This window comes from Lentibacillus halodurans (assembly GCF_900112045.1).
Taxonomy (GTDB): domain Bacteria; phylum Bacillota; class Bacilli; order Bacillales; family Amphibacillaceae; genus Lentibacillus; species Lentibacillus halodurans.
In genome coordinates this window covers 32,948-148,290 of the sequence record NZ_FOJW01000003.1, presented here as the reverse complement: position 1 = coordinate 148,290, position 115,343 = coordinate 32,948, and the positions used below count along the sequence as shown (strand labels likewise).

Annotated in this window: 117 protein-coding genes, 1 tRNA gene, 1 other RNA gene, 1 pseudogene, 1 CRISPR repeat array and 1 riboswitch (1 of these 122 cut by a window edge); of the genes and pseudogenes, 20 read left to right on the top strand and 100 right to left on the bottom strand. The window is 41.9% G+C overall.

Translation table 11 applies throughout. The features are described from left to right. From BM195_RS05100 to secG, 11 genes and pseudogenes are all read right to left on the bottom strand, one after another. Positions 1-1,650 carry the 5' portion of an Eco57I restriction-modification methylase domain-containing protein gene (locus BM195_RS05100; RefSeq protein WP_170848158.1) on the bottom strand. Its footprint begins 624 nt before the window's first position, so 1,650 of the gene's 2,274 nt are visible here — the first part of the coding sequence; it begins with the start codon at positions 1,648-1,650; its stop codon lies beyond the left edge, outside the window. Positions 1,651-2,389: 739 nt separating this feature from the next. Beyond that, positions 2,390-2,946, bottom strand: a pseudogene (locus tag BM195_RS05095) (NADPH-dependent FMN reductase). 175 nt (positions 2,947-3,121) lie between these two features. Beyond that, positions 3,122-3,424, bottom strand: coding sequence for a zinc-binding dehydrogenase (locus tag BM195_RS05090; RefSeq protein ID WP_090234565.1), 303 nt, complete (start codon positions 3,422-3,424; stop codon positions 3,122-3,124). Beyond that, the gene (locus BM195_RS05085) at positions 3,405-3,806 is read right to left on the bottom strand and encodes an alcohol dehydrogenase catalytic domain-containing protein (RefSeq protein ID WP_090234564.1); all 402 of its coding nucleotides are present in this window, start codon (positions 3,804-3,806) and stop codon (positions 3,405-3,407) included. Before BM195_RS05085 ends, BM195_RS05090 begins: the two co-directional genes overlap by 20 nt. Before the next feature lie 473 nt (positions 3,807-4,279). Beyond that, positions 4,280-4,646, bottom strand: a transfer-messenger RNA (tmRNA) gene (gene ssrA, locus BM195_RS05080). A gap of 109 nt (positions 4,647-4,755) precedes the next feature. Continuing rightward, complete coding sequence (gene smpB, locus BM195_RS05075; protein WP_090234562.1) at positions 4,756-5,223, bottom strand: SsrA-binding protein SmpB; 468 nt, start codon at positions 5,221-5,223, stop codon at positions 4,756-4,758. A gap of 437 nt (positions 5,224-5,660) precedes the next feature. Next, positions 5,661-6,095 carry a Rossmann-fold NAD(P)-binding domain-containing protein gene (locus BM195_RS05070; protein ID WP_090234560.1) on the bottom strand — a complete coding sequence of 145 codons (435 nt, stop codon included), beginning with the start codon at positions 6,093-6,095 and terminating at the stop codon, positions 5,661-5,663. 456 nt (positions 6,096-6,551) lie between these two features. Next, entirely contained in the window at positions 6,552-7,361 is an 810-nt protein-coding gene (zupT, locus tag BM195_RS05065) for a zinc transporter ZupT (protein ID WP_090234557.1), read from the bottom strand. Positions 7,362-7,538: 177 nt separating this feature from the next. Continuing rightward, positions 7,539-9,725 (bottom strand): ribonuclease R, encoded by a 2,187-nt coding sequence (rnr, locus tag BM195_RS05060; protein WP_090234555.1) that lies wholly within the window; start codon positions 9,723-9,725, stop codon positions 7,539-7,541. A gap of 50 nt (positions 9,726-9,775) precedes the next feature. Beyond that, positions 9,776-10,522: an alpha/beta hydrolase gene (locus tag BM195_RS05055; protein ID WP_090234553.1), complete on the bottom strand. Its 747-nt coding sequence runs from the start codon at positions 10,520-10,522 to the stop codon at positions 9,776-9,778. Between the two features lie 278 nt (positions 10,523-10,800). After that, entirely contained in the window at positions 10,801-11,034 is a 234-nt protein-coding gene (gene secG, locus BM195_RS05050) for a preprotein translocase subunit SecG (RefSeq protein ID WP_090234550.1), read from the bottom strand. A 154-nt stretch (positions 11,035-11,188) separates the two neighbouring features. Here secG and BM195_RS05045 point away from each other — a divergent pair, with 154 nt between their 5' ends. Continuing rightward, complete coding sequence (locus tag BM195_RS05045; protein ID WP_090234547.1) at positions 11,189-12,112, top strand: alpha/beta hydrolase; 924 nt, start codon at positions 11,189-11,191, stop codon at positions 12,110-12,112. Positions 12,113-12,179: 67 nt separating this feature from the next. Then, the gene (gene ptsP, locus BM195_RS05040; protein WP_090234545.1) at positions 12,180-13,886 is read left to right on the top strand and encodes a phosphoenolpyruvate--protein phosphotransferase; all 1,707 of its coding nucleotides are present in this window, start codon (positions 12,180-12,182) and stop codon (positions 13,884-13,886) included. Positions 13,887-14,115: 229 nt separating this feature from the next. On the opposite strand, the gene BM195_RS05035 is transcribed toward ptsP, so the two are convergent. The 10 genes from BM195_RS05035 to rpoN form a co-directional block, all read right to left on the bottom strand. Beyond that, positions 14,116-14,688 (bottom strand): nitroreductase family protein, encoded by a 573-nt coding sequence (locus tag BM195_RS05035; protein ID WP_170848157.1) that lies wholly within the window; start codon positions 14,686-14,688, stop codon positions 14,116-14,118. Positions 14,689-14,737: 49 nt separating this feature from the next. Further along, the gene (locus tag BM195_RS05030) at positions 14,738-15,706 is read right to left on the bottom strand and encodes a nucleoside hydrolase (RefSeq protein ID WP_090234542.1); all 969 of its coding nucleotides are present in this window, start codon (positions 15,704-15,706) and stop codon (positions 14,738-14,740) included. Between the two features lie 242 nt (positions 15,707-15,948). Further along, complete coding sequence (gene eno / locus BM195_RS05025; RefSeq protein WP_090234538.1) at positions 15,949-17,235, bottom strand: phosphopyruvate hydratase; 1,287 nt, start codon at positions 17,233-17,235, stop codon at positions 15,949-15,951. A gap of 13 nt (positions 17,236-17,248) precedes the next feature. Next, the gene (gpmI, locus tag BM195_RS05020) at positions 17,249-18,787 is read right to left on the bottom strand and encodes a 2,3-bisphosphoglycerate-independent phosphoglycerate mutase (protein WP_090234536.1); all 1,539 of its coding nucleotides are present in this window, start codon (positions 18,785-18,787) and stop codon (positions 17,249-17,251) included. Continuing rightward, complete coding sequence (gene tpiA / locus BM195_RS05015; RefSeq protein ID WP_090234533.1) at positions 18,784-19,542, bottom strand: triose-phosphate isomerase; 759 nt, start codon at positions 19,540-19,542, stop codon at positions 18,784-18,786. The genes gpmI and tpiA overlap by 4 nt, the downstream gene beginning before the upstream one ends. Before the next feature lie 18 nt (positions 19,543-19,560). Next, complete coding sequence (locus BM195_RS05010; protein WP_090234530.1) at positions 19,561-20,742, bottom strand: phosphoglycerate kinase; 1,182 nt, start codon at positions 20,740-20,742, stop codon at positions 19,561-19,563. Between the two features lie 151 nt (positions 20,743-20,893). After that, a complete protein-coding gene (gene gap, locus BM195_RS05005) occupies positions 20,894-21,904 on the bottom strand; it encodes a type I glyceraldehyde-3-phosphate dehydrogenase (RefSeq protein WP_090234528.1) in 1,011 nt (336 codons plus the stop codon). 39 nt (positions 21,905-21,943) lie between these two features. Continuing rightward, complete coding sequence (locus tag BM195_RS05000; RefSeq protein ID WP_090234526.1) at positions 21,944-22,978, bottom strand: sugar-binding transcriptional regulator; 1,035 nt, start codon at positions 22,976-22,978, stop codon at positions 21,944-21,946. Between the two features lie 130 nt (positions 22,979-23,108). After that, on the bottom strand, positions 23,109-23,360 hold the full coding sequence (locus BM195_RS04995) for a glutaredoxin family protein (protein ID WP_090234524.1): 252 nt from the start codon (positions 23,358-23,360) through the stop codon (positions 23,109-23,111). Between the two features lie 13 nt (positions 23,361-23,373). Next, positions 23,374-24,642: an RNA polymerase factor sigma-54 gene (gene rpoN / locus BM195_RS04990; RefSeq protein ID WP_090234522.1), complete on the bottom strand. Its 1,269-nt coding sequence runs from the start codon at positions 24,640-24,642 to the stop codon at positions 23,374-23,376. Between the two features lie 292 nt (positions 24,643-24,934). Here rpoN and BM195_RS04985 point away from each other — a divergent pair, with 292 nt between their 5' ends. The 5 genes from BM195_RS04985 (at position 24,935) to BM195_RS04965 (ending at position 27,591) form a co-directional block, all read left to right on the top strand. Then, positions 24,935-25,672, top strand: a complete 738-nt coding sequence (locus tag BM195_RS04985) for a potassium channel family protein (RefSeq protein WP_090234518.1) — start codon at positions 24,935-24,937, stop codon at positions 25,670-25,672. A gap of 241 nt (positions 25,673-25,913) precedes the next feature. Next, positions 25,914-26,273: a CidA/LrgA family protein gene (locus BM195_RS04980; RefSeq protein WP_244535669.1), complete on the top strand. Its 360-nt coding sequence runs from the start codon at positions 25,914-25,916 to the stop codon at positions 26,271-26,273. Next, positions 26,270-26,965, top strand: coding sequence for an LrgB family protein (locus tag BM195_RS04975; RefSeq protein ID WP_090234515.1), 696 nt, complete (start codon positions 26,270-26,272; stop codon positions 26,963-26,965). The genes BM195_RS04980 and BM195_RS04975 overlap by 4 nt, the downstream gene beginning before the upstream one ends. 44 nt (positions 26,966-27,009) lie before the next feature. Further along, a complete protein-coding gene (locus BM195_RS04970) occupies positions 27,010-27,162 on the top strand; it encodes a Fur-regulated basic protein FbpA (RefSeq protein WP_139223971.1) in 153 nt (50 codons plus the stop codon). A gap of 123 nt (positions 27,163-27,285) precedes the next feature. Continuing rightward, positions 27,286-27,591: a MerR family transcriptional regulator gene (locus tag BM195_RS04965; RefSeq protein ID WP_090234510.1), complete on the top strand. Its 306-nt coding sequence runs from the start codon at positions 27,286-27,288 to the stop codon at positions 27,589-27,591. A gap of 687 nt (positions 27,592-28,278) precedes the next feature. On the opposite strand, the gene BM195_RS04960 is transcribed toward BM195_RS04965, so the two are convergent. From BM195_RS04960 to BM195_RS04945, 5 genes are all read right to left on the bottom strand, one after another. Next, positions 28,279-28,611, bottom strand: coding sequence for a YolD-like family protein (locus BM195_RS04960; protein WP_170848156.1), 333 nt, complete (start codon positions 28,609-28,611; stop codon positions 28,279-28,281). A gap of 267 nt (positions 28,612-28,878) precedes the next feature. After that, positions 28,879-29,295: a DUF5946 family protein gene (locus BM195_RS04955; RefSeq protein ID WP_090234506.1), complete on the bottom strand. Its 417-nt coding sequence runs from the start codon at positions 29,293-29,295 to the stop codon at positions 28,879-28,881. A 355-nt stretch (positions 29,296-29,650) separates the two neighbouring features. Then, positions 29,651-29,836: a DUF4083 family protein gene (locus BM195_RS19060; RefSeq protein WP_090234503.1), complete on the bottom strand. Its 186-nt coding sequence runs from the start codon at positions 29,834-29,836 to the stop codon at positions 29,651-29,653. Between the two features lie 127 nt (positions 29,837-29,963). Further along, entirely contained in the window at positions 29,964-30,137 is a 174-nt protein-coding gene (locus tag BM195_RS19285) for a glycine zipper domain-containing protein (protein WP_483099629.1), read from the bottom strand. Positions 30,138-30,163: 26 nt separating this feature from the next. Next, positions 30,164-30,991, bottom strand: a complete 828-nt coding sequence (locus tag BM195_RS04945) for a response regulator transcription factor (RefSeq protein WP_090234500.1) — start codon at positions 30,989-30,991, stop codon at positions 30,164-30,166. Positions 30,992-31,438: 447 nt separating this feature from the next. On the opposite strand from BM195_RS04945, the gene BM195_RS18235 reads away from it, so the two are divergent. The 5 genes from BM195_RS18235 (at position 31,439) to BM195_RS04925 (ending at position 33,162) form a co-directional block, all read left to right on the top strand. Continuing rightward, the gene (locus BM195_RS18235; protein WP_170848155.1) at positions 31,439-31,591 is read left to right on the top strand and encodes a hypothetical protein; all 153 of its coding nucleotides are present in this window, start codon (positions 31,439-31,441) and stop codon (positions 31,589-31,591) included. 12 nt (positions 31,592-31,603) lie between these two features. Further along, the gene (locus BM195_RS04940) at positions 31,604-31,951 is read left to right on the top strand and encodes a hypothetical protein (protein ID WP_139223970.1); all 348 of its coding nucleotides are present in this window, start codon (positions 31,604-31,606) and stop codon (positions 31,949-31,951) included. A gap of 70 nt (positions 31,952-32,021) precedes the next feature. After that, positions 32,022-32,546: an N-terminal phage integrase SAM-like domain-containing protein gene (locus BM195_RS04935; RefSeq protein ID WP_090234493.1), complete on the top strand. Its 525-nt coding sequence runs from the start codon at positions 32,022-32,024 to the stop codon at positions 32,544-32,546. Continuing rightward, a complete protein-coding gene (locus BM195_RS04930) occupies positions 32,534-32,773 on the top strand; it encodes a tyrosine-type recombinase/integrase (protein WP_170848154.1) in 240 nt (79 codons plus the stop codon). The genes BM195_RS04935 and BM195_RS04930 overlap by 13 nt, the downstream gene beginning before the upstream one ends. 32 nt (positions 32,774-32,805) lie before the next feature. Next, positions 32,806-33,162, top strand: a complete 357-nt coding sequence (locus tag BM195_RS04925) for a site-specific integrase (RefSeq protein WP_090234485.1) — start codon at positions 32,806-32,808, stop codon at positions 33,160-33,162. Between the two features lie 88 nt (positions 33,163-33,250). Here BM195_RS04925 and BM195_RS04920 read toward each other — a convergent pair. The 6 genes from BM195_RS04920 to BM195_RS04895 all read right to left on the bottom strand — a co-directional run bounded on the left by BM195_RS04920 (position 33,251) and on the right by BM195_RS04895 (position 39,330). Then, positions 33,251-33,324, bottom strand: a tRNA-Arg gene (locus tag BM195_RS04920). Between the two features lie 197 nt (positions 33,325-33,521). Continuing rightward, on the bottom strand, positions 33,522-34,379 hold the full coding sequence (gene nikC, locus BM195_RS04915; protein WP_090234967.1) for a nickel transporter permease: 858 nt from the start codon (positions 34,377-34,379) through the stop codon (positions 33,522-33,524). An 85-nt stretch (positions 34,380-34,464) separates the two neighbouring features. Next, positions 34,465-35,466 (bottom strand): ABC transporter permease, encoded by a 1,002-nt coding sequence (locus BM195_RS04910; RefSeq protein ID WP_090234482.1) that lies wholly within the window; start codon positions 35,464-35,466, stop codon positions 34,465-34,467. Positions 35,467-35,577: 111 nt separating this feature from the next. After that, on the bottom strand, positions 35,578-37,242 hold the full coding sequence (locus tag BM195_RS04905; protein WP_090234478.1) for an ABC transporter substrate-binding protein: 1,665 nt from the start codon (positions 37,240-37,242) through the stop codon (positions 35,578-35,580). Positions 37,243-37,352: 110 nt separating this feature from the next. Continuing rightward, positions 37,353-38,336, bottom strand: coding sequence for an ABC transporter ATP-binding protein (locus BM195_RS04900; protein ID WP_090234476.1), 984 nt, complete (start codon positions 38,334-38,336; stop codon positions 37,353-37,355). Further along, positions 38,311-39,330 (bottom strand): ABC transporter ATP-binding protein, encoded by a 1,020-nt coding sequence (locus tag BM195_RS04895; protein ID WP_090234473.1) that lies wholly within the window; start codon positions 39,328-39,330, stop codon positions 38,311-38,313. The genes BM195_RS04900 and BM195_RS04895 overlap by 26 nt, the downstream gene beginning before the upstream one ends. 350 nt (positions 39,331-39,680) lie before the next feature. Here BM195_RS04895 and clpP point away from each other — a divergent pair, with 350 nt between their 5' ends. Beyond that, positions 39,681-40,307: an ATP-dependent Clp endopeptidase proteolytic subunit ClpP gene (gene clpP, locus BM195_RS04890; RefSeq protein WP_280141238.1), complete on the top strand. Its 627-nt coding sequence runs from the start codon at positions 39,681-39,683 to the stop codon at positions 40,305-40,307. Positions 40,308-40,578: 271 nt separating this feature from the next. Here clpP and BM195_RS04880 read toward each other — a convergent pair whose 3' ends face one another. The 26 genes from BM195_RS04880 to uvrB all read right to left on the bottom strand — a co-directional run bounded on the left by BM195_RS04880 (position 40,579) and on the right by uvrB (position 66,965). Then, positions 40,579-40,830 (bottom strand): HPr family phosphocarrier protein, encoded by a 252-nt coding sequence (locus BM195_RS04880; RefSeq protein WP_090234464.1) that lies wholly within the window; start codon positions 40,828-40,830, stop codon positions 40,579-40,581. A gap of 155 nt (positions 40,831-40,985) precedes the next feature. Continuing rightward, positions 40,986-41,939, bottom strand: a complete 954-nt coding sequence (gene whiA / locus BM195_RS04875; protein ID WP_090234461.1) for a DNA-binding protein WhiA — start codon at positions 41,937-41,939, stop codon at positions 40,986-40,988. Positions 41,940-42,462: 523 nt separating this feature from the next. After that, positions 42,463-43,425, bottom strand: a complete 963-nt coding sequence (locus BM195_RS04870; RefSeq protein WP_090234459.1) for a gluconeogenesis factor YvcK family protein — start codon at positions 43,423-43,425, stop codon at positions 42,463-42,465. A gap of 1 nt (position 43,426) precedes the next feature. Then, entirely contained in the window at positions 43,427-44,311 is an 885-nt protein-coding gene (gene rapZ, locus BM195_RS04865; protein ID WP_090234457.1) for an RNase adapter RapZ, read from the bottom strand. A gap of 16 nt (positions 44,312-44,327) precedes the next feature. Continuing rightward, positions 44,328-44,792 (bottom strand): NUDIX hydrolase, encoded by a 465-nt coding sequence (locus BM195_RS04860; RefSeq protein ID WP_090234455.1) that lies wholly within the window; start codon positions 44,790-44,792, stop codon positions 44,328-44,330. A 303-nt stretch (positions 44,793-45,095) separates the two neighbouring features. Next, complete coding sequence (gene trxB / locus BM195_RS04855; protein WP_090234453.1) at positions 45,096-46,049, bottom strand: thioredoxin-disulfide reductase; 954 nt, start codon at positions 46,047-46,049, stop codon at positions 45,096-45,098. 105 nt (positions 46,050-46,154) lie between these two features. After that, entirely contained in the window at positions 46,155-47,159 is a 1,005-nt protein-coding gene (locus tag BM195_RS04850; RefSeq protein ID WP_090234451.1) for a tetratricopeptide repeat protein, read from the bottom strand. A gap of 205 nt (positions 47,160-47,364) precedes the next feature. Then, positions 47,365-49,026 carry a glycerol-3-phosphate dehydrogenase/oxidase gene (locus BM195_RS04845; RefSeq protein ID WP_090234448.1) on the bottom strand — a complete coding sequence of 554 codons (1,662 nt, stop codon included), beginning with the start codon at positions 49,024-49,026 and terminating at the stop codon, positions 47,365-47,367. Positions 49,027-49,319: 293 nt separating this feature from the next. Continuing rightward, positions 49,320-49,694, bottom strand: a complete 375-nt coding sequence (gene dhaM, locus BM195_RS04840; protein ID WP_090234446.1) for a dihydroxyacetone kinase phosphoryl donor subunit DhaM — start codon at positions 49,692-49,694, stop codon at positions 49,320-49,322. A 1-nt stretch (position 49,695) separates the two neighbouring features. Continuing rightward, positions 49,696-50,316 (bottom strand): dihydroxyacetone kinase subunit DhaL, encoded by a 621-nt coding sequence (gene dhaL / locus BM195_RS04835; RefSeq protein WP_090234444.1) that lies wholly within the window; start codon positions 50,314-50,316, stop codon positions 49,696-49,698. Between the two features lie 16 nt (positions 50,317-50,332). After that, a complete protein-coding gene (gene dhaK, locus BM195_RS04830; RefSeq protein ID WP_090234441.1) occupies positions 50,333-51,313 on the bottom strand; it encodes a dihydroxyacetone kinase subunit DhaK in 981 nt (326 codons plus the stop codon). Between the two features lie 80 nt (positions 51,314-51,393). Then, positions 51,394-52,887: a glycerol kinase GlpK gene (gene glpK, locus BM195_RS04825; RefSeq protein WP_090234437.1), complete on the bottom strand. Its 1,494-nt coding sequence runs from the start codon at positions 52,885-52,887 to the stop codon at positions 51,394-51,396. Between the two features lie 30 nt (positions 52,888-52,917). Beyond that, on the bottom strand, positions 52,918-53,748 hold the full coding sequence (locus BM195_RS04820) for an MIP/aquaporin family protein (protein ID WP_090234432.1): 831 nt from the start codon (positions 53,746-53,748) through the stop codon (positions 52,918-52,920). A gap of 217 nt (positions 53,749-53,965) precedes the next feature. Next, positions 53,966-55,183, bottom strand: coding sequence for a formaldehyde dehydrogenase, glutathione-independent (fdhA, locus tag BM195_RS04815; RefSeq protein WP_090234429.1), 1,218 nt, complete (start codon positions 55,181-55,183; stop codon positions 53,966-53,968). A 116-nt stretch (positions 55,184-55,299) separates the two neighbouring features. Next, a complete protein-coding gene (locus BM195_RS04810) occupies positions 55,300-55,845 on the bottom strand; it encodes a glycerol-3-phosphate responsive antiterminator (protein WP_090234425.1) in 546 nt (181 codons plus the stop codon). Positions 55,846-55,857: 12 nt separating this feature from the next. Further along, positions 55,858-56,376, bottom strand: a complete 519-nt coding sequence (locus BM195_RS04805; RefSeq protein ID WP_090234423.1) for an acyltransferase — start codon at positions 56,374-56,376, stop codon at positions 55,858-55,860. A 3-nt stretch (positions 56,377-56,379) separates the two neighbouring features. After that, positions 56,380-57,015 (bottom strand): pyrophosphatase PpaX, encoded by a 636-nt coding sequence (gene ppaX / locus BM195_RS04800; RefSeq protein ID WP_090234421.1) that lies wholly within the window; start codon positions 57,013-57,015, stop codon positions 56,380-56,382. Then, on the bottom strand, positions 56,990-57,949 hold the full coding sequence (locus tag BM195_RS04795; protein ID WP_090234962.1) for a nucleoside recognition domain-containing protein: 960 nt from the start codon (positions 57,947-57,949) through the stop codon (positions 56,990-56,992). Before BM195_RS04795 ends, ppaX begins: the two co-directional genes overlap by 26 nt. Before the next feature lie 18 nt (positions 57,950-57,967). Next, positions 57,968-58,816 (bottom strand): prolipoprotein diacylglyceryl transferase, encoded by an 849-nt coding sequence (gene lgt, locus BM195_RS04790; RefSeq protein ID WP_090234418.1) that lies wholly within the window; start codon positions 58,814-58,816, stop codon positions 57,968-57,970. A gap of 5 nt (positions 58,817-58,821) precedes the next feature. Further along, positions 58,822-59,760, bottom strand: a complete 939-nt coding sequence (hprK, locus tag BM195_RS04785; RefSeq protein ID WP_090234416.1) for an HPr(Ser) kinase/phosphatase — start codon at positions 59,758-59,760, stop codon at positions 58,822-58,824. 126 nt (positions 59,761-59,886) lie between these two features. Continuing rightward, positions 59,887-60,243, bottom strand: a complete 357-nt coding sequence (locus BM195_RS04780; protein ID WP_090234414.1) for a phage holin family protein — start codon at positions 60,241-60,243, stop codon at positions 59,887-59,889. Next, positions 60,243-60,437, bottom strand: coding sequence for a PspC domain-containing protein (locus tag BM195_RS04775; protein ID WP_090234412.1), 195 nt, complete (start codon positions 60,435-60,437; stop codon positions 60,243-60,245). The genes BM195_RS04780 and BM195_RS04775 overlap by 1 nt, the downstream gene beginning before the upstream one ends. A 24-nt stretch (positions 60,438-60,461) precedes the next feature. Further along, positions 60,462-61,133 (bottom strand): bacillithiol biosynthesis deacetylase BshB2, encoded by a 672-nt coding sequence (bshB2, locus tag BM195_RS04770; RefSeq protein ID WP_090234410.1) that lies wholly within the window; start codon positions 61,131-61,133, stop codon positions 60,462-60,464. 60 nt (positions 61,134-61,193) lie between these two features. Further along, the gene (locus BM195_RS04765) at positions 61,194-61,550 is read right to left on the bottom strand and encodes a YojF family protein (RefSeq protein ID WP_090234959.1); all 357 of its coding nucleotides are present in this window, start codon (positions 61,548-61,550) and stop codon (positions 61,194-61,196) included. A 475-nt stretch (positions 61,551-62,025) separates the two neighbouring features. Next, positions 62,026-64,905 (bottom strand): excinuclease ABC subunit UvrA, encoded by a 2,880-nt coding sequence (uvrA, locus tag BM195_RS04760; protein WP_090234408.1) that lies wholly within the window; start codon positions 64,903-64,905, stop codon positions 62,026-62,028. 74 nt (positions 64,906-64,979) lie between these two features. Continuing rightward, the gene (gene uvrB / locus BM195_RS04755) at positions 64,980-66,965 is read right to left on the bottom strand and encodes an excinuclease ABC subunit UvrB (protein WP_090234405.1); all 1,986 of its coding nucleotides are present in this window, start codon (positions 66,963-66,965) and stop codon (positions 64,980-64,982) included. 230 nt (positions 66,966-67,195) lie between these two features. Between uvrB and BM195_RS04750 the strand changes: the two genes are divergently transcribed. Further along, positions 67,196-67,951 carry a FixH family protein gene (locus tag BM195_RS04750; protein ID WP_090234402.1) on the top strand — a complete coding sequence of 252 codons (756 nt, stop codon included), beginning with the start codon at positions 67,196-67,198 and terminating at the stop codon, positions 67,949-67,951. 22 nt (positions 67,952-67,973) lie between these two features. Here the strand turns inward: BM195_RS04750 and BM195_RS04745 are convergent, their stop codons facing one another. Continuing rightward, entirely contained in the window at positions 67,974-69,086 is a 1,113-nt protein-coding gene (locus tag BM195_RS04745) for an MGDG synthase family glycosyltransferase (protein WP_090234400.1), read from the bottom strand. Between the two features lie 99 nt (positions 69,087-69,185). Between BM195_RS04745 and BM195_RS04740 the strand changes: the two genes are divergently transcribed. After that, the gene (locus tag BM195_RS04740) at positions 69,186-70,013 is read left to right on the top strand and encodes a metallophosphoesterase (RefSeq protein ID WP_090234397.1); all 828 of its coding nucleotides are present in this window, start codon (positions 69,186-69,188) and stop codon (positions 70,011-70,013) included. 1 nt (position 70,014) lies between these two features. Here the strand turns inward: BM195_RS04740 and BM195_RS04735 are convergent, their stop codons facing one another. The 10 genes from BM195_RS04735 to BM195_RS18230 all read right to left on the bottom strand — a co-directional run bounded on the left by BM195_RS04735 (position 70,015) and on the right by BM195_RS18230 (position 82,301). Continuing rightward, positions 70,015-70,554, bottom strand: a complete 540-nt coding sequence (locus BM195_RS04735; protein ID WP_090234394.1) for a YkoP family protein — start codon at positions 70,552-70,554, stop codon at positions 70,015-70,017. A 237-nt stretch (positions 70,555-70,791) separates the two neighbouring features. After that, complete coding sequence (locus BM195_RS04730) at positions 70,792-71,976, bottom strand: PDZ domain-containing protein (protein WP_090234391.1); 1,185 nt, start codon at positions 71,974-71,976, stop codon at positions 70,792-70,794. A 156-nt stretch (positions 71,977-72,132) separates the two neighbouring features. After that, positions 72,133-73,590: a S41 family peptidase gene (locus tag BM195_RS04725; protein ID WP_090234389.1), complete on the bottom strand. Its 1,458-nt coding sequence runs from the start codon at positions 73,588-73,590 to the stop codon at positions 72,133-72,135. Positions 73,591-73,765: 175 nt separating this feature from the next. Next, complete coding sequence (locus BM195_RS04720) at positions 73,766-75,124, bottom strand: murein hydrolase activator EnvC family protein (protein WP_090234385.1); 1,359 nt, start codon at positions 75,122-75,124, stop codon at positions 73,766-73,768. 54 nt (positions 75,125-75,178) lie between these two features. Next, a complete protein-coding gene (gene ftsX, locus BM195_RS04715; protein WP_090234382.1) occupies positions 75,179-76,072 on the bottom strand; it encodes a permease-like cell division protein FtsX in 894 nt (297 codons plus the stop codon). Continuing rightward, positions 76,062-76,748 carry a cell division ATP-binding protein FtsE gene (gene ftsE / locus BM195_RS04710; RefSeq protein ID WP_090234379.1) on the bottom strand — a complete coding sequence of 229 codons (687 nt, stop codon included), beginning with the start codon at positions 76,746-76,748 and terminating at the stop codon, positions 76,062-76,064. Before ftsE ends, ftsX begins: the two co-directional genes overlap by 11 nt. Before the next feature lie 470 nt (positions 76,749-77,218). Further along, a complete protein-coding gene (gene cccB, locus BM195_RS04705) occupies positions 77,219-77,599 on the bottom strand; it encodes a cytochrome c551 (RefSeq protein ID WP_090234377.1) in 381 nt (126 codons plus the stop codon). A 247-nt stretch (positions 77,600-77,846) separates the two neighbouring features. Continuing rightward, positions 77,847-78,948, bottom strand: a protein-coding gene (gene prfB / locus BM195_RS04700; RefSeq protein WP_139223969.1) for a peptide chain release factor 2 whose coding sequence is annotated in 2 segments (ribosomal slippage) — positions 77,847-78,875 and positions 78,877-78,948 — 1,101 coding nt in all. Because the reading frame shifts where the segments join, the coding sequence is not laid out codon by codon here. Between the two features lie 178 nt (positions 78,949-79,126). Further along, positions 79,127-81,646, bottom strand: coding sequence for a preprotein translocase subunit SecA (gene secA / locus BM195_RS04695; protein ID WP_090234371.1), 2,520 nt, complete (start codon positions 81,644-81,646; stop codon positions 79,127-79,129). A gap of 505 nt (positions 81,647-82,151) precedes the next feature. Further along, the gene (locus BM195_RS18230) at positions 82,152-82,301 is read right to left on the bottom strand and encodes a hypothetical protein (protein WP_170848152.1); all 150 of its coding nucleotides are present in this window, start codon (positions 82,299-82,301) and stop codon (positions 82,152-82,154) included. A 500-nt stretch (positions 82,302-82,801) separates the two neighbouring features. Here BM195_RS18230 and BM195_RS04690 point away from each other — a divergent pair, with 500 nt between their 5' ends. After that, entirely contained in the window at positions 82,802-82,993 is a 192-nt protein-coding gene (locus BM195_RS04690; protein ID WP_090234367.1) for a DUF6440 family protein, read from the top strand. A gap of 552 nt (positions 82,994-83,545) precedes the next feature. Here BM195_RS04690 and BM195_RS04685 read toward each other — a convergent pair. The 19 genes from BM195_RS04685 to BM195_RS04595 all read right to left on the bottom strand — a co-directional run bounded on the left by BM195_RS04685 (position 83,546) and on the right by BM195_RS04595 (position 98,764). Next, complete coding sequence (locus BM195_RS04685) at positions 83,546-83,917, bottom strand: iron chaperone (RefSeq protein WP_090234364.1); 372 nt, start codon at positions 83,915-83,917, stop codon at positions 83,546-83,548. Between the two features lie 327 nt (positions 83,918-84,244). Next, on the bottom strand, positions 84,245-84,799 hold the full coding sequence (hpf, locus tag BM195_RS04680) for a ribosome hibernation-promoting factor, HPF/YfiA family (protein WP_090234359.1): 555 nt from the start codon (positions 84,797-84,799) through the stop codon (positions 84,245-84,247). 331 nt (positions 84,800-85,130) lie between these two features. Continuing rightward, on the bottom strand, positions 85,131-85,484 hold the full coding sequence (gene fliT, locus BM195_RS04675; protein ID WP_090234354.1) for a flagellar protein FliT: 354 nt from the start codon (positions 85,482-85,484) through the stop codon (positions 85,131-85,133). Next, positions 85,484-85,885, bottom strand: a complete 402-nt coding sequence (fliS, locus tag BM195_RS04670; protein ID WP_090234351.1) for a flagellar export chaperone FliS — start codon at positions 85,883-85,885, stop codon at positions 85,484-85,486. The genes fliT and fliS overlap by 1 nt, the downstream gene beginning before the upstream one ends. Before the next feature lie 26 nt (positions 85,886-85,911). Further along, on the bottom strand, positions 85,912-87,393 hold the full coding sequence (locus BM195_RS04665; RefSeq protein ID WP_090234348.1) for a flagellar hook-associated protein 2: 1,482 nt from the start codon (positions 87,391-87,393) through the stop codon (positions 85,912-85,914). A gap of 34 nt (positions 87,394-87,427) precedes the next feature. Continuing rightward, positions 87,428-87,796, bottom strand: coding sequence for a flagellar protein FlaG (gene flaG / locus BM195_RS04660; protein WP_244535668.1), 369 nt, complete (start codon positions 87,794-87,796; stop codon positions 87,428-87,430). 81 nt (positions 87,797-87,877) lie between these two features. Further along, positions 87,878-88,102 carry a carbon storage regulator CsrA gene (gene csrA / locus BM195_RS04655; RefSeq protein ID WP_090234345.1) on the bottom strand — a complete coding sequence of 75 codons (225 nt, stop codon included), beginning with the start codon at positions 88,100-88,102 and terminating at the stop codon, positions 87,878-87,880. 2 nt (positions 88,103-88,104) lie between these two features. Then, positions 88,105-88,554, bottom strand: coding sequence for a flagellar assembly protein FliW (fliW, locus tag BM195_RS04650; RefSeq protein WP_090234343.1), 450 nt, complete (start codon positions 88,552-88,554; stop codon positions 88,105-88,107). A 108-nt stretch (positions 88,555-88,662) separates the two neighbouring features. Beyond that, a complete protein-coding gene (locus tag BM195_RS04645; protein ID WP_090234340.1) occupies positions 88,663-89,229 on the bottom strand; it encodes a DUF6470 family protein in 567 nt (188 codons plus the stop codon). A 129-nt stretch (positions 89,230-89,358) separates the two neighbouring features. After that, complete coding sequence (flgL, locus tag BM195_RS04640; protein WP_090234338.1) at positions 89,359-90,246, bottom strand: flagellar hook-associated protein FlgL; 888 nt, start codon at positions 90,244-90,246, stop codon at positions 89,359-89,361. 9 nt (positions 90,247-90,255) lie between these two features. Next, complete coding sequence (gene flgK, locus BM195_RS04635) at positions 90,256-91,773, bottom strand: flagellar hook-associated protein FlgK (protein WP_090234335.1); 1,518 nt, start codon at positions 91,771-91,773, stop codon at positions 90,256-90,258. Between the two features lie 23 nt (positions 91,774-91,796). Further along, on the bottom strand, positions 91,797-92,285 hold the full coding sequence (locus BM195_RS04630; protein WP_090234333.1) for a flagellar protein FlgN: 489 nt from the start codon (positions 92,283-92,285) through the stop codon (positions 91,797-91,799). A gap of 14 nt (positions 92,286-92,299) precedes the next feature. Further along, a complete protein-coding gene (locus BM195_RS04625) occupies positions 92,300-92,566 on the bottom strand; it encodes a flagellar biosynthesis anti-sigma factor FlgM (protein WP_090234331.1) in 267 nt (88 codons plus the stop codon). 87 nt (positions 92,567-92,653) lie between these two features. Beyond that, the gene (locus BM195_RS04620) at positions 92,654-93,073 is read right to left on the bottom strand and encodes a TIGR03826 family flagellar region protein (RefSeq protein ID WP_090234327.1); all 420 of its coding nucleotides are present in this window, start codon (positions 93,071-93,073) and stop codon (positions 92,654-92,656) included. 413 nt (positions 93,074-93,486) lie between these two features. Then, entirely contained in the window at positions 93,487-94,170 is a 684-nt protein-coding gene (locus BM195_RS04615) for a ComF family protein (RefSeq protein WP_090234324.1), read from the bottom strand. 1 nt (position 94,171) lies between these two features. Next, positions 94,172-95,542, bottom strand: a complete 1,371-nt coding sequence (locus BM195_RS04610; RefSeq protein WP_090234321.1) for an ATP-dependent helicase ComFA — start codon at positions 95,540-95,542, stop codon at positions 94,172-94,174. A gap of 85 nt (positions 95,543-95,627) precedes the next feature. Next, the gene (locus tag BM195_RS04605; RefSeq protein WP_090234319.1) at positions 95,628-96,470 is read right to left on the bottom strand and encodes a DegV family protein; all 843 of its coding nucleotides are present in this window, start codon (positions 96,468-96,470) and stop codon (positions 95,628-95,630) included. A 336-nt stretch (positions 96,471-96,806) separates the two neighbouring features. Then, complete coding sequence (locus BM195_RS04600; protein ID WP_090234316.1) at positions 96,807-97,499, bottom strand: response regulator; 693 nt, start codon at positions 97,497-97,499, stop codon at positions 96,807-96,809. A gap of 125 nt (positions 97,500-97,624) precedes the next feature. Then, positions 97,625-98,764 carry a sensor histidine kinase gene (locus BM195_RS04595; RefSeq protein ID WP_090234313.1) on the bottom strand — a complete coding sequence of 380 codons (1,140 nt, stop codon included), beginning with the start codon at positions 98,762-98,764 and terminating at the stop codon, positions 97,625-97,627. 150 nt (positions 98,765-98,914) lie between these two features. Between BM195_RS04595 and BM195_RS04590 the strand changes: the two genes are divergently transcribed. Next, a complete protein-coding gene (locus BM195_RS04590) occupies positions 98,915-99,547 on the top strand; it encodes a YigZ family protein (protein WP_090234310.1) in 633 nt (210 codons plus the stop codon). A 67-nt stretch (positions 99,548-99,614) separates the two neighbouring features. Here the strand turns inward: BM195_RS04590 and nagB are convergent, their stop codons facing one another. From nagB to BM195_RS04560, 7 genes are all read right to left on the bottom strand, one after another. Further along, positions 99,615-100,340 carry a glucosamine-6-phosphate deaminase gene (gene nagB / locus BM195_RS04585; RefSeq protein WP_090234307.1) on the bottom strand — a complete coding sequence of 242 codons (726 nt, stop codon included), beginning with the start codon at positions 100,338-100,340 and terminating at the stop codon, positions 99,615-99,617. 5 nt (positions 100,341-100,345) lie between these two features. After that, a complete protein-coding gene (gene nagA, locus BM195_RS04580; RefSeq protein WP_090234303.1) occupies positions 100,346-101,518 on the bottom strand; it encodes an N-acetylglucosamine-6-phosphate deacetylase in 1,173 nt (390 codons plus the stop codon). 101 nt (positions 101,519-101,619) lie between these two features. Continuing rightward, positions 101,620-101,763, bottom strand: a complete 144-nt coding sequence (locus BM195_RS18225) for a hypothetical protein (protein ID WP_170848151.1) — start codon at positions 101,761-101,763, stop codon at positions 101,620-101,622. 335 nt (positions 101,764-102,098) lie between these two features. Continuing rightward, positions 102,099-103,142: an anti sigma factor C-terminal domain-containing protein gene (locus BM195_RS04575; protein WP_090234299.1), complete on the bottom strand. Its 1,044-nt coding sequence runs from the start codon at positions 103,140-103,142 to the stop codon at positions 102,099-102,101. Next, on the bottom strand, positions 103,126-103,656 hold the full coding sequence (locus BM195_RS04570) for an RNA polymerase sigma factor (protein ID WP_090234294.1): 531 nt from the start codon (positions 103,654-103,656) through the stop codon (positions 103,126-103,128). Before BM195_RS04570 ends, BM195_RS04575 begins: the two co-directional genes overlap by 17 nt. 113 nt (positions 103,657-103,769) lie before the next feature. Further along, the gene (locus tag BM195_RS04565; protein ID WP_090234290.1) at positions 103,770-104,105 is read right to left on the bottom strand and encodes a helix-turn-helix domain-containing protein; all 336 of its coding nucleotides are present in this window, start codon (positions 104,103-104,105) and stop codon (positions 103,770-103,772) included. Positions 104,106-104,176: 71 nt separating this feature from the next. Continuing rightward, positions 104,177-104,311 (bottom strand): anti-repressor SinI family protein, encoded by a 135-nt coding sequence (locus BM195_RS04560; protein ID WP_090234951.1) that lies wholly within the window; start codon positions 104,309-104,311, stop codon positions 104,177-104,179. 21 nt (positions 104,312-104,332) lie between these two features. Beyond that, positions 104,333-104,417: riboswitch (cyclic di-GMP riboswitch) on the bottom strand. A gap of 194 nt (positions 104,418-104,611) precedes the next feature. Between BM195_RS04560 and BM195_RS04555 the strand changes: the two genes are divergently transcribed. From BM195_RS04555 to BM195_RS04545, 3 genes are all read left to right on the top strand, one after another. Continuing rightward, positions 104,612-105,211 (top strand): class D sortase, encoded by a 600-nt coding sequence (locus BM195_RS04555; protein WP_090234287.1) that lies wholly within the window; start codon positions 104,612-104,614, stop codon positions 105,209-105,211. A gap of 55 nt (positions 105,212-105,266) precedes the next feature. Next, on the top strand, positions 105,267-106,211 hold the full coding sequence (locus tag BM195_RS04550; protein ID WP_090234285.1) for an LCP family glycopolymer transferase: 945 nt from the start codon (positions 105,267-105,269) through the stop codon (positions 106,209-106,211). Between the two features lie 150 nt (positions 106,212-106,361). Then, entirely contained in the window at positions 106,362-108,401 is a 2,040-nt protein-coding gene (locus BM195_RS04545; protein WP_090234283.1) for a penicillin-binding transpeptidase domain-containing protein, read from the top strand. A 30-nt stretch (positions 108,402-108,431) separates the two neighbouring features. Here BM195_RS04545 and BM195_RS04540 read toward each other — a convergent pair whose 3' ends face one another. The 5 genes from BM195_RS04540 to BM195_RS04520 form a co-directional block, all read right to left on the bottom strand. Further along, on the bottom strand, positions 108,432-108,842 hold the full coding sequence (locus BM195_RS04540; protein ID WP_090234280.1) for a zinc ribbon domain-containing protein: 411 nt from the start codon (positions 108,840-108,842) through the stop codon (positions 108,432-108,434). A 16-nt stretch (positions 108,843-108,858) separates the two neighbouring features. Beyond that, on the bottom strand, positions 108,859-110,298 hold the full coding sequence (locus tag BM195_RS04535) for a zinc ribbon domain-containing protein (RefSeq protein ID WP_090234277.1): 1,440 nt from the start codon (positions 110,296-110,298) through the stop codon (positions 108,859-108,861). Between the two features lie 184 nt (positions 110,299-110,482). Then, positions 110,483-110,914, bottom strand: a complete 432-nt coding sequence (locus BM195_RS04530) for an IDEAL domain-containing protein (RefSeq protein ID WP_090234275.1) — start codon at positions 110,912-110,914, stop codon at positions 110,483-110,485. Between the two features lie 144 nt (positions 110,915-111,058). Beyond that, complete coding sequence (locus BM195_RS04525; protein WP_090234272.1) at positions 111,059-112,072, bottom strand: hypothetical protein; 1,014 nt, start codon at positions 112,070-112,072, stop codon at positions 111,059-111,061. 183 nt (positions 112,073-112,255) lie between these two features. After that, positions 112,256-114,130 carry an OPT family oligopeptide transporter gene (locus tag BM195_RS04520; protein ID WP_090234268.1) on the bottom strand — a complete coding sequence of 625 codons (1,875 nt, stop codon included), beginning with the start codon at positions 114,128-114,130 and terminating at the stop codon, positions 112,256-112,258. Positions 114,131-114,466: 336 nt separating this feature from the next. Beyond that, a CRISPR array of direct repeats spans positions 114,467-115,341; the repeat unit is 29 nt; unit sequence GTTTATATCCCACTATGTTCAGATATAAC. Between the last annotated feature and the right edge of the window lie 2 nt (positions 115,342-115,343).

The window sequence follows — 115,343 nt, the reverse complement described above, 5'->3', positions numbered from 1 at the left end:
TTCTTTCATGAATCTCGTTTGAGGCGGAGTGCCCCTGCCAACTTCATAGGCAACCAGCCCTGATTTCACCGTTGCGACGGTACCTAATTTCAGATTTTCATTTTCAATCTTGTTCATCACATCGAGAACTCGTTTATGTTTCATCAGCGAAATATTGATGATGCTTTGCTCATCCAGCAATACCTTTGGTTCCACTTCAGCAACGATTTCGACATGTTCGTTGACATATTCCCCCAGCTTAACGGTGGTTGGCTCGGTTTTCTGGAAAATAAGCAAACATGTATCGACATCTGCCTGTTCAAACATGCGGTGATGTATATTAATCATTTTCAGATTGCCGGTTTGTTCCAGCAGAAACCGTCGCATTTTTCTGCATGAATCAATTGTCAGCAGGTTGTTCGGAACAATAAAACCAAGCCACCCTCCCTGTTTCAGCAAATAATAAGATCGTTCAATGAATAATAAATATGTATTAATCTGATATTCCGTCAGATCGTAATAACTGTTAAAATAATTTTTCTCTGCCTTTGTGAACCCTTCATTTCGCGCAAAAACATACGGGGGATTGCCAATAATTACATCAAAGCCGCCATCATCCATAATAGCCGGAAATTCCTGATGCCAGTCAAATGCCCGTTCCGTAATAACCTGTTGATCAATAATGGCATTGCCTGTTTTCAGATTACCATCTAGCAATGGCCAATAAGTCTTTTTATCTGCCGTTTTAAGCCATAAAGACAATTTAGCCAATTCAAGGCTGTTCTCGTCCAGTTCAACACCGAACAAATTTTCCGTTACGATATTTACATTTGCTGGCATCGTTTCTGACGTGTTTTTATTCACTTTATCCCACTGGTTCTTCAACAAATCATAAGCCGTATTCAGGAAAGCGCCACTGCCTGCAGCCGGGTCGAGAATTTTAACCGATTTCAACTGCTGCAGTAACATCCGGTTCAATTCAGTATGCTGTTCCGAACCCTCTCCGGCTGCCCTTTCATCTACTTCCCGTTTTCTGTCTTCAATCCAATTCAGTAATGTCTCCTGCAGCAGCAACCTGGTAATACCGGAAGACGTATAATATATGCCATTTTTCTTACGCTTTCCCTGCTGAGGTTCATAATTTTCACCCGTCATCCCTGCCTGCATTTCTTCCACATCACTGATCGATTGTTCAAGGATGTAACCAAGTAAACTGAAGTCGAGATCTGCAGCAAAATCAAATTTAGTCATCGTTCCAAATACAGGAAAAATTCGATCCGTGATAACCAACTGATCTAAAACATCATCTTTTCGAAACAACTTGAGGTTTAACTGACTGATCACCATTTCCGAATGGCCTTTTTCAATTGAACGGAACAGACCTTTCAATTCTTCCCACAGATCGGTACTATCCGTATTAAATGTATGTTGTGCCGTCTCGACAATGCCTCTGAACACATTTTGAGGTATCAGCTTATAATTTTCAGCAAAACAAATGAATAACACCCGGTCGATAATTCTCTGTGTCTTGTCAACAAGAACACGTTCACGCCATTGCCCGTTTTGTTCCAGTAAATGCGTAAATAATGCATTACGCACTTTTTGGTATTCCTGATAAAACGCTCTGGCTGTTACATTACCTTTCTTGTTCTCAAATTCTTTAACAGGCATCCTATCACCCTCTTTTGGCATATGCGAACAAATCTATTGTAACACAGTGAAGTTTTCAGGAATTGCAATTCTAAATCAGCAAGAATATGCAGACGGATCAATATAATTTGTAACTTATATATCTGAAATCTTCAGGAAAAGTGTCATATAAAGCTGAATATTTTAGCATGAGGATGTCAACTCAAACAAATGAATATATGTTATACTGAAGGGACAATAGATTGGCTTCGCATGAGGGGTTAGGCACCTTCCTTTAGGGATGCTTCCCAAAAAGGGGGTGATGCCCATGGCTGTAGAGACGACTTTGACGTTAATGATATCCTTTGGGATGTTAATTGCGTTTATGATGTCGGAGAACAACCATAAAAAATAACCCCTCATATGCCTTAGCCGGGTACTGAGGGATTATCTTCCAGTGCCGAACCCCTCTTGACGGGGTTGGTCTATTGGAAACCGTCTCATGCTGTAACATGGGGCGGTTTTTTATATCATATGTGCTTTTGATGTTATTATACCATAATTTGATGATTTGTACACATGAATCACAGGTGATTTTGAACAAAATTATGCATTGTAACTTATACGATATATTCGCATCAAAATAAAGCATAAACTTGCACAGCCAGGTATGTCAGTGCTCCTTCTAAAAAGATTTAAAGACGGAATTTCAATTGTAATTATAAAAAAGTTGTTCCAGGTTACCAAGTAACAACTTTTTTACTATAAGATATAATCTCGGCTAAGTCCTAAGCGGTTTTAACGCTTTACTCCAGCTGATAATCTCATCGAGTAATTCATGTAAAGCATCTACTTGATAACTGGCTGGTTTAAGTTCGTTAAAATTTTCAAAATCAGTAATCAGTGATAGTGTTACTTGAGTTCTAACATCTGCTACCATTAGTTCTCCCATAATTAATCTTAAGTTTTCTACAGCTCTTACACCACCATTCCCACCATAACTCACAAAGCCTGCAGCCTTGTGATTCCATTCTTTATACAAATAATCAATCGCATTTTTTAATGCACCAGTTGTTGCATGATTATATTCGGGAGTCACAAATAAAAATCCATCAAAACTTCTATTGTATTGGCCCATTTTTTTGTATGTGATTTACTATATTGCCCTAATACAGCTGGCCTAGGCTCATCAAGTAATGGCAGTTGATAATCTGCTATATCAACTAACTTGAACATAGCGTCATTCCGATTTTGAGCAATGCTATATACCCACTCTGCCACTTGTGCACCTTTTCGCCCTGGTCTTGTTGATCCTAAAATAATAGCGATTTTAGTCATTTTTATGTCTCCTTTAGAAATAGTTATGAATTTATAGTAAAAACGACTTTACCATGGCCATGTCCAGATTCCACTTCTCGATGTGCTTCAACAGAACAGCCTCATCAAGGGTGAAAGTTTTTCGGACATAGACTTGAAGTAGCCCTTCTTCAACTAATTGTGTTAATTGACAAAGTCATGCTTGTGTTCGTTCACCTACAACTGTTTTCACTCCTGTTTTTTCAACATGATGGCGTGATGCTGTTGTAATGATTCGATCATTAGATGGCACTAATTTAATCGAAGCATCTAACGCTTCAGATCCCGCAGCATCAAGAGCAGCATCTATTCCTTTCGGGACTATATTTTTTACGTTTTCGACCAATTCTTCTCCATAATTGATTGGAATAGCACCAAGCTTACGTAAATAGTCATGATTGGCTTCACTCGCTGTACCAATCACTTTTGCCCCTCTAGTTCTAGCAAGTTGGACAGCCATTGTTCCAACTCCCTCCTGCAGCTACGTAAATGAGTAAGGTATCCTCTTTTGAAATATTAATTCCATCAAGCGCCATAAGTGCAGTTTGGCCGGAAGCTGACAATGCCCCTGATTCTTCCCAACTCATATGGCTAGGTTTTTTCACAACTTGGTTTGGATTAACTACCACGTACTCTGCATGAGCAGAAAATGTTGTCCAACCAATCACATGATCCCCCTTTGATATTGAGGTTACATCCGATCCAACCTCCACAACAATACCTGAAACCTCATTCCCGAGAAGCTGAGGTGATTCGATAACCATATCCTTAAAGAAGTCACTTCTTATTTTTACAACAGGCTGTAATCCCGCGGCCGCTGCCATTACTTTTATACGACGCAACTATTCCAAGTGCTCGACCTCGGCTTTCCTTTTGTACAAATCGAACCGGAATAAGCATCGATAAGGTCGGAATAGATGATGCTCCAATACCTTGTAACATCCGACTTACGATTAATCACAATGTTACCTAATTCGTTAGTGGAAAAGAGTGAGTTAACAACTGTTGTGCAAATCAAGAATCCAATTTCCGAAAGAATTTATTATTTGTCCTGGAAGGATGATCGATATCTATCACGTGCGGCACAAAAGTTTCGTGAAACACTGATTGAACATTATACTCGATTGAGTGTAAGTAATGTAGAAAATTAGCTAAATGAAAATGTTAACAGTCTATTAAAAAGGTTCTCAGTCAAATGTAACATTTATTTTAGAGGCAAAAATGAGTTTGTATATGTATATAAACAAAAAACTGTAAACACTATTGTGTTTACAGCTCATTATATTCGAGCATAAAAAACCACCAACATATGTATTGGTGGAGACGGTGGGAATCGAACCCACGTCCAGAGATATCGCCACTCAGACATCTACACGCATAGTTGACAAATTATCATTCACTTACCGTTCGGCCTGCCAACAGGCTTTCCGGCAGCTAGTCTGATTGGGTTCTGCCAGCATCCTCAGACGGTGGATGCCGGAATAGCCCGCTTCATTTGAGACCCTTCAATCTGCCACACGGGCGATAGCAGGAAGGATCGCTTTAGACAGTGCTTAGGCAGCTGCTAAAGCTGGTGAATTGTTTTCTTCGCCAGTTATATTTAGACGAGTAACGTTTTACGAGCCGTAACCTCGACGCGCAGTCTGAGCTCAATCTATCCCTGTCGAATCCGTAACGTCCCCATAAAAGATTGGAGAATACGCCCGGATAGAACGAGCACTATTCATTTATCTGTCATTACGACAATTATAATTTTAACAAAAATTCTTTGAAAGTCAAGTGCCGGCGAGTTTACTGCAAGCTTTCCTTAACAGCACGATCAGCGTCACGCTTCATTTGCTTTCGTTTCAGATCCTCTCGTTTATCATATTTCTTTTTCCCTTTCCCAACGCCAACCAATACTTTGGCAACACCGTTTTTGATATACACTTTCAACGGTACAAGCGAATAACCTTTTTGCTGCATTAGACCAACTAATTTATCAATTTCTTTTCGGTGAAGCAGCAACTTCCGTGAACGTGTCGGATCGTGATTAAACCGATTCCCTTGCTCGTATGGTGCAATGTGCATATTGACAAGCTGTACTTCACCCCGATGATCAATCCTTGCATGGGAATCCTTCAAATTGATACGGCCGGCACGAATTGATTTGATTTCCGTTCCCTGCAAAACAATGCCAGCTTCATACGTTTCTTCTATAAAAAAATCATGTCTCGCTTTTTTATTCTGAGCGATTGTTTTCCCATTTCCTTTCGGCATACATACTTCCTCCCACTACTTGCGTGCCAACTTATTTTAACAGAAAAAAGTCGTTGTGCCAATTGGCAATGGGCTCGTTTTCGGTCTACAATGTATTGCAAAATCCACTTCATTCAACGTATTGTATAGTGCCTATTTCACCGTTCTTCATATTGACATGGCCGGAAACTTCAGCTGTCTTTAGCTCCCCACCTTCTCTTTTATCATGGTCTTTTTTCCCATGATTCCAATGTGCCAACGATCATCTTCGTTTTACTTCCTTTGACTGCTTGAATGACACCCTCTCATATTTCTTGATGCGTTAACCACCTGGAAGCAGAACCATTATCAATAAAACCTAATTGGACTTCCTTTACATGACAATTCTTCGGGAAACGAATCTCCGTTTTTTTAATATGCGATCTATTACTGCTGTTGCCTTTAATAAGGATTAACGATCATGGCTGATGTGTTTGACGTTTGGTTATCATTGTCTTTATGGTTTGAATAGCAGTTGGAGCAGTACTATGAATCCAATCGCCAAACATAATTATCGTATTATGCTGCATATGTGCATGTTTTATCTCGTTTTCTAAAGCTAATGTGTCGGTATAATCCAATTTCTTGACTTCAAGTTCATGTTCACCATACTTTTTCTTTAATAGATCTAAACGTTGTCTATTCCTTTCAAAAGCAATCGTATGATTAGCATGAGCTGCAATCCATCCGGTCGCTTCTGCAAGCATTCCCGTCCCACCAAAAATCAATACATTACCTGGATTCAATATGTTTTCCAACCCCGTCTTTATTTCTTGACTTGTTTGTATTAAATGGTATCGGATACACTTCCTGCTCAAATCATAAAACCGAACATGACATACTAGTTCGTTCAAAGTCTGACTTCCTTCACCAAATATCAAAAATCCGCCTGGGACAAAAGTATATTAGCCAAAGGTAAATCCGAACGATGATTCCACTATGAGTGAAATAGTTCGTATTTATCTTTTGAGGTATGTTTGAAAATTTATTGCGCATAATCAATCAACGGAGAAGTCACTTGGTCTTAGATTTGCTTGCTTCCATGCTTTTGTTGGTGAGTGCATGATGGTCGCTGCGGAAAAATACGCCCTTTCCGGGGAGGCTGAGGCCATGCCCATGGAAAGCGCAGTATGCTGCCGGAGCAAATGATGATCGCACGTAACTAACATCAGAATAAAAGGAAGGCTGCACCAAGACAAATGTGACTGTTGAAAAAGTAAAATGCTGTACTTCCTCTGCCCTGTCTTTAGCGTGGAAAGTTTTAATTGTGTCCTAGCCTCACCCTTTAACAAAGACTATTTTTAATTAAATTATATAAACAACAACAAACTCAGTGCCATAACAGCCATTCCACCGATCAGTCCGTAAATCGATACGTGTGCTTCGTCGTATTTTTTGGCTGCCGGCAGCAGTTCATCAAGTGATATGAACACCATAATACCGGCAACTGCAGCAAAAATAACCCCAAACATGATGTCATTCAAAAATGGCATCAATATCAGAAATCCAACGACGGCACCGATCGGCTCAGCAATTCCAGATAGAAAAGACCAGCGGAATGCTTTGCGCCGATCATTTGTCGCATAATAAATCGGTACAGATACGGCAATACCTTCAGGGATGTTGTGAATGGCGATAGCAAATGCGATTGCCAGCCCAAGTGCCGGATCCTGTATGGCAGACATAAATGTGGCAATGCCTTCGGGAAAATTATGAATACCAATGGCCAGTGCCGTAAACGTCCCCATTTTTAACAGAGCGGGATCATTCACTGTCGTACCGTTCTTTCGCATATCCTCTACTTTTTTTGTTTCATGCGGATTAGAGTGTTTCGGGATGAACCGGTCAATTAAGGCAATCAGCAGAATCCCGCCAAAAAAGCCAGCCACAGTCAGCCAATTACCGCCCTCTTCTCCCAATACGCCAACCAATGACTCCTGTGCTTTCGCAAAAATATCGATCATAGACACATAAATCATTACACCAGCAGAAAAACCAAGTGCAAACGACAGGAATTTGGTATTGGTTGTTTTTGCAAAAAAAGCCAGTATACTGCCGATACCAGTTGCCAGGCCCGCAAATAGCGTAAACAAAAACGCAATAATAACCTCCTGCGACATGTTACATTCACCTTCTTTGTTGTTCTTATTAACAATTGTTTACCTAAGGAAACTTTTATAGATACAGTTATATTCTATTCCTCCACAACACAAAATGCAACCCTTTTTGTTAGAAAATAAAAAAAGACTAACATGATGCTCGTACACATCACATTAGTCTTTCCTTTTTTCTGCTTCTTACTTTTTCACTTTTTTCGCCTTGATCTTTTGCTTGCTTTTCTTCTTAGGCTGCTTGGTTGTTACGAGCTCAAAATCAACGACACGTTCATCAATATTTACTTTGACAACCCGCACATCGACTTCTTCACCGATCCGGTACATATTGCCCGTACGTTTACCGATCATCGCATGATTACGGTCATCGTAATGATAATAATCATCGGTCAGGTAGCTGACGTGAACCAGCCCTTCAATTGTATTTTCCAGCTCCACAAACAAGCCGAAATTGGTGATAGAGCTAATCACGCCGGTATATTTCTCACCAATTTTATCCTGCATGAACTCGGCTTTTTTCAAGTCATCCGTTTCCCGCTCGGCATCAACCGCAGTCCGCTCCATTTCGGATGAATGACGGGCGATATCCGGCATCCGTTCCTTCCAATGACTGATCGTCTTTGCATCCATCTGTTTATCAATCAAATACGTTCTGATCAGCCGGTGAACTGTCAAATCAGGATAACGCCTGATTGGGGATGTGAAATGGGTGTAAAACTCAGTCGCCAGTCCGAAGTGCCCGATACTTTGCGGGTCGTATTTTGCCTGCTGCATCGAGCGCAGCATCAATTTGGAGACGATCATTTCTTCAGGCTTGCCCTTCACTTCCTCTATCAATTTCTGCAGTGCTTGGGGATGAATTTCATTTGCTGTACCTTTAACGACATAGCCTAGTCCAGCGATGAATTCAAAAAAGTGCTGAAGCTTGCTTTCATCCGGATCCTGGTGAATCCGATGTATAAATGGAACATCCATCCAGTGAAAATGTTCCGCAACCGTTTCGTTTGCTGCCAGCATGAATTCTTCAATCAACCGTTCGGCAACAGACCGTTCGCGGAGTATGACATCTTCCGGTTTTCCACTTTCATCGACCAGTACTTCGGCTTCTTTAAAGTCGAAATCGATGGCACCGCGATCCATCCGTTTGTCGCGCAGTATTGCAGCCAATGTTTCCATGTCTTCAAACATTGGAACGAGCGGCTTATACCGTTCACGGACTGCTTCATCCCTGTCGACCAGGATCTTATTCACATCATGATATGTCATGCGTTCATCCGTCCTGATCACGCTTTGGAAAATTTCGTGATTCACTACTTCGCCTTTTGCACTCATTTCCATTTCACAGCCGAGTGTGAGCCTGTCCACTTGTGGGTTTAAGGAACAAATGCCATTTGACAACCGATGCGGAATCATCGGAATGACACGGTCAACCAAGTAGACACTCGTAGCACGTTCGATTGCCTCCTGGTCAATCGGAGAGTTTTCCTCCACATAATAACTCACATCTGCAATATAAACGCCAAGTTTGTAGTTGCCGTTATCCAATTTTTTAACAGATACCGCATCATCCAAGTCTTTCGCATCTGCACCGTCAATCGTGACAATCTGTTCATCTCTTAAATCACGGCGGTTTTCGATTTCCGCCGGATCAATCGCATCCGGTGTATTTGCGGCTTGTTCAAGCACCTCTTCCGGAAAATCAATCTTGATACCGTGTTTATGAATAATCGATATGATATCAATCCCTGGGTCATTTTTATGCCCAAGAATATGGACAATTTCACCTTCTGCACTCATGCGGCCTTCCGGAAATTTCGTAATATGGGCGATCACCTTATGTCCGCTCACTGCACCGCCTGTCATGCTCTTTGGAATAAAAATATCATTCGGAATTCGTTTATCATCAGCAACGACAAACCCGAACGATTTATTATCCTCAAACGTTCCGACGACCTGATGAGTCGCCCGCTCCAAAATCCGGATAACCGTTCCTTCTGGTCTGTTACCATCGTCATTTCGCTTTTCAATTCGTACCATTACTTTGTCATTATTCATAGCAGATGCCAGATCAGAATGGTGGATATACACATCTGATTGGCTGTCATCATCCGGAATCAAAAAAGCAAATCCTTTGGCATGCATTTGTATTCTGCCGCGGATGAGATTCATTTTTTCCGGAAGTCCAAAGCGATTTTTGCGGGTTCGCACAAGTTCTCCGGCTTCTTCAAGTGCATTCAATGCCTTGACCAGTTCCTTAAATTCGACGGCGTCCTGCAAGCCGAGTGCTTCCTCCAGTTCACCTACTGCTAATGGTTTGTCATTATGTTCATTAAAATACTCACGTAATTTCTCCTGCATAGTTTCATCCATGTTCTCACCTTCTTTCTACTGCTATTATTCACGTTTTTTCTTAATTATAATCATTCGCTCCAGTCAAGTGATTCGAGGAATTGATAGATATCATCATGCAGTTGTTCTTTTTCTTTGTCCATCGTAATCACATGACCTGATTCCTCATACCATTTGATGTCTTTTTGATTGGCTTCCACATTATCATAAATGTATTGAGCGCTGTCCGTATTAATCATTTCATCCTGCTGCGCCTGCACGACAAACGTTGGGATGTAAATCGTATCAATATGTTGATTCACCTCGGTGATCAGGTCAGCTAAATCCGAAAACATATCACGAGAATTGTCAACGAGTTCCTGCACCTCTTTTTGAATCGTGTCTTTATCTTTCCCCTCGAGCTGTTTAAACTCGGTTGCTTTAAACTTATACCCTTTCGTCAGTTCGTCTTCGTTATCAAAAAACATCGGTGCACACATTGGAATAATGCCCTTCACCTGTTCAGAGTATGCGAGTTTCAAACCCAACACACCGCCAAGTGACAACCCAGCAACCGCTATTTCCTTATACCCCAGTTCCTTTAGATGGTTAAATGCATTCATGACATCTTCCCACCATTCATCCGCACTCGCTTTTACCAGCTCCTCAGGCTTTTTTCCATGTCCGCGGTAGATCGGTGCATGGCTTGTGTATCCCTTTTTCTCCAAAAACCGCCCCAGCATGCGCACATCGGCTGAATGGCCGGTAAATCCATGCAATAACAATACCGCACGCGGACCGGCTTCAAACGTAAAAGGCTTCGGTAATTTAATGTTCATGATGTATCTCATCTCCTTCTATCATTCCTAGTTCATATCATGTACCTTCCCCTATTATTAAATTGCGAAAATAGAGTGAACCTTCAATCATCGAGAAGATATTTTGTCCACTGATTGATAGATGAACGAATCGGACATTACGACGCACAGGACGTCGCATTTTGATCTGCCTGGCAGTTGTCCCCATTTATTTCTTTGGTTTAATCAGATAAGGGCCTGCTGCCAGTTAGATGTGGGATAGATAAACCCTTATCGCCATTTGCGATAAGGGTTTGAGTTCACTGCAAAATATACGCACTCAAAAAAGCCAGAACAAAGAACAGTACGCCGGTAACGATTGTCCCCCGATGTAAAAACAAATCTGCTCCCCGTGCTTTTTGTTTACCGAAAAGCTGCTCGGCTCCACCCGAAATCGCTCCGGAAAGTCCGGCACTTTTTCCCGATTGCAATAAAATTAATACAACCATAATAACGGCATCAATCAACAATGCGATATGAATCAAACTTGCCATAAAGCGCACCCCCAGTCAGAAACACTATATACCTACAATTTACTTTAGCACAACCCCGTCATCCATCGCAAGTGATCTTGAGCTTAATTTTGGACGTATCCGGATTTTCGTTTATCATAAAAATAATGACATGTTTCAGAATGGATGATAAACAATGGAAAAGACATTTTGGTTCACACAGCCTGACAACATCAAAATATATGTAAAAAAATGGTTCACCCCTGAAAACAAGCCGAAAGCAATTGTCCAAATCGCCCACGGTATGGCAGAACATATTGGGCGTTATGATGATTTTGCTGATTTTTTGGTTGAAAACAATATTTTTGTATATGGAAATGATCACCGCGGACACGGCAAAACCGGTGAAAAACAGGGGATACTCGGATATTTTGCTGACGAAAACGGATTTGAAACGGTAACGGATGACTTGTATGCAGTCACTAAACAAATCAGACAGCATTACCCGGACACATCACTGTTTTTGCTAGGGCATAGTATGGGATCGTTTTTAACCAGACATTTCATTCAAGTGCATAGCGAACTTGTCGATGGCGTTATATTGACTGGAACAGGCCATTATTCCCGATTCACCAGTGAAACAGCGCGGAGAATAGCTGCAAATCTGCCGCCAAAAGAAAAATCAGGCTTGATGAATGCACTGGTCTTTTCATCATTTAACAAGCGTGTTCAAAACAAAAAAACAAAATTAGACTGGCTTTCCCGTGATGACAGAATGATTCAATCGTACATTGATGATCCATACTGCGGATTCATTCCAACAGCAGGGTTTTTTAAAGATTTAATGACCGGATTGACACTGATTCATGACCAAAAAAGGAACCGGCAAATTCGCTCCGACCTGCCAATGCTCATCGCAGGCGGAAATGAAGACCCTGTCGGTGACTATGCAAAAGGGGTCTGGAAAACAGCGGAATTGTACAATGATGCAGGACTCAACGACATCATGACCATTTTATTTGAAAAAAGTCGGCATGAATTATTAAATGAACGGAACCGGGATGAAATTTACCGGATTCTGTTAAACTGGGTCATTGGTTTGACAAGCAAGATTTCTTGATTTGATGCCGAACAAACATGTAAAATGTAGAATGGAGTAAATTTTTATCGAAGGGTTGGTCAATATCATGATTGAAGGAATTGCCGCATCGAATGGAATTGCGATCGCCAAGGCGTATCAGCTTGTCACACCGGAATTAACATATGAAAAAAAATCAATCGATGATCCAAATAAAGAAGTCGAACGTCTGGAAAAAGCGCTCGATACAGCCAAAGAAGAACTGGAAAAAATACGGGCGCATACCAGGAAGGAAATGGGAGATGAACATGCCGAAATTTTTTCAGCCCATTTGCTCGTTTTGGATGATCCGGAACTGGTTAACCCGATTAAAGATAAGATTAGGAACGAAAATGTGATAGCTGAAACCGCTTTGGAAGAGACAACCAATATGTTCATCGACATGTTTAAAAATATGGATAATGAATATATGCGGGAACGTGCTGCTGATATTCAGGACGTTGCAAAACGCGTGCTGGCACACTTGCTTGGGGTCACAATTCCCAATCCGGGGCTGATCGATGAGGAAGTAATTGTCATCGCCAAAGACTTAACCCCATCCGATACTGCACAGCTGAATCGGGAATTTGTCCAGGGTTTTGCAACGGATATTGGCGGAAGGACATCACATTCAGCGATCATGGCCAGATCACTGGAAATACCCGCTGTAGTCGGCACTAAGGAAATCACGGATATAGTTCAGCACAATGATATGGTTATCGTCGATGGGATTGAAGGAAAAGTTATTTTGAATCCTTCTGATGATGAATTGGCATCCTACAAGAAAAAACAGGCAAACTTCGACAAGCAAAAAGAAGAATGGGCCGAATTGAAGGATGAGCCAACCATTACAGCTGATAAAGAGCAAGTAGAACTGGCAGCGAATATCGGTACACCGGACGATGTTGCAAGTGTCCTTGCCAACGGAGGAGAGGGAATCGGCTTATATCGCACTGAATTTTTATACATGGGAAAAAGCCAATTACCTACAGAAGATGAGCAATATGATGCCTATAAAACCGTGCTTGAGCAAATGGAAGATAAACCGGTTGTCGTCCGCACGTTAGATATTGGCGGGGATAAGGAATTAAGCTATTTGGACTTGCCTGAGGAACTAAACCCATTTTTAGGGTTCCGCGCCATTCGCTTCTGCCTGGAAAATGAGGATATTTTCCGTACGCAGCTCCGAGCATTGCTTCGTGCCAGTGCACACGGCAATTTAAAAATTATGTTCCCAATGGTCGCGACACTGGAAGAGTTTCAGCAGGCAAATAATATTCTGCTGGACGAAAAGCAAAACCTGAAAGACGAAGGTATCAGCGTATCTGATGATATTGAAGTTGGTATCATGGTCGAAATTCCATCAACTGCTGTGATCGCCAAACAGTTTGCCAAAGAAGTTGACTTTTTCAGCATCGGTACCAATGACCTGATTCAGTATACAATGGCAGCTGACCGCATGAATGAGCGTGTATCCTATTTGTATCAGCCTTACCATCCGGCGATTTTAAATCTGATCAGCACGGTGATTGAAGCTGCACACGCCGAAGATAAATGGGTTGGCATGTGCGGTGAAATGGCCGGTGACTCGATTGCAATCCCTGCATTGCTCGGACTCGGACTTGATGAATTCAGCATGAGCGCAACATCCATTCTCCCGGCACGCACGCAGATCCGCGGACTGTCGCAAGAAAAAATGGCTTCCTGCAAAAATAAATTTTTATCTATGGGTACTGCTGAAGAAGTAGTCGAATTTGTCAAAGAGAAAACCGAATAACGGATGGACGCTCGGAATCTAATATGATTTCCGGGCGTTTTATGATTTGAGCCATTGTCTTACTAATTTTTTCACTTTCCTTTCCGTCGATTCATTTTTTTCTGTTGATTTCCGCTTTCTTCTGTTGATATTCTTGCTCTTCTGTCGATTCCTTTTCTGTTCTGTTAATATCTACCCATTCAGCAAATTTCTTACTCACTCTATAAATAATCATTCCTCAACCCAAAGTTCATCTCGAAATAAATTCCAGTTTATCAGTAATGGGGGTTCTTCCTTTATCATGAGGTATTTTTTCCGGATAGCCCATCTGCATGACGGCTGCAATTTTTTCTTTCCTGCTGTCCAGTCCGATATCCTCAAGAAATGTTTCATCATGCATATATGGCGTAATCGTCCAGAGCATACCGACCCCATATTCCCAGGCGGCAAGCTGCGCATTTTGAATAAATGCACAAATACTGGCATACTCCTCCTCATATCGGACAGGATCTTCTTCCTTTCGAAAATAAATCAATGCATGATGCGGAATCTGCAATAAAAATTGTCTCATAGATTTAATCATGTTTCGTGTCTTTGGATCATCACCAGATTTCAGCATACCTATCCGCTGATAGCTTGCTATTATAGCATCAACAAAACTTGTCTTTCCTTCCTTTTCATAAAGCTTTATATTCCACGGTTCTTTCATATAATGTGTCGGTGCATAAGACCCATAAGTAAAAATGTCCTGCATAATAGATTGGTCTACTTCTTCACGTTTAAAGTTATAAATAGACCTGCGTGTTTTGATGGCTGTTAACATATCGATGGGGATCACCTCGTTCAAAAGCTCTTTCCATTTATTATGCCATTCATTGAAACGCCCGCCCAGTCATAATGGACATAAAATAACTATAAAATTGCCAGTAATCAAGATCTAATGCAATACGGTGATGTTTTTCATCTTCAGCTTTGCCCTCCAACACATCGCCATACGGTCTGATATCAGCAATACTTTGACCTCTTTCAACACCATTTCTGCTTTGAATAATATCAACCGGTAAATATCTGAATGTAAACATTTCATCATAAACAGTTGCCATTAATGTTACGACATCATGCAGCGGACTCCCTTGTATCCTCGGATTCCGTTGTTTATAGAAATTATAGTAATAGTCCAACAGCGGCTTTACAATTTTCGCCTCTCCCACCTGATTGATATGATCTACCATTTGCGGTGTTGCAATGGCCTGTCGCGTAACATTTAACGGAATAATCGTTACATTAGATGCATTTTTCAAAACCAGCTGTGCTGCAATTGGATCACCGTAAAAGTTCGCTTCCGACACTGCCGTAGCATTGCCTGGAACCCAGAACGCACCTCCCATCATATAAAAACGCTGTACATTTTCCATGATAGACGGATACTTGATAAACATCGTGGCAAGTGATGTTAACCTTCCCATATTAACAATCGCTAAATCCTGATTACGATACTGTTTTATAATTTCAACGGCCTCAAAAAAATTTTCTACCAAACCGTCATTGGTCACAAGCGGCGGTTCAATTGGACCTAGCCCGTACTCACCATGAATTTCGGGTTGAAATACAGGATCTTCTCCTGTCATAGGAATGTGTGCACCTGAAATAACCTGAACAGATGGCTCAATATCAAACAGTTCTCTGACATAATTCACATTTGCCAAAGCTTTCTCCCTGGGAATGTTCCCATAATTAGCTACGACACCAACAATATCGATTGCGGCGTCAAAATAGGCATATATTAATGCAATAGTATCATCAATGCCAATATCCCCGAACACCAACACCTTTTGTGCCACATATATCCTCTCCCAAAATTGGAATAGTTGCCCAGTTAACTTTATTCAACCATAAATTTGTCCTATACCCGAAAAAATGTCAAATCAATGCCCCTTTTTTACCATTACAATCTTTTGTAGTTATACAAAAGAGGGCATCACTTGAAAAAAAGATTTACGAGATGGATAACAGGTGTGGCATTGGGGTGCTAGCTGAGCATAAAAAAAGAGACGGAAAATCCGTCTCCAGTAACTTCACATGTTTATTTTTTCAACTGATAAAAAGCATCCAGTCCGGCATACTCTCCCATGCCTGCGAGTTCATCTTCAATACGGAGCAGCTGATTGTATTTTGCCACACGATCGGTGCGGGATGGTGCACCAGTTTTAATTTGTCCCGCATTTGCAGCAACCGCAATATCCGCAATGGTTGCGTCTTCCGTTTCGCCGGATCGGTGGGAAATAACAGCTGTATAGCCGGCACGTTTAGCCATTTCGATTGCCTCAAAGGTTTCAGTCAGCGTACCAATCTGATTTACTTTAACAAGGATGGAGTTGTCGACACCCTGTTCAATGCCTTGGGAAAGCTTGCTGGTATTGGTCACAAACAGATCATCGCCAACGAGCTGTACACGATCACCGATCCGGTCGGTCAACAGTTTATGGCCTTCCCAATCATTCTCATCAAGTCCGTCTTCAATCGAAATAATTGGATATTGATTAATCAGATTTTCGTACCAGTCAACCATCTCTGCAGCCGTACGGACAACACCTTCACCTTTAAGATGGTACTTGCCATCTTCAAAAATTTCCGAGGAAGCGACATCCATAGCCAGCTTGACTTCTTCACCTGATTTATATCCGGCAGCTTCAATGGCTTCAACAATGGTGCCAAGTGCTTCTTCGTTGGAACTAAGATTCGGTGCAAAACCGCCTTCATCACCGACACCAGTATTATAGCCTTTGGATTTCAGCACTTTTTTTAGGGAATGGAAAACCTCTGCACCGGTCCGCAGTGCTTCTTTAAATGTTGAGGCAGCAACAGGCATAATCATGAACTCCTGAATATCAACGTTATTGTCTGCATGCTCCCCCCCATTTAAAATGTTCATCATCGGCGTTGGAAGTGTTTTGGCATTAAAGCCGCCCAAATAGTTGTATAACGGCAGTTCCAGGTAGCTTGATGCAGCTTGTGCGACAGCCATGGAAACACCAAGGATTGCGTTAGCCCCAAGATTACCCTTGTTTTCTGTCCCGTCAAGCTCAAGCATGATTTGGTCAATGATATTTTGTCGTGTTACATCAACCCCCAACAGCTCAGGGGCAATCACATCATTTACATTTTCAACAGCTTTTTGCACACCTTTGCCCAAATACCGGTTTTTATCGTCATCACGCAACTCAACCGCTTCATATTCGCCAGTTGAGGCACCACTTGGCACTAAAGCTGCACCAAATGCACCAGATTCAGTAAATACTTCTACTTCAACTGTCGGGTTACCGCGGGAATCAAGCACCTCGCGTGCATAAACGTCTGTAATGTATGGCATTCCAACCACTCCTCTATTTTTTAATTAATGATTCACCGGTCATTTCTGCCGGTTTTTCAATATCCAGTAAATCCAGCAATGTCGGTGATAAGTCAGCTAAAATTCCGTCATCGCGGAGTTCAGCATTTGCTTTTGTGACGATGACCGGAACTGGATTCTTCGTGTGGGCTGTCATCGGATCGCCTTCGAGTGTGACCACTTCATCTGAATTGCCATGGTCGGCCGTAATAACTGCATGGCCGCCCAGTTCCAAAATTTTATCAACGACTTTACCCAAACATTCATCAACAGCTTCAACGGCTTTGATAGTCGCCTCCAAATCCCCTGAATGACCGACCATGTCCGGGTTGGCAAAGTTCAGGATAATGGCATTGTGCGCTTTGGCATCAAGTTCTTCAAGCAAAGAATCCGTCACTTCATACACACTCATTTCCGGCTTCAAATCATAGGTGGCCACTTTCGGCGAATCAATCAGCACACGCTTTTCGCCCGGAAATTCATGTTCGCGTCCACCGCTCATGAAAAACGTCACATGCGGGTATTTTTCCGTTTCCGCAATGCGCAGCTGGTTCAAATCATGCTGTGACAAAACTTCTCCGACTGTATTATCAAGGTTGACCGGTTTATAGGCAACATATCCATCAATCGCTTCACTGAATTCAGTGAGCATCACAAAGTCCAGGTTTTTCGGCGGATGTTCACCCCGGTCAAAATCGCGGAAGTCATCATTGGCAAATGTACGGGATATTTGAATCGCTCGGTCAGGCCGGAAATTGTAAAAAATGATTGAATCATCGTCTTTCACTTTACCGACTGGATTATCATTCTCGTCGGTCAAAACTGACGGAATGACAAATTCATCATGAATGCCGTTTTCATAGGAATCATCTACTACATCATATGGGTTCCGGTAAGTTGGCCCTTCGCCGTAAACCATTGCATCATACGCTTTTTTGACACGGTCCCAGCGCTTATCACGATCCATTGAATAATAACGGCCAGAAATGGTGGCAAATTGTCCGACGCCATATTGGTTCATCATTTCTTCTGTCTGTTCAATATACTCCTTCGCTGTTTGTGGCCCGACATCACGTCCGTCGAGAAATGCATGCACATATACTTTTTCCAAATCGTTGTCTTTTGCCAGTTTCAACAGGGCGAAGAGATGGTTGATGTGACTATGGACACCACCATCAGAAAGCAATCCGAAAATATGCAAAGCTTTACCGTTCTCTTTTGCATGCCGGATAGACTTTAGGAAAGCACCTTTTTCAAAAAACTCGCCTTCCTTAATGGATAGATTGACCCGGGTCAGACTTTGGTATACAATCCTGCCTGCTCCAATATTCAGGTGACCGACTTCTGAATTGCCCATTTGTCCATCAGGAAGACCAACTGCTTTACCATCCGCTTTCAATTGATGATGGGCGAACTTGTTCCAATACCGGTCAAAATTAGGTATGTGCGCCTGCTTGACGGCATTTCCCTTCTTCTCGTCACGCAGACCGAATCCATCGAGAATGATTAATGCAGCTAATTTGTTGTTAGTCATTTTGTACCTGCCTCCACAAGCTGCAGAAATGACGCTGGTTCAAGACTGGCACCTCCGACAAGAGCGCCATCGATATCGGACTGACTCAAGAGTTCATCTATGTTGGCTGGCTTGACACTTCCGCCATATTGAATGACAACTTTTTCTGCAACGTTTTCCGATGTTATGTCTTGAACAATGTTGCGGATCTGGGTACACACTTCATTAGCTTCCTCACTTGACGCTGTTCTCCCGGTGCCAATCGCCCAAATCGGCTCATATGCAATGATAGTCGATGAAACTTGCTCATCACTCAGCCCTTGCAAACCTTTCTGTACTTGGTTTTCGATATGGTTCATCGTTTCATTGGCTTCCCGCTGTTCAAGCGTTTCACCGACACAAACAATCGGTGTCAGGTCATGATTGAATGCCGCATGCACTTTTTGATTAACTGTTTCATCCGTTTCTGCAAAATGTTCACGACGTTCCGAGTGACCAATCACCACGTGTGTGACACCAAGGTCCTTCAGCATAACCGGACTTACTTCACCGGTGAATGCACCACTTTCTTCAAAGTGCATATTTTGCGCACCGATTTTCAAATCGCTTCCCTTAGCTTTTTCGACTAACGATGGCAAAAACGGAAATGGTGCACAAACAATGGCTTCAGCGTTATCATCATTCGGAAGACTTGCCGTGACCGAATCGGCGAATTGATCAGCCTCAGACAATACTTTATTCATTTTCCAATTTCCGGCAATTACTTTGTTGCGCATTGTATCACCTCTCCAAAACTATTTGTCGTCAAGTGCCTTCACACCTGGCAGAACTTTTCCTTCCATAAATTCCAGGGATGCTCCACCGCCTGTTGAAACATGATCCATATCATCCGCAAAACCTAATTTTTCGACTGCCGCAGCGGAATCACCACCGCCGATAACCGTGTATCCTTCTGTACCGGCCAGGCTTTCAGCAACGGCTCTCGTTCCACCGGCAAAGGCATTATATTCAAACACACCCATTGGTCCATTCCAGATAACAAGTTTAGAATCTTTCACAATCTGATTATATTTTTCGCGCGTCGCTGGACCAATGTCCAATGCTTCCCAATCGGCAGGTATTTCTTCAATGTCAACTATTTTCGTGTTGGCTTCTTCCGAAAAATCATCTGCAACAACGACATCTTCCGGCATAACAAAACGGACACCTTTATCCTGCGCTTTTTGCATAAAATCTTTCGCCAGCTCGATTTTATCTTCTTCCAATAATGATTTTCCAATCTCATAGCCTTGCGCTTTGACAAATGTATAGGCAAGACCACCGCCGATAATCAGGTTATCGACTTTATCAAGCAAATGATCGATCACATTGATTTTATCTTTAACCTTGGCACCGCCGATGATCGCTGTAAATGGTCTGTCAGGATTTTCCAGTGCTTTGCCGAGTACTTCAATTTCTTTTTCCATTAAAAACCCAGTTGCTGCAGGCAATTTTTCCGCCACTCCTGTTGTTGAGGCGTGTGCCCGGTGAGCTGTCCCGAATGCATCATTGATATACAAGTCAGCCATATCCGCAAAAGCCTGGATGAGGGATGGATCATTTTTTTCCTCACCGGGGTCAAAACGGACATTCTCAATTAATACAACGTCACCATTACTGACTTGTGAGAGAGCCTCATTGACTTCCTTCCCATAAACCGTATCCGTTTTAACCACTTCTTTTCCGAGCAGGTCACTTAATCGTTCGGCCACCGGATCAAGCCGCAGTTCTTCAATCACTTCACCCTTTGGCCGTCCAAGGTGGCTTGCCAAAATAACGACCGCTCCTTTTTCTAACAAATGTTCAATCGTTGGCAGTGCAGCCCTGATTCGTGTGTCATCGGTGACTTCACCGTTTTTCATCGGTACATTGAAGTCAACACGGCAAAACACTTTTTTCCCATTAACATCAAGATCTTGAAGTGTTTTTTTATTCATGCCAAAACCTCCTCCTGTTAATCAAGTATGTATTGTAAAACCAGAAAGCTTTTCTTATGAATTGTTGTTATCTGGATCGTCGTTGAAATACACATGCTTTCCGCAGGGGATCAGAAAAAGGAGGAGGATGGCCCTCCCCCTGATATGCATATTATAGTCCTTGTTTGCTGATATAAACAGCCAGGTCAACACAGCGTGCAGAGTAGCCCATTTCGTTATCGTACCAGGAAACGACTTTTACCATGTTGTCCTCAAGCGTCATCGTTGACTGGGCGTCAAACAGGGAAGAATACGTATTGCCGACGATATCGCTGGAAACGAGCGGATCTTCACTGTAGCCTAGGATTCCTTTCAGTCCTTCTTCTTCGGCGGCTGCTTTAAACGCTTCATTGACTTCTTCTTCGGTCACATTTTGATCCAATTCAGCAACCAAGTCAGTCAGTGAGCCATCAGGAGTTGGCACCCGGACTGCCATCCCATTCAATTTGCCTTCTAAATCAGGCAGTACTTTACCAACCACTTTAGCAGCACCTGTCGTTGTCGGAATAATATTTTGTGCTGCTGCACGTGCACGGCGGTAGTCCTTGTGCGGCAGATCAAGAATTTGCTGGTCATTCGTGTAGGAGTGAACCGTCGTCATCAGACCGCGCTGAACACCGAATTTCTCATGTAATACCTTCGCAAGTGGGGCAAGACAGTTGGTCGTACATGATGCATTGGAAACAATATGGTGTTCGCTTGGATCGTAATCCTGCTCGTTCACACCCATGACCATTGTCAAGTCTTCCTGTTTAGCCGGTGCTGAAATGACGACTTTTTTCGCACCTGCATCAAGGTGTTTCTGCGCATCATCACGCTGCGTAAAGCGGCCAGTTGATTCAATAACGATATCCACGCCAAGATCGCCCCAACCAAGGTCAGCAGGGTCGCGCTCTGAGAGTACTTTTATTTCTTTTCCGCCTACCACAATGTTCGATCCATTAATCGTTACGTCTTCTTCCAGCTTGCCGTGAACTGAATCATACTTCAATAAATGTGCAAGCATGTTCGCATCTGTCAGGTCATTGACAGCTACAACCTCTACCTCGTCATTTTTTAAAGCCTGACGGAAAACATTGCGTCCGATACGGCCAAATCCATTGATTCCCATTTTTAGTGCCATGTATAATTCCTCCTAATTGATTCAAGTCAAATATTTATTTTAAAGGGAAGGGTTTTCCCTTAAAATCGCTTCTGCTGCTGCCTCATCGGTTATGAGCAGGTCACTTCTGCCCTGCTTAAAGTACGATGTGATAGCCCGGGCTTTCGACTTTCCGCCTGCTACAGTGATAACTAGCTGACTGCTTTCAGATAAGTCATCCAAATGAATCCCAATCGTCCTCACCTTATGGACAACTTCGCCGGCAGCGTTAAAATAGTAACCAAATGCCTCACTGACAGCTTCTTTTTCCCTCAGCTTCCGCATAATATCATTCGACGTTTTACGTCGCTTCGCCATGGTGATCGCATCCCCAATTCCATGCAGCACAATGTCAGAACCTTGGATAATCTTTAAAATGTCAATCACAGCTGGTTCCTTCATCATCGTTCGGTACGAGGATTCACTTAACGGATCCGGGACGTAAAGCAGTCTGTAACTGCCTTTTGCCTGTCTTGCCATCTTGGCAGCGATCGTATTGGCCTGATTTTCCTCTTTTTCGCCGATACCACCCCTGGCAGGAACAAATAAGCATTCGGTATCTCCGTCAAAAGGGCTCATCATCTCAGCAATTGCAGCCATTGTCGTGCCGCCTGTAACAGCCATGGTCCGGTCTGATGATACATTTTCCTTCAAAAATGTCACACATGCTTTTCCCATTTCTTGTTTTACCCATTCCTGTTCATCGCTATTACCGGGAACAACTACAATATTGTCCCGTTGTAATATATCCTTCAATTGTCTTTCTAAAACGCTCAGACCCATCATTTCATGCATGAATACTGCTAACTGGTCAATAACTAATTTTCCCTCTTTAGTTAATAGCATTCCTTTTGATGACATATTGATCAACCCTTGTCTGGACAGAACATCCACTTCGCTGCGCACATGCCGTTCGGTAAGTTTCGTGTTGTCAGACAGGGAACGCCTGCCAATCGGCTGCAGGCGTTCTATATGCTGCATGAGCATATACCGCTCTTGTATAACTTCCAGCAAGTCAGGGTATAATTTCTTCTGTATGTCAATCAATTCCTGCATGAAAAGACTCCTTCACTGGTCATAATTCGTCCCGGATGATTACAATTTGTCCCGCCAATGGCAAAAAAATATGTTTATGAGTTTTCCTGCATTCATTATTTTATCACAGATATTGTTTTATACAAATGATTTACTTCTTTTCGCCGGCTTCCCTTAACGCTCGCTCCAGCGCTTCATAACTGATCTCTTCATAGGTAAGCGTTGTGTCATTGATTTGGACAACGGGAATCAGCAATTGATATCGTTCTAGCCATTCGTCATTTGAATAAATATCGAGCTTGTCGATTTCAAACGGATAATCATGACACAATAATTCTAGCATCGACAGTACTTGATCACATAAGGAACAATTTTCTTTTGTATAAAATATAATATTTCGCATTCTGTTTCCTCCATTATTTACGCTTCGTTGACGCAGGAAAGCCTAGCTGCTCACGATACTTCATCACGGTTCTGCGTGCAGCAGTGATGCCGAATTCCTGCCGCAGCTTATTTTTGATAGCCTGGTCTGACAGCGGCTTTTCCTTGTTTTCACCGTTAATTAATTCAGCAACTAATTGTTTAATCACAAAAGAAGCTGTTTGCTGCCCATTCCTCTGTTTGACAGCGGATTGCAGGAAAAATTTCAGCGGGATAACACCGTGTCTAGTCTGGACATATTTATTGGTAATTGCTCTGCTGACAGTGGATATATGCACATCCAGTTCAGCGGCAATTTCTTTTAATGTTAATGGCTGAAGCATAAAAGCACCATGTTCAAAATACATGCGTTGTTTTTCAACGATTTTCTCAATCACTTTTTCCAATGTATTGCTGCGAAATTGTATCGCCTGCTGCAGCCAATTAACCTGGTTGAACTTTTCCTTTAAAAAATTTGCAGCCTGTTTTTCCTCCACTTGAAGATTCCTGTACGATTCGTTCATTTCAATGGTCGGTGCATGCCATTTATAAAAAGAAATGTTCCAGTTGCCGTTTTCTTCATAAATATATGCTTCCGGAATAATATACTCAGTCTCATTCGCGGCTAATAATTGTCCTGGCTTTGGGTGGCAGGATTGGATCTGTTTTAATATATTCGCTACTGCTTCTTCTGACAGATGAAAATGATTACTAATTTCCGCGATATTTTCACCGGCAACCCAGTCTAAATGATCTGCCAGCAATTCCGCCAAAAGTGATCCGGAATCCGGCAGCTGCAATTGAATACATTCCTGAAGACTGCGGGCTCCGATCCCTTTAGGTTCCAGCATCTGAATCCACCGTAATGCCTCTTCCACCCGATCAGCTGTTATATTACATTGTTTTGCCCAGGAATCCATATCGATATCCAAGTAGCCATCCTCATTCAGCGAGTCTATGCCGAAAAGTACGGACGACCGTAAATCATCCGGAACATTGATTGCGTAAAGCTGGCTTTTCAGCTGTTCGTACATCGTCAGTTCCGGCTGGTTTATTTCACCGATGGGAGAGGTTGGATTGGCCTGTTTAAAACTATTGATCTCGTAATCAAAACTTACTTCCTCAATTAAGGGATTTTCTTTGGAGACTTCCCGGATATACTCGATCATCTCTACCCCGGAAAACTGCAGTAAATGAATAGCTTGAATAAGCGACTGATTCATTTTTAATTGTAATGTTTGCTCCTGGACAATTTTCGGCCGCATCTTCAACCCTCCACTATGTTAACTACTTCTATTGTGCCATATAATCCATCAATAGGCATCCATAATAGATTTTTATACATATCTTTTTTTCTATGCTACAATCAGTTTACCAGTATAAAACGAAACTTCAATTCAGTGGAGTCTTTTATCGGCTGTTGAAGAGGAACAAAGGCTGAAAGCAGGCATCCTCGAAAAAAGGGAAAGCATCTTTTTCTACATGCAGGACATCGCTGTCGCAGCTTTCCTTGTCCTGAGCCTGTGCATGATGCGGAATAAACAGCGTGGGGGTACTATGGAAGAACGCAATTTTTCAAAACTGGCATTAGCTTATGAAGTGATGCTTGTCTGTCTGGCAATTTTATCAGTATTATTCATATGGTCCGACAACCAGTCAATTCGTTATCTGGACAGATTTGTATGGGCAATATTTTTTATTGATGTATGTGTAAGACTGGTTGCCGCAAGGAATAAATGGGCATATGTAAAGAAAAATCCGTTCGATATTATTGCGGCCATACCACTCGATGCCATTTTTCAAACTGCCCGGATTGCAAGGTTATTCAAATTGTTGCGTTTAATCGCCATATCGAAACACTACTTCCCTAAATTTTTCCAAATTATCAGAACAAACAACCTTGACCGAGTGATTGTCACCGCTGTGCTGATGATCGTTGCGGGAGGAACCGTTGTAACGTTTACGGAACCTAATATTGATTCATTTGCGGATGGATTATGGTGGGCAATCGTGACGACAACAACCGTCGGGTATGGTGACATTTCACCTGATACGATAATCGGCCGGATTGTTGCTGTAATCCTGATGCTGGCAGGGATTGGCATTATCGGAATGCTGACTAGCTCGATTACGACTTTTTTTATAAAAGGAGAAGGAAAAGAGCACCCGTCCATGGCATTTATGAAGGAACAGCTTAATCGGGCAGATGAATTAACCTCTTCTGAAATCCGGCACATGATTGCTTTACTGAAAGAATTCCAAAGAGAAACAGAAGAAAAAGACCAGCGCGAATAAATTCCGTGCTGGTCTTTTTTACGCCGCTTTATGATTCCACATTAAAAATGGGCTTTAAGAGGACAAATGATTATTCAGAATAAAATATGAGCCATAGAAATTCATCCACGTTTGTCAGATTTTATACCAACTAAACAACCATTATAAAAAAACTGTGTAAGATTTCCTGACAAGTTTAATGACAATGGCAGTGAACTAAACCTAAACTATTGTTAACAATTATATCAGGAGGTCCGGTAACGTGAAACTCGGCTCGCTGCTTCAGTTATCCTTTATTATCAGTTTTTTGATGATTGGTCATGGTTTTGTCGCGCTTTTTCACCTCCCTTTATCGGGCAGTATTGTCGGCATGCTGCTGCTCTTTATTTTCCTGATGACAGGAACAATGAAATTGGAATGGATTGATAAAGTGTCTTCCTTCCAGGTAAAACATCTGACAGTATTGTTTATCCCATCTATTGCAGGACTTTTTACATCATCTGATTTAATGGCAGTTTTCCAGTGGGATATTCTGATCATTTTAATTGTGAGCAGCATTTGCTGTTTGCTTGGTACCGCTTCTGCCGTTCAATGGTATGAACAAAGGAGAGATTTGAATTGATACATTTGATCGCAAACACTGTTGCCTTTATCACCATCACTGTTGCTTGTTACTTGATCGGACTCAACGTTTACAGAAAATACAATATAGCGTGGCTGAATCCTTTATTCACTTCATCCGTTCTTATGATTGCTCTCTTGTGCATTTTACCGCTTCAGGAGCAAAGCTTTCAGTCTGGAAGTATGATCTTCAATCTGCTTCTGCAGCTTGCTGTGGTGTCATTGGCAGTCCCACTGTATAAACAATGGCCATTTATGAAGAAAAACGCACACAAAATTTTTACCGGTGTTCTCAGTGGAACAGTTTCAGGAGTCATAGTTGTCTTAGGCATGTCCTATTTGTTTCATCTGCCGGAACAGATCCTGGCATCCCTTATCCCAAGATCTGTAACATTGCCTATCGCTTTGACAGTATCCAGTGATCTTGGAGGTCTTGCATCAACGACTGTCTTATTTGTTATCATGTCAGCATTAATATCGCTAACCATTGGGCCAAAGCTGCTCAATAAATTAGGAATAACGAGTAAATCGGCAAAAGGACTGGCAATGGGAACATCAGCGCAGATGCTTGGAGCAAACCGATCACTTGTATGGGGAGAAGAAGAAGGTGCTATGGGAAGCATTGCCATGACGACCTCTGCTTTGCTTCTTTCCGTTTCAGCACCACTTTTCACATTTATTTCGCAGCTATAAAAAAGGGAGCAATCAATCATTATCACTTTTGGAGGTGAATGACTATGCGAAAACACCTGCGTGAAGGTGTCGAGCAGCTGAGGGAATTTTACATTCAAAAATTGCGGGATGCCGGCGTGTTCATTTTTTCAGACAGGGATCCCTACTCACTGACATTAAGTGAACTCGAACACCTTTACAAGTTCTATGACCTTTAGTTCATGGCGGGCATCTGCCATGTGACTTCTCAATGTATGAAGAATAAAATGATAATTATAGCTAGCATCTCATGTAATATGATATATCATATTATTAAAAAATAGAGGGAGAAGGAGACATTAGTGGATTCTTACAAACATAAGAAAGTGATTACAATTGGGATTGTTAACGAATTAACAGGGCTTTCAGAACGTCAGATCCGTTATTACGAGGAATGCGGTTTAATTTTTCCTAAAAGGAGTAAACTCGGTACACGCCATTACTCCTTTACAGATATTGAAACATTGATCCAAATTGCTGATAAGCGTGAAGAAGGGGTTCAAACAAATGAAATCAAACGGGACTTCAACAACAAGAAGAAACGTTCTGATATCCGTGATGAAATGCTCCGCGGCCAAATAAATTCCCACTTTAACAGGAGACGATAACATTACGGTGGTATGCACGAAAAGAATGCTGCTATTGTAGAAGCATTCAGAACATAACAGACCTATACCATCAGCCAGTTGAATTTGCAGAACAAAAACTTAGGTGAGGGCGTTTGACAAACTTGCCGAACAATTGAGACTGGATTGTTATAAAAAATATGTCCACGGGCTGTGGAACATACATGCCACGTTGCTTTTGAAAACCGGTAACCATCCAAAAGCAGTTCAACAACATTTGGGCCAACAATTCATTGAAACAACTTTGGTTGGACACATATTCAGTACCATTCCAGGGATTTAGAAATCGCCACTGCAATCATTCAAAAATCTTTATATAAAAAGTCGTGAAATGATTATGAAGCTACCCACTCAATTATGATATATCCATACTCGCAAGTCAGAAATTGGTTTGAAAACAAATAAAATGGCAAGGGCTTAAAATCGCTGTAACCCTTGCCATGCATGGACGCGCTCAGAGGGATTCGAACCCCCGACTCCTGGTACTGGAAACCAATAACCGGCATTTCTACTTGTTTTAATACGCTTTAGTACAGTACATTCCATCATAATTCTAGGTCGTTTTATTTCAGTAATTTTTAAAGTATGTTAGATATTTCGTTAGAAAAAAATGATAGAAGGACTAAAATGGATCATTGACTTTCGGATATCCAAAAAAGCTGGTCATAATCAATCAACTGTAACTTCCATAACTTCATCAAGAGCAATTACAGTACTATCTTCATCGTCAAACTGCAATACACGAGCCAAATTATCGACTATCAATAACTTTCCTTTGATTTTCTGGAAATCATGCAGATCATGACTATAATATTCAATCTCTACGGTTAGATCGTTGCTTAATGCCAACTGCAACTTGCTATTTATTTCAAATTGCTTTTGTTCGTCCAAGATCGGTTTCTCTTTATATTCCTGTTCTGCCCATAATTGCCGGATCATTTCCTCGTGTTCCGGCATCATCATGGCAGTCCATTTTTTGGTTCCTCTATCGTTAACACTCATTTTAAGCGAAGCACCTACCTTCATTGGTTCAGCAGAAAGAAAATTGTCAAATTTGAATGTACGCAGCTTTTTGCGGTAGTAACAATAAGCTAGAATGTATCATCATGGACATGCAGCACTTGAATATAACGCTGTGTTATTTTGTTATTGCTCAATGTAAAAAATAATGGATAACCAGAAAATAATGTAGAAAAGTTCTTTTATTAACTAGACTTCGACTCCACAACCAAATATAACAATCGCCCATTGTCTCTGTATATTTTTAATCTAATTTAATTCATCTCTTATTTTTTCTTTCCACTTAATTATGTTTTCTATTGCATTTTTTCTCCGCCCCAATCTAAGTGTACGTTTTCTTTCTTTATTTGGGAGGGGATTTGTTATTTTACTTATGTGGGTTACTCTCTCTCGGTTCTTCTTGAGAATATAATCATTATCCCCGTCATTATCATAAGCGTTAGTAAATAAGGTGACCAAGTGCTTGTGACCCTCAACTGTATAATTTGAAGGATGTTGTATCATGTAACACGAAACAAGCCAGAAATGTAATGCATATAATTCTGGGTCATTATGCTCCCAAGCAAGTGGAAAACAAAATAATTCATAACAGGAAAAACCATCTGTTTCCTTTGCCCCACATTCACTACATCTACCAGATTCCATCATACTATTATTATCAACCATAAAAATAACCCTTTCTTAAAACAAGTGTTTTTCTACAAGTGTATAATATGACGTAACGTTAAGGTCAATCTATAACATTTTATTAAACTATTCCCCAACTATTCCCTCTAGTCTTAGCTCAATAAAGATTGCTTTAAGTCGTTTTCCACACGAAAATCCGAATACCCAAAATAATTAGCTTTTGTTTATCCCTCGCAGAGCGATCAAACAGTCCTTTCATGTTTGCACCACCTTTAGAACGTTTGTTCGTATTATAACATAAAAATAAGACCCGTAGTATATGGATCTTATTAACAGTTTTTAACTCTTTTCAATGTTCCCTTATATTCCATAAAAGCGCCCGTCTAATGAATATCTACCTTTTTTTATCATCTTCCGAAGGTACCCTATCCAGTTTCTTTTCGACTTTATTCAATCGATTACTTCTCCGTCTAAACATAACAATCAAAGAAATAACTCCTACAACTATAGCTATTAAAACTAATAATAAAATCAGTTGGAAAATAACATCACCTATATTTATTCCACCGATTCCTGCCATTATGAAAATAATGCATTCCTCCCCCACTAATTAAATCGTATTGGTTCTTTTTATTCTACAGTACCTTTATAGTCGATAATTCTCAAATCCTTATTAGTGAAATGCGCCCCTTAGTTGAAGTTTTTGATCATTTCTTATTTGTCTTTTGCTTTAATTTAAAGCTATACTCTATAAATAATCCCGTCAAAAGTCCCAAAGAAATACCGATTGCAAGATGGTCATATACAACACTAAATGTTACACCTAGACCAATGCCAATCGCAAGCCCACTCCCATTTGCTTTTCGCTTTGTATCAGAAATTATTAATCACTCCTTAATTATTTGTTCTACATACTGAACCTGTTTTTCTTAAAAACTTGATTGGGGGACATGCCATAATAACGTTTAAAATTATTTATAAAATGTGCTTGATCAAAATATCCGTATTTTATAACAATATTAGTAAAACTATATTGATTACTATTATATAACTCTTGAAGAAGGTTTTGAAATCTAATGATATCTGAAAGTTCTTTCGGGCTTATCCCTAATTCTTTATTAAATACTCTTCTAATATTCCTTTCACTATAACTGAGTTTTTCTCCCAAAGAGCGAATTGAAATTATTCCCTTATTAGCGTAAATATATTTGAGGCCCATTTGTAGTAAATAATTTGATTTTAAATTACTCAATTGTAGGAATCTCATTAACTTTAGTTCTACTCTTTCAATCATATTTGAAATTCCATTGGCTGATGTGATTTCTTCTGTCAAAAACGCAGCTTCTCTCCCCCATACATCTTCAAGAAATACATGATTTTCAATAAAGTCGGAAACGGGATGCCTTAAAAAATGGTGTACAGTATCTAAATAAAAGCGAATTCCAAAAAATGAATATTTTTGAGTAAGATTTATAGTTTCAAATTCAGTCATCAGCCCAACAACAAAGGCTCCTTTATAAATAGAGGATGATCTCAGATCAAATATAATGTCCGCGCAGCCATCCGGTATAATACGGTGCAATTTATTTTGTTCCAATGAATCGTAATCAACGGTCCAATAGCAAGCTACGTAAGATTCTAGAAACTTGTTTGGCAAATATTCTCGATATTGATATCTGGAATCTAATAATTCTTTTTGTAATATGGGTGGTTGCAAAGGGACATAATATTCCATCTTGTTTCCCGCCTCCTGTAGATATTCAGTGAGTCAAACTTCACTTTTCTTCGTAGGGGTATACTCTACAATCTGGCATGAGCGTTGAATTTAAAAGAATAGATTTTATCTCACATTTTTCATCGAACTTTGAGTAAAAAGAATCATATTTTATTTTACCATAATAAAATGAAAATTGATTCAATTACAATTTTAAAATCTCTTTCATTCAATTAGACTGTTTAGTTCATTTTTTATAAAGAATAGTCGAACGTTATACTACTTAAGCATTTCCTTCTTCAATAATCCTGCCCCGTTAGTTGAATACTAAACACCCGTTAATGTATCCATAAATTTTCTATAAACTTATTCTAACATGAAAAATTACAAAATAATTTGAGAAAAAATATATTTTCCCGTGCCCCTTTTCCCGAAAACTTTCGATTGTAGGGATAAGAGGGGATATTCATGGAAAAGAAAATACCAGGCCATTTGGTTGGATTTGAATCCGTTAGGGACATGCAGCGATTAGAAGAAGATTATTATGGAGAATTTTTTGATGCGGGAATATTAGAACGAAAGTGCAGTGTTTATAAGGATATGCCTAGTAAAGAGGAATAACGACCGATAGTATTGTTGTTTCTTGCTGCTTGCGGCGAATCAGTTGAGTTTGAAGAAGAAGTGAATATCGATGAGCAGACATTGACAATTGAAGGAGAAACTACACTTGGTGACGGATCCATAATTGATTATGAAGTTATTGATTTTGAAGGAGGCGAAATACTTGTTAGTGATCAAACGAAAGTTCAGACGGTACATTCAGCGCTGAAGTACATGCCAGTGATTTTCCGGCCAGTGACCTTGAAATCTATACAGCCTTTTTACCATACAATCAGCCTGACGATATTCAGGAAATTTACGGCGATGATGGTAGTGAATTACAATCCGGTGATTCAGTCACAATCACCGAAAGCGATGTAAGGATTATTGAGTCAAGAAGAACATTTGAAAAGAATTAGCACGAGAGGAAGATAATCAGTGAGAGGGCATATTGCTAAAAAGAACAATAAATATTATGTTGTCATTGATCTTGGTAAGGATCACTGGAATAAACGGAGACAGAAGTGGTTTTCCGGATGAGCGAAAAAAGGATGCTGAAAAAGATTTACCGAAAATTATTAGCAAACTTGAAAACGGATATACTGAGCCGGTTAAAATGACAATGGAAGATTACTTTGAACAATGGCTTGATAGAAAGAAAAACACTGTATCATATGGCACATTCGAACACTATGAATCCTATATGAGAAAACATATAATTCCTGGTCTCGGCAAATTGCAAGTAAGCAAGCTGGAAAGTCATCACATGGAATCATTTATGGATGAAGTGAATGATACAGAGTTATCACAAAGGAGCAAAAAACACACATACCGAATACTATCAAGTGCTTTGTTAAAAGGAAAAGGTATGGTATTCAAGAAGGTATTATGGATGATGTTGAACTTCCCAAAGTGGATAAACAAGAAATCGAATACTGGACCGAACACGAAGTGCAGAAATTTATGGCTAATTTAAAAAGCAAAAATCATGCACTGCCGATCATTTTAGCTTTGGCAACAGGCATGAGACGCGGTGAAATATTAGGTCTTAGATGGTCCAAAATTGGCTTTGAAAATAAGGCACTGTCTGTTACGCATCAAGTGAAAAAAGATGAAAATGGTGTATGGCATTTGTCTCCGCAACTAAAGACAGCACCAAGCTACCGTACAATCAAACTGGATGAAGATACAATTGATATTTAAAAAAACAAAAACATCAGCAAGAAAAACAAAAAATGAAGGCTGGCTGCGATTATGAGGGTAAGGATTTGGTTTGCGCCATATCGACAGGTGGATTCATTCTTCCTACTTATTTACGAACGGTGTTTAATCGCACAATCAAAAAAAGTGAGATAAAGAAAATCAGCTTCCACGGTTTAAGGCACACACACGCAACGTTACTGTTAAAATCGGGTGTGCATCCCAAAGTGGTGCAAGAACGTTTAGGCCATCGGTCAATACAAACGACGTTAGATACCTACTCCCATATCATTCTAGGTATTCAGGAAATTGCCGCAACTTCTATTCAAAAATCGTTGTATAAAAAGCCAGAGAACAACAGCGAAAATGTGTATGAAATCTACCCAAAATAATATTTCGACACCCGAAGGTTAGAAGTTTGTTAGAAAAACAATAAAATGGCAAGGGTTTAAAATCGCTGTAACCCTTGCCATGCATGGACGCGCTCGGAGGGACTCGAACCCCCGACTCCTGGTACCGGAAACCAGTGCTCTATCCGACTGAGCTACGAGCGCATTTAATAAGTATTGAATTAGACACATACGATATTATAATACCTAATTCAGGTTTAGACAAGTCATTTTGCAGAAATTATAATGAGACAGTATTTTCTGATTAATAATGTTAGCTTAATAGCTGTTCCTAAAAACTTAACACCAACAATACAAAAGGCAAGGTTCCCATAATACCCTTGCCTTTCGCAGTTGACTGATTAATGTTTCATTTTAGGATCCAATGCATCACGCAAACCGTCACCAATTAGGTTAAAGCCAAGTACAACAAGCATGATACATAGTCCTGGTGCGATCAATGTCCATGGTGCCAGCTGAATGAAATCTCGTGAGGATGCGAGCATTTCCCCCCATTCGGGTGTTGGTGGCTGAGCACCAAGCCCAAGAAATCCTAAAGCTGCCGCATCAAGAATAGCTGTTCCAAACCCAAGTGTAGCTTGTACAATAATTGGTGCCAGACTGTTCGGCAATATGTGATGCAGAATAATCCGCCCGTTTTTCATCCCCTGCGCCTTCGCAGCCATGATATATTCTTCTTCACGCAGGCTGATGACTTTGGACCGGACAAGCCGCCCGAATATCGGTATATTAATAATCGCAATGGCAATCAGGGCATTTTGCAACGAAGCCCCGATAATGGCAACAATCGCAATCGCCAGAAGAATACTTGGAAATGCAAGCAATATATCAAAAATTCGTGAAATGAGCATATCAACCCACCGTCCGAAATAACCTGCAACAATTCCCAGTATTGTTCCAAATACAAGTGCACCGACGACAGCAAAAAAGCCTACCTGAAGTGATATCCTTGCCCCATATGCAATCCGGGTAAAGATATCCCGTCCGACATCATCAGTTCCAAGCCAGTGTTCTGCTGAAGGCGGCTGCAGCCGATTGGCAAGCACCTGGTCATCATATCCATAAGAGGTTAACCACGGAGAAAATAGACCGATTAAAAGAAATATAACAATGATGATTAACCCTGCAAGTGCAAAACGATTTTTCCGTAATTGTCTGAATGCATCCTTCCATGGTGATGTTTCCGGTATTTCCTCCATCTCAGCCTGTTGATCTGCTTTTGCAGGATTCGTTACGTTTTCCTCTGTTTGTTTATCTTTTTCTTCTATGCTCATATGAATCCCCCTAATATTTAATTCTTGGATCGATATAAGAATATAGCAAATCAACAATTAAATTGATCATAACAAACAGGAATGCAATTACTAGAATGCCTGACTGGATGACCGGATAATCTCTATAATTAATCGCTTCATAAACATATCGGCCAATGCCTGGCCAACTGAAAATCGTTTCAGTTAAAATAGCCCCGCCAAGCAGCACGCCTGTCTGCAGACCAATTACGGTCAGAACAGGTATAATTGCATTTTTCAGCGCATGTTTATATATGACAAGAAACTGCCCTGATCCTTTAGCGCGAACAGTGCGTATATAATCTGAATTCATCACTTCCAGCATGCTCGATCTGGTCATCCGGGCAATAATGGCCATCGGAATGGTTCCAAGCGCAATACTTGGCAAAATTAAATGCTTCAACACTTGAATCATCCTGGAAAAATCCATATGGAAGAAGGAATCTAAAACGTAAAAATATGTAATCGGTTCAATCGGATCTCTGCTGTTTTCACGTCCATATGCCGGAAGCCAGCCAAGCTCCTGGGCAAATGCCCATTGTTCCATTAATGCCAGCCAGAAAATCGGCATCGATACGCCAACCAATGCAAAAAACATAGCAAGAAAGTCAAACCAGGAATTTTGCTTCCAAGCACTAATGATACCTGCATTCACACCTATAAATACAGCAAACAGCATCGCAAAAAATGTCAATTCAAATGTAGCTGCTAACCGTGGCAATATTTCTGTTGAAATTTCCGCTTTTGACCGTAACGATGTGCCCAAATCCCCTTGAAGCAAATCTGTAACATAAACACCGTATTGAATCGGATATGGTTCATTCAGTCCCATACTTTCTTCCAAATCCTGAATAGCTGATTCTGTGGCCGTTTCACCAAGTATGACTTGGGCAGGATTTCCGGGAATTAAATGGACTATGGAAAATGTAATCAATGTCATGCCTACCAGAACAGGAATGAGCATTAACAATCGTCGCATCGTGTAGGCAAACAATATTTTTCACCTCATTTTTCAAAGGATGATGACAGCTTCGTATTTTTCGAGAATTCAATTCATGACGATGATTGAAAGGGCAGTAGAACATCACTACTACCCTTCTAACTTTTAATTTTCCAATTCAACTTCAGCAAGTGATTCACTCGTTGAGGGGTGTGGCACATAATTGTTCACATAGCTTGCTGCTGCCAGCACCGGAGTGGAGTGTACCAATGTCACCATTGGAGAATCTTCACTTATGAGTGCCTGTGCCTCCTGATACAACTCGGCACGTTTATCCTGATCAATGGAAACCTTTGCCTGATCAAGCAGTTCATCCACTTCATCATTTTCATAGAAGGTACGGTTACTGCTTCCAACGTTATCACCATGCAGGAGACTGCTCAGGAAGTAATCTGGGTCCCCGTTCGTTCCGGACCAGCCAAGCATGAACATTTGCTGCTCACCTTCCAGTGTTTTTTCCAAATATGGCGCCCATTCTTCCCGTACGATCGAGACTTCGATTCCAACTTCGGCCAGATTATTTTGGATAATTTCAGCTACCGTTTCCGGGTCCGGCATATAGGGTCTGGCAACAGGCATTGTCCATAACTCTATTTCCAGCCCATCTTCATAGCCTGCTTCAGCCAATAACTCTTGTGCTCTTTCTAAATCATACTCGTAGCCTTCCACTTCATCGTTATACCCCATATAGCTTGGCGGCAAAGGATTTTTGGCTGAGTTGGCATAGCCTGCATACATAGCATCTGCAATTGCCTGACGGTCAATGGCATGATTGATTGCACGACGGACTTCCACTTGGTCCAATGGCTCCTTCTGCGTATTCAAGCCGACATAGCCAACGTTATTTTCATCCCGTGTGAACAAATCGAGTCCTTGTTCTGCATCCACAGTTGCTGCATCATCCGGGTTCAGCCCATCCATAATGTCAACTTCACCGGATTGCAGTGCAATTAACCGTGCGGCATTATCAGGGATGACCTCAAATACAACACTGTCTACTTTCGGCTGATCATCTATGCGATAATCTTCGAACTTACTAAGCACGATCGAATCATCTTTTGACCAGCTTTCAAACTTAAAAGGACCTGTTCCAACCGGATTTTCATTTATTTCCGGTCCATATTCTTCAAGTGCTGCTGGAGATGTTATCGGAAAATAAGTCATTGCCATGTTTTGAAGGAAATAGCCTAAAGGTTGTTTTAAGATAAATTCAATTTCATGATCGTTCACAACATTGATTTCTTCAATAACATGACTTTCATCACCTTTGTAACCACCAAACATTGTGCCATACATGGAGTACACATACCCTTCATCCGTGAACGCATATTCATGTTCAGGATCAGACCAGCGTTCAAAATTGGTCTTGACTGCCTCTGCGTTAAAATCGGTGCCATCATGGAACGTGACGCCCTCTTCCAGGTAGAATGTATAATTCAACCCATCATCAGATACATCCCAGTCATGCGCAAGGCCGGGCACAACATCAAAAGATTCCTTATCAAAATCCAGCAGGCTTTCCAGTACCTGTTTCGTTACCCTGGACGACTCCCCATCTGTAGTACTGCCCGGGTCAAGGCTCTCGGAATCACCGCCACGGGCAAAAACTAGCACATCTTCACCATCGCTTCCGCTTTCAGTTTCAGCTTCACCTCCACTGTCCCCATCACTTTCATCAGTTGCGCCTGTGTCTTCACCACCGCTGCAGGCCGCAAATAATAGCATAAATGCCAGAAGCAGCACCATCAGCGCCCAAAATCTAAACTTCATATGTTCAACCCCCTGTAAAAATATTGGAAATTCTCGGCATACGCCTCGATACCGAAGTTTTGCTTATTAGGTCATGTATCATGAATTATTTCTAGTTATAACATAATCTATTATGACTGCACGGTATCACTATAGAGATGACATGCAACATAATGGTTGTCTTCAATTTCCTGAAACACTGGTCTCACTTCACTGCAGACATCCATTGCATAAGGACATCTTGTGTGAAACGCGCATCCTGATGGCGGGTCAGACGGGCTTGGAACATCCCCCTTTAAAATAATCCTTTCCCTTTGATAATCCGGGTCCGGGTCAGGTACGGCCGACAACAATGCTTGTGTATAAGGATGCTTTGGATTATCATACAGTTCATCCTTGCTAGCCAATTCTGCCATCCGTCCCAGATACATAACCCCAACCCTGTCACTGATATGTTTGACAACACTGAGATCGTGTGCAATAAAAATGTATGTTAAATGAAAGGCATCCCGCAGTTCATCCATCAGGTTGAGAATTTGCGCCTGTACCGAAACATCGAGTGCTGAAACCGGCTCATCACAAATGATCATTTTAGGATTATTGGCAAGTGCCCGTGCAATGCCAATCCGCTGCCTCTGTCCACCACTGAACTGATGTGGATAACGTGATGCATGATATGGGCTGAGTCCGACTACGTCCAGTAATTCTTTAACGCGTTGTTTTCGTTCATTGGCGGAAGTCATGCCATGAACCAAAAGAGGCTCGCCGATAATTTTTTCTACAGTATGCCTTGGATTTAAGGATGCATACGGATCCTGAAAAATGATCTGCATATTACGTCTCAGTTTCCGCATTTCTTCCGCACTAAGCTTGGTTACATCCTGGTCCTGAAATTTGACTTCTCCCTCCGTTGGTTCACTTAAACGAAGAATGGCTTTCCCTGTTGTGGACTTGCCACAGCCGGATTCTCCCACAAGCGCGAGAATTTCCCCTTCCATTACTGAAAAGGAAACATCATCGACTGCCTTTACTTCCCCGACTTTTCGTCCAAACACGCCTCCCCTGACAGGAAAGTATTTTTTTAGACCGTTAACTTCCAAGAGTAGATTCTGCATGTTCTGCTGCATCCCCTTCCTTTTTGTCATATAAGAAACAGCGACTGGTTCGTTTATCTCCCAGATTATAAAGCTCCGGTTCCTCATTAAAGCAACGATCAAAGGCAAACTCGCAACGAGGAGCAAATTGACATCCAGTTTTTTTCAATCCCGGATTCGGCACCGTCCCCGGAATCGAGTAAAGTGTCTGTTCGTCACCGTGAAGTTTTGGAAGCGAACGAATAAGACCTTTTGTATAGGGATGCTGCGGATCTTTCAAAATTTCCCGTACATTTCCTTCCTCAACAACCTGGCCGGCATACATGACAATAACCCTTTCACACAGTTCTGCTACCACCCCCAAATCGTGCGTAATCAATAATATGGCGGTCTCCCTTTCCTGATTCAGATCACGCATAATATCCAAAATCTGCGCCTGTATGGTTACGTCCAATGCAGTCGTCGGCTCATCTGCAATCAAAATATCCGGATCACATGAAACGGACATAGCGATCATGACTCGCTGCCGCATGCCACCTGACAGCTGATGCGGATATTCATCAATCACCTCATCTGCACGAGGGATGCCAACTAGCTTCAATAGGTCAATAGATTCCTGCTTTGCCTCTTTTTTGCTAATTTTCCGATGAAATCGTATAGCTTCGATAATCTGATTTCCGATTGTAAACAGCGGATTAAGTGATGTCATTGGCTCCTGAAAAATCATTCCGATTTCATTGCCGCGGATTTGCTTCATACGTTTTTGGGAAGCTTTGACAATATTTTCATCTTTAAAATGAATGTTCCCGCTTACAATTTTACCGGGAGGATTTGGTACCAGCTGCATAACAGATAGTGAGGTTACACTTTTACCACAGCCGGATTCTCCCACAATCCCAACAATTTCCCCCTTATGTAACGACAAGCTAACGCCATTAACCGCCGGAATTTCTCCGTTATCCGTTAAAAAATGCGTATGTAAGTTTTCCAATTCCAAAAGTGTCTCTTTTGGCAACCCTATCCCCCCTTATCCCATCAAAAAATGATTAAGATTAGTATTATTTACTCAAATTAAAAATATCTAAATATTGTAATTAACATATTATAATGAATAGATTGATAATGCAAGTAAAATTGCCAGTAAGCTGTATTTTATTGTCCTTGCCCCGACTTATAAAATTTTCCATAATAGGTTTTATACATATTTATTTAAGGGTATGATGATAGATGATCGACTTGGCTTTCGTTAATTCTGCCTCGTTGTTCCGATAAGGCTGGGACAATTTCATTTCTAAGGTACAATCACAACCGTTTTGTTTGACCTTTTTTGACCTATTAGTTATCATAAGAGTATCCATTACATGGATAAATTCGAAATGTTTTAAGGAGGATGAACACATGAATCTGATACCAACAGTCATTGAACAGACAAACCGTGGAGAACGCGCATATGATATTTACTCACGTCTATTGAAAGACCGTATTATTATGCTCGGAAGTGGAATCGATGACAACATTTCCAATTCCATTGTTGCACAGCTGCTTTTCCTGGAAGCAGAAGATCCAGATAAGGATATTTCGTTGTACATTAATTCACCGGGTGGTTCCATCACTGCCGGCATGGCCATTTATGATACCATGCAATTCATTAAGCCAGATGTTTCCACCATTTGCACCGGTATGGCAGCCTCAATGGGGGCCTTCCTGCTGGCAGCGGGGGAAAAAGGCAAACGGTATGCCCTGCCGAATAGTGAAGTCATGATTCACCAGCCATTGGGCGGAACCCAGGGACAGGCAACTGATATTGAAATTCATGCACGCCGCATCATTGAAATGCGTGAGAAAATCAACAAAATTTTGGCCGAACGGACTGGTCAGCCATTGGAAGTTATCGATCGTGACACAGATCGTGATAATTTCATGTCCGCTGAAAAATCTGTAGAATACGGCCTGATTGACAAAATTCTGGAGAGAAACACTGACAGGAAATAAAATGAAGATTGAATATTAGGGCTGCACTGAATTCGGTGCAGCTCTTTTTAATGCTTTTTTCAGAGGCGTTTTCGGGATTTCCAGCCGAACATCCTGTTTCCTGGCTGAATTACTCATTCTACGGCGCAAGTTCTCGTTCTCCCGTGAAGTCTTTGACCGTGGATCGATATTTTTTGGCCGTGTTAATACATGCATTTTTTTTTTCATTCATATCAACTAACTCATTAAAAACCTCCAAATCTGCACGTATCAGCAGCTTTGGAGGTTCCTGCTATTTTGAAACAAAAGCGATTAATTTATTCAGTGCTTCTTCCTCATCCTCACCATCAGCAATTAATGTGATCTTTTCACCGGGCGTAACCGCCATGCTCATCAACCCCATTATGCTCTTTGCGTTCACCCGTTTCCCATCCTTTTCAAGAAACAAATGAGCCGTATATCGGTTTGCTTCCTGAACAAATTGGGCTGCCGGCCTTGACTGCAACCCCGACTCGAGTTCAACTTTCACTGATTTCTCCACCAAAAACATCATCCTCCCTAATTTGAAATCGTTTTCACAATTTTGTAAAAAAATAGCAGTAAGTATCACCCATCTACTGCCATTATAGATAAAATTTTCATTTAAATACAAATCGTATACCATACAACAAGACAACAAGTAAATAATGTCACCAGCGATCATTCACTTGTTGGAATAACCCCATCCTCACGAAGCTTTTCAGCAAATTCGTCAATTTTCTTGAGCCTGTGGTTCACCCCAGACTTGGAAATTTTACCACTGGAAACAATTTCCCCCAATTCTTTCAGTGAAATATCTTGATGCTGAACGCGTAATACGGCAATTTCCCGCAGTTTTTCTGGAAGTGCCTCCAGCCCGACCGTTTCTGAAATCAAATTGATATTTTCAATCTGACGAAATGCGGCACCAATCGTTTTGTTCAAATTGGCTGTTTCGCAATTAACAAGCCGATTCACCGAATTACGCATATCACGGACAATCCTGACATCTTCAAATTTGAATAAAGCATTATGGGCGCCAATGACATTTAAAAAATCAGTTATTTTCTCTGCTTCCTTCAAATAGGCGATATATCCTTTTTTACGTTCTAGTTTTCTTGCTTTCAAATCAAATTCGTTCAACAGTTCACACAACGAATCATTGTGTTCCTGGTACGAATTGAAAATCTCTAAATGATACGAAGACGTTTCTGGATTGTTGACCGATCCGCCAGCCAAAAAAGCTCCTCTTAAATACGACCTTCTGCAGCAATCCTTCTTCTGATATTTTTCCGGTATTGTTCTTATGAATGTATATGAATCCTTGACAATTCCCAAATCGTCAAGCAAATTTTGCACCTCTTTTTTCATACGAACAATATAAATATTATTTTTTTTCAGCTTCATTTTCTTTCGGACAAGCAATTCTACCGAAAAATCGTATAATGATTTGACTAGGGTGTATATGCGGCGTGCGATAGCTGCATTTTCCGTTTGAACATCCAGCGTGTAAATACTTCCTGACATGGATATGACTCCATTCATCCGGATCAATGCGGCCAGTTCAGCATATTTACAGCATGTATCCAGTTCGATTCCTGTTAATTCCTTTTTTATTTCCGATGCAAATGACAATCCCGACACCTCCCCGTTCAGTCGTCATATGCCGTTTATCCTAGTGCAAGTCCCGCCTCAAAATGATGAAAGTAAACAAATAGATTCAGGTGGGAGTAAACGAATACTGCCACTCTGACTGGTTTAACCAACATTCGGCGGGAATAGCAGTCTCACTGAATGAAGTTTCACTTTATCCCGCCTTAACGGGCAGTAAGCCGTCCAAAAACGCCAGCTAACTGTCCTTAAAGGTCCGATTCTGTTCAACTAACTTTCAGTGGAAAAAGCATCCACTGAATGAAGTTTCACTTTTTCCCGCCTTAACGGGCAGTAAGCCGTCCAAAAACGCCGGCTAACTGTCCTTAAAGGTCCTATTCTGTTCAACTAACTTTCAGTGGAAAAAGCGTCCACTGAATGAAGTTTCACTTTTTCCCGCCTTAACGGGCAGTAAGCCGTCCAAAAACGCCGGCTAACTGTTCTTAAAGATCCGATTCTGTTCAACTAACTTTCAGTGGAAAAAGCATCCACTGAATGAAGTTTCACTTTATCCTTTATTGATTATCGAGTAAAGCAGTTTTGCTATTTTTTGTGTGTCATGACGCAATGTGGTTCTCGATGGATCGATGATGTCACTTTCGATAATCCGGAGCCCCATATCAATCAACCGTTCAGTATCGTAAATAACGGGTGCAGCGTTTTCTTCTGCGTATACCTCACGGACGTGTTTGCTAATGGGTTCATTATGAACAACAATCGAATCGATACAATCTTCACCGATATGACTGCGAATCGCCTGCACGTGATCTGCTGCAGTATATCGTGTCGTTTCGCCTGCCTGCGTCATAACATTGCAAACATAGACCACATTCGCATTTGTTTTGCTGAGAGCGACATCAATTTGCGGAATGATCATATTCGGTAAAATACTCGTATATAAACTACCGGGGGCAACCACTACTAAGTCTGCCTTTTCAATTGCATTTACCGCATCCGGAAGCGGCTGAACCGGCTGTGGGCTTAAATAGACACGCTCAATTTTTTTGTTTGCGAGCGGGATATTCGACTCACCGGATACAACGGTTCCATCAGCCATTTTCGCATGCAGCGACATGCTGTCATTTGAAATGGGATAAATTTCCCCCTTCACATTCAATACACGGGATATCTCTTGAATACCAGTCAAAAAATTTCCTGTGACAGATGTCATGGCTGCCAACAACAGATTGCCCATCGAATGACCGGATAAGCCATTGCCAACTGTAAAACGATGCTGAAATAATTCCAGCAGCATTGGCTCTGCATCCGATAAGGCAGCAATGACATTCCGTATATCACCCGGAGCAGGGATATCCATTTCATTCCTCAGCCGTCCTGTGCTGCCGCCGTCATCTGCAACTGTCACCAGTGCCGTCAAATGAATCGGCAAATCCTTCAGACCACGCAGAAGGACCGGCATTCCCGTACCGCCTCCAATGACAACCACACTGGGGTTTTTCATGCTGCCCATATTAATGACCCTTTCTTTTATCAATGTCACGGTGGCTGACATGGGTAATGTAATTGGATGAAAGCTGTTTTGCGAAATATTCAGCAATAGCTACGGAACGATGCTGCCCACCTGTGCACCCGATTCCTACAACGAGCTGCGACTTGCCTTCTTTCTTATATTGAGGAAGCATAAACTGTAGCAAATCAAGTACTTTATCATTGAATTTCGCAGTATCCGACCATTTGAAAACATACGAAGACACTTCCGGGCTAAGGCCGGTCAATGGCTGCATATGCGGCACATAATGCGGATTCGGCAAAAACCGTACATCAAACAATAAATCAGCATCAATCGGAATACCATATTTGTAACCGAACGAAACCATATTGACGGAGAAAATTTCCTGTTTCTTTTCTGTATAGGCTTTTAGGATTTTTTCTCTTAATTCCCTTGGCTTTAGACTTGTGGTATCAATGATCCGCTGTGCTCTGCCTCTTAATTCATCCAGGATTTTCCTTTCTTGCGTGATGCCATTCAGCGGCAGCCCTTCTGTTGCCAAAGGATGCGTACGCCGTGTTTCTTTATACCTTGTAACAAGTGCTTCATCTTTGGCATCCAAAAAAAGAATATGTTCATTCAGCCAATCTTCTTCCCCTAATATATCCAACGCTTCAAATAGCGAGTCGAAAAATTCCCGTCCGCGCAAATCCATTACAAGTGCCACATTCCGAATATTATTCCGGGAATCCTTCATCAGTTCCAAAAATTTCGGCAGTAGTGCAGGCGGCAAGTTATCGACACAATAATAACCGAGATCTTCAAAACTTTGAACGGCAACGGTTTTCCCCGCTCCTGACATCCCGGTGATCACAACTAGCTTTGTTTCCTGTTCACTGTTTGACATGACAAATTTCTCCTCTTCAAGAACTGGATGGATCAAGACGACAATCAATCAAGCGATAATCTTCAGTATATTGAAATGATCCATATAACATCTTATCGGAAAACAAGGCATGTTCAAAAATTTTCCGGTCTCCCTCTGCCATTGGCAAATCATTTATGGCATGACGTGATACCCATTCCAGTTCACCTTCACGGCAATAGTCCGTTAACATCCCTGTATACGTTTGACAAATGAATGTGAACATCATCCATTCCTGCACCATCGTATGATTATTGTAAATCGTGAATGTAAAGATCCCGGAAAGTATTGGATCAATCAGCTCAAGTTCTGTTTCTTCCCGAAATTCACGGACTGCCGATTCTTTAATTGATTCTCCCTGTTCCATCTTGCCGCCAGGCATGGCATACCAGCCCCGGCGCGGTTTTTTTATCAATAAAACTTTATCATCATTTATTAATATGCAATTGGTTACACGCTGCATTCATCTTTCACTTCTTTCCTTTAAAAGAAGACAATCACTATATCCATTATACACCGAATACGAACCAGCCAACAACCATATCAACTTCCACCGAATTTAAAAGCGTGTTCGACACAATTGGACAAGGAACGTGCAAACACCACACAAAAAAAGCAGGTGAACGAATCACCTGCAAACAACTAATTTATTTTTAAAAGGGGGTCAATTAGTTAATTCTATTGTACCCCATAAATGTTTCGTGCGTGTTACAGCAGAGTTAAAAAGTAATTACTTTCTGATTAATCAGATTTAACAATTGCAAGGTTATGATTGTGCCGCTTTCAATTCCTCATGCAAATCTTCAATATATTTCTGTGCTGTTTCAGCGGCAATACTTCCATCTCCAGTTGCAGTCACAATTTGTCGAAGTGATTTCTCCCGGATGTCACCAGCTGCATAAATACCGGGTATCGATGTTTCCATATTTTCGTTTGTCGGGATATAGCCTTCCTCATTTGTGATACCCAACGATTTAAACGGTTCACTTAATGGTACCATCCCAATATATATGAACACACCGTCAATCGGGTATTCGTATTCTTCTCCAGTGTCATTATTGTATAATGACACTGCGCTGACTTTGCCATCTGGACCATTAATCGTTTTGGCTTCTGTATTCCAAATGAAATCAATTTTATCATTGTTAAACGCGCGATCCTGCAATATTTTCTGAGCACGCAGTTTATCACGGCGGTGCACGATGGTTACATTATCGGCAAAACGTGTCAAATACATGCCTTCTTCAACGGCAGAATCCCCGCCGCCGATAACAACAAGATTTTTTTCTTTAAAGAAAGCGCCGTCACATACAGCACAATACGAAACCCCGCGTCCACCAAGCTCTTCTTCACCCGGAATACCAAGCTTTTTATACTGAGCACCTGTTGTAATAATCAGCACACGCGTATTGTATTGTTTATTCCCAGCAATAACTGTTTTATAGTCACCGTGGTCTTCAACATCTTTGATATCACCGTACGCATATTCAGCACCAAATTTCTTCGCATGTTCAAACATTTTATTCGATAAATCCGGACCAAGAATGTGCTCATAACCAGGATAGTTTTCCACATCTTCCGTGTTGGCTACCTGACCGCCCGGAATGCCGCGTTCAATCATCAGTGTGTCGAGATTTGCACGAGATGCATATACTGCCGCCGTCATACCAGCAGGTCCAGCACCAGCGATAATCACGTCATACATAGGTTTATCGGCCATATTATCAGCCCTTTCTCTCACTTTTATCATCAAACCACATTTATCGTATTAAATGGCTGCAATTTAGTCTAATATTATGCTCATCCGAAACGTTGCCAGCCGTTGTTAAACATTCCATGGACCTTCATCGTCCGCAAGCACTGGATGCTTTTTACATCCTTCTTCCCATAATGAAAGAGCTTTAGAAGGTATACCGAGCTGGTATGCTGTTATACTATACCATTTATAATACGATAAATGGTTTTTTAGCTGTTGTTTTCCGAGTTTCTGAAATCGACTATAGGCCAGATCGTATACTCCGGTTCTGGCAAGTGTTACGGCAACGCGTAACTTTTGCTGTTCATGAATGGGGTATACATTTAGTAATGTCTTGATATGTTGTTTATATTCCTGCATCCGGTCTGTCTCATAATAAAATATCGCCAGGTTGGTATGACTATGCAATGAATCGGGCTGTTCCGCGAGTACATCCAATTCCATTCCGATTGCATCATCGGGATAACCTGAAAAGAACAAGGCATGTGTATAATCATGTTTGATCAACTTATGTTCCGGAAATAGGGCAAGCATTTCTTCAAGTAATGGCAGCGCTTTTTCCCATTCTTCGCTTTCCATATGATGAAATACCGCTTCCTGATAGACGAGCAGTTCATCTTCTTCATCAAATTCCCACTCATCATCGGCTTCTTCATCAATATTCATTAAATCCAGCAAGTGTTCTGCATCTTCACGAAAATCTCCATCAGCCGCTTTATTCAGATAGATTTCCGCATGCTTTCTCGCATCATTCAATAGACCCAGGTGGGCATAATTGTTAGCCAGCAAGTAATAGCAATCTGTGTACTGATCATTCGTTGACTGCAGCACTTCATCCAAAAGCTGATTTGCTGCATGGTAAGCACCAATCTCTGTATAAACGATCGACATCTGACACTGGTATAATGGATTGTCCGGTGCTGCTTCAATGGCCTTGCGCAGCCATTTTATCGCAGTATCGAATTTTCGTTTCTGAAATGCTTCGACACCTTTCGTAAAGTAAAAGTCACCATCGGGAATAAAGGGGATAACATTCTCCTTGTATCCCTGTATATCATTATTTGATTGTTGCATATCCCCATCCCCTTAATTGTCGAATCTCACCGAATAAAGTATATCATAATTGAGGTATGAATAATATATGTATTTGGAATTTAAAACGAAAAAGCAGTTCCTTCCTGATGTGTCTTCACAGGTTTGAACTGCCTCATAACAACTGAAGTTTTAATTCTAGGACTGAATAAATACAAGGGGGGACAAGAAGCCTGTCCCGCTAACATTATTCAGCCGGATTCACGGCTTCATACAGCAACTGTTCAAGCTCAAAAGTATAGCTTTGTTTCTGTTCGTCGCTCCACTCCAGCGCTTCGGCCATATAATCAATAACCTTGTCTTTGTGAGCTTTAACAAAATCAATATCAAAAAATAGTGCTCCGGTCCGCCGCACAAAGAAGTCGACCGGTTTATAAACCATTTCATGTTCAAGGGCATATGCCAATTCCGCGAAAACAACCGGCTCAATACCGGCTTTATTCGTACGTGATTCTTCATCCTGGTATCGTTCAAAAATTTGATCAATGTTTGAACCGTACTGTTGAATAAGGAAAATAGCCGTTTCCTCGGCCATACCTAAATCCATCGCTTCAACCATTTTTTGTTCTTTAAAACGTTGAAATTCTTTTGAACCCCCTACTTCTCCACCTGAAATCGGCAGATACTTTGTTTCGGACTCAGAATACAAGACCCCGTCCTCTTCTTTTAGTTGTGTCACAACTGTATCCACAGCTTCTTCAGCCATTTTTCGGTAGCCGGTCAATTTTCCACCGGCCATCGATATCAGTCCTGAATCCGAAATGAACATTTCATCTTTCCGGGAGATTTCATCAGGGTCATCCTTCGATTCCTCTGCTATCAACGGCCGCAAGCCAGCATAGCTTGAATCAACATCATCTGTTGTCATATCAAGCGACGGGAACATGTAATTAATCGCATCCAATAAGTAATCCCGGTCAGCTGCGGTCATTTTCGGATGGGCGACATCACCTTTATAGCTCGTGTCCGTTGTGCCGACGTATGTTTTTTTATTCCTTGGAATGGCGAAAATCATCCGGCCGTTCGGTGCATCAAAATAAATGGCCTGCTGCAGCGGGAACCGTTTTTTGGGAAACACGAGATGAACCCCCTTTGTCAGATGGAGATTCTTTCCTTGTTTGGAGCCATCGATTTCCCGAAGATCATCGACCCACGGGCCGCCTGCGTTAATGATTTTTTTGGCAAATACATGATGCTGATCACCGTTAATCTGATCTTCCACAACAGCCCCGGTCATTTTGCCATCCTCATAAATAAAATCCGTTACTTTGGCATAATTGATCGCTCGTGCACCCTTCTCGACCGCTTTCTTCATCACTTCTATCGTAAGCCGGGCATCATCTGTTTTGTATTCGACATAATAGCCGGCACCTTTGAGGTCACTCCGTTTAACGAGCGGTTCCTTTTTCATCGCTTCTTCGGGACGCAGCATTTCTCGGCGTTCCCCTTTCTTCACGCCTGCCAGAAAATCATAGACTCGTAAACCAATGTTCGTTGTAAACGGCCCAAAATTCCCCTCTTTATAAAACGGCAGCATCATCCTCTCAGGAGTAGTCACATGCGGGCCATTTTCATAGACAATCTCCCGTTCCTTGCCAACTTCCGCAACCATTTTCACTTCGAACTGCTTTAAATAACGAAGACCTCCATGCACAAGTTTCGTGGAGCGGCTTGATGTACCAGCTGCAAAATCCTGCATTTCCACAACAGCTGTATTCAACCCGCGCGTTACTGCATCTAAAGCAATACCTGCACCGGTAATGCCACCGCCGATAACGAGCACATCAACCTGCTTTTGTTTGATTTGCTGAAAAATAGTATCCCGCTGATAACTTGAAAATACGGACATATTCATTCACTCCTTCATATCTATCAATAACTAAAAAATAACTTTTCATGTATATTCATTAGAATACCTCGATGCTTATCCTCCTATAACGAGTACCGAAGGCTCCTATACTTTTCGTTCTTGAAATTTTTAAATTTTATTAAAGTGCAAAAAAAGAAACCACAAAATAAACTAATGACGTATCATCAGCAAGTTGTGGTTTCTCCATTTCTCCGGCACGTTTATTAACTTGAATATATTTTATCATATCGTTACGAAATAGTATAGTTATTTACTTACATCATTATAAAAATTTATCCGAATTCTTTTTGTACAGCAGTAACAACGTCGTTCACATCTTTATTCATGCCGGATTCAACCGCCGCCACATACGCTCCTTCTACTAATGGCGCTTCCATGACCCTGACATCATCTGTCCCAGTCATCTCCACGGCCATTTCCGCATTCATTTGCGCACTGCCAATATCATAAAACACCAAAACACCTCTGCCCGCATTTGCACGACCGATCGCTTCCTGTATCTTGTCAATACTTGTTCCGATATCATTTTCATCCGTCCCGCCGGCTGTTTCAACAGGAACTTCTTTGATGACCTGACGTATAATATCTTTCATACCTTCTGCTGCCTGATGGCTGTGGGAAATGAGAACAATACCTGTATAGGCCATATCAATCTCTCCTCCCAATTACTTCTGCAAGCGCCTGGAAGATATAAAAGGAGGAAGCAGAACCTGGATCAACATGTCCGATTGAACGTTCTTTAAAATAGGCCGCTCTGCCCTTTGTGGCCATCATATCTATTGTTTGTTCCATTGCATTTTTCGCCTCTTCTGCGATTTTATCCTGATCGAAGTCTTTTTCCCGCCTGAAATAATCGGCCATTTTTGACCATACATCAACAAGTGTTTTTTCACCTTCTGTTGCTTTACCACGTTGTTTAATGCCATTCACAGACTCTTCCAGCCCGTTTGCAAACGTTCCAAAATCAATCGTGTCATTTCCTTTAACCGTCATAGACAACTTCAAAAATGCCGTTCCGAATAACGGGCCAGATGCACCACCGACTTTGGACATGAGCATTATAGCAGTATCCTTTAATACGTCCGCAGGTTTTGTATAATCCTGCTTCGTGATTTTACTAGCAGCTTCCTGAAATCCGCGGACCATGTTAATGCCATGATCACCATCTCCGATTTCCTGGTCCAGGGTTGTGAGATATTCCTTGTTTGCCTGCATTTTTTCGTTTGATTTTTCAATCCATGCCGCAATATCCTGTACATTTAATTCCATGCTTCACTCCCCTTTCTCAGCCGTGAAAAGCAGGTGCATGTGATGATGCATTCAGCAGTGCTTTTAATTCATCGTCCAATTTTAATAGCGTTACAGAGCAACCTGCCATTTCCAAAGACGTCATATATTCGCCGACAAATGTTTGATATACATTGATTCCTTTTTCAGCCAGTATCGATTGAACTTGTTTATTCACAATCGATAGCTCCATTTCCGGGGTTGATCCCAGGCCATTAACCATAACAGCTGCGTCACCGGTGAATTCAAAATCATGCAATACTTTATCTGTAAGTTCTTTTGCGATTTCATCAGCAGTAGTGATTTCTTTACGCTCAATTCCCGACTCGCCATGAATTCCAATGCCAATTTCCATTTCATTTTCTGCTAATTGAAAACTTGGTGTCCCTGCGGCAGGTACTGTACAAGGAGTCAGCGCCATGCCCATCGACCGGACGTTTTCAACCACTTTGTCAGCAACAGCCTTGATTTCCTCTAGAGAACCGCCTTGTTCAGCTTTTGCCCCGGCTATTTTATGAACAAACACGGTTCCGGCAATGCCCCTTCTTGATGATTGGTCATCTATAGCCACATCATCGTTGACAATTACCTTTTCCACCTGAATACCCTCTGCTTCGGCCAATTCTGCCGCCATTTCAAAATTAAGGACGTCTCCCATATAATTTTTGATGACTAAAAACACACCTGCTCCACCGTTTACAGCTTTAATCGCCTCGAACACCTGATCAGGCGTTGGGGAAGTAAACACTTCGCCTGCAGCAGCAGCGTCCAGCATACCTTTTCCGACATAACCGGCGTGCGCAGGTTCATGACCACTTCCCCCGCCGCTGACAATGCCAACTTTTTTGGCAACCGGGGCATCCTTTCTCGCAATCACGGTTGTTCCAGGCAATTGTTTCAGCTTATCCGGATATGCAGCAACCATTCCTTCTGCCATATCCTGTACAACCTGATTTGGATCATTGATGATTTTTTTCATAAATGCACCCTCCTTCGCATTCATTCTTTAAGAGGGGGAGGTCAATACTTACTGCAGTATTGATCTCCCCCAATTGACAGTTATTTAAACGTTCTCGCTGCCTTGACAGCTTTTTGCCATCCGGCATAGAGCTCGTCACGTTTCGCATCTTCCATATTGCTGTTAAAGGTCCGCTCATTCTGCCACTGGCTGGCAATTTCATCTTTATCATGCCAATAGCCGACTGCCAGCCCAGCAAGATACGCGGCTCCCAGGGCTGTCGTTTCCTGAACAACAGGACGTTCGACCGGAACACCGACAATGTCACTCTGGAATTGCATCAGGAAGTCATTTTTAACCGCACCGCCATCAACTCTTAGTGTTTTCAGATCGATACCGGAATCTTCTATCATCGCATCCAAAACATCTTTTGACTGATAGGCGAGAGACTCAAGCGTTGCCCGGATCATGTGCTCTCTTGATGTACCGCGTGTAATGCCGAAGAAAGCCCCGCGTGTATCACTGTCCCAGTAAGGCGTCCCCAGTCCGACAAACGCCGGAACCATGTACACACCGTCTGTTGAATCAACCCTTACCGCATAATCTTCACTTTGCGGGGAATCATCAATAATGTTCAATCCATCACGGAGCCACTGAATGGCCGATCCTGACACAAAGATACTGCCCTCCAATGCATACTCCACTTTACCGTCGACACCCCATGCCAGTGTAGTAAGCAAACCGTGATTGGATTCAACACCTTCTTCTCCTGTATTCATCAGCATGAAATTACCAGTTCCATATGTGTTTTTCGCCATCCCTTTTTCAAAACATGCCTGACCGAACAATGCAGCCTGCTGGTCTCCGGCAATCCCGGCAATTGGAACTTCATGACCGAAGAAATGATAATCAACCGTATCGGCATATACTTCGGAAGACTGCCGGACTTCAGGCAGCATGCTTTTCGGAACGCCTAATATATCAAGCAGTTCATCATCCCACTCAAGTTCGTAAATATTGAACATTAACGTTCTGGAAGCATTGGAATAATCGGTAATATGCGTTTTGCCGCCGGAAAGTTTGTAAACAAGCCATGTGTCCATTGTACCAAACAGCAAATCACCATTTTCGGCCTTTTCCCTTGCGCCCTCAACATTGTCAAGAATCCATTTAACCTTCGTACCTGAGAAGTAGGCATCAATCAGTAAACCGGTTTTGTCGCGCATGATATCCTGATAGCCTTGATCGACTAATGCTTTACAAATACCATCTGTCTGGCGTGATTGCCAGACAATTGCCTTGTATACTGGTTTTCCGGTGTTTTTATCCCAGACAACTGTCGTTTCACGCTGGTTTGTAATACCGATGCCGGCAATTTGGGAAGGATCAGCATCCGATTTGCGCAATACTTCTGATATACAAGCAAGCACAGATGTCCAGATTTCATTCGCATCATGTTCTACCCAGCCCGGATGCGGGAAAAATTGTTCAAATTCTTTTTGGGCTGTTTCGACAATTTCACCATCATGGTTAAATAGAATCGCACGTGAACTCGTTGTTCCCTGGTCTAATGATAGAATAAATGTTTCACTCATACTCTATTCCTCCTCATAAAATCGCTTTTTCTATACTATTTTTTCCTCAACTTGGTCTGCTCCTGTTTTCCCTTTCCTTAACTCCGAATTGGCAGCACCAACGAAAATAATAACAACTAGAATACTTAATATCCAAAATAAGATAGAATACTCACCTAAGTACGTGGCGTTATAGAATACAGCACCATAAATACCTCCTAAAATCGGACCAACTACCGGAATCCAGGCGTATCCCCAATCTGATCCGCCCTTTCTGGGGATCGGAAGCAATGCATGAGCAATTCTCGGCCCGAGGTCACGGGCAGGATTAATCGCATAACCAGTCGTTCCCCCTAATGACATACCAATAGCAACAATCAACAGGCCGACAATCAACGGATTCAAACCTTCTGTAAACTCATTAGCACCGATAAACATTAACCCGAATAAAAGAACAAATGTGCCAATCATTTCACTGACCAAATTGGAAAAAGGACTGCGAATAGCTGGGTCTGTTGAAAATACGGCCAGTTTTGCTCCTTTATCTTCCGTTTCCCTCCAATGAGGCAAGTAATTGAAAAATACAATAACAGCACCAATGAACGCCCCAATCATTTGGGCGCTTATATACATTGGTACTTTAGTCCATGGAAATTCGCCTGCAGCAGCGAATCCAAGTGTCACCGCAGGATTAATATGTGCACCCGTAAACTGACCAACCGCATATACCCCCATTGTAACACCAAGCCCCCAGCCAATGGTGATCAGTACCCAGCCGGTACCTTCAGCTTTTGACTTTTTTAAGACAACACCGCCAACAACACCTCCACCTAAAATAATCAGAATCATTGTCCCAATAATTTCTGCTAAAAACTCGGGCATTTCTAACACTCCTTTACCATATATGAATAAGTCTATTAAACAAGTATTCGATGGCTAAAAAAAGACCCACACTGCAACAGATGTACTTTGATTATAAAGTACCATTGCAGCGTGGGTCTCCATGTCTCCACCACGTTCTTAACTTGTTGGAAACAATTATATCTCGGAATGTAAACGCTGTCAACAGTTGTTTACATTTGAACTTGCAACAGCAGATTTAGCTTCGTACCAGCCGATGCGGATCAATGACAAACTTTTTCGATGCCCCGCCATCAAACCGTTTATAGCCTTCAGGAGCCTTGTCAAGTGAAATTAGCGTAGCATTCACAGCTTTTGCAATTTGTGCCCTTCCACTTAAGATGGCTTTCATCAAATCTCTATGATAGCACATAACCGGTGTTTGTCCCGTAACAAATGTATGTGCCTTTGCAAATCCTAAACCAAAGCGGATTTTCAACGTACCTTCCTTGGCATCGTCATCTTTGGAACCGGGATCACCTGTCACATACAGTCCCGGAATTCCCAGGCGGCCGCCTGCTCTCGTTATATCCATCACTGAGTTTAGCACAGTAGCAGGCGCTTCCCCGGCATTTTCTCCATGACCGCTCGCTTCAAAACCGACTGCATCAATTGCACAGTCTACTTCGGGGACACCCAGAATTTCTTCAAGTTGTTCACCAAGATCATCATGTTCGCGCAAATTGATCGTTTCACACCCAAAGCTTCTTGCCTGCGCTAACCGTTCTTCAATTAAATCCCCGACAACTACGACAGACGCACCTAATAGTTGTGCGGAATGCGCAGCAGCTAACCCAACCGGGCCGGCTCCAGCAACATAAACCGCTGATCCCGTTTTAACACCGGCACTTACTGCACCATGATAACCGGTTGGAAAAATATCCGACAGCATCGTTAAATCGAGAATTTTATCCATTGCCTGATCTTTATCAGGAAATTTCAGCAACTGAAAATCAGCATATGGTACCATCACATATTCGGACTGACCGCCAACCCAGCCTCCCATATCCACATATCCATACGCTGAGCCTGGCCGGTCCGGATTCACATGTTCACAAATATGTGTATCCTGCCTCCTGCAGCTTGGACACCGGCCGCATGCAATATTAAACGGAACGGATACCAAATCGCCTTTTTTAATAAACTCCACGTCACTTCCTGTTTCAACAACTTCACCCGTAATTTCATGACCTAACACTAAACCGCTAGGTGCTGTTGTCCGTCCCCTGACCATATGCTGATCACTGCCGCAGATATTTGTTGTAACGACTTTAAGAATGACCCCATGATTACATTTTCTGCCCACATTCAGCGGATTGACCCCCGGGCCATCCCTTAAAATTAACTCCGGATAACTAGTATCCCGCACCTCAACCTCTCCTGGCCTGACATAGACGACCGCCCTGTTACCACCCATAAACCACAGCTCCTTTTACTCGTTTAATGGCGCTATACATGTAAGCGATATCATTCTATGTGTCATGCCTCGCATTTTATGACAGAACATTTCAATAAATGGTCATGGCCTATTTACTAAATAGTCCACAATTCAGTATTTGAAGTGGATACCGCAACTGCTCCAGCATCTAAGGCCGAACAAACATCTTCTTTATTCCTGACCAAACCTCCTGCAATGACGGGGATTTTAGTCTCATCGTGAATGTGTTGAATAATATCCGGAATGAGTCCAGGCAGGAGTTCAATACAATCCGGCTGAAAACGGTCAATTAATTTTACATTATGCTCAACCGCCATACTATCTAATAAAAACATGCGCTGAATAGCAAGCAAATCATGTTTTTTGGCAAGTTTTATAATATTTCCCCGGGTCGAAATGATGCCATCCGGTTTTATGTCACGAATTAAAAATTCCATGCCGTATTCATCGGCTTTTAACCCCTGAATCAAATCAAAATGAATCAGAACTTGTTTATCAGCCCGTTTTGAATATTTTACTAAACTTTTTAACTGAGCAAGCCGTGTTTCCAGAAAAACGATGGAATGATGTCCTGAGTCCAAGGCTTTCTCAAAATCTTTCATATGACGAATTGCCGGGAGTATACCTGCAGGTGTCTCCATTTGCAGCCTCCTTTAATCCTGTTCTTCCCTTATCCGTTTGTCCATCTCTTCCTTCGTATAAATCACTTGCATTGGATTGCCGCCGACAAACGCTCCTGGGGGTACATCCCGATTGACTAGTGTAGCTGAGGAGATGACAGCACCATCACCAATCGTAACGCCGGGCAAAATGGTCGTGTTGGCACCGATCATGACGTCATTGCCAATCACCACGTCCCCGATCCGGTATTCTTTGATCAAATATTCGTGCGCCAGAATCGTTGTATTATAACCAATAACACTGTTCGAGCCTACCTTTATCTTTTCCGGAAACATAATATCGGGCATAACCATCAGTGCAAATGCCGTCTGTTTTCCGACATCCATGCGTAAAAAAGTCCGATAAAGCCAATTTTTCACACTTAAAAAAGGGATATACCTTCCCAATTGAATGAACACAAAATTTTTCATGACTTTCCAGAATGAAACGGTTTTGTAGATTTGCCACAAAGAATTGGCCTGTTGAACAGGGTACCGATTCGTTTTCCGCATAGTCTACACTCCTGTCAAGTCCAGCAGATCCTGCATGTCATCCAGCATGAAAGTCGGTTTATAAGTCAATAATTTTTCCCGCCCTTTCAGTGACCAAGCTACACCAGCTGTTTTAACACCGGCATGATGACCTGCCTCAATATCATGCGAATTATCACCGACCATTAATGTTGATTCAGGGCTAGCATTCAGCGCTTTCATAGCTTCAATGACCGGCTCTGCATGCGGCTTGGCATTGGTGACATCATCCAGCGTTATGACCGTTTCAAAATAATCATCAAGCCTTGTGACCTTTAAACCCATGTCCACTGTTCCACGCATCTTTGTCGTAACGATACCGATCTGGGTCTGTCTCCTTTGCAGTTCCTTCAGCGTTTCGGCAACATTAGGAAAAGCCTTTACATAATCATCATGATACCGTTGATTATGCTCCCGGTATATTTCAATCAGCGTATCCACCCGTTCGGGATGACATTGCTGAAACGTATCTCTTAATGGTGGTCCGATAAATTCAATAGCTTCCTCACGCGAAAGCTTTTGTCCAACATGATTAAACGTATGCACGAATGATTCGATTATCAATTCATTTGTATCAATCAGAGTGCCGTCAAGATCAAAGAGTATGGTATGAATGCTCATGTCCTGTTTCCTTCCTTTTCCGTTGTTCCAATCGTTTCCATACAAATGCAACAGTCATTGTCAGCAGAACGGCCGTTAACAGACGAATCACCAATAAAGGCCATACAGGGATCCCTAGCGGAATGAAAACCAATGTGTCTTCCAAGACCGCATGGCAAGAGACGAGAAAGATCAACGCTAAATACATGTCTTTTTTGGAAACACCATCTTCTTTCACCGCCTGAATCATCAAACCTGCACCATAAGCAAGACCAATTGTCAGTCCGGCCACAAGTGTCATCGACGTATTCTTTTCCATCCCCAGCATTCTGGTGAACGGCCCCAGTTTATCGGAAAAGTAAGTCAGCCACCCTTTTTCCCGGAAAAATTGCATAACGACCATCAATGGAATCACGATTAACGCCAGTTGTACAACAGCCATAAGTGCCGTTTGCAATCCATGCAATATGATCTCTGTCCATCCGTTCAGCACAATATCCGATGAAGAAACAAGCCCATACTGCGCTTGTTCTGCCCCACCATTCCACAGTAGGTTAATCACCGTTGCAGCTGCCAGGGCAAGTGAAATACGAATACCTGAAATAAGCCACCAGCTGACTCCAACTTTGGATGCGACCGTCGATTCAATGAATAAATTATGGGAAAAAGACATCATAACCGCCAATATGAATACTTCTTTGACCGTAAACTCAAATGAAACGATCGCTGCAATGCCGGCATATAGATTCAAGGCATTTCCCAAAACCAATGGGACAGCCGCTTCACCGGACAACCCCAACAGCCTCATTAACGGACTGATCTGATCAATTACCCAGGGTAGTACCGGTGTATATTGTAAAATAGTCACAATCAGCGTAATTGGAAAAATAACTTTCCCTAATGTCCATGTCACTTGAAGTCCTTGCTGTAATCCCCGGTGTAAAATGCCAGTCAATTCCCCATCCCTCACTTTTCAACCACTTTTTCTCTTTTTCACCTTTTTGCCATCATAGTATTTGTTGGTTATTCCGGATTTGCGGCGATACCAAATCAAAGCAATCAAACTTAAAATAATGATGATTGAAATGAGCTGTGCCATCCGAATGTCGGTTCCAGGGACATACAAACTGTCAGTTCGCATTCCCTCGATAAAGAAGCGGCCGACCGAATAGGCAGTCAGGTAGCTCAGAAACACCTCGCCGCGCAATGGATTTCTGCGGCGCAATACCAGCAGGAAGATAAGTACGAGTACATTCCAGACGGATTCATATAAAAAGGTTGGATGATACATTACCCCATCAATGCACATTTGATTCATGATGAAATCAGGCAAATATGTATGAAAACTGTTAAATGTCGACTCTGAAATCGGACCGCCATGTGCTTCCTGGTTCATGAAATTGCCCCAGCGCCCGATTGCCTGCCCCAAAATCAGACTGGGGGCAGCGATATCAACCAACTGCCAAAACGAAACGTTTTTAACCCGTGCAAAAATAACCGCAGTTAAAACGGCTCCAATTAATGCACCATGGATGGCAATACCGCCTTCCCAGATGGCAAAAACGTCCCACCACGGACCGCCGACATAGCGATCCCATTCAAAAATTACGTAATAAATACGCGCAAATATAATAGCAGCAGGAATGGCAAAGACAACCAGATCAACCATCAAGTCTTTTTGCAGACCTAATCGATCAGATTCCCTAGTAGCTATATACAGTCCCAAAAAGGCACCAAGTGCAATAATCAATCCATACCAGTAAATGGTCAGAGGGCCAATATCCAAAAAAACAGGACTTAATGCCGGTGCACTGCAGCTCAATTATATCACTCCCAGTTTATATCATTTCCCTGATCAATCATGTTTGACAGCCGCTCGGAAAATTCCTCAGCAGCATTAACACCCATTCGCTTCAGCCGAAAGTTCATGGCAGCTACTTCGATAATGACTGCCAGATTACGGCCTGGCCGAACCGGAATCGTTGCTTTCGGAAGCTCGACATCCATGATTTTCATCGTTTCTTCATCCAGCCCGAGACGGTCATATTGTTTCGTTTCATCCCATAATTCCAAATTAATAATCAAGGAAATTTTTTTATGACTCCTTACAGCTCCGGCGCCGAACAGCGTCATAACATTAATGATGCCAAGCCCCCGGATTTCCAGCAAGTGTTCGATCAATGGCGGTGAATTACCGATCAGCCTGTCATAGTCCTCCTGCCGAATTTCGACACTGTCATCCGCAACCAGTCGATGCCCCCGCTTGACCAGTTCAAGGGCTGATTCACTTTTCCCGACACCACTTTGACCTGTCAGAAGTACCCCAACACCGTATATATCGACTAAAACACCGTGAATAGCCGTGAATGGGGCAAATTTTGCTTCCAAGTAGTTTGTCAGCCTGCTGATTACACGCGTTGTTTTTCGTGGCGAATGCAGAATCGGCACCCCTGCTTTATTTGCTGTTTCCAGCATCACTTCGGGAATGTCCATCCCGCGCGAAATGACGATGACAGGCGTTATATCAGTACACAATTGTTCCATACGGCTTTTTTTCACTTCATCCGGTAAATCAAGAAAATAGCCCATTTCTGTTCTTCCGATCAATTGAAGACGTTCCCGTGGGTAATAATGAAAATATCCGGTCATTTCAATACCCGGACGATGGACATCACTTGACGTAATTTCCCGATGAATGCCATCCTCCCCCGCAACAAGGGTCAGGTTGAAATTTTCCAGCAAATCTTTTGTACGGACTTTCGCCATTTATTGAAACCTCCAATTACTTTGCGTACAACTGATTTACATTGTAGCATATTTTAGCTTTATGGAGTATCCTCAATTACCAATGAACAAAACAATCGCAGGCGTTGCACCTGCGACTGTCCATCATTAACGCACCGTATCTTTCACTAGCCTGTTGAGCAGCAAGTTTAAGATGGATATGACGATGGCAGCAATAACGGCTGTTCCGAAGCCTTCAATAACAAATGATTCATCCATGATTGACTGGGTAATCATTAGTGTGATGGCATTGATGACAAATAAGAACAAACCGAGTGTCAGAAATGTTATCGGCAATGTTAAAACGACTAGAATCGGTTTAATGATGACATTTAAAATCCCAAGAATGACACTGGCCAACATTGCAGTGCCAAACCCGTCAAGCTGAAATGAACGAAACAGTTCTGCAACAACAATCAGGGCAACGGCATTCAGAAAAACCGATATTAACCAGCGAATCAGCATTAGCGCACCTCCCGCTCATTCGGAATAACGAAAATACCGATAATATAAGCGTAAATGGAAGCACCTCCTGCAAATGCGAATCCTGCAAATAATAGACGGATAATCGTTGGGTCAATATCAAAGTATTCCGCCAGACCTCCACAAACGCCTTTTACCATACGATCGGAATTTGACCGATATAATCGTTTTCTCATATTAATCCTCCCTTGTATATTAGATTATTCACGAAAATCCCAAGTGTAAAACCGCTCTTTTCCTAATTGTTGTTTTGCTGCTTCCTTCAGATCACCTGCTGTAACCGTATTTTCATGAAATTGTCTCAGAATTCCACTGGCCTGTGACTTGTGGGAAAGGATCGCTTCCATCTTTTGATCAAAAAATGGTGTCACATCATTTTTTATGTCCGGTTTGCCCAGTTCATCAACGTAATCATGACTGATCGCTTGTGCCCAGACAGTTGGACGATTTTCCGGATTCATCAGCCGGACAGCTTCAATTGCTGCCGCTCCCAATGCATTGTGATCTGGATGGACAGCATATTCCGGGTAATGCGTAATCACAAGACTTGGTTGTATTTCTTCCAGGATATGTTTCAAATGGTCAGCAACTTCACGTCTATCTTCAAATTCTACTGTCTTATCACGATAACCGAGCATCTGGAGCTCGACGTCCAATTTGCTGCAGGCATTGATTAATTCCTCTTTACGGATTTCCTGCAGTGTTTCCCGATTGGCAAAAGCCGGTGAGCCCATATTCCTGCCCATTTCACCCAATGTTCCACATAAGTAAGTGACAGGCACGCCCTGTTCACGGAATTTTGCAATTGTGCCGGCAGCACCGAATGATTCATCATCCGGATGTGGATAAATAACAACAACATGTTTTTCCATTTTGATCACCCAATCCTTTGCTGTAGATAGTACAGCACAGTTTTTCATATTATTCTTTGGCTATTTAGAACCCAGTGGTGTTTCACTGATATGAAGTGCTACCATCAGCCGGCCTTCCCGATCATGTCCGGCTAATAACAACTGGTTTTCATCATGAATCGTCCAGTCGGTCAGCCCTTCTGCATAAATCCAGCCAAGTTGTGTTTTGAGTCCCGCGCGATAGCTATTTCCGTCTCCGATAATTTTTGCTTGTGAAAACTTCACCTGTGCATTACGTATATATGCACCAACATTATATGCTTTGTCATTAAAATGGCTCGCATAAGCGCCATTGGTCGTTTCCAAATGTATAAAAACATCTCTATCGATCAATTCTTCCAATAACTGTTGGACTTTATTGACCTCAATTGGCTTCATCATCAAGTTCCTCCCCAGCGTTAAGCTTCTCATTTAACCATATCGGAATGGCAAGATTGCGTCAAAAGTTTTGTCCGGATAAAACTTTTGATTTCCAGATGAAGTGCCTATCCCCCGGTTGAGATTGCTGTTCTCCGGTTGAGGTTTCTTATTTTCAGCCGAAGTTACTTTGCTATGGCTAAAGTACATTTTCTCCGGCCGAAGTTTGTCCTCCCGGGCTGCTGTTCTTGATTTGGGGTGTTTGACTTCTGGGATAATTTTTTCTTGGAAGGATATTTTCGCTGTAGGGATGATATTTTTGGTCTGAAAATGCAGTTCACGATCCTAATGTTATATTTAAATTCGGTTGATATATTCTTTATTTGGTCGATTTCCCGATCAATTTTCCGGTCGATCTGTCAAGTGCCTGCAGCTGAATGTCGTCAATATATCAAAAAAGGCGGCAAGCCATCATCACCGTGGCTGCCACCTTTTTTTATTTCGAGCCGACTTTCTCACGCCGTTCCATATCTCTTTCCATTCGCTTACGATCTCGTTCCAGAATCGGCTTCAAATAACGCCCTGTATAAGACTGATCATGATTAACAATTTCTTCCGGAGTTCCGGTGGCGATAATTTGACCGCCGCCATCACCGCCCTCAGGACCGAGGTCAATTATGTGATCTGCTGTCTTAATGACATCCAGGTTATGCTCGATGATCAAGACAGAATCACCATTATCGACAAGCCGCTGCAGCACATTCAGCAGCCGGTTGATATCATCTGTGTGCAATCCTGTTGTCGGTTCATCCAGGATATAAAATGACTTGCCATTTGACCGCCGGTGGAGTTCACTTGCCAGCTTAACGCGCTGTGCTTCACCACCGGACAAAGTAGTTGCCGGCTGCCCCAGTTTAATATAGCCAAGTCCCACATCATAAACCGTCTGCAGCTTCCGCTTAATTTTAGGGATGTTTTCGAAAAAATCCAATGCTTCTTCAATGGTCATTTCCAGGACATCAGCAATATTTTTCCCTTTATACTTCACTTCCAATGTATCACGGTTATATCGTTTTCCGTGGCACACTTCGCATGGGACGTACACATCCGGCAAAAAGTGCATCTCAATTTTGATAATGCCATCACCGTGGCACGCCTCACAACGGCCACCTTTCACATTAAAACTGAAACGTCCCTTTTTATAGCCGCGTATCTTGGCTTCATTTGTCTGTGCAAAAACGTCACGGATATTATCAAACATACCAGTATAAGTTGCCGGGTTGGATCGTGGTGTCCGGCCGATCGGCGATTGGTCAATGTCTATAACTTTCTCAACATGATTGATCCCGTTCATCTTCTGGTGTTTTCCCGGCTTAAGTTTAGCTCGATTCAATTGTTTTGCTAATGATTTATATAAAATTTCATTGACTAATGTACTTTTACCGGATCCGGAAACACCCGTAACGACCGTCATTAATCCAATTGGAAATGAGGCATCGACCTGTTTCAGATTATTTTCTTCAGCACCAATCACCTTAATTTGCTTGCGTTTATTTTGCTTGCGCCGTTTTACCGGTAACGGTATATATCTGTCGCCTGCTAAATATTGACCGGTCAGCGATTCTTTATTTTCCTTCACGTTTTCAGGTGTATCACTGGCAACTATTCTGCCGCCATGCTCGCCCGCCCCCGGACCAATATCAACCAGATGATCAGCTGCCAGCATCGTGTCTTCATCATGTTCTACGACAATCAGAGTATTGTCTAAGTCGCGCATCTGTTTCAATGTGTTGATCAGACGGTAATTATCACGCTGGTGCAGCCCGATTGACGGCTCATCCAGCACATACAAAACACCTGTTAAAGCTGAACCGATCTGTGTTGCCAGACGGATTCGCTGTGCCTCTCCACCGGACAGTGTTCCGGCAGTACGTGACAGTGTCAGATAATCAAGACCTACATTATGCAAAAATTCAAGACGATCAGATATTTCTTTCAGAATCATGCGGGCAATGGTTTCTTCTTTTTCAGTCAAATGAAGGCTCCGGAAAAATTCTTTTGCTTCCGTGATCGCAAAATCGGTCACTTTGCTGATATGTTTCCCGTTCACTAATACCGCAAGCGCTTCTTCCTTGAGCCGGTGTCCATCACAGGTTGGGCATTTTTTATTTGCCATATATTTTCCCAGCTGTTCCCTAGTGAAATCAGATGATGTTTCCCGGTATCTTCGCGCGATATTATTTAAAACACCTTCAAAATAAATATCGTTATCGCGGATGGTGCCAAAATCATTTTCATAGCGGAAATGGATTTTCTCCTTCCCGCTCCCATATAAAATTTTATCCATCTCTTCCTTTGGAATTTCCTTGACCGGAATATTCATATCAATCCCATAGTGGTCACACACACTTTTCAAAAGATGTGGGTAGTACTGGGAACTGATCGGTTCCCATGCTGCAATCGCATGTTGTTTTAATGTTTTCTCCCAGTCCGGAATAACAAGGTCCAGATCAACCTCAAGATTTGTTCCAAGTCCATCACAAGCCGGACAGGCTCCAAAAGGACTGTTGAATGAAAACAGTCGTGGTTCCAGTTCTCCGATTGAAAAACCACATATCGGACACGCATGATTTTCGCTGAAGAGAAGTTCTTCTTCACCAATTACATCGACAACGACATTCCCGTCACCCAATTCTAATGCTGTTTCAATGGAATCGCTCAGACGGCCGGAAATGCCTTCTTTGACCATAATACGGTCAACCACCACCTCAATGGAATGTTTTTTGTTTTTGTCCAACTGGATATCATCGGTCACTTCACGCATTTCCTGGTCAACGCGAATTCGGACATAGCCTTCTTGTTTCAGTTTTTCAATCGTTTTGACATGTTCTCCTTTCCGGCCCGAAATAACCGGTGAAAGGATTTGCATTTTCGTCCTTTCAGGATATTCGAGTATTCGGTCAACCATTTGCTGAACCGTCTGTGAACTGATTTCAATTCCATGTTTCGGACATGTCGGGTGTCCGACACGGGCAAACAGTAAGCGTAAATAATCGTAAATTTCTGTAACAGTACCAACTGTCGAACGCGGGTTATTGCTCGTTGTTTTCTGATCGATCGATATAGCCGGTGACAGTCCTTCAATAGCATCTACATCGGGCTTATCCATCTGGCCTAAAAATTGCCGTGCATAGACGGACAGTGACTCCACATATCGGCGTTGACCCTCTGCATAAACTGTATCAAAAGCCAGTGACGATTTGCCGGACCCGGATAAACCTGTTAGTACAACAAATTTATTTTTGGGAATGGATACATCGATATTTTTCAGGTTATGTGCACGAGCACCTTGGATTGTAATTGATTTACTGGGCATAAACAGGTCATCCTTCCACTTTGGTTATTCGTTACATCGTCAAAAACTATCATATCCAACTTCTGAAAAATTCATCAGGCTCCATCTGCCTTCAGCTCCAGTACAATATCCCGAAGCTCGGCAGCCTTTTCAAAATCAAGCGCTTTAGCTGCTTCTTTCATTTCTTTTTCCATATTTTCGATCATTTTTGCTCTCTCAGTCTTGGACAGTTTGGCAACATCGGTTTTCTCATTTTCATATTCTTCTTTATCCTCAGCCGCCACGGTTGCCTGTATAACATCACGAACCTCTTTCCGTATCGTTGTTGGTGTAATATTATACTGTTCATTATACGCCATCTGCTTTTCACGGCGCCTATTTGTTTCATCGATGGCCACCTGCATTGAGTTCGTTACACGATCGGCATACATGATGACTTCTCCATTTTCATTTCGTGCAGCACGTCCCATTGTCTGAATCAGTGAACGTTCCGACCGCAGGAAACCTTCCTTGTCGGCATCGAGTATGGCAACAAGTGATACTTCCGGAATATCCAGACCTTCCCTCAGGAGATTAATGCCAACAAGTACATCGTATTTGCCGACGCGTAAATCCCGGATAATCTCAATTCGTTCCAACGTCTTAATTTCCGAGTGCAAATAAGCCACCTTGATCCCAATTTCTTTCAAATAATCTGTTAGATCCTCGGACATTTTCTTCGTTAGTGTTGTGACCAGAACACGTTCATTCCGTTTGGACCGTTTATGAATCTCTTCAATCAAGTTATCAACCTGTCCATCGATCGGCCGGACATGGACTTTCGGATCCAATAAACCGGTCGGACGGATAATTTGTTCAGTCACATCCGGTGCATGTTCTTCTTCATATGGTCCGGGTGTTGCTGAAACGTAAACAAGCTGATTCGTTGCTTTTTCAAACTCCTCAAACCGCAATGGACGGTTATCAAGCGCGGACGGCAAACGGAAGCCGTGATCAACAAGCACTTGTTTGCGGGCTTTGTCCCCATTAAACATTCCTCTGATTTGCGGCAGCGTCACATGTGATTCATCAATGACACATAGGAAATCATCCGGGAAAAAGTCCAATAATGTATATGGCGTCGATCCGGGTTCACGAAACGTTAAATGGCGTGAATAGTTTTCAATCCCAGAGCAGAACCCCATCTCCTGCATCATTTCGATATCATAGTTCGTGCGCTGTTCCAGCCGCTGCGCTTCAAGCAGTTTATCCTGTTCACGCATTTCCGCCAGGCGTTCTCCCAATTCTTTTTTAATATTTTCAATCGCTTTTTTCAGCTTTTCCTCACGGGTCACAAAGTGGGATGCAGGGAAAATGGCGACATGTTCCCGATCACCGACAATTTCACCGGTCAAGGCATCTACCTCCCGAATACGGTCAATTTCATCCCCGAAAAATTCAATCCGGATGCAATGTTCTTCCCGTGAAGCTGGTATTACTTCGACCGAGTCACCGCGTACACGGAACGTTCCGCGCTGAAAATCAATATCGTTACGGGCGTACTGAATGTCGACAAGGTCGCGCAACAGCTGGTCACGGTCTTTTTCCATTCCCATTCTTAACGACAAGACCTGACTTTCATACTCTTCCGGTGATCCCAGACCGTAAATGCACGATACACTGGAAACGATCAAGACATCACGGCGCTCAATTAATGATGAGGTCGCTGAGTGTCGCAGTTTATCAATCTCATCATTGATGCTGGCGTCTTTTTCGATAAACGTATCTGTCGATGGGACATATGCTTCCGGCTGATAGTAGTCATAATAACTGACAAAATATTCAACAGCATTGTTCGGGAAAAATTCCTTGAACTCACTGTATAGTTGGCCGGCCAAAGTTTTATTATGGGCGATCACCAGTGTCGGCCGGTTAATCTCTGTCACGACATTGGACACCGTAAACGTTTTTCCTGTACCCGTTGCACCGAGTAATGTCTGGTGCCGCTGCCCAGCCTTCACTTTTTCAACCAATTCCCTAATCGCATCGGGCTGATCCCCGCGCGGTTCATACTGTGCTACCAAATCAAATTTATTTGCCAAAACGAAAACCTCCGTTCATTCCATGATTCTATTCTATCACACCTGTTCCGATTTTTTAACAAATAAACGAACAAATATTCGTTTATTGATTCCATTTATTTTTCTATTGTCCATTTTACCCGATATACCAGCGAAAAATCATTCACAAAGGTTTCACAGGGGGTTGGTTGTTTCACCCGTTCGTGTGACTTATAATCAAGTTAGAATAATGAATAGAAAGGACCATTTCCATGCGAAAATTGACGATGATATGTTTCATTATGATCATTGCTCTGCTTGGAGCATGCGGTCAAACTGAGAATACCGACCATGAAACGTCTGACGAACCTGATACTGCAAAGCCGATAGAAGCTGATTTGGAAGTTCCTGAACAAGGAAAGAAAAATGAACCGGTCACCTTTACTGTAACGGTAACCCAAGACGGGGAGGCTGTGTCAGATGCCAGTGAAGTGGAATTTGAAATCTGGCAGGATGGGAATAAAGACGAAAGTGAGATGATTGAAGCCGACAACGCCAATGATGGCCAGTACACCATAGAAAAAACATTCACTGCAGAAGGCGTATATCATGTTCAATCACACGTAACAGCCCGCAGCATGCACACAATGCCGGTCAAGGAGATTACAGTTGGTAATGCTGAGGCAGCTGTACAAACGAATAAGGGAAGTGAGGGTGAAGAAAGTCACAGCCATTCACATGCATCGATTGATTTGCAGCAGCCTGATACCATTACTGCCGGATCGGAAACGCCATACGCTGTTCAAGTTCTGCACCAGAATGAACCGCTGGAGAATGCTTCGGTTACATTGGAAACGTGGCGGAAAAACGATAATAAGCATGAATGGACGGATCTGAATGAAGACACGGCAGGTACATATGAAGGCTCTGTCACATTTACTGAGAGCGGGACTTATCACATAAACGTACATGTCGAAAAAGAAGAGATACACAAACATGAGGAATTTACCGCAGAAGTTGCAGACTGAAAAACATTAGCGCACCATGTTGCTAATGTTTTTTTTCGATCATTTCTGTCATCAATATTGATAGTGGCCGTTTGTCGAGATTATGATGATATGCATTGATCTTTTCTCCATACATTTTTTGTTTATGAACATCCGTAAAAAAATCCCATAATTGCTCTTCCAAATTTTCGTCCATATCAGCCGAAATGGCCACACCCATTTGCTTCAGCTGTTCAGCATTTATTTTTTCCTGGCCGGGCAATGGATTATATAAGAAAATCGGCTTCCGCTTCATGAGACATTCGCTGACAGTAACGCCTCCAGGCTTGGTTAATACAGCATCCACCTGGTCATATAGCATATTCATTTCCGTCTTATTGGCAATATATGGAAGTGGTGTTACAGTTTTTCGATGATTCCGGTGCAATTCCTGGTATAATGCTTCATTTTTGCCGCACAGAACGAAATAGTGGATGTTGTCTGACTTCAGTGTTCGAAGCAAACGTTTTAACGAACCTACCCCCAGGCTGCCGCCGGTAACCAGTACCTTCATGACACCATCTTTTGTCTTCTCATTTCCGTGTCCTGTCTGGAATGCTTGATCAATTGGTATACCCGTTACATAAATACGCTCTGGTCGAACGCCTTTTTCCATTAAGTATTTTTTAACTGCCAATGTGGGCGCAAAGTGGTAATCAATTCCATCAATTCCCCAAACACCATTTATAAAAAAGTCTGTATACACGTTTACCGTAACAGGCGGGAGTTGTTTTTTCATTTTCAATACACTGGCAATATTCGATGGCAGCGCATGCGTGCAAAATAAAATACTTGCGTTATGCCGGCTTGTTAACCGCTTGAAAAAATAGATAAACATCGCTTCATAGAGATACTGGCGGTTGTGCAAGGGTGTTTTACTGTATGCAGTACGTCTGTATAGCCAATCGTAACTATCCGGAAAAAATTTGATCCAATTTAAATAGGCGGAAGAAATAACCTTTTCCATTCTGCCATAACTGTATGACAGAATATCTACTTTATCACATACGATATTGTTATGAAATGACTGAATTTCCGTCATTAATGCGTCTGCAACGTGATGATGTCCAGTTGGAATTTGCATGAATGGTAAAAATAACGCCTTTTCCTTTTCCATTTACTTTGCCTCCAGTACCAACAGCCTGATCCTGGCTTCAATTACCAATGAATGCGTCTTTCCTGCATGTTATAATTAATTTTGGAGAGGAGTTATACGATGACATTATTTATGATTTTGCTCATAGTGGCTTGTGTTGGTTTCATCCTGTACAAAGCCTACAAAAATACAAAAGATGTACAAATTAATAAAATACAAATAACACCTGAGCCAGCTGATCCTGCGTTATCTATCCTTCACTTGTCCGATTTACATTTGGAGAATATATCGTTAACCCCTAAACAGCTAGCTGATAAGCTGAAACATGAATCAGTCGATATGATCGCACTGACCGGTGATTTTCTGGACAGAAAGCGCAGTATCCCCAGGCTTATACCGTATTTGCGTGTTTTACGTGATATGAAACCTACTTATGGGATTTATGCTGTTCTGGGCAATCACGACTATGTGCTGAAAAACCAGGATTTGGCTGAGCTAATCGCCGTTTTGGAAGCGTATGATATTTCTGTTCTGCAAAATGACAGTGAGCGCCTTTCGATTAATGGCCAAGTGATCAATATCATCGGAATAGATGATGATAGTACGAACCGCAGCAACTTGCCTTTAGCCTACCAGCACGTTAAACAGGGGACGAATATCGTGCTGACACATGACCCCACCGTTATTCTGGATATGCAGGGATACCCGTTTGATTATTTAATGGCCGGCCATTTTCACGGTGGACAGATCTGTTATCCTAAAGCCTATCACCTTGCTAAAATGGGCAAACTTGCAAAGCAGAATGTCATTAAAGGATTGCATACGCATGACAAGGCACCATTTTATATCAGTGAAGGGCTTGGACAAACCGGTCTTAATATCCGTATTGGCTCGAGACCGGAAATAACATTTCACCAAATTCCGGTCAGCCGTTATAAAAGTGCTTGATTTAGGTTTTAGAATGGTTCAACAGACGGTTTGTGGACATAAACAAGTAGACAGGTTGGTTCCGGTTTGAGGTATTCGCGATAAAACCGATCAGTGAAAACGTCAATTGTTTGAACAGCCGGTAATAACGATTTTGAAGTGGAAATGCCTCGAAACCCAGCCTGTTTGTTCCTTTGCGCAACACAGTAATGCCGATGATCGCTTTTATGTCATAACGTCTGGGATGCTTTTCAATGTAATGAGACAAACAGTGCAGATCGTCCCGGATCATATGATACAGCAGCAAAGCCTTTTGAATTTCACTATCAACATGCTTTAGCTCATGAATCATCCGCACATTATGCAAATGAATTTTCAGCAGCAAATCATTTTTGTGAATCAATGTGCCATCTTGTAATATAACCGCTGAACCTTTATATCTTGTTAATCTGACGCGGAATACTGTCTGCTTGTGTCCGTGATCTGCCACATGATGCAGTCTTGTGAAATTGTAATAAATAGGATCCAGAATGTTCCATAACGTTAACAAGTAGCTTTTCATACTTTTTCCTTCTTTGCTGAAACTGGATTTCGTTCATTAGTTTGCTTTTTTCAAAATAAAATATTGAAGGTATTTTAATCCAAAAAAACTAAAAACCCGGCAACTAAAAAAGCCGGGTTTGATTCATATATAAGTTCCTTACTCGTTACGTTCCGTTTTCCGATCCCACCTCTTTTGCACATCGTCAAATTGGCGGGTTTACTGTTTAATAAAATCGAACAATCGATATAGGCTGATTTAAGCCAATTTATTGTCTAGATAAGGCTTCTTCGTCATGATAATGCCCAGTTCATGATGATCTTCCTCATACAGAGCACTTTGTACAAACCGGACTTCCCCATTATCCCCGATTATTTCCAGCTTGAAAAATGCTCCGCTCTCCTGCAATGCATAATAAAACGAGTCCATACTATCTATTTTCTTCCCATTAACTTTAACAATCGTTTCACCAATAGAAATTCCTAAGCGGTCTGCAGGTGTACCAGGAATAACTGCCAATACCTTCATACCACGTTCATGCTGATGAAAAAAGGGTGTTTTTTCATGATCTGCTAAACGGTGTCTGTAACTGAAATACTCCCGTCCAATGATTCCGACTAATACAGCTGCCAGCGACAGCCAGCCGATATAAATACTGCCAATCGCCATAAACAAGACAATCAAACTCAATATATGCATCGATCTTGCTAAACGTGCTGCCGCTTTTTCAGGCAAATCCCCTTTCACAACGTGGTCAAACCCGAGTAAAAATGGTACCAGTACAAGACTGTATGTTTCCCCATTCACCGAAAAATACGGCCAGAATGCGGCAAAAGAGGTGATCGAACCAGTTGGGATCAGTACAAAAAACGGAATAAGCGTTACTTTCTTTAGATGGTGCACGCCGATCCATGTGCCACGGGGACTTGGTTTCATATCGGGAAAAGTATTATTTCGTCTGTGCCACCTTAATAAAAACGCCTCTGCCGATAATAAGATAGCCAACAATAAACACAGACCAGTAAAATTTGGATCGGCAAATAAATTTGAATCAATGATTGACTGGTATGTCAGCACAAACGGTGACAGAAACATCAGCAAATATGTAATCCCAATCGTATAACCCGGTGACAGCATCGTAAACCGAATGGACATACTGAGTAATATGGTTACAACAGCTATAAGAATGATCGTTTCATATGAAAAAACCATGCCTGCTCCGATCGAAATGAAAGAGATCACTAAACCGAAAATCAGGGAAACAAACCATGTATTTTTCCATTCCGACAAAACATCAAATACCTTTAAACCAAAATGTTTACGTTCTTTTTTGATTCGTTTATATCCAACTGCTATTGATAAAATGATTGCCCAATACACGATTGGATTTAAAAAGAATCGTCCTATACCATTTGCCAGTTCCATCAGCCAGGTTTCTGCCATCATGATCACCTTCTGTCATATCTTCTCTCGTTTATATTCGTGATTTGTAGAATCATTTCCTGCCAGGCGTGAAAAGAAATCCGCGAGTATTACCCGCGGATCAAACAGTACTAGCACGTCTTCTGCGCCGAAGCAACCCACTGATCGAAGTCACTTTTAATCATATAAAATATCCAGCGCTTGCTTCATTTGCCGGTCATCTTCACCGTTACGAACCCGGTCAACAATACTCGTTTCGATTAGTCCGGCTGTTTCTTCATCTACTTCTCCGGTTGTTTCAAGGTCATTATCTGCTTGAAAGTTTTGAACAGCAGACGCCGTTTCTTTGCTGTAATAACCGTCTGTTCGCCCAGGGTCATAGCCTAATCCTGCGAGCATAACCTGTATATTCTCCACATTTTCACCGGTCTGGTCATAGGCAATAGAATCCTCTATTTGAACAGGATTGGTAAAATAATAATCTGGTTGTTCCACTTCAGTTGTAGGTTCCACTCCTTTTTCATGAATCCATGTCCCTTCAGGTGAAAGCCATTTGAAAAACGTTAATTTAACTCTGCTGCCATCTTCTCCAACTGGTACTGCCTGCTGTACAGTGCCTTTACCAAAACTGTTCGTGCCCACAACGTCATAGCCAACCTCTTTCATGGCAACTGCTAAAATTTCTGAAGCAGAGGCACTGCCTTCATTAATTAGCACACTGATAGGATATGGCTTTTTCTCGTCTAATTCCGAATATGACTTTTCTGCTTCACCGTTTTGATTTTCAATTTGGACATATGGTATATCTTTTGGTATGAAGTTTTTCAATATCCCTTCTACTGCAGATAAAACACCACCTGGATTTCCCCGTACATCTATGACCAAACCTTCAATATTTTCATCTTCCAGTGACTGCAGCTGTTGCGTAAAATGCTCTGCCGTATTTTCAGCAAAAGAAGTTATTTCAATAATACCTGTCTTCTTTCCTTCGATTGTTTGAACTTCAGAATAGACGGTCTCAACCGGTATATCATCGCGCACAATGGTTACATCAAACGAATCAGAAACACTGGAACGCTGAACTTCAAGAACGACCTCAGAGCCTTTCTCACCTCGAATTTTTTCTACTGCTTCATTCAAATTCAATCCCTCAACACTTTCCCCATCAACACTTAAAATATGGTCATTTGGTCTGAGTCCAGCGTCCTCGGCAGGTGAATCCTTTATTGGTGAGACGATCGTAACCTTTCCATTCACCATACTGACTTCCGCACCAATTCCCTCGAATGAAGATTCGATTGTTTCATTAAATTGCTCCATCGATTCCACGTCCATGTAGGAGCTGTATGGATCCTCCAGTGAGGAAATCATACCTTGAATAGCACCTTCAATTAACTGCGAATCCTCTACGTCCTCTAAGTAATGTTCTTTGATTAAATTATAGGTTTGCGTAACCTTTTCCATGTTTTCAGGTGCTGTACCATTATTCTGTTCTGAGGAATTAGTCAAATCCGCCAGTTCCTCATCCGGGTCGGAATCAGGCTGCGCAAGTTTCACGCCCAGAAATGCACCGGCAAATCCCAATAATAGTGCAGCTATCAACAGAAGCGTAACATGCAGCTTTTTCAATTTCATGTTTTCACCCCAACTTGTATATTTGCATGGTGGTTTGTCCATTCCGGAAGTCGAAGGAAATGATCAGATATTCATTTACCCCCTGTTTCATCTATAAAAAGGCATCACACCGTAATGTGCGATGCCTTTAATAATATAGTTTATGCAAACAAAATGCAATGTCATTCATCTATTTTTAAGGGAGATAATTCAATGGATTTACTGAATTACTTTTAGACGCATTCCATCCGCCCTTATGAATCTCAAAATGCAGATGCGGTCCCGTTGAATGCCCAGTATTTCCACTTGCGCCTAATGTTTGTCCATTACTGACTGTCTGTCCGTCTGAAACAGAAATGCTGTTCAGATGTGCATATAATGTTGTATAAGACGTTCCATCAATTGAGTGAGAGACTAACACAGCATTTCCGTAACCATTCATAGTGCCATCAGTATCTGTATGCGTTGAGATGACTACCCCTGAAGCTGCGGATTTAACCGGTGTGCCTACTCCGATTCCGAAATCAATTCCAGCATGCAGTTTTCCCCAGCGCTGTCCATACCCGGACGTAAAAGCGTCTTTACCTGCTGACACCGGCCAGCTGAACATGCCATTTCCACCTAAATTACTTGAATTAGAATTATCTTCCTTTGAAAGCTGATTCATCTCTTCCTTCTCCTGTTTAGCAGCTTCTATAGCTTTTTGGTTCGCCGCTTCCTGTTTTCGTAAAATCTCCTGTTCATCCTCTAAACTTACTTTATATTCTTCCAGATGATTTTGCTCTTCCTCCAGCTCATTAAGCAAACTTTCTTTTTCTGACATTTGCTCGTCCAGTTGTGACTTCAAGGATTCAAGCTCCTGTTTTTGATTTTCAAGGGATGCCTTTTGCTCTTCCACTTCAGCTTTCTTTTGTTCAACATTCTCTTTCTTACCTTTTACTTCAGCCTGTTTTTCCTCAACTTCCTGCTTTTCCCGCTTATGTGTTTCCATGATGTTTTTATCCTGATCCATAATCGTATTGACTGCTGACGATCTACTGATGAAATCGCTAAAGCTTTCTGCTCCGAAAATGACTTCTATGTAACTCATGCTCCCGCCGTTGGACTGGATAGCACGAAGACGGTCTTTCAATAATTCTTCTCGTTGTTCAATGCGTTCTTTCAGTTTTTGAATATCTTCTTTTAATTGTTCAACCTGCTCATTAAGTTCATCAATTTGATTGCTTAACTTGTCGAGCTGTGCATTTGTATCAGCAATTTCATTCTCTTTCGCCTCAATTTCTTCCCGTGTACCGGACAACTCCTGGTCGATCGTATCAATCTCACTATTGACATTGTCCTGTTTGTTCTGATTCTCCTCGATTTTTTCTTCTGTTTCTTTTTTATCACTTTGCAGCTCGGATTTCTGTTCTTCTATTTCCTTTTGTTTTTCTTTTTTTTCTTGAATCTGTTGTTCAGCATCATCAACGCTCTCTGCTGATACTTTCTGCGAATCCACCAGGCTTGTACTGAAGAAAAGCAGTGCAATCAGTGAATAAGAAGCAAGTTTTCTCATCTCGTTTCCCCTCTCCGCTGAATCTAGTGCAAATTAAATTTCGTGTGTTCTCTTTTAAACTTTCAGGAATTTGCGTACACTCATCACACTTCCCCAAATCCCGATGAAAGTTCCTATTAACAAGATGATCAGTGATAGCTGCCAGGCAAATGGATGAAATGGCAGTATTTCAACAAAGGAGTAAGTTATCTGTTCGCTGAGATTATTCTCCAAATAATAATACCCTGTTAGAACAGCAGCAATTGGAATAATGGCACCCAACATCCCATGCAGTGCTCCTTCAATAAAAAATGGCCAGCGTATAAAACCGTTTGTGGCACCGACAAGCTTCATAATACCAATTTCCTTGCTGCGGGCCATAATGGTAAGTTTAATTGTATTTGATATAAGGAATATGGCCGTAAAGACTAAACCAACTATCAATACTAAGCCGATATTGCGCGCATACTCATTAAATTGGAATAACCGATGAATAACATCCTGTCCGTAGTTTACTTCCTGGATATGCTCCAGATTATTAATCTGTTCCGCCAGAGCTTCCGTATTGGATGGTTCCGTTGCCTTGACAATATAAGCATGGCTCAATGGATTATCCTGTTCAAACATCTGCCAGGTAGTGCCTTCTTCGCCCATCTCTTCGATTAACTGATCAAGCTGTTCATCCTTTGAATTGAATACAACACTTTCCGTTTCATCCATTTGTTCGATGGTTGATCCAATTTCATTTACTTGCTCTTCGGTTGCAGTAAGATCAATTAATGCCTCAATCCGCACATCTTCTTCCAGGCCTCCAGCCATATGATTAATATTAAGCATTAATGCAAGAAAAGCCCCTACGAGCAGTAGTGTTGTTGTCACTGCACCTATTGATGCTACCGTCATCCAGCCATTCCGGAAAATGTTCTTAATACCTTCTCTGAAATGACGCTTGGTCGTTCTAAGCTTCATAGCCGTATTCACCTCGATGTTCGTCTCGTACGATTAATCCGTCTTCCACTGCGATGACACGCTTCTTAACCGTATTGACTATTTCTTTGCTGTGGGTGGCCATGATAATCGTCGTGCCTCTGGCATTAATTTCTTCAAAGATCCGCATAATCCCCCATGATGTTTCAGGATCCAAATTTCCAGTAGGCTCATCCGCTATAACAATTTTCGGGTGGTTCACAATCGCACGTGCTATTGATACGCGCTGTTGTTCACCTCCTGATAATTCATCTGGAATGAAACGTGCTTTATTCTTTAAACCCACCAATTCAAGCACATCCATTACCCGTTTGCGGATATTGCGTGGAGACTCTTCAATGACTTCCAGCGCAAATGCGATATTTTCATAGACTGACAGTTTCGGCAATAACTTAAAGTCCTGAAAGATAACACCAACATCCCGCCTTAAAAACGGAACCTTCTTTTCCTTGATAATGCTCAAGTCAGTATCATTAATGACGATCGTGCCTTCTGTCGGCTTTACTTCACGGTAGATAAGTCTGATAAATGTCGATTTTCCGGCACCGCTCGGACCGACAACATAAACAAATTCACCTTGGTCAATATTTATGTTAATCCCATTCAGGGCAGTGACGCCATTTCCATATGTCTTGTAAACATCTTTCATTTTTATCATTTATTAATCACCTTTAACTCATAATGTTGTAAATCTCGCTGTCAATTTTTGCATGAATCAGCTTTAAAAAGGTTACGGTTTTCCCAAAAACGAGTTAAGCTCACTAATTTCTATCTATTATAACATTTTTCAGCAGAAATTTTAGGCTTATAATATTACATTTTCATTTCATTTTTAGTTATTTAGTTCTATTTTTGTAACATTTTTATAATAATCTGGCGTGGTACGAAAGTTGGAGAATGATTTAGCCTAGACTCTGTCAGCAGCGATAAAAATTCGTGTAAAGATTGGTAATGCTGTAATGTTTTATTAAATGACGAACGAGTTAACCAATTCTCTGCTTTGGCGATTACGTATATGTTATATGTAATAGAGATTTTGACGGTTTATGTCGTATGGTGCTGTAAAAGAACATAAAAAAGTTTGACCCATTATACGAAACAGGTCAAACTTTTGCCGGTAAGTACCCATTATTGTTTTTCAGCTAACCAGGAAGCAAGTGTTTGCGTATCTTCATCCGAAACGTTTTGTGCCGGCATGGCGCCTTTTCCATTTTGAATGATATCGGCAATTTCATCAGCAGAATAGTTTGCACCAACTGATGTCAAGTCAGGGCCTTGTGCCCCGGAAAGGTCTGCACCGTGACACTGTGCACAATTGCTTTCAAAAATTTCCTCAGCAGCTGCAGTGTCGACTGCACCTCCACCGTCATCTTCGGCAGATTCTTCGGTATCAGCGCCACCATTACCACCAGTATCACCTGTACCGCCGTTGTCACCATCATCTCCACCGCCACAAGCGCCGAGCACTAACGCTGTGCCGAACAGCACTGACAATAACCATTTTTTCATGTTAAATCCCCCCTAACAAAATTTAGTGAAAGGTTATCACAGATATTATAACCCAATCACGTTAAAATAAAACGGAGCACTTCTATTTTTTCTGGGGGCAGATTCACTAAAATTTAGACCAAAACGGGATTTTTACAATATGTGTTCATTTCATGAATTTTTCCTGATCATCGAAAAAGAACTCTCGATAAAGATGTTCCCTCACTCTTCTTGCAAAGTTACTGTTGTTCACTCGAGTGAAAGATGGTTAATCGATCCGGGAACGCAGAAATGCATCGATAAATAGATCCAGTCCTCCGTCAATAACACCTTGTGCATTGCCAGCTTCAACATTTGTACGGTGATCTTTCACCATCGTATAAGGATGGAAAACATATGAACGAATTTGACTTCCCCAGCCTATTTCTCTTTGTTCACCGCGAATTTCATCGAGCTCCTGCTGCTGCCGTTCCAATTCCTGCTGGTATAGTTTGGACCGGAGCATTTTCATGGCGCGTTCACGATTTTGGATTTGAGAACGTTCTGACTGACATGTAACGATTGTATTTGTCGGCAAATGGGTAATTCGGACAGCTGAATCAGTTGTGTTGACATGCTGGCCACCCGCACCACTTGCACGGTACGTATCAATGTTGATATCTTCATTTCTGATCTCAATATCGACATTATCATCCATTTCAGGCATGACATCACATGATGCAAATGATGTATGGCGCCTTCCTGAAGAATCAAACGGGGAGATGCGCACAAGGCGATGAACACCTTTTTCGGCCTTCAAGTAGCCATAAGCATTGTGCCCCTTAATCCACAGTGTAACACTTTTGACCCCAGCTTCATCACCAGGCAGGTAGTCCAGTGTCTCGACTGTAAAACCTTTTTTGTCAGCCCAGCGCTGATACATTCGCAAAAGCATACTTGCCCAGTCCTGAGATTCCGTACCGCCAGCGCCCGGATGCAATTCCAGAATCGCATTGTTTTGATCGTATGGCTCACTTAACAGCATTTGCAGTTCAAAATGATTCATTTCTATTTGTAATGCTGCCAATTCGTCTTCAAGATCCGCAAAAAGTTCCTGATCACCTTCTTCTTTTACGAGCTCATAGGTTACTTCAAGATTTTCAAGTTTTTTTTCGAGCGATTCGAAGCCTTCTACATAACGCTTGAGGCTGTTTGTTTCATCGATCAGTTTTTGGGCATTTTCCTGATCATCCCAAAATGCGGGATCAGCCATTTCAAGCTCCAGTTCCTTGATACGCTCTCGTTTGACATCTAAGTCAAAGAGACCCCCTAAAGTCATTGATTCGATCATTCATTTGTTCGAGTTCGTTTCCAATTTCAACCAGTTCCACTATTGATCACCTCAACATTATTAATTGTACCAGCAGTGAAAACACTCCCCTTTGACCGGGAGTGTATCACATGTTTCAAATGAATTTCGACTGTTTTAACCTGAACTCCTTGCCGATTCTTCAAGTTCGTCTTCCGGCTCCCGGATAACGAAACAATGCAGGAATGCAGGCTTTTCTGCTATGCACCATGACAGTGTTTATATTTTTTGCCGCTGCCGCATGGACATGGTTCATTCCTGCCAACGTTCTCGGTTTTCACGTAAGGTTTTCGGCTCTTTTTCTTTTCTCCCTGATCCTGGCCACCGGAAACTGCTTGCGTATTTTTGACAACTTCCTGACGCTGCAGATTATCCCGGATCTCTGCTTTCATGACGTATTTGGCCACTTCTTCTTCAATCTCTACAATCATTTCCTCAAACATTTGGAAGCCTTCTGCCTGATATTCCTGCAGCGGGTCGTTTTGACCGTATGCCCGTAGATGAATACCCTGACGCAGCTGATCCATCTGATCAATATGGTCCATCCATTTCGTATCGACTGTACGCAATACGATCACTTTTTCAAATTCACGCATTTGTTCAGATGTCAATTCCTGTTCTTTTTCATCATAGCGCGCTTTTACTTTTTCCAGGATAAATTCGGTTATTTCCTCAGGTTCTTTGCCTTTCAGATCATCCACGGAAATATCCTCTGGACTCAACAAATTGCCATGAACATATTCGATAATCGAATCAAGTTCCCAGTTTTCATCCAGTTCATCCTGTGTATTCGCCCCAACTACACGCTCCAATGTGGATTGGATCATGCCCTCAACAATTTCACGTAAATCTTCACTCGCCTCAATGACATCAAAACGCTGCTTATAAATGATTTCACGCTGCTGTCTCAGCACATCATCATATGACAGAACGGTTTTACGGGCATCAAAGTTATTCCCCTCCACCCGTTTTTGGGCGGATTCGACTGCTCTTGAGACCATTTTGCTCTCAATTGGCTGTGAATCATCCATACCCATCCGTTCCATCATCGAGGTCATATTTTCGGAACCAAAGCGCCGCATCAACTCATCTTCCATGGACAAATAAAACTGTGACATACCAGGGTCTCCCTGACGACCAGAACGTCCACGCAGCTGGTTATCGATACGGCGGGATTCATGCCGTTCGGTGCCAATCACAGCAAGACCCCCCAATTCCTTAACACCATCCCCAAGCTTGATATCGGTTCCGCGCCCGGCCATGTTTGTGGCAATCGTAACAGCCCCTTTTTGACCGGCATTTTCAATGATCTCAGCTTCCCGGTAGTGGTTTTTTGCGTTCAGTATATTGTGCGGGACGCCTGCTTTTTTCAGCAGTTTGGAAATCAACTCCGATGTTTCCACTGCCACGGTGCCAACCAGTACAGGCTGTCCTGCTTCATGCCGCTGTTTAATATCCTCTGCGACAGCACGGAATTTCCCTTCTACAGACTTATAAATCATATCTGCTTTGTCATCGCGGATAATCGGCTCATTCGTTGGAATGGCGATAACATCCATGTTGTAAATATTGCGGAACTCTTCTTCTTCCGTTTTGGCCGTACCCGTCATCCCGGAAAGTTTCTCATACATACGGAAAAAGTTCTGGAAAGTGATCGAGGCAAGCGTCATACTTTCATTTTGGATCTGCAGTCCCTCTTTAGCTTCAATTGCCTGATGAAGACCATCACTGTACCGGCGGCCTTTCATCAGCCGGCCGGTAAATTGGTCAACAATGATAACCTCGCCTTCCTGAACAACATAATCGGTATCGCGATGCATGGATACATGTGCCTTTAATGCCTGATTAATGTGGTGCGTTAATGAAACATGATTTAAATCGAATAAGTTTTCAATGCTGAAATAACGTTCTGCTTTATTAATGCCCTCTTCAGTCAATTGAACGCCTTTTGTTTTTTCATCGTACGTATAATCCGTTTCCCTGCTCAGTGTGCGGACAAAGCTGTTTGCCTGCTGATACATGGAGGCTGACTTTTGGGCTGACCCTGAAATAATCAGCGGCGTCCGTGCCTCATCAATCAAAATCGAGTCAACCTCATCAATGATCGCAAAATGCAATGGCCGCTGCACCATCTGCTCTTTATAAAGAACCATATTATCGCGCAAATAGTCGAACCCAAATTCGTTGTTTGTGCCATACGTAATATCACTGTAGTATGCTTCTCGTTTTTCTTCTTTTGTCATACCATTGCCATTTGAGCCAACTGTCAGACCAAGAAATTTGAATAGTTCTCCCATTTCTTTCGCATCACGGTCTGCCAAATATTCATTGACCGTAATGATATGGACACCTTTTCCGGTAATAGCATTTAAATACGCTGGCATGGTAGATGCAAGTGTCTTGCCTTCCCCTGTCTTCATTTCAGCGATATTGCCTTCATGTAACGCAATTGCTCCTGACAGCTGAACAGGAAATGGCCGCATTCCCAATACACGCCTGGAACCCTCACGGACAACAGCAAATGCTTCCACAAGCATATCATCCAATGATTCGCCATTTGCATACCGCTCCTTAAATTCCTCTGTTTTCTTTTGAAGATCGTCATCTGATAACAGTTTCATTTCCGGTTCCAGCGACTCAATCTGGTCAACTTTTCGCTGTAATTTATTTAATTGTTTTTTATTGCCATCACCAAAAATTTTTGTTAATAGCCCTGCCATATAAAACGCTCCTCGTATGATTTCATTAGAAAAACTCGGCATTCGCCTCTTTTTATTAGCGAGTGCCGAAGTTTTTCTTATAAGGTCGACCATAATTTTTACTTTCTGACGTTGCGAAATTGTACTTTGCCACTGAAACATAATGGCAAAGTTTTTTAAAAAGATAAGAAACTATAAAATCGTGGCGTTTTCAATATCAAAATCGACAAATTAGCCGATTTCCACCAATCAGGCCTCTAGAAAAAGGCAACGGCCAAAATCTTCTTATATCTGTTGGTCAGCAATCTGTTTACTTCGTATAGTCCAATATTTATGATAACGCATCTCAAGTTGTATGACAACTAATTGAAGCGATTGGACGAGAACCGTCAAAACGTGACAGTGAAACGTCTTTTGATCGGTTTCATGCCTTTCACACAAGAAGAAAGAACAGTCCGGGGATGAACTGTTCTTTCAATCAGTGAGGTAAATAGAGGCAACAATGAGGATACTGAAATAGGAAGGCTTATGAATAAGTGTGTAATGGTTCTTCTTGCTTTTTTTCCATTTCCGACAGACGGCGATTTACGGCAGCAACCATTTCCAATAACTGGGCAATGGTTGCTTCATGCTGCTGCATTTTCCTGACTAGCTCGTCATACTCGTTTTCACTCACATAAGCACTTCCTTTCAATCTTGTATGGTTTTGTTATAGCATGGAATTATCATAAAAAGCTAATAGCCAATTTCAAATTTTGGATTGCCATTCGACACGAATTCCCCATAAAAACATAAATTTCGACACGGTGTCAGTTGATTTTATTAAAAATGCCGCTATTGCAAATGCTAAAATTAAATTTTGGCATAATGTACGACAATGTTCGACATAAAGCTGCTGATCGTTGATATTTCGGCGTTCTATATGTAAAGATTTTATAGGCTTTCTAAGAAAATCTTAATTTATGGAGGGAGGATGAAAATATGAGGGGAAATAAGATGCTAAATTCTACAAAATAACTCTTAAAATGTTGGAAACTATTGTTTATTGCATGTGACAATGGGTATACAGTTAGTGTTCGGAGTATCGATTGTATGATCGAAGGTAGTTCGTGCGTTCATTTTATTATCTTTTGTTACTTAAGTGTAAGCATTCATATATAGGGAGGAGAAACGTACATGTTCAATAAGTCAAATTCAAAAAGCAGGTTTAAAGTTATTTATAAAAATGGATCAAGCTCTGGTTGTAAAATAATAGTAGATAAAGAGACAGGGGTAAATTATTTATATAGTTGGGATCGTTATTCTGGTGGTATAACTCCTTTGTTAGATAAGAATGGATCCCCTGTAATTTCAACAGAAAATGAATAAAATAAAGTCTACCGAATCCAAACCCGATGTGGCCGTGTTTGGATCAAAAGATCGTGGATAATACCCGTTTTGGGAGTGTAAACTAAACTGTGTAAGTGAGCGTGCGTACGGCTCTTACTTCGCAGTTTAGTTTTTTATTGGTAGAATAAAAACAAATGATTGGGAGGTTGTTCTATTGGCGAAGTCAAAGCGTGATGCAAAATCTGTTGAGCTTGCGAACAAATACTAGAAAACTACCAACCAGAGTCTGTAGAAGATATGCAGAATGCACTGAAGGATATATTTGGGCCAATGTATTAAATACTCCTTAAATAAGAAAATGCCCTAAAAGCTACGATTAGCCTTTAAGACACCCTAAACGATTTGAATTATTAAATTGAATGTATGGTTCTATATCAAAAAGCTTAAAACACCCTTAGATGGAATCGTATACCTGTTTGAAATACTGATATAAAGCCATCCGACATTCTCCAAGCGTGCAGGGCCATGTAAAAACGAACCCAAAAGACCTTAAAACACAAATATGAGCCTCTAAGGGATATCCTATTTTTTCTATTTCCGCCAAAAAATTGAACAGTCTGCCTTATCCAAAATATTAAACTCGATTATTCTCTCAAGTAATGAAAAATCAACCGGACTATCCCACGGGAAGCGTACCAACATCTTGCTGTGATCATAACCTGCCTGTCCAATTTCATCAGAAAAATGGATAATCCCTGCCCTTTCAGGGGCAACAGCCAAATGATGCTTGGCTACGCTAAATCCAATAATAAATGTGCCGTGGTCGGTAAACATAGGCTGATTCCAGGCAATTTTTGGCATTAAATCAGGAAATTTCTTCGCTACCCAACCCAAAACTTCTTCCGTTCGAGCCCGATGTTGCGCGTTATCAATACCCTCTAAAAATTCTGCAAAAACTTCCATGTTATTCCCTCCTGAAATAAAAGTTTGTCATTCAGAGAAGTTCCTCCCCATTCGTTTTTAAAACTCCTCGCAAAACCCCTCAAAACGTTCTTAAACAACACCTATCCCCACTATATATTTTACAACCTGATTAGTCAAAATGGCTTAGAGGCTTTATAAGTATTTGACTTGTATCCCCAGCAAAAAAAAGACTCCGCTCTGCAAAGCGAAAGTCTTATCACCACGGAAATCCTTACAAATTAAGGTTGATGACTGTTAGCACTTAAATTAAATTCATTCGTCAAAAAGCTAAAAACGCCCTCGTACAGATATTTATTTATTCCCGCTTTAACTGTTGGGTTCGATTAAACCGTATTTTCCGTCTTTACGGCGGTACACGACATTCGTATTGCCTGAAATAGCATTGGTAAACACGTAAAATGCATGCCCAAGCATATCCATTTGCAATACTGCTTCTTCCGAGTCCATCGGTTTGAGATCAAATTGTTTTTTACGGACAATCTCCACTTCGTCAGACTCTTCTTCCCGTTCGATTTCTGCTTCTTTTTCAAGGTCAGCAAAGATATGTTTCGGAGAACCTTCTTGTCTAAATTTACGATTCACTTTGGTTTTGTACTTGCGGATTTGCCGTTCCAATTTATCTGCTGCCAGATCGATAGCCGCATATAGATCCAGGTGCTGTACTTCAGCTCTGAGCAGCAGATTTGGCATTGGAATGGTAACCTCAATTTTCTGTTCATCGTTATAGACACTCAAGTTTACATTTACATCCGATGATGGCGGTGTATCAAAGTATCTTGCAAGCTTGCCGATTTTCTTTTCGACATAATCACGGATTGCTCCGGTCACCTCAATATTTTCACCTCGAATGTTGTACTTCATAAAAAGTGTCCTCCTTTCATCCTTATGTGTTTATTATACTACATTACCACTTAATTTTCCTGCTTAAACAAGCATTAAAATGAAACTTCATTCAGGGGTGCGCCTTTTCACACTGAATGTTAGTTGAACAGAATCGGACATTTACTGGGGCGTTAATCCCCATTCTCTCTTTCATCCAAGATTTAAATTCCTCTATCAGGCATTTCATGCGGGATAAAGTGAAACCAGGCTTTTTTAGTGCAAAAGGCGTGCTGTATTAAGACACGAGAAATAAATAAAATATACTGAAAGGCTATTAAAAAAGCTCCGAAACACCGGAGCCACTTATCTATTAGTTTTTACTGTCCATAAACATGCCATCTGCAGTTTTCACGTGTTCATATGGATTGATATATGAACGATTGGATTTCTTTTGTTTTTTCATTTGCTTCATTTCAAGCTTTAGTTCATCAAACAACCCATTCATTTTCCTTTGAATTTTTTCATTAAGCGTTGCTGTTTTTTCCCCGAGCCGTCTCTCATTTTCGGTAAAAGGCGGACTTATTTGGGTAAGAAGTTTCCCCCTTTTTTCAAGCAAATCATTGACCTGTTCCATGACTTCATCACGATTTTTCGCATGGACTTGTTGATCAAGCGTTTTTTCCAGCTGTTTCGTCACATCCATCAATCCCTGCAATTGACTCATTATACCTGCGCACCTTGAGCGTAACGGGTTTGACGTGTCTGCTTGATAACCTGTTTCCAGGTGTCGCGAAACTCGGTTACATAGTTTAACGCTTCTTCCAAGTGAGCAATATCATTTTTTATGTTGCCTTCTTTCAGCTGGTGCAGGATATATTCGTACAAGGGCATGAACTGTTGGGCAATTTCTACACTGGTATCTAATGTGACCATTAATTCCTGGATAATTTTCTGTGCTTTTTGGATATTGGTATTTTTGGCTTCGATATTGCCACTTTCGATATCTTTTATACCCTGCTTTATGAACTTGATGCAGCCATTATACAGCATCAATGTCAATTCTCCGCCCGATGCAGTGTTCACAGCATTGTCCCGGTAAGTTTGATATGGTCTTTTGATTGACATTCAGGAACACTCCTTATCCTTAAAATTCACATCATTCCTCCGCCGCCGCCAAACTGATTCATGATCATTTGTGATTGCTGATTCATCCGCTGTATGGACTGCTCCATTTGGGAAAATTGATTCCAATAGCGATTTTCCACTTGAACCATACGATCCTCAAAAGCAGCAATTCGTTCATTTAAATCTTTCATCCGTTTTCCAAGTGTATAATTTTCAAGCGTATCTGTTCCCTCGCCAGCACGTTGTTCAATTCGACTTATAGTTGAATCAAGCGAATCTTCCAGCCGATTGATAATACCCCTGTCTTCGCCTTCAGAACTATTGGAGAAAAGTTTATATACACTGTCAGGATCATCTGCCAGTGCATCCTTTAATTCTTGTTCATTGACTTCCAGTTTTCCACCGTCCAAATAATTACTGGAGGTCGTAATGCCAATCTGTGTTAACGATGTATAGGCCCCATCTGTTTCAACATCGGAATACCAGTTGTTCCGCATGGAAAAAAGCCCCTCGGAAATAATCGACTCTCCACGAAGAATCCCGCTTTTGGCCTTTTCTTCCCATAACTCAATTTCATTCTCAGACATCTCTTCCTTTTGTTCTTCAGTTAAAGGAGGGTAATCCCGGAATTTTTCTTCCTGTTGGGTGCCATTCAATTTTTCGACGACTTCATTGTATTTATCGACAAAGTTCATAATTGATTCGAATGATTGTTCCACATCATTCGTAACAGTAAGATTTGCACCATTTCCTGTTGTTGTATCTTTAAACTGAAAAGTGACGCCGCCGAGTTCATAAGAATTTGTTTTAGAAGTCATAGCAATTCCGTTGTATTTAAATGCTGCATCCTTTCCACCCGTCTCATTAGCCGTATCCATTTTTAACGTTTCGGTGAAGAAGTTTTCACCCGAAAAATCGATTTCCGGACCGCCTGACGTATTATACTCACCAGTCCTCTCTGATTCCATGATCACTTTTTGTGTATTGGAATCATAAAATGCGCGAACACGATTATCCTGATCTGTTATCTTTTGCAGCACATCTTCCAATGTATCTTCATCATCAATTTCAATTGTGTGTGTGTCTGCAGAACCATCACGATTATACGTCTTGAATGAAGTCTCAGTGTTGGTGATACCCTGTTCACGCAATGTGCTGTCCAAATCAATATCATCCAGACTTTCGCCCATATTAATAGCGGAAGAAGCTAACGAATCTACTTGCATGGTATAATTTCCATTATTTGCACTCGGTAAACCCGTTGCTGTTACGGCATTTTCCTGAGATGAACTAATTGATTTGGAATTATATGTTCCACTCATTTTCATATTATAGATCATGTCATCCAATTCGGATAACGTTTTATTGACATCACGGAAAGCATCCCGTTTCCAGGTAAGTGTTGTCTGATCCTGTTCCATTTTCTGCAGCGGCATCCGCTCTGCATCCATCAGTTTATTAACAAGATTGTCGATATCCATTCCTGATGCCAGACCGCCAATACGCATTTTCCGCAACTCCTTTCAGGGACTCTGAAAAATTTTATATCTTTTCATCTACCAAAAAACCCATAAACTCCGCCATTGCTGCATACATATCGAGCATTTTCTCCGGAGGGATTTCCCTGATAACCTCGTCTGTTTCACGGTTGACGACTTTAACAAAATAATCCTCCAGTTTTTCGTGGTACTCAAATTGAATATTCGTCCGCAGCGGTTTCATAAGTTCATTTAGTTTGGATACAATCGTTTTTGCTTGATCTTTATCCACTAGGTGTTCTTGGTCTAATGCTGTATTCGTATTATTGCTATTCTCAGCTATTTTCTCCTTTGCAGCAGATGTCATACGCTTGCTGTTCTGTTCATTTTGCAAGGGGTGAACTGCTGTTAGTGCGTATTCTAACTTCATCATTGCCCATGCATCTCCCTACATAAATTTAATTCACTATTTATATCGGCAGCAAAATGATATTTTAAAGGCTGCTGACAAAGATCATTTTTTTTCAGTTTGCAATAAGTTCAGTATATCTACGGATAAATTGGCAGCCTCGTTATTCTGTTTTTGAATATCGAGATAAATTTCTTTTCGGTGAATATCCACTGATTTGGGAGCTGAAATTCCCAGTTTCACCTGATCGCCTTCCACTCCCAGCACCTTTATTTCGATATTATCATCAATTTGAATCGATTCATTTTGTTTTCGTGTCAAAACAAGCATGACTATTCCCCTTTCGCCTGTGTGGAAACAGTTGAAGCAATAGCTGCTTTTGATGGATAAACGTCCGTTTTTAATATGTACTGTTTTCCCTGCTGGTTTTGTAAATTAACGATAATAGGTGCTTTCAGATTAAGCGTGCTGGTATCAAATGGTTTTTTGACCGTCACAATGGCCAATACAATCACATCTTTTCCATGATTGATGTCCAGACTTTCGATTAAATTATCGTCCAAGTCAATCACGTAATCCTGGTAAAAATGATACGGATTAACGACAATAAATGCGATTTCTGGGGTTTGAGCCGATTGCAATACCTGAAAAAAAGGATTTCCAGGCATGTCCAGCAGAACGAATTGTTTTTCGTGCGTAAATCCCGGCAAACCTGATGAAAATTGAAGGATTTTATCTTGATCAACATCCATTTCTCCTAAGTATTTCGTTTGTAAACGCATAATGCTCATCCTCTCTTAAACTGACTCGGACTGATTGCTAGATGAACTGATTTACGGGCAGTTCATCCCACTTATCACCTGTCAGGACTAGTTGGGGGCGTACTCCCGTTACATGCGGGGCAAATGCGCAACGTCTATTTCCAAGTACTGATATTGCCTCATGCTTGTTGTCACATTCCCTGGTGTATATGTATGAATTGGTTTTTGCGGTTCATTTTGAATGACCGGCCTGTTTATATTCACATTGATTTCCACATCTGCTGGTTCATAATTTGTTTTTACAGCAAAGTGCGATGGAATAAATGTGATCCCAAGCTGCTTCTGCTGGTCATAAGCATTTGTGATGGCTTGACTGGCAATCGGATTCCCATCATTCTCTATTTTCATGAGTCCATTGCCTTGTTTCACGCGGCGGGCAATCCCATCCATCACACCCTGCCGTCCATCATTCGCATATTTTTCGATAAACCTGGAAATATGCATCAATCCCATATCTTCCCATGCTTTTGTCTGATCTATGGTCAGTTTAGAAGGTTGTGTCTCAATCGATACTTCAGCATGAGGCTGCCGGATGGATATGTCAGCTTCAGGCTGTCGAATTTCCTGTCTGGATGATGTTTGCTGTATTTGTATCTGTGCCATCTGAGATTCCATCCGGATTTGTGGTAATCGCATATGTTGTACTCCTTTAACGAAGAAAGATTCAAGCATAATCCGTCTTTCCAGAGGTGAAATACCGGAGATTGCGAAAACTTTGTAAATAGAGCCCTGCACCATGGAATGGCCAGGGCTGGAAATTATTCACTAACGCAGAAAATCAATTAATGTTGGCTGGATAATCCTGCCCCCTGCTGACAACGCAGCACGATGAACACTTTCCTGTGTCATCAGTTCAGTAATGGCCTTTGCATAATCAATGTCCTCGTTTTCCGACAACGTTTTGGTAGCTGTTACTTCTTGTTCGCTCAGCCGATTTTCCACCAATTCAACCCTGTTCATACGTGCACCAAGATCTGCCCGTGCGTTGATGACATCATTAATACTTTCATCGAGTGTTTCAATGCTGTCTTCAATAGCTGCTTGGTTGTCTCCTTCCCCAAGAGCATCAATAAAATTTTGAATGTCCGTGTTGAACAATTCCTCATCAAAAATCTCAGATGTATCTACATTGGCCTGCAGTTTTGTCCCTTTGGCAACCTCAATCATGAACGGATCCGATTCTCCCGAAAACGTTAAACTTCCATCCTCTTGAACGGTAATAGGCTTTATATCGGTATCCGTACCATTAAAAATATAGTTGCCGTTTGCATTTGTATTGGCAATATCAATAAGATGTTCTTTTAATTGCTCCACTTCCTCGCGAATGTTTTGGCGTTCTTCTGCATCATATGTATCATTACTTGCCTGTACCGCCAGTTCACGCATTTTTTGCAGAGTCTGGGTCGCTTTATCCAGCGCAGTATCCGAATTATCCATCCAGGTGTGCATTTCATTTGTATTCCGCTGATATTGCTCGATTTCCGTTACCTGTGAACGATAGCCCATCCCTTTCATGGCAATGACAGGATCATCTGACGGACGATTAATTTTCTTCCCGGTCGAAAGCTTCTCCATCTGCGTATTCATTCTGGAATAACTGTTTGTCAAATTATTCATCATATTATTCGAAAGCATACTTTGTGTAATGCGCATATTATGAACCTACCTTCCAACTAATCCCATATTATTAATAACACGATCGATTATTTCATCAACTGCTGTCATACTCCTGGCAGCAGCATTATAGGCATGCTGGAACTTAATCATGTTGGACATTTCTTCATCAAGTGATACCGAGCTCACAGACATCCGTTGTTGCTCCACCTGTGACCTTAAGATCTCCGTGTTTTCCGTCATATTATTGGCTTCCTCCGCCATAACCCCCATATCACCAATGATAGATTCATAGAAGCTGTTAACAGATGTGTTTTCACCTAAACCATCCAAAGGGGTTTCAAATACATCCGCTAGCGCAGAGGCATTTCCGCTATCACCGGCACCTCCATCCTCAATTGCAGCAGCAATCAGATCAGGATCATCCAGAATGTCTTCATTAACCGTCATGCTGGATGCGGCACCTTGCCCGGAAGTATATTGGAAAAAGTCTTCTATTCCCGAGTCACCATTCAAGTCGTCACCATCACTATGAACACGATTAAACTCAGCAGCGAACGCCTCAGCCATGGTATCCAGGTCATGGAGCATATCCGGATAAATACCGTTTGCTTCGCCATTCTCATCGGTATACCCATATGACTCGACTAACCCTTTTAATGAACCTGTTGGGTCAAAAGATTCCCCATTTACCGTAATGTCCTCAACAGCCTCATAATTATCCTCCGAGTAGCTGACATCAATCTCGTTAAAACTCAATTCACCGCCGTCGGTCATATCACCATTAACCAGTGCCGGCGTATCCAACACATCGCCATTCTCATCCGCGAGTCTGATCGTTGCGAGGCCATCTGCCATATCAGATGCGCTGTCACTGCTTTTTGTATAGCTGACATCGATATTGACAATGCCTGATAGCTCATCAATCAGCCGATCACGTTCATCGTACAGATCATTGGGTAGTTGCCCGTTTGTTTCAATGTTTTTGACTTGTTCATTAATCGCATTTATCTGTCTGACAAGTGAATTCGCATCATCAGCCTTTACATCAATCTGGTTCTTCAGATCTGTTCTGATGGAACTTAATGAATCGGATAAATAGTTAAATGACTCCGCTACAGCTTGTCCTCTTTGGGCCACAACAGACCGGGGACCGTCATCTTTTGGGGCAACGGACAAATCCTGCAGCGACTGCCAAAATTGATCCATCGTTTCAGATAGCCCCGTTTCCGATGGTTCATTCAGTAAATTTTCCATCCGACTGAGCGCGTCGGCCTTTGTGTTCCAGTATTCAGATGCACTGTTTTCTGCGCGGAATTGATAATCTAAAAATTGATTGCGAATGCGCTGTACTGATCCAGTTTCCACTCCTGTTCCCATTTGTCCGGGAATTTCAGGACGGTTGCGTGATGCCGGCGGATACGGTGAGCCAGTCTCAAAGTTTACCCGCTGGCGTGTATACCCCTCTGTATTCGCATTTGCTATATTATGACCGGTCGTATAAAGTGCTGATTGCTGGGCAAATAAAGCCCGCTTGGACATTTCCAATCCATGAAAAGTACTCATCGGCTTTCTCCCTTCATTTGTACCTATGCTTTCGAGTCAAAAACAGATCGATCTGTTCCACCGGATGCCTTTTTCTCACCATAATTCATATTACGTATCGATGGTTTCATCATATCAAGTGACAGCTCAACAAATTGCATTGATTGTCGGATTAAATCCTGGTTCAGCTGTTCCTGCTTTTTCACTCGTGTAATCGTATCGGTCAGCTGAACAGTTGTTTTTTCCAGATCGTTTTTCGCTTGTTCGTCAGTCAAAGTTTCCAAAATAGCTGTAATCGTTGCCTGATGCAATGTGATTCCTTCATTAACCAGCCATTCCTCAACCATTTTTTGACGATTTATCTCCGCCTGTTCCAATGCCTGCACAAATTTATATTCTTTTACAAGCAATGTCTGCAGCTTATCCACAGAACCTTCCTTGATCATTTCCGTTTTTTTTCTTGCTGAATCAAACAGGCCATCATGCAGCTCAATCAGCTTCTCCAATGATTGTATAATGGGCTGAACAGACATGTCGGAGCCCTCCTTTAAGATTGCCTTGACCAGAAATCAATCATGTTTTGCGCAGTTTTATCATAATTGATTTGATATTCACCCTTATCTACTGCATCCTTAATTTGCTGTACGTAGGATGCACGTTTCGCATTCGGCTTCTCATTTTCCAGCATTTTCTTGCCCTCACTGGATATTTCCAGCTGATCTTTTTTATTGGCATCTTTGGAATAATCCAATTGCTTATGAAGCTGGTTTTTGTATGGATTAAAATTTGGCTGATTAGAGCCATATATTTTCATAAAACGTCACCTCAATTATCTTTCAACCTGACTGTCTATAACTATAACACTTATATCGGACGCTTTTTTCAAAAATTAAAGCCTATATCATGATTTCTTATACTTATTAAATGCATAATAAATTTTTTCATGCCCGTTCTTCTGTTCTGTTTCATGGTTTTTCAGTCTTTCATGGTGTTCCAGATCATTTTTCAGGTCATCTGAGCAATTGGCACATAACTTACCTCTAACAATACCAACACCGCATCGTTCGCACGGATAGGCAAGTTTGGGAAAATCAGACGTACGCAATCTGCCCTCTTTAATAAATTTAGTAATCAGCTCTTCCTCAACATCCGTTGCTTTAATAATCTCCTTCATCGTTGCTTCCCGATTTTCCCGTTTGCTTAAAAACCGGTAAACGACCTGAAATGCTTCCTCTTCTTCCTTATAGCATGCCTGGCACACATCACGGATAGATTTTACAAACACATTCCCGCAGCGAGAGCAATTTGCTAATTCAGCCATTGTCTATCCCTCTCCCCCTTTTTTATTCCATATTACCATATTTGTCGTATATCCCGCAGTAAGGTCCATGACCAGTCTCAGGGTAAAAAAAGAAAAACGGTATTGGAACAACTGCCCGTGCATATCGGATCAGTTCGAGCCTGCACGACACAGATTACCAAAGAACAAGAAAAGCTTAGGCAGCAATACATCGCACAAAGAAAAAGTGCTTTCCTTTTTCGAAGACGCCCGCATTCTTAGTCTTTGTTCCTTTTCATCACCGGGAAAAAAGCCCTTGCTGAATGAAGTTTCACTTTATCCCGCATATAACGGACACTATTCCCCCATAATACGGGGGAAATTGGCCGTAAATGTCCGATTCTGTTCAACTAACATTCTGCAGAGTATAGCACTCTGCTGAATGAAGTTTCACTTTACCCACGAATCAATGTCAGGGCATAAACAGCCGGACATCCATGCTTCTTTAAAGCAGTAGCAGCATGCCTGAGCGTTGTTCCGGTTGTATATATATCATCGGCAAGAATGACCGGATTGTTTATGCTTCCTTTCATCTGAAAGGGATTCACAGCTGTAACGCGCTGCCTGCGGGTTTTTTTGGATTGCTTTTCGCCATGAATGCGTGTCAGTATGTCTTTTCTTTTTAACGGTAAAAACGATGCAAGCATTTTGGATTGGTTAAAGCCCCGTTCATGCATACGCTCTTCGCTTAAGGGAATCGGGACAGCCACCGCTTCCTTGGGGAGGAACGAAAAGTTCCGCTTAAACGCTTTCCGGTATTCCATTTCAAAGGCTTTTCCAAGGCAGTAATCTCCCCGGTATTTCCACCGTGTGATCATTTCCTTCATAGCTTCATTATACGAAAAAACGGAATAATTCCATGTCAAAGGGTCTTCCTGCGATAATGACCGCTCCCAATGCATGCAATCAGGGCACATTTCTTTTTCACTTAACCGGCTGCACTTGACACATCGTTTCCCCTGGAGGACGGTTAATTGATCCGTACAGGAAGGACAAAGATTTTTTGGTTTGGACACCAGAATAATATTTCGCCAGCTGGTGTCCGGTACGATGTCAGCATCACACCATAAACAATTCATATTAACGGAACCCTCCCCGTTTGTTCATTTTGATAATAGCTCTGACAGCCTGTACCATTGCTTCTGTTTTGCCGTCATGGAAAAACACGACTTCCCCTGTCGGATCTTCCGGACTCCTGCCGGCTCTTCCAGCGATTTGGACAAGAGCTGCCTCATCAAAAACCGGATGACCGGCATCGAAAACCGTCACATCTACGGACGGGAATGTCACCCCACGTTCTAAAATTGTCGTCGTAACCAAAATTTGAAACTGCTTATTCCTGAACTGCCGGATTTTTTCTTCACGATCATGATCCGTAGAATGGACGGCGGTCATCGTGTGATCAGTCAAAATAGCAGAAAGCTTTTCGGTTATTCGTTTGGCAAGCTTAATGGTCGGAACAAAAATGAGCAATTGCCTGGTCGAAATTTCCCGACTGGCAAACCATTTGAAAAATGCTTTAGGAGGATAGGATTTTTGTAAGTCTTTTTTTAATGCGTAGCTCATACGAAAAGCGGGTACAGGAAGTGGGTGCCCGTGGAAACGTTTGGGGACAAATACATGCGGAAGTTTCTGTTTGGCCATTCGTGTTTGATGTTCCTGCCTTGGCGTGGCCGTCAAATAAATGGTGGTGCTGACTTCCTTTTTGGCACGAACGGCGGCAAATGAGAGTGTCGGATCGTGTGTAAATGGGAAGGCATCTACCTCATCGATAATCATCACGTCAAACGCATGTTTAAAACGGAGCAGCTGATGTGTTGTTGCGATGATAAGCTGCGCTGTTCCGTCTTTTTCCAGGCTGCCACCGTACAATCCCTGGATGTATACGCCGGAAAATGCTTCACGCAGACGCGGAAGCAATTCACGTACCACATCTGTTCTCGGCGTGGCGATGCATATGCGTTTTCCAATTTTCAAAGCCTCAGTGATGCCCGGAAAAAGCATCTCGGTTTTTCCGGATCCGCATACCGCCCAGGTTAACAGCTCTTTTTCACGGCTTTGGATTGCCTGGATAATGCGGTCAGCTGCCTTCTGCTGCGACTGGGTTAATTCGCCAGTCCATGTACAGGCATTTGGAAGGCTAGGCCAGTCTGGCTCGGGACCAGCCCATTCATATAAAGACAAACATTCCATCACCCGTCCCGTTTCAATACATTTCCGGCAATAAAGGTGTGTTCGCTTGCAATCACAGCAAGGAATTTCTCCAAATAACGATTGTTTTTGATTGCCACAGCGCTGACATTGATAATGGGACCATTTCTTTTGGATAGCAGGTTTGGGCGAGAAATAATACGTGTTCAGCAGATGTTCAAATAAGGGGTCATCAATGAGGATCTCACTTCGCAGCAGGCGTTTTCCTGCATAACGTCGACTCAATTCAGTATAGTCCATGGCTTCACGCTCCTGATAGATTAATAGATAGGGGCAGAGTGGAAGGAACCGGCCTGTCGGTCGGTTCCTAGGTGGCTTGTGACAATTATTTGGTGTACCAGCAAACACCGAGTGCACCTTCCCCAAGATGCGTGCCGATAACAGGACCAAAATAACTGATCATTGTGTCCATGTCGGGGTAACTAGCATCAAATTGCTCTTTCAGCTCAATGGCGGCTGATTCATTATTCGCATGGATAAAAACGACTTTAAGCGCTTTCCCTTGTTCCGCATCTTTTTCCAGCATCCCCATTATCCGGTTTAATGCTTTTTTGCGGGTACGGATTTTCTCAAATGGGACAATTTTTTTATCTACGAAATGGAGTACCGGTTTAATCTGCAGCAGACTACCGACAATTGCCTGGGCTCCGTTAAGCCTTCCGCCGCGCTGCAAATGGCTTAAGTCATCAGCCATGAAATATGCCCGGACGGACTGTTTTATGTCGTCAAGGCGCTCTATAATGGCTTCCGGGGATTCCCCTGATTCGGACAGCTTTGCGGCTTCTAGCACATAAAAACCTTGACCCATGCAGCTTAATTCCGAATCGTACGGATAGACATCAATACCATCCACCATTTCGCCGGCGCTGGCTACAGCCTGGTATGTACCACTTATGCCACTGGATAAATGAATTGAAATAACCGCATCATAATCATTGGCGAGTTCCTCCAGCTTCCTGGCGATCATCCCGATTGATGGCTGTGATGTTTTCGGCAGCTCCGCCGATTTTCTCACTTTTTGATAAAATTCTCCGGTTGTAATATCTATTCCTTCACGATAGGATGTGTCACCGAATACAACGCTCAGCGGGACAATATGAACACCATGCTGTTCGATTAATTCTTCAGGAATGTAGGATGTGCTATCAGACATTACAGCAACTTTCATCGTATACCTTCTCCTTAAACTTGTACTATTATCTATCATTTTACATGAATTCAGGTGAAAATGCACCACTGAGAAAACGCGTGGGACCATTCGTCATCTCTGAAGATCGGGAGTAGAAGATAGAAGGCAGGTAGGCGGAATTTTTCAGCGCGTTAGCCGATTTCGTTATTGAAAAAATTCAACCGAAGTTTTATGGATAAATCAAGTGCGCTTCTGTCGTTATAAAAAGGGGATCCTTCAACCAGCGGAGATTTTGCTGCTTGTTCAGGCGTGTAAAAATACGCCGCAGTCAATAGACTGCAGCGCATTTGAAAATTCATGAATATCGAGGGAAGCCTAACTGTTCACTTCAACCCAGCCTTTGCGGATGGCTGAGACGACTGCCTGCGTACGATCGTTCACATTCATCTTTTGTAAAATGTTGCTGACGTGATTTTTCACCGTTTTTTCGCTGATGTATAATCTTTCAGCAACGCCTCGATTGCTTTTTCCATCTGCCAACAGCTGCAAAACCTCGCATTCACGGCGCGTAAGCAAATGAAGAGGCTTATGATATTCGATGGCAGTTTCCGCAACGGTTGCGGCATTTTCATGTGCCAGACGGCGATACTCTTGTACCAGATTGTGTGTTATTTTTGGATGAAGATAAGATCCGCCTTCTCGAACAACTTTAATCGCTTCGATCAACGCATCTGAATCCATTTCTTTCAGCAGATAACCCTGTGCACCGGTTTTTAATGCATGTGTAACATAATTTTCATCATCGTGTATCGAAAGGATGATAACGTAAGTGTTCGGAAACTTTCGTACAAGATCGGATGTGGCTTGAACTCCATTTAACTTCGGCATATTAATATCCATCAAAACGACATCCGGTCTGTATTTCCGGACCAATTTGGAAGCAACATTGCCATCATCACCTTCAGCAACAACTTCAAAAGAGGATTCAAAGTCCAGAATACGTTTTACCCCTTCACGAAATAACTTATGATCATCAATTAAAACAATTTTCGTTCGCTTTTTACTCATCAACTGTTCCTCCCAAGTTATTACTCTATTCTAATATATATTTACCCTATTACATATATGTATGAAGCTAGTTTTTTATATCGTTATAATTCCAGTATACTTGAAGTTTTGTAAAATACAAAATCTTAGGAAACAGTATTCGGCACATTAATCATAATGGTTGTCCCCTTGCCGATTGTTGAATCTATTGATAGTGTGCCATCCAACATTTCAACACGTTCCCGCATACCAATTAAACCAAACGAGTCTTCCTGTTTTAGAGCGGGATCAAACCCTTTTCCATCATCCTTGACAACCATTGCAATAATGGACTCAGTAATTTCCAATTTCACCTTGATTAACGATGCCTCAGCATGTTTAACCGCATTTTGCAAAGCTTCCTGCATTAACCGGAAAAATGCAATTTCATATTTTTGATTGACCCGTTCTTCCTTGCCAACCGATGTGAACTCAATATCGATATCATTGTAGTCAGCAACCGTTGCGACATATTTTTTAATGGTCGGGATCAATCCTAAATCATCCAGTGCCATCGGTCGGAGATCATATATAATGCGCCGGACTTCATATAAGGACGAACGAATCATTTTCCGGACACTTTTGATTTCGCAGACCGCTTCATCTACTGTGCCTTCGCGGAAAGTACGGTCAACCAGTTCTGAACGAAGCAGGATATTTGCAAGCATCTGAGCAGGCCCATCATGGATTTCCCGGGATATTTTCCGGCGTTCGTCTTCCTGTGCTTCGATTATTTTTAGCCCAAATTCCTGCTTTTCTTTTGCCTCTTCAATCATTTCATTAACTTGTCTAAAATCATCATTCAGGTAAGTGAGAATGACGGATATTTTACTGGCTAAACCTTCAGCACGTTCGATTGTCTGATCGAGCGTGACCAGACGCCGGTCGAGCTCATCACGTTTTTGACGCAGCACTTTTTCCTCTTGGCGTGCCATGGCAAGTTTCGTCTGTAAGGCATGCGTTCTTTCATAAACTTCGCGGATTTCAGTTTCTGAATAGCGGTCAAATTCCCTGCTGACTTCTGATAAACGCTGCCTTGAATAGCGTACTTTCTGTTCTAATTCATCTCCATCACTAATGTGACTAATGACCTTTTCTCTCGTTTCATGCAATTCCCTCTGTAGATCTTCATACTCATTTCGCGCCTCTTCACCGATATTGAAAATTTCATCTTTACTGTTTTGTACGACATCGATCATATCATCGATTACATGGTCCAGTGCTTTTTCTTCCAGTTTCTGTACCATAAATTCCCACCAACCTATGTTATAATTATTCGAAATCAGTTTACTTTTTATAGGGGTCTCCAACATACTTTCTGGTAACATTATCCTGATTTTCAGATCAAACTATACCCTATTATCTAGTATAATATCTTCCGGGAGGTAAAAAGCAACATGTTATCTAATTATTATACCGTAAAAAAAGAAGATTTTGTTCAGATAACCATTCAAAAGTCACGATTTATTGGATATGTGAAACGTGTGGAAACAGAAGAAGCGGCACAGACTTTTATTCAAAAAATCAAGAAAAAGCACCATGACGCTACTCACAATTGCTCCGCCTATATGATCGGGGAACATAACCAGATTCAAAAAGCGAATGATGACGGGGAACCAAGCGGAACAGCTGGTGTACCGATTCTAGAAGTGCTGAAAAAACAGGATCTAAAAGACACTGCTGTTGTGGTGACTCGCTACTTTGGCGGCATTAAGCTTGGGGCTGGCGGATTGATCCGTGCATACAGCAGCACAACATCTAAGGCTATCAAGACTGCCGGGGTGGTACAACGACGGCTGATGAAAGGTTTTTCAATTGTCGTGGACTATTCGTTGCTCGGAAAACTAGAGAATGCCTTACGCAATTCGAATTATATGCTGGATTCGATTCATTACCTCGAAAAAGTGGAATTTATGGTGTACGTTCCTGACGGAGAAGAGCAAACTTTCCATGACTGGGTTGTTGACCTTACCAGTGATCAGGTGTCTTTTGCAGATAAGGGAACAGCCTATGTGGAGATTGATGTTTGAGTGGTTGATATAGTTGCTGTGGTGCTGAAATTCCTGTTCTCCGGCTAAAGCTCAAAGGGGTACTGTCTCAAAGTCTCGACAGTGCCCCTTTGTCTGCAACTACAGTCACATTTTGATGCTTTTGCAGAATGGAAGCAGGGAATTCCTCTGTAATCTCGCCGTTCACAAGCTGATGAACAGCATCAGCTTTTTTCTCGCCGGAGACAAGCAGCACGATTTGCTTGCTTTCCATAATCGTATCAATTCCCATTGTGATTGCCTTTTCCGGTACATCGTCCATGGTCGGGAAAAAGCGTGCATTTGCTTGTCGTGTTGATGCATCCAACTCAACAATGTGGGTGCGGCTGTCAAATGCAGTCCCCGGTTCATTAAAGCCAATATGGCCATTCAGCCCCAACCCCAAAATTTGTAAGTCGATATGCCCGGAATCACGAATGAGCATTTCATAGTCACGGCATTCTTTTGCCAAGTCTTCTTCATCACCGTTCGGCAAAAAGGCACGATCCTCTGGCAAGTCAATATGGTTAAATAATTTTTCATTCATGTAGTAGCGGTAACTGTTCGGATCATCAGCAGCCAATCCGACGTATTCGTCAAGATTAAATGTGGTGACATGGTTAAACGACACATGCCCTTCTTTGTATTGACCGATTAGCTGACGATAAAGCCCTTCAGGTGTAGAACCAGTAGCAAGCCCCAGCACCGGTCTGTCTAATTTGTTCACCTGATCAACGACGTATTCACAGGTTTTCTTGCTCATTTCATAATAATCTTTCACGCTAATGATGTCCATAAAACTTATCCCTCCTGATACGCAACAGTACCACGGCAGATCGTATATTTAATGTTCAAATCTGCATCGACCAATAGCAAATCTGCATCTTTGCCTGTCTTTATACTGCCCTTTCTGTCAAAAATATGAAGCTGCTTTGCCGGATTTTCCGATGTCATTTGCACGATGCTCTGGATTGACGCATCCTTCAGCCGCAGCATTTGCCGGGCACCTTGCTGCATTTTTAAAATACTTCCGGCAAGTGTACCGTTTTCCAGGACAGCACGATCCTCCGAAACGGTAACAGGCTGTCCGCCAAGTTCATAATCTCCTGCCTGTAGACATTTCGCCCGCATTGCATCAGTTATAAGGATTAACCGTTCACTTCCAATATTGGAAAAAATCAGCTGCAGCATTTCCGGAGACACATGAATCCCGTCAGCAATTAGCTCTGCACGCAACTCTTCCAGCTGAAACGCCGCACCGACTGCACCAATATCACGATGGTGAATACCGTTCATAGCGTTGCATAGGTGAGTCACTTGCCGCAGTCCATCAGGAATCGCTTTTTTTATAGTCTCAAAATCTGCATCCGTATGCCCTGCAGAAACATTTACACCGTGCTTGTGTAAATACTTGATAAAGTCGCCGGTTTTATCATGTTCTGGCGCCATCGTAATGGTTTTGATCGCATTTCCTGACAGCTTCTGCCACTTTTTAAATTGTTCAATGTCCGGTTCCATAATATGTTCCAGTGGCTGGGCGCCTTTTTTACTTGCTTCAATAAACGGTCCTTCCAAATGAACCCCCATAACTTCCGCCCGACCTTGCTTGGAAACATAATGTGCCACATTTTCAAGTGCTTTGCTGATGTTTTCCGGAGATTGTGTAATCGTCGTTGCCAAAAAACTTGTCGTACCCTCTTCCGGAAGTGCTCCGGCCATTGTATCCAGGGCTTTTTCGGTTGCATCCATGACATCCGCCCCGGCCGCTCCATGTATGTGCCCATCGATAAATCCCGGAATAAGATTCAGCCCTTGTCCATCAATCACCGTTGTATTATCCGGCGGGTGCTGCTCCTCCGTATGTATCGCTTTAATTTTCGTACCTTCTATGAATAAAGACCCATTAATAACGCCATCTTCTTCAGTGAAAATGGCAGCATTTTTAATATAAACGTTTTTCTTCAATCGGCTCATTCCTTTATATTTTCTACTGCTAACGTAGCATATCCGATGTGAACCTGTCCATTAAATACAAAAGCTGCACCTCCTGTTATGAAATGCAGCTTTCCATTTTGTTAATTATACGGTGTATACGATTTTTCACCTGACAATTCGCTGATCATCTTTTGAATCATCTCTTCTACCGACTGGATCCTGGAATTCTCGGTTTCTTGGATTAATTTTTCCAGTAAATGTTTGTAACGCTCCTGCTCTGCCATTTAAAAACCGCCTTTTTGTAGTATACAAGAATCATACCACATATTGAATGAGGATTTTGTCGAAAGATGTCATATCCAGTATTTTCAATACACTATTCGTCAGGGGCTGTTACTTTTTGTCCGATCTCGCTGTAAAAAGGAATTATAAAAATCCCGTCAGTAAAGCTTCAGGGCCATCCAACAGCACATCATCAATATACGGTAGCTGTGAATCTCTTTAAGATTCAACTATTACAGCATATGCAATCCTCAGGAAAAAGGACACGGCTAAGGGTGCGCAGGCGATTTATTGATGACATCCATTTACCATGAACAGAGCAGTAAGCAAAATCTCTTTATCCATTATCCCAATTCCATACTTCAATTCCGCCTAAATTAAATTGATGGAACAGTTCTTCATCTATCAGCTTCTCAATCTCACGGATCGGTCCTGACACAACGGCTCCGTAAACCAGCATACCGTGTTTTCGTATATAGTTGATCCGTTGTTGATCAATCTCCCGGCCACTATAATTGCCATTCTCAATCAGCCAATCGACATTCTGGTAGAATTGATCAATCGACTCCTCTATTGTTACATCACTTAGGTAACTTACCGAGGATGAATGCCGGTTGTTTTCATCATAGATGATTTGCGGTTTTAATAACAGTGGCTGAACAAATGTAAATTGACCAGACCTACTATAGGAAATATCTCGAATATCAGTCATTTCACCGCCATATACTGGCATCTGATAAACCCGTACATCATATTCAGACAGCTTTTTCAGCAGTTGATTCGGTTTCATAGCTTCTTTGACCGAAAATTGCGCTTGCACAACATGACCGTCACCAATTTTGGCAAGCTGCTCTTTCAACTGTTCAGTTGACCCCGACACCTTATCCGAACTTTCCTGGTCAAGGATTTCAGGCGGTAAAGCAAAATCAGGAACCATGTTTTCACCCAAATATTTTTCATCAAAATGAAGTTTCAGGTTTACATCGCCAAACAACCGCTTTTTAGCCTCAACCTCTCCGGCAGCCACCTTCCACTCACCGACACTCCGATACAATTTTAATGTTGTCGATTGTGTCAGGATAGGATTAATTTCGGCGTGTCTGCCATGCATGTTATCCACTTCTACCCCTGGGTACCTTGTCTCAACAAGTGTTGTTACAAGTCTGTCAAATCCGGCCTGCTTACCAGTCATATCGTAGTACATTTCTACCGGAATCATATACAAAATATAAAGTAGAAAAATAAGCAGTAAAGTTCGTATAACGGTAAAACCAATCGATAATCTTGTGTGCCAGATCATTTTTCTTGCGCTCTTTTTATCATGTTTCATTTGGTCATCTTCTTTCAAATCTTCCAGTACGCTGTCATGATCCTTCTTCACCGGGATCTCCCCCTCTCAGCAGCCAGTCATAATATCGAAACTTTTTCCGCGCTCGGTGCAGCGTGGTCTTGACTTGACTTTCGGAAAAATTCATCGTCGCCGCCACTTCTTTGTATGAAAATTCCTGGATCTCCCTTAGGTACAAAATAGTCCGCATTCTTTCAGGCAGATAACTAAAAATAAGTTCAATATGTTCACGCTTAGATGCATTTTCCAAATACTGAACCGGATTGCCCATATCACTTGTATGTGTGCGTTCCAGTTTCATTCGCTCTATCATCCGCTGCTCTGTTTTTGATTTTCGTGTCCGATCAATATAAAGATTGCGTGCCACTTTAAAAAGCCATGCCTTTGCCTGATCCATATTCTTCACCTTTAGTGATATCATCGCCCGGTAAAATGTTTCCTGTAAAAGCTCTTCGGCCACCTGCCGATTACGGCACATTTGCAGTAAATAACGGTAGAGCGGGAGCTGATATTGCTCAAATAGCTCTCTAAATAGATGTTTTTCCAATAAGCTCCCACCCCCTCTATACATAAAACGATACAACAATCATTTTGTTACACTTTCCATTATCAAAATCACCAAATAAAAAAACCGCAAGCTGCAGCTCCACGGTCTGACCCTTAATGATTATTTTGCTGATTGCGCCATTTATAAAATTCGAGATACTCCTTAAACTGTTCTTTTGACACACCTGAGTTCATGGCTTCCTGGACAATTTGCAGCCATTCGCCGTCCAGTTGTTGCTCACTTTCTTCCTGTTTATCTTCACGGATCAAGTCATTGGCAGATATTCCCAGTACCGCACTGATTTTTTCGATGAATTGGATTGATGGATTGGTCTGAAGGTTTCGTTCAATAGAGCTTAAATAGGATTTTGCGACGCCTGCTTTTTCCGCCAGTTCAGAGATAGACATCTTTTTTTCTTTCCGCAATTGCTTTATCTTTTGACCGATCAACGCATACACCTTCTTTCAGAGTAGATTATACCATAAAAAGATGTATGGTTCTATATTGAGCACATCTATTTTTAAGATTTACTTATTTTCTGTTCTCCATTTAATATCGTACGTACCTCCTCTATGGTTAATCCGATTAATTTCGCTTCCTTCAACAGCTCGACCCATTCCTGATCCATCTCCACATATTCTCCAGTATGTACCATAAACGTCACCCCATTTACTTCCCAGGCAGCCCAGCCATCATAGACATAATACCTTAGACCCGTGACTTTGCGTCCCCATTTTTCAATAGGTTTGCTTTTTTCTGAGGAAACATTCTTCATTCTAAGACTACTATACTATATATTCCAGTCTTTTTGGGTGTCTTCTTTTGTCAGATATAAACTAGTTTTGTAATTTTCAAAAAATATTTTAGCGAATTTGTGCTGCTCATTCTTGTACTTGAAATGTGACTGAAGATGGCATATAGTCAGAATAGAATGAAATGCAATGGGGGCGGTGGGATGAAAAAACTCGCGATCATTCTGTTGATCATCGGCGCTTTGTTCATGGCAGCCGGTGGCTATCAATGGTTTAAAACCAATTATGCACAAAGCAGCAGCCTTGATGAGGCCAAAAACATACTAGCTGAAGCAAAAAATGAAACGTTCGGGACATCTATTTCGTCTAATAACACAGACCATTTTCAGCCCGCTGAAGGCGAAACAGTCGGAATACTGAATATTCCACGACTCGAGGCGGACCTCCCGATTGTCGAAGGTACCGATGAAGATGAATTGGAAAAAGGGGTCGGACATTACAACGGTACAGCATATCCGCTGCAAAATGATCAAATCGTTTTATCCGGCCATCGAGACACGGTTTTTCGGCGAATGGGAGAGTTGGAATTGGGCGACATTTTAAACGTTCAGCTGCCGTATGGTGATTTTTCATATAAAATAGTTGAAACGGAAATTGTTGATGCCGATGACCGATCCGTTATATCCCCGACAGCCCCGGAAGAAGTGTTAACTGTAACGACATGCTATCCGTTCACATATATCGGCAATGCACCTGAACGCTATATTATAACAGCCTTACCAGTTGAAGAGACCGACCAATAAACCAATATCACGCTTGTGTTATATATTCAATTATGATATATAGAGGAGAATTTACTTGAAGACAAGAGAAGAAAATAGACATAACAAAAAACGCCGGAAATGGCCATATTGGGTTGGCGGCATGATCCTTGTATTACTGATCATTGTGGGTATTACCCTTATATACATATACGATAAAGTCGGCGATACAGTTGAAACGATGCACGAACCGTTACAAAGAGATGAAGATCCCGAACGAAAAAGGGAGCTCGATTCCATTTTTAATGAGACAAAACCGATTAATCTTTTATTACTCGGTGTAGATGAGCGTAAAAATGATAAAGGCCGCTCCGATACCATGATCCTGGTCTCATTGAATCCACAGACAAATTCCATGAAAATGCTGAGCATCCCGCGGGACACACGAGTTGACATACCCGGTTACGGGATGGACAAGATTAACCATGCTTATGCATATGGCAATGTCGGGCTATCTGTGGATACAGTGAATCAAATGCTGGATGTTCCCATACACTTCTATGCAAAAATCAACATGGAAGGCTTCAAACAAGGGATTGATGCCTTGGGCGGTGTAACGGTTACGAATGATCAGGGTTTTTCACAGGGCGGTTCTGACTTTCCAACAGGTGAAATTCATTTAAATGGCGAAGAAGCCTTAAGTTATATCCGTATGCGCAAAGATGATCCAAGAGGTGATATTGGCCGAAACGAACGACAGCGCAATGTGATTCAGGCAGCAATCGATGAAGCGGCCAGTTTTTCAAGCATTACAAAGGTCACAAACATTCTCGATATCATTGGCAGCAATGTCAGAACAGATCTCAATTTTAATCAAATGCAAACACTATTTACTGATTACCGGCAAACGCGCCATCATATAGACTCGATGGAATTGAGCGGAAGCGGTGAATATATTGACAACTATTGGTATTACATTGTTCCAGACAATGAACTAAATCGTGTTAAAACCGAACTGAAAAATCATATGGAAGCAAGGTAAAAGCCAATAAAAATAGCTTTTACCTCTTTTCTGAAGATATTTAAATTCTGGTAAAATAAGACAGTACCCAAGTAAATTTTTCGGCATGTTTTTGTACAGGTGACATGATATAATCATTAAAGAGCATATAAAAGGGATAGAGGGGATCGTATGAAAAAAATAGCTTTAATTTTTTCTTTATTGTCGTTATTTCTAATTACTGCATGTTCAAACGACGAGCCGACACCGCAAGATCGTTTTGATCAATACATCAGCCATTGGAATAACCAGGAATTTTCCGAAATGTATAATATGATCACCGATGAATCGGTTAAAACTTACCCGACTGAAAAATTTGTCGACCGCTATCAAAACATCTATGAAGATTTAAACATATCAAACCTTCAAGTAACCTATGAGGAATTATCGGAAGACCAAATCCAAACCGCTATGGATAACGGGACAGCACAATTCCCATTCACGGTCGAGATGGAATCGATAGCAGGACCGATAACATTCGATTATGAAGCAACCCTCATAAAGGAAACCGAAAAGGGAGATGAAGAGGAAGAAAATTGGTTCGTAAAATGGGATCCAGGGTATATATTCCCAGCCATTCAGGATGGTGGTGAAATCGGTCTGGAAACGACTGAACCAAACCGCGGGGAAATTCTTGACCGTAACCGCATGCCATTAGCTATCAATGACACCGTCCATGAAGTCGGCATCGTCCCTGGAGACCTGGGGGATAATCCAGAACAGACGAAAGAGGAAATTGCCGACCTAGTGAATATGTCAGTTGACACCATTGACAGCAGCCTGAATCAGGATTGGGTAGAACAGGACATGTTTGTACCGCTTAAAAAATTGCCGCCATCAGCGGAGGATACAGTAGCCCAATTAAGTGAATTGAGCGGTGTTTCCTTCCGGGATGTCAGTGGCCGTGTCTACCCGCTCGGTGAAGCTGCGGCCCATCTTACTGGCTATGTCAGCCAGGCTACAGCCGATGACCTGGAAGAATTGGATGCTGAGGATGCTGACCAATATGATGCTGATGACACGATCGGGCAGCGCGGTCTGGAGGCATTATATGAAGAACAATTAAAAGGCGAAGAGGGTGCTGTCATAACCGCCGTCAGTGAAAATGGCGAAGAAACCGTCATAGCTGAAAAAGAAGTCGAAAATGGTGAAAACATCATAACCACCATTGATGCCGATATCCAGGAAGCCATATTCGAATCGTATGATGGTGATTCCGGAACAGCTGCAGCCATTCACCCAAAAACCGGTGAAACACTAGCGTTAGTCAGTAGCCCGTCGTTCGCACCAGATGACTTTTTATATGGCATTAGCCAGTCCAAATATGACGAGCTGCAAAACGATCCACAACAACCAACATTAAATCGCTTTTCGGCCACTTTTTCTCCGGGATCTGCCATCAAACCAGTAACGGCAGCAATCGGACTGCATAATGGAAGCATCGTACCTGGTGAAGGCATGGAAATAAATGGATTGACCTGGAGCAACGGTGAAGGCTGGGGTGACTATGAAGTTCGCCGTGTCAGTGAGTCAAATGGCCCAGTGGATGTAACGGATGCACTTATCCGCTCAGATAACATTTACTTTGCCAGAAAAGGTGTTGAAATGGGCAGCGAAACATTCATAGATGGTATGCAGCAATTTGGATTTGGCGAAGAATTGCCCTTTGAATATCCAATGACCGCATCATCTGTATCATCCAGTGGATCGATTGATGATGAAGTACAGCTTGCCAATTCAAGTTACGGTCAAGGGGAAATGGAAACCAGTGCCCTCCATATGGCATTAATGTACACACCATTCTTAAATGAAGGTGATATGCTTCAGCCAACCATCCTGGCAGATGCTGAGCAAGAGCAAGTCTGGAAGGAACAATTGATCACGAATGACGAAGCAACGCTAATTCAGGAAACTCTCCGGGATGTCGTCGAAGCACCGAATGGAACCGCAGGGAAAGCCCAAGATGCAGATTTCCCGATTTCCGGAAAAACAGGAACAGCTGAACTCAAGCAAACTGCTGACGAAGATGGTGAAGAAAACGGCTGGTTTGTAGGCTATCCAACAGAAGATCAGGATGTGTTAATCGCGATGATGGTTGAAGACACAAAGGACCGAGGCGGCAGTGCATACACAGTCGAAAAAGTGACGGACATATTAAAGACAATTAAATAGCAATAAGCATGGCGGAAAAAGTGTACCCGATCAGTTCGAGTACACTTTTTCCATTTTGACCCCGCATGCCTGACAATAATCCGCCCCATCCGGCACCTGATTACCACAGCTGCTGCAAACAGCCATACTTTGCTGGTCCTGTTCTGTCAGTATGTCTGTCTTTTTCCCGCACTCGGGACAGAACACATCCTCTTCCGTGATTGGGGCACCACAAGAACATTCCATAACGTCTGCTTGATACTGCCTCGTCTCCTGCAAAAGCGAATAAATTTTGGCATCCAGCTCTTTAATAGATTCACCTTTTTGCGCCACGATAGACTTAAAATCCTCATTACGACGATATGAAAGATACACTTCCTGACCCAGTTCAATCAAAAGCTTCGACTTGGCATCCGCCCATTCATCCACTTGCTGCTTCTCGTTAGTTGTCTTCTTTTTCATGGAAACCCACCTTGTTTTAAAATAGTTTTCGTGTCAAAGCACCGATAAATGCGGTAATTGCAGCATAGATCATACTCATGAAAAACGTCCGTATCATTTCAAAGCCGGCAAAATGGGATAATTCATCCTGAAACGCCTGATTTGTATGTTGAACCTGAGTCACCTGGTTTAACGATACATTGACGGAAAAGAATGTCATGATAACGGCGAATATAACACTGTACATCACAATGGTTTTCATAATGGACTGCTGCCCCGATATCACTAGTGAGCGACCAATCCATATGAACAATACAGCTGTTACGACAATGATGATGATTTCTGATGATGCAAAGAAGTCCGGCGGTATAAAAAGAACCTGATCCATCATTTCCTGATCTAAAGAAATCCCAGGCAGAAAAGAATAAGTCGTTTTTTCCTCCAAATTTGAATTATTTATGACAACCGAATTGAATAAGCCCAGATTAAACAAATAAGCCGCCATCCGAAAAACAAACGCCACATTCATATAATTTAAACTTCCTGTAGGCTCCCACTGCTCCTCCAGTTCCTCTGGCAGTTCATATTGAGCCGTTAAAATAAAGCTGAGCAGCAGCATGATACCACAGCCCTTTATAAAAACAAACGTCCCATAATATAATGCTCGCTGATGCACCAGTAACCGCATCTTTTCTTTTAATGCACCTTTTCGCAAAATCATTCCAGCATAACTGAAAATAAATCCGATGAACAGTCCATTGATGACGGCACTCACCATATTAAAATCAAATGATCTCTGAGCTTGATTAGCCTCAATATTCGTAACACCTGCCAGCGGAGTAATGATTCCCAGGAATGCAGCATATCCAGCTGCTACGAGCAACGCTCCCTTCCACTCCTCAATCAGCGGATTGAGCCATTTGATTAAACATCCGCCGGCCATGAGTGCAAAAGCAGCCAAAAAAACCATGTAAACCATCCCGATCGAAAGAAAGCTGATTTGTTGTGAGAAACCATCATTGGTTATTGTCATGAATATACTGGTTAAATGTACAAAAAGCGAAATGTCCAACACATTTAAACTATCCGTCATTTGTTGATAAATCGGCAGAGGAAAATGCCTAAAGAGATCAGAATCTCCAATTCTCTTCAGCAATATCATAAAGATTTGGCCGATTCCTAGCAAAACCCCAATTGAGAGCAGAAGTCCAGGCAAAGTTTTCCGAACGAGTTCCAAATCAAAATATGTATGCTGTACAGACTGTGTCGCTGAAGGAACGTATATCTCAAGTGAACGTCCACATTCCACACAATATCTTGCAGCCGGATGATTTATTTTCACCCCGCATTCATTACAGTAAGGATGCGAACCGACGTGTAAACACCCATTTGTATCCTGCTGGTTTAATGGATAACCATCATGCACACAATACAGCGCATGCGGTGCATTGATTCTGCCACAATGACTGCAAAACAACGAACTCCCCCTTTCTATCCTCATCATACCAAAAGACCATCTCCCAATTGTTTACGATTTTCAAAAGAGTTAATAAATCTATCTTCAGAAAGAAACGGGGATGATGAGATATTTTCCAATAAATTCCTTCAAAAGCTATTCATCTACAGAAAAAGAAGCTCCCTCAAAGTTGCAGAAAGCTTCATTAGAGTAGCTTCAATAATTGCTCAAACGTTTTCTTATCTCGATTATCAAGTGCTTTATCAATCAGTCTTTTCACGTTCATGCGTTCGAGTTCATCAATAATAACAGAGTTTTGATCATTTTCCTGACTGCCTTCTTCAATATAATATGGCTTGACAATCTCACGCAGTTGAACCAGAAAGTCCGGAATTGCCATAAGCTCACTCATATTCATGTAAATGATGTCATTTCCCTTTTGAAAAGCAAATCTTGCACCAACATTTTCAATTTTTTGTGTCTTACGATTAATCCGTATCTCTCTTGATTCAGTCGGAATAAACTGGTATACATGATTGTCCATAACCATAGCAAAATACTGGTACTCCAAAATAACCAAAACGTGACGATCAAACACTTTAATATAGTATGGCCTCAACATCTTTACTGTTGCCACTACTCGTCCCCCTCATCATGGTTATAATCTCAATTTTCTGTAATTTAATTATACTATATAGAGAACAACACAACAAGACTTAATTTTTGGAAATTTTTTATATCAAAAATACCGCTGAACAGGGATCATTCAGCGGTGAACTTATTATAGGTTCAGTTGTATGGTCTGGACAGCATCTCCAATATCTGCTTCAGTAATTGTTTTTATATATTGGTCTTCAATTTGATCACGATGGTGACCGGCCATTTTCAGATAGCCTATGCCTTCTTTCATATAAGATTTATAACGTACATTCAGATCATTAATCTCTGTTTCATACTTCTCATCCGTACCGGGTACCAGTTCCTCATACAGATCGACAATCACTTCCCCTTCTCGCTCCGGGAAAAACGCATGTGGATCAGTACTATCAAAAATACAAAAATCCAGATCGCGAACAAGTACCATATCAACGCTATTTGGATCAAAACTGCAGAAATACAGCTCTACATCAAAACCGTGGTCTGTACATGCCCCGGCGATTTTTTTCATGAACGTTGATTTCCCTGTTCCAGCACGACCTTTGATGTAATGGACAGTTTTTATGTTTTCAAACAAATGTGGTACCACATTGACAATACCATCGGCCGTATTTGTTCCAAAAAGCCTGTTGTAAGTATGGGGTGTATGTTCTTTCTTGGGGATATTATGAAATAAATCAGCAATAAAATTGACTGCAAATTGATCAGCATGGTCAAAATCCATTTGATTCATGTAGATCTCCTCAAGATCATCATGAACTTTTAAGCCTTTCGCAAAGCTGTCATATGCTTTTTGCGTAAGTCTGTGGATTTCCATCATACCTTGTTCGCGGGCAGGAAACGTCTCTTCAAGATTCAAATTAGCGGTGCTTGTTGTTGCAATCCTGCTGTCAATGAATGCGAGTGATTGATCACGGATAATGAAGCCATCAAGGTAGTCATTCCCGAGTGCGCTTTCAAGAATTTCAAGATTGCTTTGATTATATTGTTCCGTTAGCTTTTTGATGATGGCTGTTTTTAACCAAGATGACGGATGACTTAGCGTGATGATTTGATTGATATTGTGCAGGTTTGGATCAAGATGATTAATTAGCCCCTCGGCCGTATTGCCGATAATGTAGTAATGGAGGTTGGACAAATCGGACACTCCTTTTTGAGAAGTATAATGATTACGTCTAATCAGGATATGTGTGCGGAGAGGATTTCGTGATTAATTTAAAGGCTCTATTAGCATATATGGCTGCTTTTTGATCCGCACAGCTGAAATACACTAACCATATAAAAGAGCCATCCCTCCAGCAGGGATAGCTCCTATGCCATATTACTTAACCGGCTTTTTATTGGCTTTATGGAACAGATACCAGGCGACCGCGGCAATCGCAATCAGTGACACAAATGGGCCAAAGAATGTTTCTTCAGGGAAAACAACACCAGCCGTAACAGCCAATGCCACAATCACGCCCATCAGCGCTTCACCTGCAATGTAACCGGACGCAAGTAGAATACCGCGTTCATTTTTCTCTTCCAATTCTTCTTTATTTTTCGTTCGTCGGTTAATGATCGCACGGATTAGTCCACCAACCATGATCGGTGCTGTCGTATGAATCGGCAAGTACAACCCGACAGCAAACGGGAGGGAACCAATGCCGAACAATTCGACCGTTGCAGCAGCTGCAGCACCGATAAAGATCAAGTTCCAAGGCAAGTCCCCATTCATGATACCGTCAACAATCATTGACATGAGCACAGCCTGTGGAGCCGGCAGTTCCTCTGACCCAAAGCCATATGCACTATCCAGAAGCACCAGGATAAAGCCAATGACAATACTGGCTATCAAGACACCATACAGTTGGGCGATTTGCTGCCACTTTGGTGTAGCGCCGACGATATAACCTGTTTTCAAATCCTGTGATGTATCCCCAGCAATCGCCGCGGCAATACAAACAACCGAACCGATAATGATGGCGGTTACCGCACCAGCTTGTCCGGTTTGCCCGACGGCAGATAGCACAAGCGAAATAAAGATAAGCGCCCCGATCGTCATACCTGAAACAGGGTTGGACGAGCTCCCAACAACACCAACAATACGTGATGATACGGTGACAAAGAAGAAACCGAATATAAACAGCAGGATAGCCCCGAGCAATCCGACATCGATCGTTGGATAAAACATAAAAATACCCATAAAAACGATGGTCAAAATCACGATTAAGATCGTCGGAATATCCCTGTCGGTACGCAGATCTGTCATATCACCGGCAGCAGAGAAACCTTTAACGGATCCCATAAATGAAGACGCAATCGTCGGCAATGTTTTGATCAATCCCATAATACCGCCGAATGCCACAGCACCAGCACCAATATAGCGAAGGTAGCTATCCCAGATATCATGAAAGCCCATTTCCGTTATCGGCACTTCACCTGGATAAATCGGTGCGGTGGTGAACTCACCGATATAGCTGATGAGCGGAATTATTCCGAGCCAGCCGAGCACACCTCCAGCAAACATGATACCGGCAATCCGCGGTCCGATAATATAGCCGACACCAAGCATGGCCGGCAAGGTATCCATACCGATGGCTGCATTTTTAAATCTATAAATTTCCCACTCAATTGATGATGGGAACGCTTTGACAGCATCCGTCAGCATTTTGAATACTGCACCGATGCCAAGACCGCCCAGGACAAGCTTGGCACCTTTACCGCCTTCTTCACCGGCGTGAAGCACCTCCGCACAAGCGGTACCCTCTGGATAAGGCAATGTGTCATGCTCATTAACTATCAAGGCCCTGCGCAGTGGAATCATCAGCACAACGCCCAAAATACCGCCGGCCAGTGCAATAATAGCAATCGTCGTCAAGCTTGGCTGCAGCTGCCAAATAAACAATGCAGGCAGCGTGAAAATCACACCGGCAGCCAGTGATTCCCCGGTTGAGGTAATCGTCTGCACGATATTATTTTCCAAAATCGATGTGCGCTTCATAATAAGACGCAACACAGCCATTGAAATAACAGCAGCCGGAATCGAAGCAGACACCGTCATCCCCACGATCAGACCCAAATAGGCATTCGCTGCGCCGAATACAATCGCCAGCGCAGCACCAATAACCATGGCAACCCATGTGAATTCAGGCGGGTTCTTGGATGCCGGCACATACGGCTTAAATTCATCTTGTTTATCCTGTTGTTTTCCCACACTAACACCTACCCTATAAAATCTTGTAACAAAAATGAAGTCCATTTTCATTAAAAATTAAGATAATTATTAATAGAAAGTAAAATTCCAGAAAATAGAAATTCCTTACTATGAGACACATAGTAAGGAACGTCGCTTCATTTTCCTCATTGGCACAGGTCGGCCAATTCATCAATTATTTTAAAATATTAACATACATTTTGATTTAAGGAAAGAAGGAGGTTTGATTTCCAATAATTGTAATTTTTTTAGTTGTTCTTCCGGAGTCGTTTATTAGAAGCAGTCTCTATTCCCCTCTATGTTCAGATTATAACCATTTAGTATTTTATTTGGTGTTCTTATATCCAACTATGTTCAGATATAACTCAGTAGCAATATTGGTCATCTCTCTTACATCGACCTTTATATCCCACTATGTATAGATATAACCACACACATCCCGTAATGAAAAGCATTATCGAAAATGGCGGGTTTATATCCCACTATGTTCAGATATAACTCTTTGAAGGTGAACTAACAGAAAACGCCGGTTCAGAGTTTATATCCCACTATGTTCAGATATAACCCTTGCCTCCAAGTCCGGGAACCCAATCAGGAATAGTGTTTATATCCCACTATGTTCAGATATAACTTCTACATGCGCTTGTATATGATGTGACATGCACAGTTTATATCCCACTATGTTCAGATATAACATGGTTCACGTCATATTGTGTTCAATCATAACCGTTCAGTTTATATCCCACTATGTTCAGATATAACTTTAGCTACTGCATTTGGGTTCGCTGGAACTTCAAGTTTATATCCCACTATGTTCAGATATAACTCCCGGTTCAGGTTTAATAAACGGGTTTCCTTCGACGTTTATATCCCACTATGTTCAGATATAACAGTATGTTCATCCTCATGCCGGGTACTCTGAATCACGTTTATATCCCACTATGTTCAGATATAACGTGGAAGAAGTGAAACTTTACGAATAAAAAGCGGGTTTATATCCCACTATGTTCAGATATAACAATAATGATTGTCAAAAGTAAAGAAAAAGAAACGTGTTTATATCCCACTATGTTCAGATATAACGAATCGGACTTAGCAGGTTATTATGTTTATTTAAAGTTTATATCCCACTATGTTCAGATATAACTTTAACTGTTTTAATTCAGATGCAACTTGTTTCGCGTTTATATCCCACTATGTTCAGATATAACCT

Coding starts and splice junctions, on each gene's coding strand:
- BM195_RS04630 (WP_090234333.1), bottom strand. CDS start 92,285: ATGTCTGTTCAGCCCATTATACAATCATTGGAGAAGCTGATTGAGCTG.
- BM195_RS04775 (WP_090234412.1), bottom strand. CDS start 60,437: ATGAGAAAACGATTATATCGGTCAAATTCCGATCGTATGGTAAAAGGC.
- nikC (WP_090234967.1), bottom strand. CDS start 34,379: ATGGAGGAAATACCGGAAACATCACCATGGAAGGATGCATTCAGACAA.
- BM195_RS04620 (WP_090234327.1), bottom strand. CDS start 93,073: ATGGCTGAATTAGCAAATTGCTCTCGCTGCGGGAATGTGTTTGTAAAA.
- nagA (WP_090234303.1), bottom strand. CDS start 101,518: ATGAGCCGATTGAAGAAAAACGTTTATATTAAAAATGCTGCCATTTTC.
- BM195_RS04615 (WP_090234324.1), bottom strand. CDS start 94,170: ATGAATTGTTTATGGTGTGATGCTGACATCGTACCGGACACCAGCTGG.
- trxB (WP_090234453.1), bottom strand. CDS start 46,049: ATGGCCGATAAACCTATGTATGACGTGATTATCGCTGGTGCTGGACCT.
- BM195_RS04995 (WP_090234524.1), bottom strand. CDS start 23,360: ATGCGAAATATTATATTTTATACAAAAGAAAATTGTTCCTTATGTGAT.
- BM195_RS04600 (WP_090234316.1), bottom strand. CDS start 97,499: ATGAGTAAAAAGCGAACGAAAATTGTTTTAATTGATGATCATAAGTTA.
- nagB (WP_090234307.1), bottom strand. CDS start 100,340: ATGGACATCATTAGCGTGAAAGATTATTATGAAATGAGCAAGAAAACC.
- BM195_RS04540 (WP_090234280.1), bottom strand. CDS start 108,842: ATGAAAAAGAAGACAACTAACGAGAAGCAGCAAGTGGATGAATGGGCG.
- secA (WP_090234371.1), bottom strand. CDS start 81,646: ATGGCAGGGCTATTAACAAAAATTTTTGGTGATGGCAATAAAAAACAA.
- BM195_RS04765 (WP_090234959.1), bottom strand. CDS start 61,550: ATGAAGCCAATTGAGGTCAATAAAGTCCAACAGTTATTGGAAGAATTG.
- BM195_RS04900 (WP_090234476.1), bottom strand. CDS start 38,336: ATGCAGAATCTACTCTTGGAAGTTAACGGTCTAAAAAAATACTTTCCT.
- BM195_RS04970 (WP_139223971.1), top strand. CDS start 27,010: ATGCGAAAACACCTGCGTGAAGGTGTCGAGCAGCTGAGGGAATTTTAC.
- BM195_RS18225 (WP_170848151.1), bottom strand. CDS start 101,763: ATGGCAGAGCAGGAGCGTTACAAACATTTACTGGAAAAATTAATCCAA.
- tpiA (WP_090234533.1), bottom strand. CDS start 19,542: ATGCGCAACAAAGTAATTGCCGGAAATTGGAAAATGAATAAAGTATTG.
- BM195_RS04955 (WP_090234506.1), bottom strand. CDS start 29,295: ATGGTTGATAATAATAGTATGATGGAATCTGGTAGATGTAGTGAATGT.
- dhaL (WP_090234444.1), bottom strand. CDS start 50,316: ATGGAATTAAATGTACAGGATATTGCGGCATGGATTGAAAAATCAAAC.
- BM195_RS04750 (WP_090234402.1), top strand. CDS start 67,196: ATGCGAAAATTGACGATGATATGTTTCATTATGATCATTGCTCTGCTT.
- BM195_RS04545 (WP_090234283.1), top strand. CDS start 106,362: ATGAAAAAAATAGCTTTAATTTTTTCTTTATTGTCGTTATTTCTAATT.
- BM195_RS04555 (WP_090234287.1), top strand. CDS start 104,612: ATGAAAAAACTCGCGATCATTCTGTTGATCATCGGCGCTTTGTTCATG.
- hpf (WP_090234359.1), bottom strand. CDS start 84,799: ATGAAGTACAACATTCGAGGTGAAAATATTGAGGTGACCGGAGCAATC.
- fdhA (WP_090234429.1), bottom strand. CDS start 55,183: ATGGGTGGTAACAGGGCGGTCGTCTATGTCAGGCCAGGAGAGGTTGAG.
- flgL (WP_090234338.1), bottom strand. CDS start 90,246: ATGCGCATTACACAAAGTATGCTTTCGAATAATATGATGAATAATTTG.
- BM195_RS04590 (WP_090234310.1), top strand. CDS start 98,915: ATGTTATCTAATTATTATACCGTAAAAAAAGAAGATTTTGTTCAGATA.
- BM195_RS04780 (WP_090234414.1), bottom strand. CDS start 60,243: ATGCTGATTCGCTGGTTAATATCGGTTTTTCTGAATGCCGTTGCCCTG.
- BM195_RS04735 (WP_090234394.1), bottom strand. CDS start 70,554: ATGAAAAGCTACTTGTTAACGTTATGGAACATTCTGGATCCTATTTAT.
- BM195_RS19060 (WP_090234503.1), bottom strand. CDS start 29,836: ATGGCAGGAATCGGTGGAATAAATATAGGTGATGTTATTTTCCAACTG.
- BM195_RS04845 (WP_090234448.1), bottom strand. CDS start 49,026: ATGTCCGTATTTTCAAGTTATCAGCGGGATACTATTTTTCAGCAAATC.
- ftsX (WP_090234382.1), bottom strand. CDS start 76,072: ATGAAGCTTAGAACGACCAAGCGTCATTTCAGAGAAGGTATTAAGAAC.
- cccB (WP_090234377.1), bottom strand. CDS start 77,599: ATGAAAAAATGGTTATTGTCAGTGCTGTTCGGCACAGCGTTAGTGCTC.
- BM195_RS04850 (WP_090234451.1), bottom strand. CDS start 47,159: ATGCAACAATCAAATAATGATATACAGGGATACAAGGAGAATGTTATC.
- fliT (WP_090234354.1), bottom strand. CDS start 85,484: ATGAGTCAATTGCAGGGATTGATGGATGTGACGAAACAGCTGGAAAAA.
- fliS (WP_090234351.1), bottom strand. CDS start 85,885: ATGTCAATCAAAAGACCATATCAAACTTACCGGGACAATGCTGTGAAC.
- BM195_RS04925 (WP_090234485.1), top strand. CDS start 32,806: ATGAAGGCTGGCTGCGATTATGAGGGTAAGGATTTGGTTTGCGCCATA.
- BM195_RS04960 (WP_170848156.1), bottom strand. CDS start 28,611: ATGAGTGTTAACGATAGAGGAACCAAAAAATGGACTGCCATGATGATG.
- BM195_RS04595 (WP_090234313.1), bottom strand. CDS start 98,764: ATGGTACAGAAACTGGAAGAAAAAGCACTGGACCATGTAATCGATGAT.
- hprK (WP_090234416.1), bottom strand. CDS start 59,760: ATGGCGAAAGTCCGTACAAAAGATTTGCTGGAAAATTTCAACCTGACC.
- flgK (WP_090234335.1), bottom strand. CDS start 91,773: ATGAGTACTTTTCATGGATTGGAAATGTCCAAGCGGGCTTTATTTGCC.
- BM195_RS04665 (WP_090234348.1), bottom strand. CDS start 87,393: ATGCGTATTGGCGGTCTGGCATCAGGAATGGATATCGACAATCTTGTT.
- BM195_RS04905 (WP_090234478.1), bottom strand. CDS start 37,242: ATGAAGTTTAGATTTTGGGCGCTGATGGTGCTGCTTCTGGCATTTATG.
- BM195_RS04930 (WP_170848154.1), top strand. CDS start 32,534: ATGGCTAATTTAAAAAGCAAAAATCATGCACTGCCGATCATTTTAGCT.
- zupT (WP_090234557.1), bottom strand. CDS start 7,361: ATGTCGCAGGAGGTTATTATTGCGTTTTTGTTTACGCTATTTGCGGGC.
- ppaX (WP_090234421.1), bottom strand. CDS start 57,015: ATGAGCATTCATACCATACTCTTTGATCTTGACGGCACTCTGATTGAT.
- BM195_RS04820 (WP_090234432.1), bottom strand. CDS start 53,748: ATGCCCGAGTTTTTAGCAGAAATTATTGGGACAATGATTCTGATTATT.
- BM195_RS04560 (WP_090234951.1), bottom strand. CDS start 104,311: ATGGTACATACTGGAGAATATGTGGAGATGGATCAGGAATGGGTCGAG.
- BM195_RS04810 (WP_090234425.1), bottom strand. CDS start 55,845: ATGGAGACACCTGCAGGTATACTCCCGGCAATTCGTCATATGAAAGAT.
- BM195_RS04945 (WP_090234500.1), bottom strand. CDS start 30,991: ATGGAATATTATGTCCCTTTGCAACCACCCATATTACAAAAAGAATTA.
- BM195_RS04860 (WP_090234455.1), bottom strand. CDS start 44,792: ATGCAGCGTGTAACCAATTGCATATTAATAAATGATGATAAAGTTTTA.
- BM195_RS04685 (WP_090234364.1), bottom strand. CDS start 83,917: ATGGAAGTTTTTGCAGAATTTTTAGAGGGTATTGATAACGCGCAACAT.
- ftsE (WP_090234379.1), bottom strand. CDS start 76,748: ATGATAAAAATGAAAGATGTTTACAAGACATATGGAAATGGCGTCACT.
- BM195_RS04725 (WP_090234389.1), bottom strand. CDS start 73,590: ATGAAATTGAAAAAGCTGCATGTTACGCTTCTGTTGATAGCTGCACTA.
- gpmI (WP_090234536.1), bottom strand. CDS start 18,787: ATGACTAACAACAAATTAGCTGCATTAATCATTCTCGATGGATTCGGT.
- dhaM (WP_090234446.1), bottom strand. CDS start 49,694: ATGGCCTATACAGGTATTGTTCTCATTTCCCACAGCCATCAGGCAGCA.
- BM195_RS05000 (WP_090234526.1), bottom strand. CDS start 22,978: ATGCAGGAATTGATTGACATACAGAAGAAATTATACCCTGACTTGCTG.
- BM195_RS05055 (WP_090234553.1), bottom strand. CDS start 10,522: ATGAACATTAAATTACCGAAGCCTTTTACGTTTGAAGCCGGTCCGCGT.
- BM195_RS05045 (WP_090234547.1), top strand. CDS start 11,189: ATGGAAAAGACATTTTGGTTCACACAGCCTGACAACATCAAAATATAT.
- bshB2 (WP_090234410.1), bottom strand. CDS start 61,133: ATGGAAAAACATGTTGTTGTTATTTATCCACATCCGGATGATGAATCA.
- smpB (WP_090234562.1), bottom strand. CDS start 5,223: ATGCCGAAAGGAAATGGGAAAACAATCGCTCAGAATAAAAAAGCGAGA.
- csrA (WP_090234345.1), bottom strand. CDS start 88,102: ATGCTTGTTTTGACACGAAAACAAAATGAATCGATTCAAATTGATGAT.
- BM195_RS04740 (WP_090234397.1), top strand. CDS start 69,186: ATGACATTATTTATGATTTTGCTCATAGTGGCTTGTGTTGGTTTCATC.
- eno (WP_090234538.1), bottom strand. CDS start 17,235: ATGCCATACATTACAGACGTTTATGCACGCGAGGTGCTTGATTCCCGC.
- gap (WP_090234528.1), bottom strand. CDS start 21,904: ATGGCACTAAAAATGGGAATCAATGGATTTGGCCGTATCGGACGCAAT.
- BM195_RS04985 (WP_090234518.1), top strand. CDS start 24,935: ATGGAAGAACGCAATTTTTCAAAACTGGCATTAGCTTATGAAGTGATG.
- BM195_RS04745 (WP_090234400.1), bottom strand. CDS start 69,086: ATGGAAAAGGAAAAGGCGTTATTTTTACCATTCATGCAAATTCCAACT.
- BM195_RS04690 (WP_090234367.1), top strand. CDS start 82,802: ATGTTCAATAAGTCAAATTCAAAAAGCAGGTTTAAAGTTATTTATAAA.
- secG (WP_090234550.1), bottom strand. CDS start 11,034: ATGGCAAGTTTGATTCATATCGCATTGTTGATTGATGCCGTTATTATG.
- BM195_RS04645 (WP_090234340.1), bottom strand. CDS start 89,229: ATGCGATTACCACAAATCCGGATGGAATCTCAGATGGCACAGATACAA.
- dhaK (WP_090234441.1), bottom strand. CDS start 51,313: ATGAAAAAAATCATCAATGATCCAAATCAGGTTGTACAGGATATGGCA.
- BM195_RS04610 (WP_090234321.1), bottom strand. CDS start 95,542: ATGGACTATACTGAATTGAGTCGACGTTATGCAGGAAAACGCCTGCTG.
- BM195_RS04605 (WP_090234319.1), bottom strand. CDS start 96,470: ATGAAAGTTGCTGTAATGTCTGATAGCACATCCTACATTCCTGAAGAA.
- BM195_RS05090 (WP_090234565.1), bottom strand. CDS start 3,424: ATGGCTGTCCAACTTGCTAGAACTAGAGGGGCAAAAGTGATTGGTACA.
- BM195_RS05010 (WP_090234530.1), bottom strand. CDS start 20,742: ATGAATAAAAAAACACTTCAAGATCTTGATGTTAATGGGAAAAAAGTG.
- BM195_RS04730 (WP_090234391.1), bottom strand. CDS start 71,976: ATGGCAGAAACCTGGCTGATGGAACTGGCAAATGGTATAGGACGATTC.
- flaG (WP_244535668.1), bottom strand. CDS start 87,796: ATGATGAAGTTAGAATACGCACTAACAGCAGTTCACCCCTTGCAAAAT.
- fliW (WP_090234343.1), bottom strand. CDS start 88,554: ATGCGTTTACAAACGAAATACTTAGGAGAAATGGATGTTGATCAAGAT.
- BM195_RS04720 (WP_090234385.1), bottom strand. CDS start 75,124: ATGAGAAAACTTGCTTCTTATTCACTGATTGCACTGCTTTTCTTCAGT.
- ptsP (WP_090234545.1), top strand. CDS start 12,180: ATGATTGAAGGAATTGCCGCATCGAATGGAATTGCGATCGCCAAGGCG.
- rapZ (WP_090234457.1), bottom strand. CDS start 44,311: ATGTCAAACAGTGAACAGGAAACAAAGCTAGTTGTGATCACCGGGATG.
- uvrA (WP_090234408.1), bottom strand. CDS start 64,905: ATGCCCAGTAAATCAATTACAATCCAAGGTGCTCGTGCACATAACCTG.
- BM195_RS05035 (WP_170848157.1), bottom strand. CDS start 14,688: ATGTTAACAGCCATCAAAACACGCAGGTCTATTTATAACTTTAAACGT.
- BM195_RS04625 (WP_090234331.1), bottom strand. CDS start 92,566: ATGAAAATATATGGCTCTAATCAGCCAAATTTTAATCCATACAAAAAC.
- BM195_RS18235 (WP_170848155.1), top strand. CDS start 31,439: ATGGAAAAGAAAATACCAGGCCATTTGGTTGGATTTGAATCCGTTAGG.
- rpoN (WP_090234522.1), bottom strand. CDS start 24,642: ATGCGGCCGAAAATTGTCCAGGAGCAAACATTACAATTAAAAATGAAT.
- BM195_RS04870 (WP_090234459.1), bottom strand. CDS start 43,425: ATGGGCAGCATGAAAAACCCCAGTGTGGTTGTCATTGGAGGCGGTACG.
- rnr (WP_090234555.1), bottom strand. CDS start 9,725: ATGGATGAAACTATGCAGGAGAAATTACGTGAGTATTTTAATGAACAT.
- glpK (WP_090234437.1), bottom strand. CDS start 52,887: ATGAGTGAAACATTTATTCTATCATTAGACCAGGGAACAACGAGTTCA.
- BM195_RS04805 (WP_090234423.1), bottom strand. CDS start 56,376: ATGCGGAAAACGAATCGGTACCCTGTTCAACAGGCCAATTCTTTGTGG.